General features: G+C 71.8%; 92 protein-coding genes, 4 tRNA genes and 7 pseudogenes (2 of these 103 running past the window's edge). 52 read left to right on the top strand and 51 right to left on the bottom strand.

Annotated features, from left to right (window positions below; genetic code table 11):
• From OG978_RS15180 to OG978_RS15165, 4 genes are all read left to right on the top strand, one after another.
• Positions 1-650: the final stretch of a peptidoglycan-binding protein gene (locus OG978_RS15180; RefSeq protein ID WP_326765746.1), read on the top strand. Its footprint begins 715 nt before the window's first position; 650 of the gene's 1,365 nt are visible here — the last part of the coding sequence; its start codon lies off the left edge, out of view; its stop codon occupies positions 648-650.
• A gap of 25 nt (positions 651-675) precedes the next feature.
• Positions 676-2,247 carry an SPFH domain-containing protein gene (locus OG978_RS15175; protein ID WP_326765745.1) on the top strand — a complete coding sequence of 524 codons (1,572 nt, stop codon included), beginning with the start codon at positions 676-678 and terminating at the stop codon, positions 2,245-2,247.
• 155 nt (positions 2,248-2,402) lie between these two features.
• On the top strand, positions 2,403-2,993 hold the full coding sequence (locus OG978_RS15170) for a lytic polysaccharide monooxygenase auxiliary activity family 9 protein (protein ID WP_326765744.1): 591 nt from the start codon (positions 2,403-2,405) through the stop codon (positions 2,991-2,993).
• 26 nt (positions 2,994-3,019) lie between these two features.
• Positions 3,020-4,753 (top strand): AMP-binding protein, encoded by a 1,734-nt coding sequence (locus OG978_RS15165; RefSeq protein ID WP_326765743.1) that lies wholly within the window; start codon positions 3,020-3,022, stop codon positions 4,751-4,753.
• On the opposite strand, the gene OG978_RS15160 is transcribed toward OG978_RS15165, so the two are convergent.
• The 3 genes from OG978_RS15160 to OG978_RS15150 all read right to left on the bottom strand — a co-directional run bounded on the left by OG978_RS15160 (position 4,750) and on the right by OG978_RS15150 (position 7,521).
• On the bottom strand, positions 4,750-6,276 hold the full coding sequence (locus OG978_RS15160; RefSeq protein ID WP_326765742.1) for an MFS transporter: 1,527 nt from the start codon (positions 6,274-6,276) through the stop codon (positions 4,750-4,752). The genes OG978_RS15165 and OG978_RS15160 overlap by 4 nt on opposite strands.
• 131 nt (positions 6,277-6,407) lie before the next feature.
• A tRNA-Lys gene (locus OG978_RS15155) sits at positions 6,408-6,481 on the bottom strand.
• An 80-nt stretch (positions 6,482-6,561) separates the two neighbouring features.
• Entirely contained in the window at positions 6,562-7,521 is a 960-nt protein-coding gene (locus tag OG978_RS15150) for a D-2-hydroxyacid dehydrogenase (protein WP_326765741.1), read from the bottom strand.
• A 147-nt stretch (positions 7,522-7,668) separates the two neighbouring features.
• On the opposite strand from OG978_RS15150, the gene OG978_RS15145 reads away from it, so the two are divergent.
• Both OG978_RS15145 and OG978_RS15140 read left to right on the top strand, forming a co-directional pair.
• Complete coding sequence (locus OG978_RS15145) at positions 7,669-8,466, top strand: maleate cis-trans isomerase family protein (protein ID WP_326765740.1); 798 nt, start codon at positions 7,669-7,671, stop codon at positions 8,464-8,466.
• Between the two features lie 94 nt (positions 8,467-8,560).
• Entirely contained in the window at positions 8,561-9,658 is a 1,098-nt protein-coding gene (locus OG978_RS15140; RefSeq protein ID WP_326765739.1) for an LLM class flavin-dependent oxidoreductase, read from the top strand.
• A 31-nt stretch (positions 9,659-9,689) separates the two neighbouring features.
• On the opposite strand, the gene OG978_RS15135 is transcribed toward OG978_RS15140, so the two are convergent.
• On the bottom strand, positions 9,690-11,558 hold the full coding sequence (locus OG978_RS15135; protein WP_326765738.1) for a putative bifunctional diguanylate cyclase/phosphodiesterase: 1,869 nt from the start codon (positions 11,556-11,558) through the stop codon (positions 9,690-9,692).
• A gap of 409 nt (positions 11,559-11,967) precedes the next feature.
• Between OG978_RS15135 and OG978_RS15130 the strand changes: the two genes are divergently transcribed.
• The gene (locus OG978_RS15130; RefSeq protein ID WP_326765737.1) at positions 11,968-13,182 is read left to right on the top strand and encodes a M6 family metalloprotease domain-containing protein; all 1,215 of its coding nucleotides are present in this window, start codon (positions 11,968-11,970) and stop codon (positions 13,180-13,182) included.
• Between the two features lie 77 nt (positions 13,183-13,259).
• Here the strand turns inward: OG978_RS15130 and OG978_RS15125 are convergent.
• The 7 genes from OG978_RS15125 to OG978_RS15095 all read right to left on the bottom strand — a co-directional run bounded on the left by OG978_RS15125 (position 13,260) and on the right by OG978_RS15095 (position 19,683).
• A tRNA-Lys gene (locus OG978_RS15125) sits at positions 13,260-13,333 on the bottom strand.
• Positions 13,324-14,040 (bottom strand): hypothetical protein, encoded by a 717-nt coding sequence (locus OG978_RS15120; RefSeq protein WP_326765736.1) that lies wholly within the window; start codon positions 14,038-14,040, stop codon positions 13,324-13,326. The genes OG978_RS15125 and OG978_RS15120 overlap by 10 nt, the downstream gene beginning before the upstream one ends.
• Positions 14,041-14,245: 205 nt before the next feature.
• Positions 14,246-14,587, bottom strand: coding sequence for a hypothetical protein (locus tag OG978_RS15115; RefSeq protein ID WP_326765735.1), 342 nt, complete (start codon positions 14,585-14,587; stop codon positions 14,246-14,248).
• 99 nt (positions 14,588-14,686) lie between these two features.
• Positions 14,687-16,021, bottom strand: coding sequence for an AAA domain-containing protein (locus tag OG978_RS15110; protein WP_326765734.1), 1,335 nt, complete (start codon positions 16,019-16,021; stop codon positions 14,687-14,689).
• A complete protein-coding gene (locus OG978_RS15105; RefSeq protein WP_326765733.1) occupies positions 16,018-17,628 on the bottom strand; it encodes a hypothetical protein in 1,611 nt (536 codons plus the stop codon). The genes OG978_RS15110 and OG978_RS15105 overlap by 4 nt, the downstream gene beginning before the upstream one ends.
• Positions 17,619-18,806, bottom strand: a complete 1,188-nt coding sequence (locus tag OG978_RS15100; RefSeq protein WP_326765732.1) for a hypothetical protein — start codon at positions 18,804-18,806, stop codon at positions 17,619-17,621. The genes OG978_RS15105 and OG978_RS15100 overlap by 10 nt, the downstream gene beginning before the upstream one ends.
• Entirely contained in the window at positions 18,691-19,683 is a 993-nt protein-coding gene (locus tag OG978_RS15095) for a phosphatase PAP2 family protein (RefSeq protein WP_442817691.1), read from the bottom strand. Before OG978_RS15095 ends, OG978_RS15100 begins: the two co-directional genes overlap by 116 nt.
• Positions 19,684-19,929: 246 nt before the next feature.
• Between OG978_RS15095 and OG978_RS15090 the strand changes: the two genes are divergently transcribed.
• Entirely contained in the window at positions 19,930-20,526 is a 597-nt protein-coding gene (locus tag OG978_RS15090; protein WP_326765731.1) for a histidine phosphatase family protein, read from the top strand.
• A gap of 86 nt (positions 20,527-20,612) precedes the next feature.
• On the opposite strand, the gene OG978_RS15085 is transcribed toward OG978_RS15090, so the two are convergent.
• Positions 20,613-21,971 carry a tetratricopeptide repeat protein gene (locus OG978_RS15085; protein ID WP_326765730.1) on the bottom strand — a complete coding sequence of 453 codons (1,359 nt, stop codon included), beginning with the start codon at positions 21,969-21,971 and terminating at the stop codon, positions 20,613-20,615.
• Positions 21,972-22,224: 253 nt separating this feature from the next.
• Here OG978_RS15085 and OG978_RS15080 point away from each other — a divergent pair, with 253 nt between their 5' ends.
• From OG978_RS15080 to OG978_RS15065, 4 genes and pseudogenes are all read left to right on the top strand, one after another.
• Positions 22,225-22,671, top strand: coding sequence for a hypothetical protein (locus OG978_RS15080; RefSeq protein ID WP_326765729.1), 447 nt, complete (start codon positions 22,225-22,227; stop codon positions 22,669-22,671).
• A gap of 108 nt (positions 22,672-22,779) precedes the next feature.
• Positions 22,780-23,760 carry a spermidine synthase gene (locus OG978_RS15075; RefSeq protein ID WP_442817690.1) on the top strand — a complete coding sequence of 327 codons (981 nt, stop codon included), beginning with the start codon at positions 22,780-22,782 and terminating at the stop codon, positions 23,758-23,760.
• Positions 23,761-23,767: 7 nt separating this feature from the next.
• A pseudogene (locus OG978_RS15070) lies at positions 23,768-23,971 on the top strand (beta-glucosidase); the annotation flags it as partial.
• Positions 23,970-24,245, top strand: a complete 276-nt coding sequence (locus tag OG978_RS15065; protein WP_442817689.1) for a substrate-binding domain-containing protein — start codon at positions 23,970-23,972, stop codon at positions 24,243-24,245. The pseudogene OG978_RS15070 and the gene OG978_RS15065, both read left to right, overlap by 2 nt.
• A gap of 81 nt (positions 24,246-24,326) precedes the next feature.
• Here the strand turns inward: OG978_RS15065 and OG978_RS15060 are convergent.
• From OG978_RS15060 to OG978_RS15050, 3 genes are all read right to left on the bottom strand, one after another.
• Positions 24,327-24,399: transfer RNA gene (locus tag OG978_RS15060), tRNA-His, on the bottom strand.
• A 126-nt stretch (positions 24,400-24,525) separates the two neighbouring features.
• A complete protein-coding gene (gene orn, locus OG978_RS15055; protein ID WP_326765728.1) occupies positions 24,526-25,128 on the bottom strand; it encodes an oligoribonuclease in 603 nt (200 codons plus the stop codon).
• A gap of 9 nt (positions 25,129-25,137) precedes the next feature.
• Positions 25,138-26,373 (bottom strand): helix-turn-helix domain-containing protein, encoded by a 1,236-nt coding sequence (locus OG978_RS15050; RefSeq protein ID WP_326765727.1) that lies wholly within the window; start codon positions 26,371-26,373, stop codon positions 25,138-25,140.
• 979 nt (positions 26,374-27,352) lie between these two features.
• Between OG978_RS15050 and OG978_RS15045 the strand changes: the two genes are divergently transcribed.
• Positions 27,353-27,874: a universal stress protein gene (locus OG978_RS15045; protein WP_326765726.1), complete on the top strand. Its 522-nt coding sequence runs from the start codon at positions 27,353-27,355 to the stop codon at positions 27,872-27,874.
• Positions 27,875-28,227: 353 nt separating this feature from the next.
• Here the strand turns inward: OG978_RS15045 and glmS are convergent, their stop codons facing one another.
• From glmS to OG978_RS15030, 3 genes are all read right to left on the bottom strand, one after another.
• Positions 28,228-30,057 (bottom strand): glutamine--fructose-6-phosphate transaminase (isomerizing), encoded by a 1,830-nt coding sequence (glmS, locus tag OG978_RS15040; RefSeq protein ID WP_326765725.1) that lies wholly within the window; start codon positions 30,055-30,057, stop codon positions 28,228-28,230.
• 43 nt (positions 30,058-30,100) lie between these two features.
• On the bottom strand, positions 30,101-30,376 hold the full coding sequence (locus tag OG978_RS15035) for a hypothetical protein (protein WP_072489218.1): 276 nt from the start codon (positions 30,374-30,376) through the stop codon (positions 30,101-30,103).
• Between the two features lie 87 nt (positions 30,377-30,463).
• Entirely contained in the window at positions 30,464-31,360 is an 897-nt protein-coding gene (locus OG978_RS15030) for a DUF4429 domain-containing protein (protein ID WP_326765724.1), read from the bottom strand.
• Between the two features lie 135 nt (positions 31,361-31,495).
• Between OG978_RS15030 and OG978_RS15025 the strand changes: the two genes are divergently transcribed.
• Positions 31,496-33,127 carry a beta-N-acetylhexosaminidase gene (locus OG978_RS15025; protein WP_326765722.1) on the top strand — a complete coding sequence of 544 codons (1,632 nt, stop codon included), beginning with the start codon at positions 31,496-31,498 and terminating at the stop codon, positions 33,125-33,127.
• A gap of 90 nt (positions 33,128-33,217) precedes the next feature.
• Here OG978_RS15025 and OG978_RS15020 read toward each other — a convergent pair whose 3' ends face one another.
• The 3 genes from OG978_RS15020 to OG978_RS15010 form a co-directional block, all read right to left on the bottom strand.
• The gene (locus tag OG978_RS15020; RefSeq protein WP_326765721.1) at positions 33,218-33,577 is read right to left on the bottom strand and encodes a hypothetical protein; all 360 of its coding nucleotides are present in this window, start codon (positions 33,575-33,577) and stop codon (positions 33,218-33,220) included.
• Entirely contained in the window at positions 33,574-33,804 is a 231-nt protein-coding gene (locus OG978_RS15015) for a hypothetical protein (protein ID WP_326765720.1), read from the bottom strand. Before OG978_RS15015 ends, OG978_RS15020 begins: the two co-directional genes overlap by 4 nt.
• 124 nt (positions 33,805-33,928) lie before the next feature.
• Positions 33,929-34,384, bottom strand: coding sequence for a MarR family winged helix-turn-helix transcriptional regulator (locus OG978_RS15010; protein ID WP_326765719.1), 456 nt, complete (start codon positions 34,382-34,384; stop codon positions 33,929-33,931).
• Positions 34,385-34,567: 183 nt separating this feature from the next.
• Between OG978_RS15010 and OG978_RS15005 the strand changes: the two genes are divergently transcribed.
• Together OG978_RS15005 and OG978_RS15000 are read left to right on the top strand one after the other, a co-directional pair.
• Complete coding sequence (locus OG978_RS15005) at positions 34,568-36,016, top strand: MFS transporter (RefSeq protein WP_326765718.1); 1,449 nt, start codon at positions 34,568-34,570, stop codon at positions 36,014-36,016.
• A gap of 246 nt (positions 36,017-36,262) precedes the next feature.
• Positions 36,263-37,024, top strand: a complete 762-nt coding sequence (locus OG978_RS15000; RefSeq protein ID WP_326765717.1) for a hypothetical protein — start codon at positions 36,263-36,265, stop codon at positions 37,022-37,024.
• A 23-nt stretch (positions 37,025-37,047) separates the two neighbouring features.
• On the opposite strand, the gene OG978_RS14995 is transcribed toward OG978_RS15000, so the two are convergent.
• Together OG978_RS14995 and OG978_RS14990 are read right to left on the bottom strand one after the other, a co-directional pair.
• A complete protein-coding gene (locus OG978_RS14995) occupies positions 37,048-37,755 on the bottom strand; it encodes a B3/B4 domain-containing protein (RefSeq protein ID WP_326765716.1) in 708 nt (235 codons plus the stop codon).
• 58 nt (positions 37,756-37,813) lie between these two features.
• Positions 37,814-38,650 carry an EamA family transporter gene (locus OG978_RS14990; protein ID WP_326765715.1) on the bottom strand — a complete coding sequence of 279 codons (837 nt, stop codon included), beginning with the start codon at positions 38,648-38,650 and terminating at the stop codon, positions 37,814-37,816.
• A 117-nt stretch (positions 38,651-38,767) separates the two neighbouring features.
• On the opposite strand from OG978_RS14990, the gene OG978_RS14985 reads away from it, so the two are divergent.
• Positions 38,768-39,352 (top strand): helix-turn-helix domain-containing protein, encoded by a 585-nt coding sequence (locus tag OG978_RS14985; RefSeq protein WP_326765714.1) that lies wholly within the window; start codon positions 38,768-38,770, stop codon positions 39,350-39,352.
• Between the two features lie 193 nt (positions 39,353-39,545).
• On the opposite strand, the gene OG978_RS14980 is transcribed toward OG978_RS14985, so the two are convergent.
• From OG978_RS14980 to OG978_RS14965, 4 genes are read right to left on the bottom strand one after another with little or no spacing between them, the layout of a single operon-like run.
• Positions 39,546-40,712, bottom strand: a complete 1,167-nt coding sequence (locus tag OG978_RS14980; RefSeq protein WP_326765713.1) for an acyl-CoA dehydrogenase family protein — start codon at positions 40,710-40,712, stop codon at positions 39,546-39,548.
• A 30-nt stretch (positions 40,713-40,742) separates the two neighbouring features.
• Entirely contained in the window at positions 40,743-41,684 is a 942-nt protein-coding gene (locus OG978_RS14975) for a hydroxymethylglutaryl-CoA lyase (RefSeq protein ID WP_326765712.1), read from the bottom strand.
• A complete protein-coding gene (locus OG978_RS14970) occupies positions 41,681-43,786 on the bottom strand; it encodes an ATP-binding protein (protein ID WP_326765711.1) in 2,106 nt (701 codons plus the stop codon). Before OG978_RS14970 ends, OG978_RS14975 begins: the two co-directional genes overlap by 4 nt.
• Before the next feature lie 7 nt (positions 43,787-43,793).
• Positions 43,794-45,401: a carboxyl transferase domain-containing protein gene (locus tag OG978_RS14965; RefSeq protein WP_326765710.1), complete on the bottom strand. Its 1,608-nt coding sequence runs from the start codon at positions 45,399-45,401 to the stop codon at positions 43,794-43,796.
• A gap of 259 nt (positions 45,402-45,660) precedes the next feature.
• On the opposite strand from OG978_RS14965, the gene OG978_RS14960 reads away from it, so the two are divergent.
• From OG978_RS14960 to OG978_RS14945, 4 genes are all read left to right on the top strand, one after another.
• A complete protein-coding gene (locus tag OG978_RS14960; RefSeq protein ID WP_326765709.1) occupies positions 45,661-46,899 on the top strand; it encodes a DUF418 domain-containing protein in 1,239 nt (412 codons plus the stop codon).
• 29 nt (positions 46,900-46,928) lie between these two features.
• Positions 46,929-47,192 carry a hypothetical protein gene (locus OG978_RS14955; RefSeq protein ID WP_326765708.1) on the top strand — a complete coding sequence of 88 codons (264 nt, stop codon included), beginning with the start codon at positions 46,929-46,931 and terminating at the stop codon, positions 47,190-47,192.
• A 109-nt stretch (positions 47,193-47,301) separates the two neighbouring features.
• Positions 47,302-47,907, top strand: a complete 606-nt coding sequence (locus OG978_RS14950) for an SACE_7040 family transcriptional regulator (protein ID WP_326765707.1) — start codon at positions 47,302-47,304, stop codon at positions 47,905-47,907.
• A gap of 104 nt (positions 47,908-48,011) precedes the next feature.
• A complete protein-coding gene (locus OG978_RS14945; RefSeq protein ID WP_326765706.1) occupies positions 48,012-48,797 on the top strand; it encodes a phosphatase in 786 nt (261 codons plus the stop codon).
• 49 nt (positions 48,798-48,846) lie between these two features.
• On the opposite strand, the gene OG978_RS14940 is transcribed toward OG978_RS14945, so the two are convergent.
• The 5 genes from OG978_RS14940 to OG978_RS14920 all read right to left on the bottom strand — a co-directional run bounded on the left by OG978_RS14940 (position 48,847) and on the right by OG978_RS14920 (position 54,498).
• Positions 48,847-49,845 carry a cation diffusion facilitator family transporter gene (locus tag OG978_RS14940; RefSeq protein ID WP_326765705.1) on the bottom strand — a complete coding sequence of 333 codons (999 nt, stop codon included), beginning with the start codon at positions 49,843-49,845 and terminating at the stop codon, positions 48,847-48,849.
• Between the two features lie 52 nt (positions 49,846-49,897).
• Positions 49,898-50,773, bottom strand: a complete 876-nt coding sequence (locus OG978_RS14935; protein ID WP_326765704.1) for an acyl-CoA thioesterase — start codon at positions 50,771-50,773, stop codon at positions 49,898-49,900.
• 19 nt (positions 50,774-50,792) lie between these two features.
• Positions 50,793-51,950: an acyl-CoA dehydrogenase family protein gene (locus OG978_RS14930; protein ID WP_326765703.1), complete on the bottom strand. Its 1,158-nt coding sequence runs from the start codon at positions 51,948-51,950 to the stop codon at positions 50,793-50,795.
• A gap of 222 nt (positions 51,951-52,172) precedes the next feature.
• Entirely contained in the window at positions 52,173-52,562 is a 390-nt protein-coding gene (locus OG978_RS14925; protein WP_326765702.1) for a peptidase inhibitor family I36 protein, read from the bottom strand.
• A gap of 427 nt (positions 52,563-52,989) precedes the next feature.
• Complete coding sequence (locus OG978_RS14920) at positions 52,990-54,498, bottom strand: PucR family transcriptional regulator ligand-binding domain-containing protein (protein ID WP_442817688.1); 1,509 nt, start codon at positions 54,496-54,498, stop codon at positions 52,990-52,992.
• 147 nt (positions 54,499-54,645) lie between these two features.
• Between OG978_RS14920 and speB the strand changes: the two genes are divergently transcribed.
• Positions 54,646-55,614: an agmatinase gene (speB, locus tag OG978_RS14915; RefSeq protein ID WP_326765700.1), complete on the top strand. Its 969-nt coding sequence runs from the start codon at positions 54,646-54,648 to the stop codon at positions 55,612-55,614.
• Positions 55,611-56,054: pseudogene (locus tag OG978_RS14910) on the top strand (thiamine pyrophosphate-binding protein); the annotation flags it as partial. The gene speB and the pseudogene OG978_RS14910, both read left to right, overlap by 4 nt.
• Before the next feature lie 97 nt (positions 56,055-56,151).
• Here the strand turns inward: OG978_RS14910 and OG978_RS14905 are convergent.
• Entirely contained in the window at positions 56,152-56,526 is a 375-nt protein-coding gene (locus OG978_RS14905; RefSeq protein ID WP_326765699.1) for a hypothetical protein, read from the bottom strand.
• 170 nt (positions 56,527-56,696) lie between these two features.
• On the opposite strand from OG978_RS14905, the gene OG978_RS14900 reads away from it, so the two are divergent.
• Both OG978_RS14900 and OG978_RS14895 read left to right on the top strand, forming a co-directional pair.
• Positions 56,697-57,668, top strand: a complete 972-nt coding sequence (locus tag OG978_RS14900; protein WP_326765698.1) for a serine hydrolase — start codon at positions 56,697-56,699, stop codon at positions 57,666-57,668.
• A 152-nt stretch (positions 57,669-57,820) separates the two neighbouring features.
• On the top strand, positions 57,821-61,576 hold the full coding sequence (locus tag OG978_RS14895) for an ABC transporter ATP-binding protein (RefSeq protein ID WP_326765697.1): 3,756 nt from the start codon (positions 57,821-57,823) through the stop codon (positions 61,574-61,576).
• A 22-nt stretch (positions 61,577-61,598) separates the two neighbouring features.
• Here OG978_RS14895 and OG978_RS14890 read toward each other — a convergent pair whose 3' ends face one another.
• Complete coding sequence (locus tag OG978_RS14890) at positions 61,599-62,096, bottom strand: hypothetical protein (RefSeq protein ID WP_326765696.1); 498 nt, start codon at positions 62,094-62,096, stop codon at positions 61,599-61,601.
• A gap of 276 nt (positions 62,097-62,372) precedes the next feature.
• Between OG978_RS14890 and OG978_RS14885 the strand changes: the two genes are divergently transcribed.
• Together OG978_RS14885 and OG978_RS14880 are read left to right on the top strand one after the other, a co-directional pair.
• Entirely contained in the window at positions 62,373-62,744 is a 372-nt protein-coding gene (locus OG978_RS14885) for a hypothetical protein (protein WP_326765695.1), read from the top strand.
• Positions 62,745-62,848: 104 nt separating this feature from the next.
• Positions 62,849-64,318 carry a S28 family serine protease gene (locus OG978_RS14880; RefSeq protein WP_326765694.1) on the top strand — a complete coding sequence of 490 codons (1,470 nt, stop codon included), beginning with the start codon at positions 62,849-62,851 and terminating at the stop codon, positions 64,316-64,318.
• 62 nt (positions 64,319-64,380) lie between these two features.
• Here OG978_RS14880 and OG978_RS14875 read toward each other — a convergent pair whose 3' ends face one another.
• Positions 64,381-66,246, bottom strand: coding sequence for a glycoside hydrolase family 3 protein (locus tag OG978_RS14875; protein ID WP_326765693.1), 1,866 nt, complete (start codon positions 66,244-66,246; stop codon positions 64,381-64,383).
• A gap of 189 nt (positions 66,247-66,435) precedes the next feature.
• Positions 66,436-67,302 carry a LysR family transcriptional regulator gene (locus OG978_RS14870; RefSeq protein WP_326765692.1) on the bottom strand — a complete coding sequence of 289 codons (867 nt, stop codon included), beginning with the start codon at positions 67,300-67,302 and terminating at the stop codon, positions 66,436-66,438.
• On the opposite strand from OG978_RS14870, the pseudogene OG978_RS14865 reads away from it, so the two are divergent.
• Positions 67,259-67,489, top strand: a pseudogene (locus OG978_RS14865) (EamA family transporter); the annotation flags it as partial. The gene OG978_RS14870 and the pseudogene OG978_RS14865 sit on opposite strands and share 44 nt — an antisense overlap.
• 46 nt (positions 67,490-67,535) lie before the next feature.
• On the opposite strand, the gene OG978_RS14860 reads toward OG978_RS14865, so the two are convergent.
• The 6 genes and pseudogenes from OG978_RS14860 to OG978_RS14835 all read right to left on the bottom strand — a co-directional run bounded on the left by OG978_RS14860 (position 67,536) and on the right by OG978_RS14835 (position 76,670).
• Entirely contained in the window at positions 67,536-68,324 is a 789-nt protein-coding gene (locus OG978_RS14860) for a sugar phosphate isomerase/epimerase family protein (RefSeq protein WP_326765691.1), read from the bottom strand.
• Positions 68,325-68,563: 239 nt separating this feature from the next.
• A pseudogene (locus OG978_RS14855) lies at positions 68,564-68,807 on the bottom strand (AfsR/SARP family transcriptional regulator); the annotation flags it as partial.
• A gap of 212 nt (positions 68,808-69,019) precedes the next feature.
• Complete coding sequence (locus OG978_RS14850; RefSeq protein ID WP_326765690.1) at positions 69,020-71,938, bottom strand: helix-turn-helix transcriptional regulator; 2,919 nt, start codon at positions 71,936-71,938, stop codon at positions 69,020-69,022.
• Positions 71,939-72,019: 81 nt separating this feature from the next.
• Positions 72,020-72,211 (bottom strand): hypothetical protein, encoded by a 192-nt coding sequence (locus tag OG978_RS14845; RefSeq protein WP_326765689.1) that lies wholly within the window; start codon positions 72,209-72,211, stop codon positions 72,020-72,022.
• Between the two features lie 108 nt (positions 72,212-72,319).
• On the bottom strand, positions 72,320-75,343 hold the full coding sequence (locus OG978_RS14840) for a type 2 lanthipeptide synthetase LanM family protein (protein WP_326765688.1): 3,024 nt from the start codon (positions 75,341-75,343) through the stop codon (positions 72,320-72,322).
• Positions 75,344-75,602: 259 nt separating this feature from the next.
• Positions 75,603-76,670 (bottom strand): LacI family DNA-binding transcriptional regulator, encoded by a 1,068-nt coding sequence (locus OG978_RS14835; protein ID WP_326765687.1) that lies wholly within the window; start codon positions 76,668-76,670, stop codon positions 75,603-75,605.
• A 109-nt stretch (positions 76,671-76,779) separates the two neighbouring features.
• On the opposite strand from OG978_RS14835, the gene OG978_RS14830 reads away from it, so the two are divergent.
• From OG978_RS14830 to OG978_RS14810, 5 genes are all read left to right on the top strand, one after another.
• Positions 76,780-77,931 (top strand): Gfo/Idh/MocA family protein, encoded by a 1,152-nt coding sequence (locus tag OG978_RS14830; protein ID WP_326765686.1) that lies wholly within the window; start codon positions 76,780-76,782, stop codon positions 77,929-77,931.
• A 38-nt stretch (positions 77,932-77,969) separates the two neighbouring features.
• Positions 77,970-79,112 carry a dihydrodipicolinate synthase family protein gene (locus OG978_RS14825; protein WP_326765685.1) on the top strand — a complete coding sequence of 381 codons (1,143 nt, stop codon included), beginning with the start codon at positions 77,970-77,972 and terminating at the stop codon, positions 79,110-79,112.
• Complete coding sequence (locus OG978_RS14820) at positions 79,109-79,936, top strand: sugar phosphate isomerase/epimerase family protein (RefSeq protein ID WP_326765684.1); 828 nt, start codon at positions 79,109-79,111, stop codon at positions 79,934-79,936. The genes OG978_RS14825 and OG978_RS14820 overlap by 4 nt, the downstream gene beginning before the upstream one ends.
• Positions 79,937-80,321: 385 nt before the next feature.
• Positions 80,322-82,577, top strand: coding sequence for an SF1B family DNA helicase RecD2 (gene recD2, locus OG978_RS14815; protein WP_326765683.1), 2,256 nt, complete (start codon positions 80,322-80,324; stop codon positions 82,575-82,577).
• 201 nt (positions 82,578-82,778) lie between these two features.
• Positions 82,779-84,068: a citrate synthase gene (locus OG978_RS14810; protein ID WP_093548651.1), complete on the top strand. Its 1,290-nt coding sequence runs from the start codon at positions 82,779-82,781 to the stop codon at positions 84,066-84,068.
• Between the two features lie 516 nt (positions 84,069-84,584).
• On the opposite strand, the gene OG978_RS14805 is transcribed toward OG978_RS14810, so the two are convergent.
• The 4 genes from OG978_RS14805 to OG978_RS14790 form a co-directional block, all read right to left on the bottom strand.
• Positions 84,585-86,978 carry a heavy metal translocating P-type ATPase gene (locus OG978_RS14805; RefSeq protein ID WP_326765682.1) on the bottom strand — a complete coding sequence of 798 codons (2,394 nt, stop codon included), beginning with the start codon at positions 86,976-86,978 and terminating at the stop codon, positions 84,585-84,587.
• Between the two features lie 121 nt (positions 86,979-87,099).
• On the bottom strand, positions 87,100-87,408 hold the full coding sequence (locus OG978_RS14800; protein ID WP_326765681.1) for a heavy-metal-associated domain-containing protein: 309 nt from the start codon (positions 87,406-87,408) through the stop codon (positions 87,100-87,102).
• A 421-nt stretch (positions 87,409-87,829) separates the two neighbouring features.
• The gene (locus OG978_RS14795) at positions 87,830-88,252 is read right to left on the bottom strand and encodes a peptidoglycan-binding domain-containing protein (protein WP_326765680.1); all 423 of its coding nucleotides are present in this window, start codon (positions 88,250-88,252) and stop codon (positions 87,830-87,832) included.
• 104 nt (positions 88,253-88,356) lie between these two features.
• A complete protein-coding gene (locus OG978_RS14790) occupies positions 88,357-89,313 on the bottom strand; it encodes a sugar phosphate isomerase/epimerase family protein (protein ID WP_326765679.1) in 957 nt (318 codons plus the stop codon).
• 132 nt (positions 89,314-89,445) lie between these two features.
• Between OG978_RS14790 and iolC the strand changes: the two genes are divergently transcribed.
• Genes iolC through mmsA form a run of 5 tightly spaced genes read left to right on the top strand, consistent with a single transcriptional unit; the run spans position 89,446 to position 95,667 of the window.
• Positions 89,446-90,465 (top strand): 5-dehydro-2-deoxygluconokinase, encoded by a 1,020-nt coding sequence (gene iolC, locus OG978_RS14785; RefSeq protein WP_326765678.1) that lies wholly within the window; start codon positions 89,446-89,448, stop codon positions 90,463-90,465.
• A complete protein-coding gene (locus tag OG978_RS14780; protein WP_326765677.1) occupies positions 90,462-91,397 on the top strand; it encodes a Cgl0159 family (beta/alpha)8-fold protein in 936 nt (311 codons plus the stop codon). The genes iolC and OG978_RS14780 overlap by 4 nt, the downstream gene beginning before the upstream one ends.
• Positions 91,394-92,275, top strand: a complete 882-nt coding sequence (iolB, locus tag OG978_RS14775; RefSeq protein ID WP_326765676.1) for a 5-deoxy-glucuronate isomerase — start codon at positions 91,394-91,396, stop codon at positions 92,273-92,275. The genes OG978_RS14780 and iolB overlap by 4 nt, the downstream gene beginning before the upstream one ends.
• A complete protein-coding gene (iolD, locus tag OG978_RS14770; RefSeq protein WP_326765675.1) occupies positions 92,272-94,155 on the top strand; it encodes a 3D-(3,5/4)-trihydroxycyclohexane-1,2-dione acylhydrolase (decyclizing) in 1,884 nt (627 codons plus the stop codon). Before iolB ends, iolD begins: the two co-directional genes overlap by 4 nt.
• Positions 94,156-94,167: 12 nt before the next feature.
• Positions 94,168-95,667 (top strand): CoA-acylating methylmalonate-semialdehyde dehydrogenase, encoded by a 1,500-nt coding sequence (gene mmsA / locus OG978_RS14765; RefSeq protein WP_326765674.1) that lies wholly within the window; start codon positions 94,168-94,170, stop codon positions 95,665-95,667.
• A gap of 66 nt (positions 95,668-95,733) precedes the next feature.
• Here mmsA and OG978_RS14760 read toward each other — a convergent pair whose 3' ends face one another.
• Together OG978_RS14760 and OG978_RS14755 are read right to left on the bottom strand one after the other, a co-directional pair.
• The gene (locus tag OG978_RS14760) at positions 95,734-96,156 is read right to left on the bottom strand and encodes a hypothetical protein (protein WP_326765673.1); all 423 of its coding nucleotides are present in this window, start codon (positions 96,154-96,156) and stop codon (positions 95,734-95,736) included.
• A gap of 131 nt (positions 96,157-96,287) precedes the next feature.
• Entirely contained in the window at positions 96,288-97,016 is a 729-nt protein-coding gene (locus OG978_RS14755; RefSeq protein WP_326765672.1) for a VC0807 family protein, read from the bottom strand.
• Positions 97,017-97,242: 226 nt separating this feature from the next.
• On the opposite strand from OG978_RS14755, the gene OG978_RS14750 reads away from it, so the two are divergent.
• The 6 genes from OG978_RS14750 (at position 97,243) to OG978_RS14725 (ending at position 104,596) form a co-directional block, all read left to right on the top strand.
• Complete coding sequence (locus OG978_RS14750) at positions 97,243-97,848, top strand: DUF4291 domain-containing protein (protein ID WP_326765671.1); 606 nt, start codon at positions 97,243-97,245, stop codon at positions 97,846-97,848.
• Between the two features lie 102 nt (positions 97,849-97,950).
• Positions 97,951-98,673 (top strand): DUF981 family protein, encoded by a 723-nt coding sequence (locus OG978_RS14745; RefSeq protein ID WP_326765670.1) that lies wholly within the window; start codon positions 97,951-97,953, stop codon positions 98,671-98,673.
• Between the two features lie 240 nt (positions 98,674-98,913).
• Positions 98,914-101,484: an alpha/beta fold hydrolase gene (locus OG978_RS14740; protein WP_442817835.1), complete on the top strand. Its 2,571-nt coding sequence runs from the start codon at positions 98,914-98,916 to the stop codon at positions 101,482-101,484.
• A complete protein-coding gene (locus tag OG978_RS14735) occupies positions 101,481-102,359 on the top strand; it encodes an ABC transporter permease (RefSeq protein WP_326765668.1) in 879 nt (292 codons plus the stop codon). The genes OG978_RS14740 and OG978_RS14735 overlap by 4 nt, the downstream gene beginning before the upstream one ends.
• 129 nt (positions 102,360-102,488) lie before the next feature.
• Positions 102,489-104,087, top strand: a complete 1,599-nt coding sequence (locus tag OG978_RS14730; protein WP_326770035.1) for a vWA domain-containing protein — start codon at positions 102,489-102,491, stop codon at positions 104,085-104,087.
• Positions 104,088-104,128: 41 nt separating this feature from the next.
• A complete protein-coding gene (locus OG978_RS14725) occupies positions 104,129-104,596 on the top strand; it encodes an anthrone oxygenase family protein (RefSeq protein WP_326765667.1) in 468 nt (155 codons plus the stop codon).
• Between the two features lie 18 nt (positions 104,597-104,614).
• Here OG978_RS14725 and OG978_RS14720 read toward each other — a convergent pair whose 3' ends face one another.
• Together OG978_RS14720 and OG978_RS14715 are read right to left on the bottom strand one after the other, a co-directional pair.
• A complete protein-coding gene (locus OG978_RS14720; RefSeq protein ID WP_326765666.1) occupies positions 104,615-104,929 on the bottom strand; it encodes an L-rhamnose mutarotase in 315 nt (104 codons plus the stop codon).
• A gap of 23 nt (positions 104,930-104,952) precedes the next feature.
• Positions 104,953-105,063: pseudogene (locus tag OG978_RS14715) on the bottom strand (rhamnose ABC transporter substrate-binding protein); the annotation flags it as partial.
• A 290-nt stretch (positions 105,064-105,353) separates the two neighbouring features.
• Between OG978_RS14715 and OG978_RS14710 the strand changes: the two are divergent.
• The 3 genes and pseudogenes from OG978_RS14710 to OG978_RS14700 all read left to right on the top strand — a co-directional run.
• Positions 105,354-106,865 (top strand): FG-GAP repeat protein, encoded by a 1,512-nt coding sequence (locus OG978_RS14710; protein WP_326765665.1) that lies wholly within the window; start codon positions 105,354-105,356, stop codon positions 106,863-106,865.
• Between the two features lie 253 nt (positions 106,866-107,118).
• Positions 107,119-107,310, top strand: a pseudogene (locus OG978_RS14705) (sensor histidine kinase); the annotation flags it as partial.
• A 91-nt stretch (positions 107,311-107,401) separates the two neighbouring features.
• A pseudogene (locus OG978_RS14700) lies at positions 107,402-107,635 on the top strand (response regulator transcription factor); the annotation flags it as partial.
• Positions 107,636-107,809: 174 nt separating this feature from the next.
• Here the strand turns inward: OG978_RS14700 and OG978_RS14695 are convergent.
• Positions 107,810-107,882: transfer RNA gene (locus tag OG978_RS14695), tRNA-Arg, on the bottom strand.
• A 328-nt stretch (positions 107,883-108,210) separates the two neighbouring features.
• On the opposite strand from OG978_RS14695, the gene OG978_RS14690 reads away from it, so the two are divergent.
• The 5 genes from OG978_RS14690 to ettA all read left to right on the top strand — a co-directional run.
• Positions 108,211-109,875, top strand: a complete 1,665-nt coding sequence (locus tag OG978_RS14690) for a dynamin family protein (protein WP_326770034.1) — start codon at positions 108,211-108,213, stop codon at positions 109,873-109,875.
• Complete coding sequence (locus tag OG978_RS14685) at positions 109,872-111,773, top strand: YfjP family GTPase (protein ID WP_326765664.1); 1,902 nt, start codon at positions 109,872-109,874, stop codon at positions 111,771-111,773. Before OG978_RS14690 ends, OG978_RS14685 begins: the two co-directional genes overlap by 4 nt.
• A gap of 99 nt (positions 111,774-111,872) precedes the next feature.
• The gene (locus OG978_RS14680; protein ID WP_326765663.1) at positions 111,873-112,424 is read left to right on the top strand and encodes a single-stranded DNA-binding protein; all 552 of its coding nucleotides are present in this window, start codon (positions 111,873-111,875) and stop codon (positions 112,422-112,424) included.
• Between the two features lie 239 nt (positions 112,425-112,663).
• On the top strand, positions 112,664-114,112 hold the full coding sequence (locus tag OG978_RS14675) for a Cys-Gln thioester bond-forming surface protein (protein ID WP_326765662.1): 1,449 nt from the start codon (positions 112,664-112,666) through the stop codon (positions 114,110-114,112).
• Positions 114,113-114,362: 250 nt separating this feature from the next.
• Positions 114,363-115,343, top strand: the 5' portion of a protein-coding gene (gene ettA / locus OG978_RS14670; protein WP_326765661.1) for an energy-dependent translational throttle protein EttA. Its footprint extends 684 nt past the window's final position; only the first 981 of its 1,665 coding nucleotides appear in the window; its start codon is at positions 114,363-114,365; its stop codon lies off the right edge, out of view.

Below are 115,343 nucleotides of genomic sequence, written 5' to 3'. Positions count from 1 at the left end.
CGCCCATGGCGTACTGGACCAACTCCGGCAGCTACGTCGCGTACCGCTACAAGGCGCTCAGCGGCGGAAACGGGGGCAGCGCTTCGTCGGTGAAGGGGTTCCCGGGCGCCGGGCAGTTCGGCCCCGGTGCCAGCAACAAGTACGTCACCCAGCTCGGCAGGATGCTCACGGACCGGGGCGGCAAGCGCTTCTACAAGGTCGGCCCCGGGCCCGGCTGGGGCGACGCCGACCGGCGCGCGACCCAGGCGTTCCAGAAGGCCCAGGGCTGGAAGGGCAAGGAGGCGGACGGCCTCCCCGGCCCCGCCACCTGGCGGCTCCTGGCCAACGGAACCGGCCGCGACATCCCCGGCACCGGAAGCGGAAGCGGGGGCGGGGGCGGAACGGGAGCCGGTCACGGCGAATCGAACCCGGGTTCGAAGTTCCCCGGGCGGGGCTATTTCCGGCCCGGACAGTCCAACAGTCATGTCGGCAGGCTCGGCAAGCAGTTGGTGAAGAAGGGATTCGGCAAGTACTACACGTCGGGACCCGGGCCCCGGTGGACCGAGGCGGACCGGCGCAATGTCGAGGCTTTCCAACGGGCTCAGGGCTGGCGGGGCGGAGCGGCCGACGGCTACCCCGGTCCGGAGACCTGGCGGCGACTCTTCGGGTGACAAGACGGACATGACGGAGGCGGGTATGCGATCCACGGTGTCGGACAGCTCCGGAACCCCGGAGAACGGAAGGCGACAGGAGGGGGAGCGGGAGCCGGACCGGGTGGCGCCGCCCCAGCGGGAGGACGGCGGCCCGGAGACCGGTGTGGGGCCTGCGGGGCCGGGGGCCGCCGCGGACGACGGACCGGACTCCGTGGTCGACCTCGTGCTGGATCTGGTCCCGGGCGAGGACCTGGAATCCGGGCTCGGCGCGACCTCGGCCTCGGTATCGGTCCCGGCCATGGCAACAGGCGCCGTGCCGGGCGTCGCACCCGCCCAGGTCGCGGCCGGGAACCGCACGGACCCGGGTTCCGGCACCCCGCCCCCGTCCTCCCCGCCCTCGCCCCGGCACCGCACGGCCCCCGTCACCGTCTTCGGCTCCCTCCCCGTCTCCGGGAGTGACGGGGTCGAACAGTCCGGCGACACGCTGTGGGGGGCCGGGCGGCACCACGCGGTCATCGCCAATGAGCGGACCGCGGCCATCCCCGTGCACCTGCTCTTCCGCGAGGACGCCGCCCGCGCCGACGCGGCCGAGCTTCCCGTCGGCGCGATGCGGCGGGGAGCCGGCGGCGACCAGCCGCAGGCCGGGGTGCGGCGGCCGCCCGCGCCGAGGGGGCCGCAGGTGCGGCCCCCGACGCGGCCGGCGCCGGTCGCTGATCCACGGCTCGCCGAGCGGCCGGGGCCCGCGCTCCCCGGCTGGCTGGCGTTGCTCACCGGGCTGGCCGGGGTCGCCGCCGGTGGCGCCGTGCTCTGGTGGATCGGCGCGCTGCCGGCCGCCGCGCTCGCCCGGTTCGGGATCGGCTCGCGCCCGTACGACGGGATCGGGCTCGGCGCCTGGGCGGTGCTCGCCGCGCTGGTGTCGGTGGTGCTCTTCACGCTCGGCGGCCTGAGCCGCGGACGCGTGGGGTACGCCTGGGTGCTGACGCTGTTCGGCGAGTACCGGGGGAGTGTGCGGCGGACCGGGCTGATGTGGATCAGCCCCCTGCTGCTGCGCCGCCGGGTCGACGTACGCCTGCGGCACTGGCGCAGCGAACCGCTCCCCGCCGTGGACTCCAACGGTACGGCGCTGCGCGTCGTCGTCCTCGTGGTGTGGCGGATCAAGGACACCGTGCGGGCGGCGCTCGGGGTCGCCGACCACGAAACGTATCTGCGCGAGCAGGTCGAGGCCGCGATGGCCCGGGTCCTCTCGCAGCTGCCGGCCGACGCCTTCCACGAGGACGCGCACACCCTGCGCAACGCCGAGGCGGTCGGCGACGCGTTGACCCGGATGCTGAAGGCGGACTGCAAGCCCGTCGGCATCGAGGTGTACTCGGCGCAGCCGACCGGAATCGAGTACGCCCCGGAGGTCGCCGCGGCGATGCAGCGCCGCCGGATCGCCGCCATCGACGCCAAGCACCGGGACAGCGTGCTGACTTCGGTGGTCGACGCGGTCGACGACACGGTCAACCGACTGATTACGCGGGGCATCGTGGAGCTGGACGACTACGAACGGAAGTCCCTTGTCAAGGACTTGACGGTGGCCTTCTACACCGGACGCAGCGGCGGGGAGGGAGCCTGAGGGGCCTGAGGGGCCGTCGGCCCAAGCGGAATCGGACTCCCATTGGTCTGGACATGTTCATGGCCCGTCAATAATCTAAGTCTTGGTCTAGACCGCAGGGCGCGCGCGCAACACAGCTCATGGAACCTCCCCCACGTTCTTGAGGAGCGACAGCAATGCGTAAAAGGGCAAGCGCGGCCGTGGTCGGCCTGGCAATCGCGGGCGTCTCGATGTTCGCGACGAACAGTGCCAGCAGCCACGGCTACACCGACAACCCCATCAGCCGCCAGAAGCTCTGCGCCAACGGCACGGTGACGGGCTGCGGCAACATCCAGTGGGAGCCGCAGAGCGTCGAGGGCCCGAAGGGCTTCCCGGCGGCAGGTCCGGCCGACGGCAAGATCTGCTCCGGCGGGCACGGCGAGTTCGCCCAGCTCGACGACCCGCGCGGCGGCAACTGGCCCGCCACCCAGGTCACCGGCGGCCAGGGCTTCAACTTCCGCTGGCAGTTCACCGCCCGCCACGCCACGACGGACTTCCGCTACTACATCACCAAGGACGGCTGGGACCCCACCAAGCCGCTCACCAGGGCCGACCTGGAGTCGCAGCCCTTCATGACGGTGCCGTACGGCGGCAAGCAGCCCCCGGCGACCCTGACCCAGCAGGGCACCATCCCCACCCAGAAGAGCGGGAAGCACATCATCCTGAGCGTCTGGAACATCGCTGACACGGCGAACGCGTTCTACGCCTGCTCCGATGTTCAGTTCTGACGTGTAGTCAGTTACCGTGCGGCGCCATGAGGAGCGCAGGCACCGTAGCGGAGCTCGTACAGCGCCAATGGGGCGACCACCGGCCCGGACTGAGATACCAGGACACCGTCCTCACTCATCACCAGGTCGCCTCGGGCGCTGCCGCACGGGCCGTGCTCCTGGCGGATCTGCTGTCGGCGGGCGGCGAACCGCACCTCGGGGTGCTGCTGGACAACACCCCCGAATTTCCCCTCTGGTTGAGCGCGGCGGCCCTGGCCGGGGCCGCCGTGGCCGGCATCAACCCCACCCGGCGCGGCGCCGAACTGGCCCGCGACATCCTGCACACCGACTGCCGGGCCCTGGTCACCCAACGCGCCCACCTGCCGCTGCTGGACGGCCTGGACCTCCCGGGTGTGCGGATGCTGGTCACCGACACCGACGCGTACGCCGAACTCCTCGCCCCGTACGCCGGAGCCGAGCCGGGCGACACGCGGTGGACGGGCGTCGGCCCCGGAACCCGGATGCTGCTCTACTTCACCTCCGGATCGACCGGCGCGCCCAAGGCCGCGATCTGCACCCAGGGGCGGCTGGCGGCGGCCGGAAAGTCGCTCGTCGACCACTTCGGCGTCCGGCGCGAGGACGTCCACTACATCTGCATGCCGATGTTCCACGGCAACGCGGTGATCGCCGACTGGGCGCCCGCACTGGCCGGCGGGGCCGCCGTCGCGCTCCGCCGCCGCTTCTCGGCCTCCGGATTCCTCGACGACGTACGGGCGCACGGGGCGACGTACTTCACCTATGTCGGCCGCGCCGTGCAGTACCTGCTGGCCACCCCCGAGCGCCCGGACGACGGCGAGCACCCGCTGCGGCTCGGCTTCGGCACCGAGGCCGGTGCGGTGGACGCGGCCCGGTTCCGGGAGCGGTTCGGGGTGCGGCTGGTCGAGGGCTACGGCTCCTCCGAGGGCGGTGCGGCGATCCAGCGGACCGGGAACACCCCGGAGCGGGCGATCGGGAAGGCGTCGGCCCGCGACGATCTCGCGGTCGTGGACCCGGAAACCGGAGAGGAACGGGCCACCGCCGTCTTCGACGAGGCGGGCCGGCTGACCAACGGGGCCGAGGCGATCGGGGAGTTGGTCAACCGGGGGCGTACGCCCTTCGAGGGCTACTGGCGCAACGAGGCGGCGGACGCCGAGCGGATGCGCGGTGGCTGGTACTGGACCGGGGACCTCTTCTTCCGCGACGCCGACGGCTTCCTCTACTTCGCGGGCCGTACCGACGACCGGCTGCGGGTGGACAGCGAGAACCTGGCCGCCGCGGTGATCGAGAACATCCTGGCCCGCTGGGGCGACGCGGCGGCCGTGGCGGTGTACGCGGTGCCGGACCCGGTCGCCGGGGACCAGGTGATGGCGGCGCTCGCCATGCGGGAGGGGGCCGCCTTCGACCCGTCCGCCTTCGCCGCGTTCCTCGCGGCGCAGACGGACCTGGGTACGAAGATGGCCCCCGGCTTCGTGCGGATCGTCCCGGCGATGCCGGTGACGGCGACGAACAAGGTGCATCGGGTGGGGCTGCGCCGCGAGGGGTTCCGGTGCGGTGATCCCGTGTGGTGGAACGGGACCGGCGTCGGGTACGTGCCGTTCGACGAGGAGCAACTGAGCGCTCTGCTGCGCGAGTACGAGGCACACGGGCGCGCCGCATTTTGTCCTCAATCGCCGGGCGGGCTTGAATTTCAAGCTCGTCCGGCGATTGAGGACACAGCGGCAACGCGGGTGGACCCGCACTAGTTCGCCAGGGCCGGCACCTCCTGCGCGGCCTCCTCCGCCGCCCCCGCGGCCCTCCGCAGCAGCGTCGCGGCCAGCACCGCTCCCGCCAGCAACAGCACGGCTCCCGCGACCGAGGCGTACTGCATGCTGTGCACGAAGGCCTCCCGCCCGACCGCGATCAGCGAACCGTCACCCGTGGCCACCGCACCGGCGAGCGTCTTGCGGGCGGCCTCCGGAGCGGAGCCCGGCATGTCCGCGGTGTAGATCGCGGTGGCCACCGCGCCCAGCAGGGCCATCCCCATCGCACCGCCGAACTCCTGGCCGGTCTCCAGCAGCGAGGCCGCCGAACTCGCCTTTTCCGGCGGGGCCGTGGACAGCGCCAGGTCCGATACGAGCGCCATCACGGTGACGATGCCGCAGCTCATCACGGCGCAGCCGCCGAGCAGCAGCCACAGGGAGTCCGTACCGGTCAGGGCGAGGATGGCGAAGCCGGCGGCGGCGATGACGAAACCGGCGCAGATGACCCGCGCACGGTCGGTCCGCTGGGCGATCGCCGTGGCCGTCGGGGCCGCGGCGCCCACCGCCAGGGACGGCGCCATGGACCACAGCGCGGCCTCCATCGTGCTCATGCCGAGCACCGACTGCAGATACTGCGTGGTGAAGAACGAGGAGCCCATCATGGCGAACGCGGCCAGCGCGTTCAGCCCGATCCCGGCCGCGAAGCCGCGGTGGCGGAAGAGTTCCCTGCTGATCATCGCGTCGGAGCGGCCGCGCTGGCGGCGGACGAAGAACAGGCCGACGACCAGCCCGGCGGCGACGATCAGCGCGTTCCGCACATCGAGCCCGTGGGCGGCACTCTCCTTGACACCGTAGACCACCGGCAGCACGGCCCCCATCGACAGCGGCACGCTCAGGAAGTCGAACCGTCCGGGGTTCGGGTCCTTGAACTCCGGGACCAGCACCGGCACCAGAACCAGCAGCAGCACCATCGCCGGCACATTGATCAGAAAGACCGAGCCCCACCAGAAGTGCTCCAGCATGACCCCGCTGAGCACCGAGCCGAGCGCGATCCCGCCCGCCATGGCCCCCGACCAGATGCCCACGGCCCGGCCGCGCTGGCGCTCGTCGCGGAACATGTTCCGTACGAGCCCCATGGTGGAGGGCATCAGCGTCGCCCCGCCGACCCCGAGCAGGGCGCGGGCCGCGATCAGCATCTCGGGACTGTCGGCGTACGCGGCGGCGACGGAAGCGGCACTGAACGCGACCGCGCCCAGGAGCAGCAGCTTGCGACGGCCGATCCGGTCGCCGAGCGAGCCCATCGTGATGAGCAGGCCGGCCAGGGCGAAGGCGTACACATCGAAGATCCAGAGCTGCTGGGTGGCGCTGGGTGCGAGGTCCCGGTCGATGGACGGGATCGCGAAGAAGAGGACGGAGATGTCCATCGAGACGAGAAGGAGGGGCAGCAGGAGGACCGCGAAGGCGGTCCATTCCCGGCGGCCGGCGAGATGGCCGCGCTCGGCGGTGGTGCTCGTGGCGTTCGTCATGCCAGGAAATGTACGAGCGTTTAAAACGCTTGTCTAGTACGAGTGTGTAAAACGTTCGTACATCTCGATGGGCAACAAAAAACGCACTGGGCGGTTCACGTGTGTACGTGAACCGCCCAGTGCGTTGTCTGTGCGCCGCCAGGGACTCGAACCCCGGACCCGCTGATTAAGAGTCAGCTGCTCTAACCAACTGAGCTAGCGGCGCCTGCTGACTCGAAAATAATACCTGCTCCCGAGGGGTGCTGGTGACACGGCAGAACAAGCCCGTCCGCCGTCGGCTCCGGATCACTCGCCCGGCTCCCGCACGGGGACGTAACCGCGCCGCTTGTCCACCACGTTCGGCAGGGGCTCCCCGGCCGCCCAGAGTTCGTACATCGCCACGAACTGCTCGCTCAGCCGATCCCGCCAGCCCGCCGTGTCACCGCTCATGTGCGGTGACACGATCAGATCCGGTACGTCCCAGAGCGGGCTCTGCGGCCCCAGGGGCTCCTGCTCGAACACATCGAGCGCCGCGCCCGCGATCCAGCGCCTGCGCAGCGCTTCGGCCAGATCGTCCTCGACGACCAGCGGCCCGCGCCCCACATTGATGAAGCGGGCAGACGGCTGCATCAGCCCGAAGAACCGGGCGTCGAACATGGCGCGGGTCGACTCGGTCAGCGGAGCCGCGCAGATCACCCAGTCGGCCAGGGCGGTCAGTCGGTCCAGGTCCTCCGTGCCGTGGATGGTGCGCCGCGCCCTGCGCCCCACGAGCGCCACCTGGACCCCCAGCGCGACCAGCAGCTTGGTGATCTCCCGCCCGATCGGGCCCGCGCCGACGACCACCGCGCGGCTGCCCGCGAGCCGGGTGCTCTCGCGGTGGCGCCACTGCCGCCGCCGCTGGAGCTCCAGCGTGCCGGGGAGGTCCTTCGCGAACGCCAGCACCAGGCCGGTCACGTACTCGGCGATCGGCCGCTCGAAGATGCCCCGGGCGTTGGTCACCACCGTGTCGGAGGCCGTCAGCTCCGGGCAGAGCAGCCGGTCCACGCCCGCGCTCGCGGTGTGCACCCACGCCGGGCGCGGCCCGTCGCCGGGCCAGGCCGCCCGTACCGCGTCGGAGGCGAAGTCCCACACCAGCAGCACATCGGCCGCCGGGAGCCGTGCGGCGAGCCCCGCCTCGTCCGTGTACCGGATCCGGGCCCGGCCGGTCAGCCGGCCGAGACGCGGCGACGGGTCGGTGTCCAGGACGAGCAGGGTGGGCTCTGGCATGAGAGGCGGTCGCTCCGCTGCGTCTGGGAGGTGCGGATTGACCACGCTCGCACCCGTGCCCACACCCGTCAACAGGGCACCAGGGTCATCAGGGCATATGGGGGAATACTGGGAGGAAACGGGAACAGGAAGGGCAAGCCTGTGGACATGACGACCGTCGGACTTCTCTACCCGGGCCACTTCGCGGAGGACGACTTCCCGCGGATGGAGATCCTGCTCGACGCCGTCAGGCTGGTGGTGAACCGCACCGACATCGACGAGGACGCCTACGTGATCGACGCGCTGATACGGACCGGCTCGCCCGAGCACCTGGCCGCCGGGGTGGAGGAACTGCAGCGTGCCGGGGTCGAGTGCGTCGTGTGGGCGAGCGGCGGCGGCAGTTTCCTGTACGGCTGGGAGGGCGCCCATGAACAGGCCGCCGCCCTGGCCCGAGCGACCGGCGTGCCCGCCTCCAGCACCTCGCTCGGCTTCGCCCACGCGGTACGGGAGCTGGGCGCCGACCGGGTCGCCGTTGCCTCCACCTACCCCGAGCGCATCACCGGCCTGTTCGCCGACTTCCTCCACGCCGCGGGCATCGACGTGGCCGTCACCCATGCCGCCTCGCTCGGCTCGGCCGCCGAGGCCGCCGCCTGGGACCTGGACCGGGTGAAGGAACTCGCCGTGGCCGCCGACCGGCCGGAGGCCGATGCGGTGCTGCTGCCCGACACCGCCCTGCACACCGCCGGGCACGAGGCGGACCTGGAGGAACTCCTCGGCAAGCCGGTCCTCACCGGGAACCAGGTCACCGTCCGCGAGGGGCTGCGGCTGGCCCGCCGCCGCTCGTGGTCCCCGAGGCTCGGCAAGCTCTTCGCCGAGCGGGAGGCACCCCCGGCCCCGGTGGTCGCCTGGGGCGAGGGACGGGAACGCGCGCACGGCGGGAAGCGGGGGTGGGCCGCCGGGGAATAGGGGTGGGTCGTCGGGAATAACCGGAGACAACCTCCTGTTATGCGCTTCCGGACGTACGAGCCGGACGTAGGCGCATCACCGGAGAGGTCAGCACGTGGACGAGATTCGAGGCGACGAGATCCGTGGCAAGGCGGAGGGAACGGCCGCCGTTGCGCTCTCCGTACTGGACCTGGTGACCGTGGGGCAGGGCCGCACCGCCACCCAGGCGCTGCGCACGAGCGTGGACATCGCACAGCTCGCCGAGCGCCGCGGATTCCACCGCTACTGGGTCGCCGAACACCACTCCATGCCCGGCGTCGCCTCCTCCTCGCCCGCCGTGATCCTGGCCCACCTCGCCGCACACACCGAGCGCATCAGGCTCGGCTCCGGCGGCGTGATGCTGCCCAACCACGCACCGCTCGTCATCGCGGAACAGTTCGGCACCCTGGAAGCCATGGCCCCCGGCCGCATCGACCTCGGCCTCGGCCGCGCCCCCGGCACCGACGGCGCGACGGCGGCCGCCCTGCGCCGCACCGACCGGCTGAACGAGGGCGCGGACGACTTTCCGCAGCAGCTCGCCGAGCTGACCCGGTTCCTGGACGACGACTTCCCCGACGGCCACCCCTACGCCCGTATCCACGCGGTCCCCGGCCCGGTCCAGGCCACGTCCGACGGCGGCGTCCAGTCGCCGGCCCGCCCGCCGGTCTGGCTGCTCGGATCCTCCGGCTTCAGCGCCCGGCTGGCCGGTGTGCTCGGCCTGCCCTTCGCCTTCGCCCACCACTTCTCCGCCCAGAACACGGTGCCGGCGCTCGACCTGTACCGGGAATCGTTCCGGCCGTCCGCGGTGCTCGACGCCCCGTACGCCCTGATCGGTGTCTCGGCACTGGCCGCCGACGACGAACGCGAGGCCCGCCGCCAGGTGCTCTCCGGCGCCCTGTCCATGGTCCGGCTGCGCACCGGCCGCCCCGGCCTGGTCCCGACACCCGAGGAGGCGGAGGCGTACGCCTTCAGCCCGATGGAGCGCGAGTTCGTCGACAGCTGGCTCGCCAATATCGTCCACGGCACGGCGGACGAGGTCCGTACCGGCCTCGACGGCCTGGCCAAGCGCACCGGCGCCGACGAACTCATGATCACCGCCAACGCCCACGGCGGCGAGGCGAGGCTGCGCAGCTACGAACTGATCGCGGACGCGTACGGGCTGCCCACGGCCTGACCCGGTCCCCACGCAGGGAGGCAGGGCCGCGTCAGCCCTGCATCGGGCGGGTGCCGATCAGCTCGGCGATCCGCTCCGGGGCGACCGCACGCGAGTACAGCCAGCCCTGCCCGGTGTCACAGCCGATCCTGCGCAGCCGTTCCGCCTGGCCGGTCGTCTCCACGCACTCCGCGGTGACGGTCAGGCCCAGCCGGTGCGCCAGCTGCACCATCGCCTCGACGATCGTCTCGTCGGCCGGGCTCGGGTGGGCGCCGTCGTCGTAGCGGAAGCCGCGTACGAACGAGCCGTCAAGCTTCAGCACCGAGACCGGCAGCCGGCTCAGATAGGCGAGGTTGGAGTAGCCGGTACCGAAGTCGTCGATGGCGATCCGCACGCCCATGTTGCTGAGCGACTGGAGGGCCTGGATCGGGCGGCCCGCCGAGCCCATCACCGCGGACTCGGTCAGCTCCAGCTGGAGCAGCGAGGGATCGAGGCCGGTCTCGGCGAGGATCTCCGCCACATCGGTGACCAGGTCGGAGTCCCAGACCTGGCGTACGGCGACATTGACGCTGATGAACAGCGGCGGATCGGCGGGGTGCTCCAGCTGCCAGCGCCGGGCCTGGCGGCAGGCGGACTGCAGCACCCACCGGCCGAGCTGGACGATCGAGCCGTCCTCCTCGGCGATCGCAACGAACCGATTCGGCGACAGCATGCCGAACTGGGGATGGTTCCAGCGGACCAGGGCCTCCACCCCGCACACGACGCCATCGGCCATGTCGACCAGCGGCTGGTACTCGATGGTGAACTCGCCGCGCTCCACGGCGGGCCGCAGATTGGACGAGAGCGTCTGCCGGGTCATCCGGTGCGCGTTGCGCTCCGGGTCGAAGACCGTCCAGCGGGCCTTGCCGTCCGCCTTCGCCCAGTACAGCGTGGTGTCGGCGGCCTGCATCAGACCGGTGGCGGAGGTGCCCTTCACGGACCGTTCCACCACTCCGATCGAGGCGGACACGGTGAGCCGTTGCCCGGCCAGGTCGAAGGGCTGCTGCAGTGCGGCCAGGACCGTGCGGGCCAGATCGGTGAGCTGCTGCGTACCGGCGGAGTCCTCGACCAGGATCGCGAACTCGTCGCCGCCGAGGCGCGCCACGAGATGGGCGCCGGGGCGGTGCGGGCCGTCCTGGGCCGCACAGTCGGTGAGCCGTGCGGCGACGGCGGCGAGCAGCCGGTCGCCGATCCGGTGGCCCATCGTGTCGTTGACGGCCTTGAAGCCGTCCAGATCCAGGTAGCAGAGTCCGACCCGGCCATGGCCGGAGGCGCTGTCATCGTACGCCGGGGTCTCCAGGGCGGCCGAGAGCCGTTCGAAGAACAGCGTCCGGTTGGGCAGCCGGGTCACCGGGTCGTGCATCTGGAGGTGGCGCAGCCGCTTCTGCAGCTCGCGCCGGTCGCTGATGTCCGAGACGGAGAGCAGCACCCGGCCGGGCCCGGAGCCGTCGCCCGCGCAGGCCTCCTGCTCGGGCATCGGTACGACGGTGACTTCGGCCCACAGCGCGCGTCCGTCGGGGTGCTTGAGCCGGTGGGTGCAGCGGAACCGTGAGCGCCGCCCGTGCAGCACCTCGCGGTACGCGTGCCAGGTGCGGCCGTCCGCCGCGAGGTCGAGCAGATCGGCCGCGGACTGGTTGGTCAGCGCCGCGGCGGAGCGGCCGAGGAAGCCGCCGAGGGCCTCGTTGGCGGTGACGACCAGGCCCTCGTGATCGACGACGGCCATCGGGAGCGCGGCGGCCCGGAACGCGGCCCGGTAGCCGTGCGGCTCGGAGCTCCCGGCCCCGGCACGGGGCCACGGAGCGTGACGATCCGTGGTCGGTGGTCCTGCGGAATGCCGGGGTCTGCCCGCCGCGAGCCCGGGCTCTTCGGAGGTTCCGCTCACCGTTCGCTCCCGCCGTGCAGTTCCGTCCTGAACAGGTGTGGCCGGACTGGCCCGCCGCGTGGAGCGCCTGGGTCGGAGGCGGAAACCGCGCGGGAAAGCCTGGTGAAGCATAGAGGCTGGTGCGTCGGCCATTCCAGCGCCCGACGCTTCCAAGCCCCGCGTTCGCCCCGCATGGGCCATTCGCCCGCGGCTCCGATTTGCCCGCAACCGATCGTTTCTGAGCGATTGCGTTCTTCTGCAATACCTCGGTGATCGATTGTGACTGTCCGTGAGGACGAGGGCCCTGGTCGGCCGCTGACTCGACTGGGGCAGCTCAACAGGACGAAAGCCTCAAATCATCACAGGGTGGGTGCGTGACCGCATCTCGCACCCGGAGGTAGATGTGCCGCGTCAGCACAGAGCCGGGGGAGTGGAGAGGCCGAGCCTGCGCGGTGTGGCCGCCGCCGTGACGTCTCTTCTGGCGCTCGCTGCCACCTCCCTCGTCGCCGGGCCCGCCGTGGCCGCCACCGGTGAGGCGGGACCCTGCGCCCTGCCCCGGACCGAGGCGCACCACTCGCTCGGGGTGGGCGACTGGAACGGCGCCTACCCCCGCCCCGACCACCCCCTCGACGCGGTCGTGATCTTCCTCGCCTTCCCGGACCACAGCCCCGCCATGACCCCCGGCGAACTCGCCGCCGACCACTTCCCCGCCACCACTCAGTTCTTCCAGCGCGCCTCGTACGGGAAGTTCACCCTGCGCCCGCACCCGATGCGGCAGTGGATCCGGATGCCCAAGACGTCCGGCCAGTACGGCATACGCCGTGACTGGGACAACGACCGGCGCGGCACCTATCTGCGCGACGCCGTCTCCGCGGCCGATCCGAAGGTCGACTTCTCCCGGTACGACATCGTCTATCTGGTCGCCGACCCGGACGCCCCGGGCGTCGACTCCGACGCCACCAAGGTCGTCAACTTCGACCAGCCGCTGCGCGCCGATGGTACGGACATCCGCCGCGTCGTCACCGTCTTCGAACAGCACCCGCCGGACCGCAATGTGCTGGCCCACGAGACCGGGCACGTCTTCGACCTGCCGGACCTCTACCACCGGCCGTCCGACGGCAAGGGCGACTGGGACACCTACGTCGGCGACTGGGACGTGATGGGCAGCCAGTTCGGACTCGCGCCGGACTTCTTCGGCTGGCACAAGTGGAAGCTGGGCTGGCTGGACCGCAGGCAGGTGGTCTGCGTCCAGAGCAGCCGGGACGTCACCCTGGAGCCGATGGCCGCCGCGCCCGAGCCCGGGGCCTCCCTCGGCACCCGGCTCGCGGTGATCAGGACCGGTGAGGGCAGTGCCGTGGCCATCGAGGCCCGCAGCGCCACCGGCAACGACAGCACGACCTGCACCGAAGGCGTCCTGCTCTACCGGGTGCGCAACGGGACCCCGTCCGGCGGCGGCCCGGTCGACGTCATCGACACCCACCCCCGCACCGACGCCTGCTGGGACCGCTCGGTCTACGCGCCGCTCGCGGACGCCCCGCTGCGGGTCGGTGAGACGTACAGCATCCCCGGCGGACACACGAGGGTCGAGGTCGCCGACCGGACGCCGTCGGGTGCCTGGACGGTCCGGATCGCCACCGGAACGTAGAAGGGGCTGGTCCCTCCCGTCCAGCCCCCGCGAACACGAAGAAGCCCCTCGCTTCCGCGGGGGGCTTCTTCCGTCTGTGCGCCGCCAGGGACTCGAACCCCGGACCCGCTGATTAAGAGTCAGCTGCTCTAACCAACTGAGCTAGCGGCGCCTGCTGACGTCGTAGACATTAGCATCCGGATCGGCGGGAGGAAAAATCGAATTCCGGGCCACCGACGAGGGCGCCGACCGGGTCACCCGCACACAGGCCCAGAGCAGTACGTCGGGGCCCGGCAGCCAGGGGCTGCGGGTGTCGGGGGCGACCAGCCAGCGGGGGCCGGGGGTGGTGGAGGTGCAGGTCAGGGGCGGGACGGTCACCGCGTCCCCGGTGCCGTGGCAGAGCAGTGGCGGGACCTTGCTGTTGCCGTCACCCTCGTCGTCATGCCCCCGCGGTCCCATGGCGGCCCGCGGTTCGGGCCCGCCGCCCCACTCCTCCCAGTCGAGCAGCGAGGGGAGCCGCTGGGCGGTGCCGGGGGAGGCGAACAGCAGCATCCGTCCGCGGTGCGTGGCCACCGGCCCGGAACCGGGGCCGTCGGACCACAGGTGCTCCAGCATCCGGCGCCCGAAGAGAGTGGGCACGTTCACCACGTCGAAGGCCGACCCGCACGGCAGCACCCCGGGCGAGGAGGGGCGTGCCTCCCACTGGGCCAGTGTGCTGCGCGGATAGGCGGCGGCGCCGGCCAGCCAGGCGGCACCGGCCGCCGTGACATGCGCCGTGTGGTTCGCGGCCTGGTTCCGCAGAACGGCGAAGACATCGGCGCCGTGGTGGGGGGCGTCGCCGTGGTGCAGGGTCGAATTGTCGGGCAGCCATGCGGTCATGCCGACATGTCTACCGGGAGTGATCAAGTGGATTCCGAGAGTTGTCGGAAACCGGGACAGGGCGGGGTGAGGGGGAGTATCTTGCGCCCGGGCATATGCCAGTGGTTCTACCCGGAGTCAGGACCGGGCGGCCTGCCGGGGAATTCCGGCCGCGCACGACGGCCGTTGCCTGGCCCGTACGGCCGCTCCCAGGTCCGTACGGCCGTCAGGGCGCGGCGCCGCCCAGCAGGCTCCGGCCGAACTCGACCATCTTCTTGGCATAGTCCTCGGTCCACTCCGCACGCCGCGCGATGTCCGCGGTCGTGAGCCGGTCGAACCGGCGCGGATCGGCCAGCTGGGCGGCGGCGATCGCCTGGAACTCGACCGCCCGGTCGGTCGCGGCACGGAACGCCACGGTCAGCTCGGTGGCGCGGGACAGCAACTCCTTCGGATCGTCCATCGACTCCAGGTCGAAGAAGTGCTCAGGATCGGCGACTGCCGCCGACGGCTCGAAGAGCAGGGGCGCGGGGCGCAGCCGCTGCTGCTCGTTCCGCTCGGGTTGTGCCATGTGGTGTTGCCTCCTTGGGTCGGCCCGCTGGCCACCCTCCATTGTCCAACGTCCCGCAAGAGGGCCCGGGGCACTGCCGGACCGGGGGTACGGCCGCCGTCACCTCTCCCACCGCACCCGGTGCTCCGCCAGATGCGCCAGCACCGAATGGTTCGCCTCCCAGCCGTCCGGGAACTTCACCGTGACGCCCAGCTGCACCGGCTCCGTCGACGGGTGCTCGTCCAGCAGCTCGGTGACGCCCGCCCGGCACACCACGATGCAGGCGTGCCGATGGCGCGAAGCCAGCACGCAGAGCCGGCCCGTCTCCAGGTGGAAGGCCGTGGCGTCCGGGCGGCCGGAGAGCGGGTGCAGGACCACCGTCACATCGAACTCGCGGCCCTGGAGCCGGTTCGCCGTGTCCACTGCGACGCCGCTCACACCCAGCTCCGCGAGCGCCGCCCGCACCGCCGCGGCCTGGTCGCGATGGGCGGTGCCGACCGCGACCCGGTCCGCCGTCACCGGAACCGGGTCGGGGGAGCGCTCGCTCGTCGCCGCGCCGCCCCGGTCCAGCAGCCGGCGGACGACCAGGGCCACCGCGCGCACCGCCTCCGGGTCGGTGCGCGGGGTGTGCCTGGCCGGGAGTTCGAGCAGACCCCAGCCGGACTCCGCGGCCTCGTCCAGCACCCGGTCCGGGGCCGAGCCGTCGGACGCCACACCGAACGACAGCCGCCGGTCGCCGTGGTCCGTACCGCTGCGGAACGGGGTGTACGGGTAGAACGCGTCCGAGACCAGCGGCGCGGCGGAGGCGGGCAGCCGCCACGACACCGGCAGCCGGTGCTGCGGCAGTTGGGGATTGTGCGCGAGCAGCGTGGAGACCGCACTCGCGGACGGGTCGTACGAGAGCCCCGCCCACTGGTCCGCGCCCACGATGGAGAACGGGTCCAACTGGCCGGGATCGCCGACGAACAGCGCCCGCTCGAAGAGCCCCGCGACGGCCAGCAGCGCGTCCGAACGCATCTGGTACGCCTCGTCGACGATCGCGTGGCCCCACGGCTCGACGTTCTTCACATGGGCCCACTTCGCTGCCGTCGAGATGACGACGTCGAGCCCGGCGAGATCGGACGCCTTCGCCGACTTCCGTACGTTGGCCAGCCCGTCCAGCACCTTGTCGTACGGGTCGGTGTCATTGCTGTGCAACCGGCCGACCGGCAGCCCCGGATCCTTCTCGGCCAGCCGCACCACCAGGTCGTCGACCTGGGCGTTGGTCTGCGCGACCACCATCAGCGGATGCCCGGCCGACGCGAGTTCGAGGGCGGCGCGCACCACGAGCGTCGACTTGCCCGCGCCCGGCGGGGAGTCCACCACGATGCCGCGCGACGTACCGCCCAGGGTGTCGGCGAGGATCGCGTCGGTCGCCCGCGCGGCCTGGGCGCCCGGGTCGAATACGGCCGTCACAGAAGGTCCTCCGCGGTCACGGGATCGGGGCTCTCGGCGTGCCCGGCAGCGGCGCCCGGCGGCCCGCCGTGCGTCCAGGGCGTCTCCTCCGGGTCCGGCAGCTTCGGGCCGCCGCGCTGATCGTGCTCGAAGAGCGTCCAGGCGATCCGGTCGCCCGGCTCGGGCACCGAACCCGGCGCCGGCTCCTTGCTCCGGCCCATCCGGTCGAGGATCCGCAGCACCAGCAGCGGCGCGCCCCCGTCCGTCGGCTCGGCGTACTCCACGAACTCGGCGGTCTGCGGCCTGCCGTCCAGCGAGCGGTACACCTTGGTGCGCTCGCCGAGATGCGGGTGCTCGTCCGTACGGACCGTGACCAGCGGGCGCGGCGACGGGCGCTTGGACTCGCTGTACGCCATCACCACCTCCGTCACCTCGGCGACGAACGCCTCACCGGCCAGCCGCCGCCCGGCCAGCACCAGCGGATCGTCCAGCGCCTCCTGCGCCTCCAGCTGGGCCTGCGCCGTCTCCCGCGAGGCCAGCTTCTGCGCCGCCGTCACCGCGTCGTCCCGGCGCGGCTGCGGCGGCTCGCCCGAACGCACCCGGTCCCGGTGACCGGTGAACGACCAGCGGTCCCTGGTCCAGCGGTCCTCGGACCTGGACCCCTCGGGGAGCTCCCGCAGCAGGTCGAGCCCCCGCCACACCGCGTCCCACGTCGGCCGCGTCACCCTGGCCAGCAGGGCCCTGATCTCCCGCTCGGCGGCCGTCAGTTCGCCGAGCCGGGCATCGGCCGCCAGACCGTCCTCGGCGGCCGCGAGCGAGGTGCGCGCCCGGTCGTACTTCTCGATGGCGGGCGCCAGCAGCCGGTTGTCGAACGCCGGGTCCGTGGCCGGACCGGCCGGCGGGCACAGCAGCTGTCCCTCGCCGTCCCGCTCCAGCTCGGCACGGAGCGCCGCCGCGGCGCCCGGCTCGCCCGTCGGTGCGTCGATCCAGGCCAGCAGCGCACCCAGATGCTGATCCTCCAGGCTGCTCTGCCCGGTCGCCCAGTGCCGGTTCAGCAGATCGGTCGCGGCGAGCAGCAGCGAGGAGCCGGGCACCCTGGCCCGCTCCCCGTAGTGCGTCAGCCAGCGGCCCAGCAGCGGGACCCGGGCAGGGGCGGGGTACGGGGTGTCGGGGTCGTCCTCGGCCGTGCGCCGGAACCGCATGGAGCGACCCAGCAGCCGGACGAACTCGATGCCCGCCCGGCTCGGCACGACGATCTGCGGCGCGTCCGCGCACAGCTCGACCTCGACCTTGACCTTCTTCCCGGTACCCGGATCGGTCTCGTTGCGCTCGGCCGGCTCGACGACATCCTCGTACGCCTCGATGTGCGGCAGCACCGCCTCGGCCAGCTCGGCGAGGAACGCGAACCGCAGATCCCGGTCGCGCGGCTGCGAGACCGCCAGCAGCCGGGGCGCCTCCCGGTCCGTTCCGACGAGCGCGCCCAGCGGGGCACCCGCCTCACCGGCCGTGGTCAGCGGAACCACGACGAGAGGCCGGTCGGTGAGATGGCGGTGCCGGACCGTCGTCGTCGGCTGCGCCCGGCCGCTCTCCACGGCCTCCAGTCGGGCCAGGGTGCTGATCAGCGACATGCCGGACCGCCCTCCAGCGCCTCGGCGCGCAGGGCCGCCGCGCGCCGCAGGGCCGCGACCGTCGGATCCGCCGGGTCGCCCTCCTTGCCCGCGGCGGCCGCCAGCACCTCGCCCACCGTGGTCAGCCCGCCGAGCTCGCCGCGCACACTCCGCCCCAGCGCCTCCACCGCACCGGCCTCGCGTGCCTTCGCCCGGCAGTGGAAGGCCAGCTCGCAGGCGGCCAGGCACTCCGGGGCGTACGCCGCGCCGACCGATTCGACCGCGGCGTCGAGCTGCTGCCGGGAGCACTCCAGGTCGAAGGTGGTGCCCTCGGGCAGGGTCGCCGCGATGTCCTCGATCCGGGTCAGCCTGGTCAGCTGACGGCGGGTGACCGCGCGCTGCTTGCGTACGTCGACGACCGAGGCGGTGGGCAGATTGGAGAAGTCCTTCGGGCAGACCAGCAGCACCCGGTGGCCGACCTCGGCGCCCTCGGTCAGCTCCGCGATCCGCTCCAGCGCCAGCACATAGACGGCGGACTGCCGGGCCGCCGCGCCGACCTTCGCCGCGTCGGCCGAGCCGTCGATCATGGGGAAGGACTTGATCTCGACGACCGTCCACGTGCCGTCGGGGTGCACCGCCACCGCGTCCGGCTCCAGATAGGCGGGGGAGCCCGCCACCTCCAGGGCCAGCATCGGGTGGTCCAGCAGCGCCCAGCCACCCGCCTCGGTCGCCTCCCGCAGAGCGAGCGCCGTACGCGCCGCGCGGCCCTCGGGGCCCGCCGCGGTCAGATCGGGCACCGAGACCTCGCGCGGCGCCTCACCACCGCCGCCGAGGCGCTCGTGCAGCAGCCGCATCAGCTCCGTGCCGCCGTCGGCCTTGACCTTGGCCTCGAAGGCGTTGCCCCGGACGAAGGCGAACTGCGACTGCCCGAAGGGGGCCGGCGAACCGAGCGCCGTGGCCAGCACCGCCTTGTCCACCCCGGCGCCGTCCAGCAGGGCGCGGCGCCGGCAGCCGGGGTTGGCGGCGAGGGCGGCCAGCGCGCGGGCGTCCAGCGGACGAGGCGGGACGGTCGGTCCTCGCAGCTCAGCGAGCCGCTGCCGGAGCGTCGTCCCCCGCTGCTCCCGCTCCTGCGGGGGCGCCTGGGTCGGCCCGGGGTACGCGACCGGCCGAGGCGCCTGCGTCGGCCGATGCCGCGGCATCGGGGGAGTCTGCGGAGGTGGTCCGCTGGCCAGGGATTCGCTCACCCGCGGAAGTCTTGCATCCGGCACTGACAATCGGGGACTTCGCGACCGGGGCGAACCGTGGGAAGCGCGCTTGGACCCGGTCACCGATCCGGTCCGCGAGACGCATCACGGGCCGGGCCAGCAGGGCTCCGACGCCCATCACGGCGGCGCCCGCGACCGCGTCGAGGAGGTAGTGGTTGGCCGTGCCCATCACCACGAACGTGGTGATCAGGGGGTAGGCGATGCCGGCGGCCCGGATGTACGGGTTCTTGCTGTGGCGCCACAGCAGGATTCCGCACCAGAGTGCCCAGCCGACGTGCAGGCTCGGCATCGCCGCGTACTGATTGGTCATTCCGCCCATGCCGCGCGGGGCGCTGGCCTCCGTGCCCCACCAGCCGTACGAGCTGTACTGGGCCATCGTGTCGACGAAGCCGTACTGGGCCTCCAGCAGCCGGGGCGGGCAGGTCGGCAGCAGGGTGAAGCCGATCAGGCCGAACATCGTGGAGGTCATCAGCCAGGTGCGGGCCCTGCGGTACACCTCCTGGCGGCGGCGGAAGAGCCAGATCAGGACGGCCGGGGTGACGAGGTAGTGCAGGGACGCGTACGCGAAGTCGGAGGGTATGCCGATCGAGGGGTGCGCGGTGAACAGCCGGTTGAGCGGGTGCTCGGCGTTGATGTGGAGCGCCTTCTCCAGGCGCAGGATGCTCAGTCCGTGGTCGACGGCGGTGGACACGTCGCCGCGCGCCACCAGCCGGCCCGCCGAATAGGCCGCGTACACCAGAGCCAGCAGCGGCAGCTCGGTCCACCAACGGGGCCGCGGGCGCGGCACGGGCGCGGTGCTGGCATGCTGCATCCGGAAGCTCTCCATCATGTGTTCATGCGACCGACGGCGGGCGTTCAACCGTACGGCGTGGGTCGGTCGGGGTTCGGCCAGGGGTCCTTTCCGGAGCCCCGGGTGCGTACAGATTTCTCCGCGCAGAGTGGGACGTCGGTTCGGCCCCGAAGGTTGCCTCGCGATCACGTGCGCGATGATGGGAAAACCGGATGATCCGTGTCGTCCCGATCACCGGCCTCAGATCTCAGTTCAGGGAGAGCCGTCATGGCACCGCGTATCCTGCTCGCCCGGCACGGCCAGACGGAATGGTCCGTCAAGGGCAATCACACCGGCAGGACGGACATCCCGCTGCTCGACACCGGCCGTGCGGGCGCGAAGCTCCTCGGCGAGCGGCTGCGGCGCAGGCCGTGGGCGGACCTGCCGGGCCTGGAAGTACGCACCAGCCCGTTGCTGCGGGCCAGGGAGACCTGCGAGATCGCGGGATTCGCGGACCGGGCCGAGCCGTGGGACGCGCTCATGGAGTGGGACTACGGGGCGTACGAGGGGATGACCCCGGCCGAGATCAAGGCGATCCGTCCGGACTGGTTCATCTGGCGTGACGGGGTGCCGGAGGGGGAGACCCTGGCCGAGCTGTCCGCCCGCGCCGACGAGATCGTGGCGTGGGCCCGCTCGGCCGACCGCGATGTGCTGGTCTTCGCCCACGGTCACATCCTGCGGGCGCTGGGGGCGCGGTGGCTCGGCGAGGACGTGTCGTTCGCGGCGCGCATCCGGCTCGATCCGACGTCGCTGTCGGTGCTGGGATGGGCGTACGGCGCGCCCGCGATCGAACGCTGGAACGACACGGGCCACCTGGACCACTAGGCCGTGTCCGTAACGTCCCGCCGTACGCCCGGAGGGCGTCGCGAGCCAGGCGGGACTTCACGGACACGGCCCAGGGCCTCTCGCGTCTACGCGGTGGCGGCCTCCGTCGCCTCCGCGTACCGCTCCAGGAACCCCCGTACCTCCGCCACGTCCCGCTGCGGCATCAGCACCCCCACCGCCTGGGCCAGCATCGCCCGGATGCGGGTCGACTGGACGCGGTCCAGCAGGTCCAGCACCTGATGGCCCGTCGTCGCCGCCTCCGCGGCCCGGCCCGCGCGGGCGAGGTCCCAGGTCAGCTCGGCCCGGTACAGCGCCATGTTCCGGGTGAAGTGCGGGTCCTGGAGCCGGGTGGCCCGCCGCGCGTGCCGGGCCGCCCGCGACCAGTCGCCCAGCGCCGACCAGCACTGCGCCTCCAGCATCTCCAGCTCCGCCTCCCGGAAGAAGGTCATCCATTCCGGATCGGCGTCGGACGGACCGCGCCCGAACGCGGTGTGCGCCCGGCCGATCGCCCGGTCGCAGCCCGTACGGTCCCCGAGCCCCGCCCGGCCCCCCGCCTCCCGCAGCGCGAGCAGCGCCAGCAGCCGGGGCGAGCCCAGCGGCTGCGCCGCCCGCTGTCCGGCCTCCGCCGCGCGCACGGACTCGCGGGGCCGCCCGGTGTCCCGGGCCAGGAACGACGCATTGCAGAACGCATGCGCCTCCAGCCCCGCGTCACCGGCCACCCGCGCCGTGGCGAGCGCCTCCGCATAGTGCGAGCGGGCGTCCTCGAGCCGGCCCGAGTCATGGGCCAGCCAGCCCACCGAGATGGCCAGCTCGCCCGCTCCGGCATGCAGCCTGTCGGCGGTGGAGCGCTTGGTGGCCGTCCCGGAGTCGAGCAGCGCGTACGCCGCCCGCAGCGGCTGGGACGCCCTGCGGTACAGGCCGTCACCGCCGTGCCGGTCGTCGAGCAGCCGGATCTGCCGCACCGCCTTTTCGACGGCGCTCACCTCGGTCTCGCCGACCCTGTGCGGATCGGGCAGGGCGGCGGCAGCGGCGGAGGTGCCACCGAGGCCCAGGCCCAGGGTCGCGGTCGCCATCGCGGTGGTGCCGCCGGTCATGAATACGCGACGCAGCACGTCGCTCTCCTCGTCGGTGTCGCTGTGTAGCGTGGGGGGCGGTGGAGTTTCGGCAGTGGCCCGCGCTCCCCGGCCGCGTACGGATTCACGCGGTGAGAAGCCCAGGTCCGCCAGGGTCGTTCCGGGGAACATGTGCAGGAAGACCCGTTCGTACGCGTAGTTGGGGCAGCGGATCTCCCCGGACTCCACGCGTCCGATGTACCGGGCGTCGCACGCGACCTGCTCGCCGATCTCGCGGGCGGATCTGCGTACCGCGGCAGCGAACTCCCCGGCGGAGCGCGGGCCGCGCAGCCGCCGGAAGGCGAGGTTGGGAACTGCCCCTGTCGACACCATGGGCGAGGACCTCTCTTCTGCAGATCTTCTGCAGCCGGGGCTCCTGCTTCCGGTGTCCCGGCGGGGCAAGAACGTACCCGCTGTGACGAGTCACACATATTGCGTTTGCCGACAAAGAGGACATATTGCCCGCAATCTGCCATGAACTGCCATCCTTTGCGGCGGCGTGGCACCGTAGCCCTTGACGCCGTCGGCGCGTTGGTCCCTGAGGAGACGGAATCCGGCTCCGCCCGGCGATGAGAGGAGAGGTCCCTTGTTGCATCTCGGCACGGAGACCGACTCGGGGACGACTGCGACGACCCCGGCCGCGACGGGCGCTCCGGCGCCCACCACAGCCACCGAGGACCACGGCGGCGAACCCTGCGAGCTGGTGACCGTTCCGGCCCGCCAGGGTCTGGAGGCCGTGGACATCCTGCGCCGGGACGCCGAGCAGGACGTCGGCCCGGTCCTGCACGACGGCGCCTGTGACACCCTCGGCTTCCTCGTGCCCCCGGGCACCGCCGAGGCGTGGGACGTACCGGGCAGCGCCTGTACGCAGACCGCAGGCCGCGGGCTGCGCATCCCCGCCGAGCCGCCCGTCACCGGCAGCGGCTGGCTGCTGCCGCCCGAGGACGACGCCCCGGTCACCGACCCGGCCGTGCTGCGGGCCGCCCTCGACCAGGCGGCCCGGCTGATCGAAGCGGCCGACAACTGCCGCTGACCGCCGGTTCCTCTCCCGCGCCCATAATGGGCAGGTGGGCGGGTTTCCCCGGCACGGCCGGTTCCGTACCGGTCCGGAGCGAAGAGCAGTGAGCAGGCACGAGCAGCGGTGGCACGTCGAGGAGCGTCGAGCGGGGGTGCGGGCGCCCGTAAGCGATCCGACCGCAAGGCCGGGAACAGGACCGAGCAGGCCGGGAACAGGGCCGAGGGCAAGGACGGGGGCAGGGCCGAACGCGGTGCCGGGCGCGCCGGGCGCAGGACGGAGCCCCTCGCCGAACCGGTGGACGGTTCCCTCGCCGAGCTGGTGCCCGACCGGGAGCGGCCGCACGCCTGGACGCTGACGCTGGACGGCGCCCCGCAGTCCCACGTGGACCTCGACGACCCCACGTTCCTCTCCTTCGAGTACCAGCGCAGGATCGGCCACATCGCCGATCTCGTCGCACCCCCCGGACAGCCCCTGCACGTGGTGCACCTGGGCGGCGGGGCCTTCACGCTCGCCCGCTACATCGCCGCGACCCGCCCCCGTTCCACCCAGCAGGTCATCGAGGTGGACGCCGCACTCGTCCAACTGGTCCGCCGGGAACTGCCGTTGGACCCGCAGGCCAGAATCCGGGTCAGGGCCACCGACGCCCGCGCCGGGCTCGGGAAGATCCAGGACGGCTGGGCGGATCTCGTCATCGCCGATGTCTTCAGCGGGGCCCGTACCCCCGCACACCTCACCAGCACCGAGTTCCTCGCCGAGGTCCGCCGGGTCCTGAAACCCGGCGGGAGCTATGTCGCCAACCTCGCGGACGGGCCGCCGCTGACCCATCTGCGCGGCCAGATCGCCACCGCGGCCACGATCTTCCCCGAACTGGCGCTCGCCGCCGACCCGACCGTGTGGCGCGGCCGCCGCTTCGGCAACGCCGTGCTGCTCGCCTCGGACCTGCCGCTGAAGGTTGCGGAGCTGACCCGCCGGGTCGCGACCGACCCGCATCCCGGACGTGTCGAACACGGGCGGGTGCTGGCCGACTTCACCGGCGGCGCGGCGGCGGTGAGCGACGCGGACGCCAGGCCGTCCCCGGCGCCGCCGCCCTCGGCCTTCGGGTAGAACCCGCGGTCTCAACCTCCACCACGTCCGCTCGCTGACCGGCAGCGCGGCCGACGCCCGCCGGATCGACGCGGTGGGCAACCGGATCTTCACCGGCCCGATGCTGCGCGGTGCGTACCCGGAGGACCTGATCGCCGGCACCTCGCACCTGGTCGACTGGCCGAAGCTGGTCCAGGACGGCGACCTGGCCGCCATCTCCCGCCCGATCGATGACGGTCTTCGCCGCCTCCGACGTCATGGCCGCAGGCGCCCGCCAGGCGCTGGGCGAGGCCGGCCGGCGCATCCCGGACGATGTGGCCCTCATCGGCTTCGACGACTCGGCGGTGGCCCGCCACCTGGACCCGGCCCTCACCAGCGTGCGCCAGCCGATCGAGGAGATGGGCCGCACGATGGCCCGCGTACTGCTCAAGGAGATCGCGAGCGAGACCCAGGAGTATCCGCAGATCGTGCTCCCCACCGAACTGGTCGTCCGCGACTCCTCGTGACGGCCGTCACACGGCGGCCCGCTGAGGGGGGCTCAGACACGAGAAGGGCCCCGGTCCGAAGACCGGGGCCCTTCCCTTCAGGGTGAGTAACGGGACTCGAACCCGCGACATCCTGGACCACAACCAGGTGCTCTACCATCTGAGCTATACCCACCATGCCCGGTCTTTTTCTGACCGGCCGAGAAAAAGTGTACAGGGTCCGAGAGGGTGCTCGCTCCCCAGTTGTTCAGCCGCTGATCCCAGCCCCCGAAAGGGCTATGACCAGCGGCTTCACAAGGTCCTACGGTGCGGGCGGCGCGACGCGTGCCGCGATGGCCTTGGCGCGCTCCGAGTCCGGACCGGGCTGCGGCACGAAGACCGCCTCACGGTAGTAGCGCAGCTCCGTGATGGAGTCACGGATGTCCGCGAGCGCCCGGTGGTTGCCGTTCTTGGCCGGGCTGTTGAAGTACGCCCTCGGGTACCAGCGGCGCGCCAGCTCCTTGATCGAGGAGACATCGACGATCCGGTAGTGGAGGTAGCGCTCCAGGGCCGCCATGTCCCGCGCCAGGAAGCCGCGGTCGGTGGAGACCGAGTTCCCGCAGAGCGGGGCCTTGCCGGGCTCCTTCACATGCTCGCGGACATAGTTCAGCACCTGGGCCTCGGCGTCGGCCAGGGTGGTGCCCCCGGCCAGCTCGTCGAGGAGACCCGAGGCGGTGTGCATCTGCCGCACCACCTCGGGCATGGTCTCCAGGGCCGCGTCCGGCGGGCGGATCACGATGTCCACCCCTTCACCGAGCACGTTCAGCTCCGAGTCGGTGACCAGCGCGGCCACCTCGATGAGTGCGTCTTCCGTCAACGAGAGCCCGGTCATCTCGCAGTCGATCCACACCATGCGATCGTTCATGGCCCCACCCTACGGGGCACTCCGTTGACCCGGCAGGGTCGGGCGTCCGGTCGTGTACGCGTCGGGGCCGGGTTTCCCCTGCTCCGACTGGCCCGGGCCGGGCGGCGGCGACGTGATGACATGCGGGCCCGGCGGCGTGGCCGTGGCCGTGGCACGCCGGACCGACGCACCGCCCTGGGCGGGCACGACCGGCTCGGTCACCGCGGCCACGGGCTCCGCGCCACCGCCCTGCGGACGGCGGGCCCGGTAGGCGGCCCGGTACGCGGCGGGGGAGGAGCCCAGCTGACGCCGGAAGTGTCCGCGCAGCGCGACCGGCGAGCGGAAGCCGCAGCGGCCCGCCACCTCGTCGACCGAGTACTCGGACGTCTCCAGCAGCCGCTGCGCCTGCAGCACCCGCTGGGTGATCAGCCACTGGAGCGGTGCGCTGCCGGTGAGCGAACGGAACCTGCGGTCGAAGGTCCGCCTGCTCATGTAGGCGCGCGCGGCCAGCGTCTCCACGTCGAACTGCTCGTGCAGATGCTCCAGCGCCCAGGCCACGACCTCGGCGAGCGGGTCGGAGCCGATCTCCTCTGGTAAAGACCTGTCGAGATAGCGCTCCTGGCCGCCACTGCGCCGCGGCGGCACGACGAGCCGACGGGCCAGTGCCCCGGCGGCCTCCGTGCCGTGGTCCGTGCGGACTATGTGCAGACAGAGATCAATCCCGGCGGCCGTTCCGGCGGAGGTGAGCACATCGCCGTCGTCGACGAAGAGCTCACGCGGATCGACGTGGACCGACGGGTAGCGCTTGGCCAGCGTCGGTGCGTACATCCAGTGTGTCGTCGCCGGGCGGCCGTCCAGCAGGCCCGCGGCGGCGAGCACGAACGCGCCCGTGCACAGCCCGACGATGCGGGCGCCCTCCTCGTGGGCGCGGCGCAACGCCTCCAGCGCCTCGGCGGGCGGCGGCGAGGTGATCGAACGCCAGGCGGGCACCACCACGGTGCCGGCCCTGCTGATCGCCTCCAGCCCGTAGGGCGCGGTGAGTTCGAGTCCCCCGGTGGTCCGCAGCGGCCCTTCTTCCCCGCCGCAGACGAGGAGTCGGTAGCGCGGAACTCCCGCGTCCTGGCGGTCGATTCCGAACACGGAAAGCGGGATCGAACTCTCGAAGATGGGGCCGCCGCTGAACAGCAGCACGGCGACGACTTCTCGTCGTCGACGGCCACTGAGCTTCCGTACAGCCTCCGTTGCGGCGGCGGAGTCCTGGCTCATGACGCTAAGCCCCCCTCGGTGTTCGCGTCTCCCTGGTCCTTACGGGCCTGTCGCACCTGCACTTGTCCCCTCGGTCCTGCACGAGTTCCCCGGACATTCGAAACCCAAGATCGAATCTACTGCGTCCCGTGGTGCCGGCGTGACAAGTTCACCAACCGGCGTTATGTCGACAAGGCAACTTGGCGGGAAGCATTCGATCACGAAGCGTTTCATCCGGCGGCCGTGCAGGGAAGGGCGCCTGGCGTTCATGGCCCGTCCCCGTTGGGTGGAAGCGTACCGCGCGGTCTCTTCCTGCCTGGTGACAAGGGGGTTGATCGGCCAATTCGGCAAGGTATCGGCATGGGTGTGAAGTTGGCTGAAAATAGACGGTTGTGCATGTGTGATTCAGTCATTGAACCGGCGCACAACCCGGGTGATCAACCGCTTCTTTGCGCCCCCTGGGCAGGTCGGACGGCTGATCGTACGGAATGGGCCGGTGGCAACCGGCTGCGATCGGATTCCGCCGGGCGGGCCGGTGTCGGATCCCGGCCGGGCGGGCCGGTGTCGGATCCCGGCCGGGCGGATCGCCGCGAACGGGACGGACGGTCCGGAAGGGGTGCGATGTGACTCGCGGGGTCGGGTCGCCGGCCCCGGCGGTCGGCGGCGGGGTGGTGATCCATTCGGCGGCCGACCGGGAGGACGGAGCTCCTCCGGCGCCCCGGAGGGGTGACGGATACGGCTCCGTCCGGTCACCGAGGGCGGCCGCCCGGGCCCGGTGGCGTCGGTGTACAGCACAAGCGGCATTGCCATACGGGTCCGCCTCGGGCATGCTCCGTGAAACGTCGCGCGCGCTTTGCGCGGGTCTGGGCAGTGGAGGAGTGGCGCCGTACCCTTGGGGGTAAGGGGTTGGGAAGATGATTCCCGGACACCGCAACACCGCCCGCTGACGCACCTTCCCCAAGTCGCTCTCCTCACGAGGACTCTCTTCGCCGAGACACCGATGGCCGGTCACGAAATCCCCGAACCCGCCGACCGTAAGCAGGTGGCCGACCACGTGTCGGACCCGCAGACGGTCGAAGAAACACGTCATTCGTGCGATCCCGCGTTCCGTCACGGGGTCGTGGTCGGCTTCGACGGCTCGACCTCCAGTGAGCGCGCCCTCGCCTATGCCATCGGAATGGCCCGAAGATCGGGTTCCGGCCTGATCATCGTCCATGTCGCCAACCGGCTGCCGACCACGGTCTGGGCAGGCTGCGAGCCGCCCGTCTTCGTGGATGTGCCCGATCACCGCACCGAGGTGCTCGGCCTGGAGCTCGCCTGCGCGGACTACCTCTCCGAGGTTCCCTGGGTCCTCGTCGAGCGGGGCGGGGACATCTGCCACGAGCTGGAGGAGGTCGGCCGGGAGTACTCGGCCGACGCCATCGTCGTCGGCTCCACGCACGGCATCGTCGGCCGCATCTTCGGCTCGGTGGCGGGGCGCCTCGCGCGGCGTGCGCAGCGCCCGGTCGTCGTCATCCCCTGAACGCCCGACGCCCCGGCGACCTCTTCCGTCACTCCCGTGGTCCGGTGTGACGTCCTCGTTCCGCATGGCGTCAAATCGCCTGCGTAAACCGGCAGTTGATGTACGGACGGAAACGGATCGTGCGCTCGCGAAGGGGGTTCGCCGTTGACGGCGACATCTCTGCGGGAAGCGCCGGTACCTCCGCCCGCGGCCATCTCGCCCCGGGACGCGCCCTGTTGGCGTCGGGTATCGGTCACACCGGGGTCGTGGACGGCGGCCCGCCGAAGGCGAGCGGCCCCGTACCCGCGGTGGCGGCGGGTACGGGGCCGTTCTGTGCGTATGGGCGTGCGTACGGGCTGTCCCGTACGCGGGGTCTACTCGACGGTGACGGACTTCGCCAGGTTGCGCGGCTTGTCGATGTCACGGCCCATGGCCAGCGCCGTGTGGTACGCGAAGAGCTGGAGCGGGATGCCCATCAGGATCGGGTCCAGCTCGTTCTCGTTCTTCGGTACGACGATGGTGTGGTCGGCCTTCTCCTGAACCTGGTGGGCGACGGCGAGGATGCGGCCGCTGCGGGCCTTGATCTCCTCCATCGCGGCGCGGTTCTTCTCCAACAGGTCGTCGTCCGGCACGATCGCGACCGTCGGCATCGCGGGCTCGATCAGCGCCAGCGGCCCGTGCTTCAGCTCCGAGGCCGGGTACGCCTCGGCGTGGATGTACGAGACCTCCTTGAGCTTCAGAGAGGCCTCACGGGCGACGGGGTAGCCGCGCACCCGGCCGATGAACATCATCGACTTGGCGTCCGCGTACTCGGCCGCCATCTTCTTGATCTCGTCCTCGTTCGCCAGGATCTCGCTGATCTGGCCGGGCAGCCTGCGCAGCCCCTCGATGATCCGCTTGCCGTCGGCGACCGACAGGTCCCGGATCCGGCCCAGGTGCAGGGCGAGCAGCGCGAACGCGACGACCGTGTTGGTGAAGCACTTGGTGGAGACGACGCACACCTCGGGGCCGGCGTGGACGTACGTACCGCCGTCGGCCTCCCGGGCGATCGCCGAACCCACCACGTTGACGACACCGAGCACCCGGGCGCCCTTGCGCTTGAGCTCCTGGACGGCGGCCAGCACGTCGTACGTCTCACCGGACTGCGAGACCGCGACGTACAGCGTGTCCGGGTCGACGACCGGGTTGCGGTAGCGGAACTCGGAGGCGGGCTCGGCGTCCGCGGGGATACGGGCCAGCTCCTCGATCAGCTGCGCGCCGATCTGGCCCGCGTGGTACGAGGTGCCGCAGCCCAGGATCTTGATCCGGCGGACCCCGCGCGCCTCGCGGGCGTCCAGGTTGAGGCCGCCCAGGTGCACGGTGGCGAAGCGGTCGTCGATCCGGCCGCGCAGCACCCGGTCGACGGCGTCGGCCTGCTCGGAGATCTCCTTGTGCATGTACGTGTCGTGGCCGCCCATGTCGTACGACTCGGCCTCCCACTCCACGGTGGTCGGCGTGGCCGTCGTGGACGAGCCCTCCGTGGTGTACGTACGGAAGTCGTCGGCCTTGAGGGTGGCCATCTCGCCGTCGTCCAGGGTGACGACCTGGCGGGTGTGGGCGACCAGCGCGGCGACGTCCGAGGCGACGAACATCTCCTTCTCGCCGATGCCGAGCACGACCGGGGAGCCGTTGCGGGCGACCACGATGCGGTCGTTGAAGTCGGCGTGCATGACGGCGATGCCGTACGTGCCCTCGACCGAGCGCAGCGCCTCGCGGACCTTCTCCTCCAGGGTCTCCGCCTGGGCACGGGCGATCAGGTGGACCAGCACCTCGGTGTCGGTCTCGGAGAGGAAGACGACACCGTCGGCGACGAGCTTCGCACGGAGTTCGGAGGCGTTGTCGATGATGCCGTTGTGGACGACGGCGACCTTGTTGTCGGCGTCCAGGTGCGGGTGCGCGTTCTCGTCGCTCGGGGCGCCGTGGGTGGCCCAGCGGGTGTGGGCGATACCGGTGGTGCCGGTGAAGCGCTTGGGAACGCGGGCCTCCAGCTCGCGGACCCGGCCCTTCGCCTTGACCATCCTCAGCGCGGCGGGCTTGCCGGCCGACGCCTTGCCGGTGATGACGATGCCCGCGGAGTCGTAACCCCGGTACTCCAGCCGCTGCAGCCCTTCCAGCAGCAGCGGAGCCACGTCACGCTTCCCGATGTATCCGACGATTCCGCACATAAAGTCTCTGCCCCTCCATCGACGTACCTGTGGTGCCCGTTGCTCAGCCGTAGACGATGCGGCGCAGCTGGCGGAGCGAGAGCTCCGGCGGCGCGACCGCCCGGTGCGGCAGCTCGGCCGCGATCCGCTCGAAGATCTCCGCGTTGACCAGGCCGCCGGACTGCAGTTCGCGGTGGCGGCGCCGGACGAAGTCGTCGGTCGTCTCGTCGAAGTACGCCAGCACGTCAAGGATCACCCGGGCGGCTTCACCGCGCTGGAGCGCGGTGCTGCGCACCAGGTGGTCGATGAGGTCGTCATGCGACGGGCGGCGTTCGAGCACTCGTTGATATTGCTGTGGGCGGGGCGCTTACGCAACAATTCTGCCCGATATCGGGCAGGGTCGGGTGTGATTGCGGTCTCGGACCGCCTACAGGCTCTTGAGCACGGCCTGTTTGGCGGCGGTGAACTCGTCGTCGGTGAGGACCCCGGACCGGTGCAGCTCGCCGAGCTCGCGCAGCCGGCGCAGCAGCGCGTCGTGATCGTCGCCGGACGGTGCCGGTGCGGCCGGGGCCGCGATCTCCGCGGGCGCGGCGCTCCCGGGGGCCGGGCCCGCCCCCGCCGCCGCGTCGGGCAGCCGTACCAGGACCGCCGCCGCGACCAGGACCGCCGTGTACTCCTTCTTGGACAGCCCCCACAGATCCAGTGAGTACGGGTCGTCCTCGGGTGCCGGGGCCGACGCCGGGCCCTCGCGCCGTACGAAGCGCAGATGCCCGTTCTCCAGACCCATGGGGGGCACCCAGTGCACGCCGGTCACCTCCGACACCGGGAACGCGACCGGGCCGCCCGAGATCTTGTCCTCATTGGCCTTCCAGTTCCAGGTGAGGCGGACGGTCTCCCCGTCGAACGAGGCCGTGCCGTCCCCGCCGCCACCGGCGACCGGCACCGAGGGCCCCGGCAGCAGGAAGGCGTCCACCGCGCCGGTGGGCACCTGCTCGACCAGCAGGGCGTTGCGCACCTCGTCGACGAAGTACTCCGCCAGCCCGCTCCGGTCCTTCTCCACGGCCAGTTGGTAGGGATCCGAGGCGTCCTTGAGCCGGCCGCCGGCCGCGCGCAGGACCGGGCACGCGCCGTCGCGCAGCCGCAGTCGCAGCCGGCCGCCCTTGCGGTCCGGCTCGAAGGAGATGCCCGCCAGCGCCTGCAGCGGGACGACGCATTCCCCCAGCTCCTGCCGGAGCGGGTGGACGCCCTTCCCCCGGCCCGGCACGATCCGCACCGTTTCGCCGTCGAAGGTCCAGGTTCCGTCGCGCTGTGTTATTTCCGCCATGGGCAGATTCTGTCAGCCGCATGAACGGGGAAGTGGTCTACACCTTGACCATCCGTGAGGCGCACGATACGCATGGTGATGGTTCGGTTGCTCAGGAGATCCACAGGTGTGAACCCGTCGAAAGGGACCCGGCTTGTGAGACTGCACAGGACACAGCGCACCGCCCTTCCCCGCCTTCTCGGCTCGCTGCTGCTCGTCACGGCGGCCGGGATCTCCAGTATCGGCGCGGCACCGGAAGGACCGGCGGCGAACAGCGGCCCGGCCGCCGCCGCCTCGCCCCGCCCGCTCGACCAGATCGTGCCCGCCCCCGTCGAGGCCAGGCCCGGTGGCACTCCGTACACGATCACGGCGGACACCAGGATCCGCGTCGCAGGCTCCGGCGAGGCCCGGCGGATCGGCGACTACCTGGCGGGCGTCCTGCGCCCGTCCACCGGATACGCGCTGCCGGTCACCGGCGACGCCGGCAACGGCATCCGGCTGCGCCTCGACCCCCACAACGGCGAACTGGGCACCGAGGGCTACAGCCTGAAGTCCGGCCGAGGCGCCGTCACCATCACCGCACGCAAGCCCGCAGGGCTCTTCCACGGCGTCCAGACGCTCCGCCAGCTGCTCCCGGCCGACGTGGAGAAGAAGAGCCCCCAGAAGGGTCCGTGGACGGTCGCGGGCGGCACGGTCACGGACGCGCCGCGCTACGCGTACCGGAGCGCGATGCTCGACGTCTCACGGCACTTCTTCTCCGTCGGCGAGGTCAAGCGCTACATCGACCAGCTCGCCCTCTACAAGATGAACAAGCTCCATCTGCACCTCTCCGACGACCAGGGCTGGCGGATCGCCATCGACTCCTGGCCGCGGCTCGCCACGTACGGCGGGCAGACGGAGGTCGGCGGCGGCCCCGGCGGTTACTACACGAAGAGCGACTACAAGGAGATCGTCCGGTACGCGGCTTCCCGCTACCTGGAGGTCGTACCGGAGATCGACCTGCCCGGCCACACCAACGCCGCACTCGCCTCGTACGCGGAGCTGAACTGCAACGGGGTCGCGCCGCCGCTGTACACCGGCACCAACGTCGGCTTCAGCTCGCTCTGCGTCCCGAAGGCCGTCACATACGACTTCGTGGACGACGTGGTCCGTGAGCTCGCCGCGCTCACCCCCGGCAAGTACCTCCACATCGGCGGCGACGAGGCGCACTCCACCAGCCACGAGGACTATGTGGCCTTCATGGACAAGGCGCAGGCCATCGTCGGCAAGTACGACAAGACCGTGGTCGGCTGGCACCAGCTGACCGGGGGCACTCCGGTGAAGGGTGCGGTCGCCCAGTACTGGGGCTACGACAGGACGGGCGCCGCCGAGCGCAAGCAGGTCGCGGACGCCGCCGTGAACGGCACGAAGCTGGTGCTGTCCCCGGCCGACCGCAGCTACCTCGACATGAAGTACGACAAGGACACCAAGCTGGGCCTGGCCTGGGCCGGCTACGTCTCGGTCCAGCGCTCGTACGACTGGAACCCGGCGACGTACCTGGCCGGCGCCCCGGAGGATTCGGTCCTCGGCGTCGAGGCGCCGCTCTGGTCGGAGACCCTGACCAGCAGCGACGAGATCGAGCAGATGGCGTTCCCCCGGCTCCCCGGGGTCGCGGAGCTCGGCTGGTCGCCCGCGGCCACGCACGACTGGGACGCGTACAAGGTGCGGCTGGGGGCGCAGGGGCCGCGGCTCTCGGCGCTCGGCGTCAACTACTACCGGGCGCCGCAGGTCCCCTGGGCCGCCGAGTGAGCTGACCGGGGCCGTCCGGCGACCGCGCGCCTCCGGTCGCCGGACGGCCCCGGTGCCCGCGCTCCACTCGTCCCCGGCCGTCGTCGCCGCTCACCAGACCAGGACCCCGCCGCCCACCGACCGGGCCCGCAGCGCGGCCCGGGTGATGTTGGCCAGCCGGGCCGCCACGTAGTCCTCCCGGTAGCCGCTGTGCGCACCGAGCTCCGCCGTGTGCCCGCGCAGCAGCTCGCACTCGGCGAGGAACTCCTCGATGTCCTCCGGCTGTACGTAGAGGTCGTCGGCGGCCAGCTCGGGAAAGAACCGTGCCCCGAGCGCACGGGCGCGCTCCGAGCCCCAGAGCTTGGTCCGGCTGCTCTCGAACCCGGCCATGTCGCTGCCGTCCTCGGGGTCGTCGAGCAGCCGCAGCTTCCCCGGCTCGTCGTACACGAAGGTGTGCACCAGCAGCGTCATGCCCCGAACTCCCCCCGGCAGCCGCCGAGTCCCCCGACGGTGACCTCGACGCTCCGGCACTCCTCCCGGCGTGCCCGGTCCATCCGCAGCCGTTGCAGGGTGACCGGCGCTCCCCGCACGGCCGCGACCGGCGCGAGGCCGTCCAGCAACTCCAGGTCGGGGAGGCGTGGTTCCAGGCGGGGCGTGCGGAGGCGGAGCCCGTACAGGGGCCAGTGCTGCGGCTTCATGGACGGACTCTGCCGCGCGGTGCGGCGCGCTGTCGAGCGGATTGCCCGGTCGGCCGCACCGCGGACCCTTCCGATGAGGCGCCGCGGTCGTGCGAGTCGGGCACGGACCATGTGCCGCGAACGGTCAGGGGCGCGGCCAGGGGCGGCCGCCCAGGCGCTCGATGTCGGTGTTGAAGCGCCTCAGGTAGGTGGCGAAGCCGGAAATGTCCTCGTCCGACCAGTTGGCCATGACCCGCTCCAGGGAGCGGACGAGGCCCTCGCGTTCCGCGTCGAGCATGCGGGCGCCCTCGTCGGTGATCCGGAACTTGCGGGCCATGCCGCCTTCGGGGTCCGGGATGCGTTCCACGAGTCCGGCGCGCATGGCGGCCGCGGTCTGCCGGTTGAGGGTGGAGGCGTCGAGCCCGAAGGCGTCGCTGAGCTCACCGATCGACATCGGCCCCTGGACGCGGACGCGGCTGAGCAGGATGTAGGCGCTGTGGTCCATCAGGCCGTCCTTGCGCCGACCGCCCTTGTTCTGCAGGAGGCCGTGGCGGCTGAGGAGCATCTGCTCGTACTCGACCTCGTGGGTGGGCCTGGTCATGCGCCTGCCGCCTCCTGCTGTCGTCCGGGCGTCCCGGCGTGTTTCCGAATGTCGGCTTCCATTCTCCCACAGGCCCATGCAGCGTACATATGACATGCTCGATGCATAGAGTATGTACGATGCATAATCTCCTTTCGAACCTTCTTCCGAACCCTTTTCCGATACACACCCGAGGAGTCCCGGATGGGCGCCCCCCAGCCATCAACCCGCACCGGCGGCGTCGTCGCCACGCTGGCCATCGCCGGCACCACGGCGGCGATCATGCAGACCCTGGTCACCCCGCTCATCGCGGAGCTGCCGCAGATCCTGAGCACCACCCCCTCGAACGCGGCGTGGGTGATCACCGTCACCCTGCTGGTGTCCGCCGTCTGCGTGCCCGTCTCCGGACGTCTGGGCGACATGGTCGGCAAGCGCCGGATGCTTCTCGTGTGCTCCGTGCCGCTGGTGGTCGGTTCGGTGGTGTGCGCGCTCTCCTCGTCCGTCGTCCCCATGATCGTCGGCCGGGGTCTGCAGGGCATGGGCATGGGCGTGCTGCCACTCGGTATCGCCCTGCTGCGTGATGTGGTCCCGGCGGAGAAGCTCAGCTCCTCCATCGCGCTGGTCAGCGCCTCCATGGGCATCGGCGGCGCGCTCGGCCTGCCGATCGCCGCGGCGGTCGCCCAGTACACGAACTGGCGGGTGCTGTTCTGGGGCTCGGCCGGCCTGGCCACCGTGGTCGCGGTGCTGATCTGGTTCCTGATCCCCGACGTGCCGGCCGGAGCCAAGGGCCAGCGGTTCGACGTGCTCGGTGCGCTCGGTCTCGGGGCGGGCCTGGTCTGCCTGCTGCTCGCGGTCTCCAAGGGCGCTGACTGGGGCTGGGGCTCGGCCACCACGCTCGGCCTGTTCACCGCCGCCGTCGTGGTGCTGCTCGCCTGGGGCCTGTGGGAGCTGCGTACCCGGGACCCGTTGGTCGACCTGCGCACCACCGCGCGTCCCCGGGTGCTGATGACCAACCTCGCCTCCGTCTTCGTCGGCTTCGGCATGTACGCCAGCATGCTGATCTCGCCGCAGCTTCTTCAGCTCCCCTCCGCCACCGGCTACGGCCTGGGCCAGTCGATGCTGGCGGCGGGCCTGTGGCTGGCGCCCGGCGGCATCATGATGATGATCGTCTCCCCGCTCGGCGGAAAGCTCAGTGACGCCCGGGGCCCGAAGTTCACCCTGGTGTGCGGCGTCCTGATCATCGCGGTCGGCTACGGCCTGGCGCTGGTGCTCATGGGCTCCGCGTGGGGCCTCATGGTGGTGGGCATGGTGACCAGCAGCGGTGTCGGCCTGGCGTACGGTGCGATGCCCGCACTGATCATGGGCTCGGTCCCGCTGTCCGAGACCGCCGCCGCCAACGGCTTCAACACGCTCATGCGCTCCCTCGGCACTTCGTTCGGCGCCGCCGTGATCGGCGTGGTCCTCTCCCACATGAACGTCACCATGGGCGGCTACAGCCTCACCTCCGAGGACGGCTTCCGTACGGGACTGCTGATCGGCTGCGGCGTCGCCCTGGTCGCGGCGGCTGTCGCCGCCGCCATCCCGGCCGCGCGCCGCGTCGAGGCCGGAGCCGACACCGACGCCACTCCGGAACAGGCCACGGTCAAAGCCTGACCTGCGGGTTCGCATGACGCCTTCCCGTACCCGTACTCGGGGAGCGGGCGGATCCCCGGCCCGAGCGACATGCGGGCCGACGGCATCGCGGGCAGCCCGGTCCGTCAACCGGCGTTGCACTGCCGCTGGTTGACGGAGCCGGCCCGGGGCGTCGTGTCGGGCCGGCCGGCCGCACCGTCGGCCCCTCCCGGTAAGGTGGCGACCTTCGGACGGCGTCAGCCTCCGGAGCCCCGAAGGCGAACGCCCATGGCACCCCCTGTCCCGCACTCCGCCCGCCGTCGCCTCGACGCCGCACTCGACGGCCTCGCGAGCACCTTCCGCGGAATGACCGCCCATCCCGACGAGCACAACTGCGAGTGCCACTGGGGCAGCGCCGAGGATCTCGCCCGACTGAAGGTCCCGGACGTCGAGTTGGACCACGATCTCCTGCGACGCACCTGGCAGGCTCCCGACTGGAGCGACCACCCGTCGGTGCTGCGCCGGATACTCCCTCAGTTCGCCCGGTCCCTCGTCGCGGGCCGCACCGATCCCTTCCGCGATCCGGACGACATCGGCCGCTCGTTCGCCCGAGGCCGCTGGCAGCAGTGGCCCGACGAACAGGCCGCGGCGGTACGGGAGTTCCTTCACGCCTGGTGGTCCGACACGCTCACCGACCCGACCCCCGCCTTCCCGGCCCACGACCTCCTCGCCCTGAACGCCGAGGCGTCCGGCACGCTCCGCCCGTGGCTCGCCCACTGGGAGTCGCAGTCCGGAACCACGGCCGACCGGCACCTTGTCGCAGCCGCCGACCACTGGGAGTACGAGCTGCTCGGTGACGCTCTTCCCTGGGACGCGTGGGATGACGAGGACGAGAAGCGCGCCGAACTGACGGCCTGGCTGCTGGACCACGCCCGGCCCCGCCTCATCGCCCACGGCGCACCCGACGAACTGCTCCACCGGATACGGCTCCTCGGCCTCACCGGCCCCGCCCGCTGGGAGGACCCGCACTGGCCCGGCCACCGCTACTGACGCACCGGCCCCGCCCAGGGGGCTCAGATGGTGACCCGGGGCTGTGCCAGGTCGAGGTAGTGCACCGCGGTCTGTTCGGCGTGCGGGGCGAGCAGGTCCTGCAACTCCCCGGCCGCGGTGGTGAGGAGGTGGCCGTCGCAGGTGGCGTGGAGGGTTTCGAGTACGAAGGCGACGTGCGTGGAGTCCTCGGTGACGCGGGTGCGGTGGGCGTCGCGGTGGTTCCAGTGGCGGGTCAGGACATCGGTGGTGTCCGCGTAGATGATCTCGCCGGGCTTCGGGCTCTCGGTGGTGTCGGGTTCGCCGAGCGGGGTGAAGGACTCGGTGCCGTCCGCCCGGCGGATGACGACCTCGCCGGTGACCCGGTCCAGGTCGAAGGCCCCGGCGGGCAGGCCGTGCTGGACGGAGACGACGTTGTAGGAGTCGACGGCCGGGTTGATACGCGGCAGGGCACCCCTCTTGGCGAGGCGGCGGCCGAGCGCGTCGACGCTGGGGCGGATGCGGCGCGGGTTGGTGCCGAAGGAGCGGTAGGCGGTGTGCCACGCCTCGATCCGGGGGTCCGTCTCGTCGGCGGGCTGCCAGGTTCCGTCGGCGAGCTGCTGCTCCAGGTCCGCCAGGGCGGTGGTTGTGCCGGGCCAGGGCTCGTGGCCGCGCATGCCGGTGGCGGTGACCAGAGCGATGAGGGTGTCGGGGAACGCGTCCGCGACGGCGGGGGTGAGGTGGAAGGCGGGCATGGGGGTTCCGTTCCTTGGTGCGGTGCGGTGCGGTGCGGTGGTGGGCGGTGGGCTCGGGTCAGGTCAGGGCGAGCAGGCCGACGGCGACGGCGGCGGTGCCCAGGCCGACGAGCTGGCCGCGGTGGATGCGTTCGGCGAGCAGGCCGCGGGCGAGCAGGACCGTGCCTGCCGGGTAGAGGGCGGTGATCACGGCGACGACGGTGAGGTCCCCGCTGCGGGCGGCGAGCAGGAACATCAGGTTCGCGAGCGAGTCCAACACACCCGCGGCGGCCGACATCGCGTACGCGGGCCGCTCGGATCCCAGCCTGCGGTGCAGCAGCCCCGCCGCGGCCAGGGTGATGGCAGAGGAGACCGCCCGGCCCACGATCAGCGGGGCCACACCGCTGTCGGACGGCGCCTGGTGCAGAAAGACCAGCTGGAGGGCGATGGCGGCGCCCGCGCCGAGGGCCAGCAGCAGCGCGGTACGGGAGGGACGCGCGGACCCGGCGCCGTGTCCGGCGCTGACCAGCACCACCGCCGCCAGCGCGAGCGGCAGCCCCACCAGTCCGGCGGCGCCCAGGTGCTCGCCCTGCATCAGCCCCACCCCGACCGGCAGCGCGGCGGACACCAGCGCGGTCACGGGCGACAGCACGTTCATCGGGCCGATCGCCAGGGTCCGGTAGAGCATGGCGAACGCGGCGGCCGAGGCGACCCCCGACGCGGCACCCCAGCCGAGGGCGCCGGCACTGAACGAGGCGCCGAGGAAGGGCCACAGCAGCAGCTCGACCGCGAGGCTGGCCGGGGCCGCGATCATCACGGTACGCAGCACGTGTGCCTTGCGGGCGCCGAGGCCGCCGAGGAAGTCGGCGCACCCGTAGGCGAGTGAGCTGCCCAGGGCCAGCAGCAGAGCGAGCACAGAGCATCCCTTACTATTCAGTGGAACGACCGCACCGTACAACGAACCGACCGGGTCGTGTCAACCAAACGACCGCACGGTGCATTCAAGTGATCCACTTGCAAGGATGGTGATCAGGTGGCCGAGACGGCCGCAGCCCTGCGCACGGTCGCGCACAATGTCCGGGCGGCCCGCACCCGCGCGGGCCTGTCCCTGGAGGAGCTCAGCCGGCGCGCCCAGGTCAGCAAGGGCGCTCTGGTGGGACTGGAGAAGGCCCAGGGCAACCCCAACCTGGCCACGCTGGTCCGGCTGGCCGACACCCTCGGCATCTCGGTGTCCGCCCTGATGCAGGGGTCGCCCGAGGGTCGCGTCCGCGTCGTGGCCGCCGACGCCGTGGCGCCGCTGTGGACCGGAGCGAGGGGCAGCGAGGCCCGGCTCATGCTGACGACCTCGGGCCCGGCACCCGTCGAGGTCTGGCGCTGGCAACTGCAACCGGACGAGGAATACCCCAGCCATCCCCATCAGGCCGGGGTCGTGGAAACCGTCAGTATCACCTCCGGCCGGATGACCCTGGTCGTCGACGGCACCGAGCACCCCCTCGAAGCCGGACAGACCGCCACGTTCGACGGCGACACCCCGCATGCCTATCGCGGCGCGGGCACCGAACCCTGCGACCTGATCATGACGGTCCACCTGCCGACCGGTCCCGCTGCCACGGCCTGAGCCGACCTGCGCGACGAACGGTGTTCAGTGTCGACTCGCGCCCGCCGTTCGGGGACGGAGGGCCGGCGCCGGGGCGCCGTGCTGGTGGCGGGCGAGCGGTACGACACCGTGCTGTTCGGGATGGTGCGCGAGGACTGGCCGGGCGGGACGAGCCGACCGTCTGTCCGCCCGCCCGGACCACGCCGTCACCGTGTCAGGCCGGGAGCCCCAACTCGCGGGCGATCAGCATCCGCTGGACCTCGCTCGTGCCCTCGCCGATCTCCAGGATCTTGGAGTCGCGCCACATCCTGGCGACCGGGTACTCGTTCATGAAGCCGTAGCCGCCGTGGATCTGGGTCGCGTCGCGGGCGTTGTCCACCGCCACCGTCGAGGAGTACAGCTTCGCGATCGCCGCCTCCTTCTTGAACGGCTCGCCCGCGACCATGCGTGACGCCGCGTCGCGCCAGCCGACCCGGGCCATGTGGGCCCGCGTCTCCATGTCGGCGATCTTGAACTGGATGGCCTGGTTGGCGCCGATCGGCCGGCCGAAGGCGTGGCGCTCCTTGGCGTACTTCACCGACTCGTCGACGCAGCCCTGCGCCAGCCCCGTGGACAGGGCGGAGATGGCGATCCGGCCCTCGTCCAGGATGCGCAGGAACTGGGCGTAGCCGCGGCCCTCCTCGCCCAGCAGGTTCGCCAGCGGGACGCGGACGTCGGAGAAGGACAGCTCGCGGGTGTCCGAGGCGTTCCAGCCGACCTTGGAGTACGGGGCGGCGACCGTGAAGCCGGGGGTGCCGGACGGCACGATGATCGAGGAGATGCGCGGGGCGCCGTTCTCCTTGCGGCCGGTCACCGCCGTCACCGTGACCAGCTCCGTGATGTCCGTGCCGGAGTTGGTGATGAAGCACTTGGAGCCGTTGATCACCCACTCGCCGGTGGCCTCGTCGCGTACAGCCGTCGTCCGGGTGCCGCCCGCGTCCGAACCGCCGTCCGGCTCGGTCAGGCCGAACGCGCCGAGCGCCTCGCCGGAGCAGAGCTTCGGCAGCCACTGCCGCTTCTGCTCCTCGGTGCCGAAGTGGTGGATGGGCATCGCGCCGAGCGAGACCCCGGCCTCGAGCGTGATCGCGACGGACGAGTCGACCCGGGCCAGCTCCTCCAGGGCGATCCCGAGGGCGAGGTAGTCGCCGCCCATGCCGCCGTATTCCTCGGGGAACGGCAGGCCGAACAGGCCCATCCGCCCCATCTCCCGCACGATCTCGTACGGGAACTCGTGCCGTTCGTAGAAGTCGCCGATCTTCGGCGCGACCACGTCGTGCGCGAACTCCTCGACGGTGCGCCGCAGTTCCTCGTGTTCGGCGGTCAGCCGGTGGTCCAGGGACATGGCAGGGGTCACTCCTTGTGGGACGGTTGTCTATCGCACCGAGAGCGCGCGGACGGTACGGGACGGGCTGGGTCGGCCCAGTTGATCGGCGAGCCACACGCTGGTGGCGGTGAGCGCGTCGAGATCGACCCCGGTTTCGATGCCGAGGCCCTGGAGCATCCACACGAGGTCCTCGGTGGCGAGATTTCCGGTCGCGCTCTTCGCGTACGGGCAGCCGCCGAGGCCGCCCGCGGAGGCGTCCACGGTGGTCACCCCGTGCTGGAGCGCGGCAAGTGTGTTGGAGAGGGCCTGGCCGTACGTGTCGTGGAAGTGCACGCCGATGGTGTCGGTGGGCACGCCCTCCTCGTTCAGCTCGGCGAGCAGGGTCTGTACATGGCCGGGCGTGGCGACGCCGATGGTGTCGCCGAGGGAGAGCTCGTCGCAGCCGAGGTCCATCAGCGCCTTGGCGACCCGGACGACCTGGTGGACGGGGACGGGCCCCTCCCACGGGTCGCCGAAGCACATCGACAGATAGCCGCGGACGTGCACCTTGTCGGCCTTGGCGCGGGCGACGACCGGCTCGAACATGGCGAGGGACTCGTCGACGGTGCGGTTGAGGTTGCGGGCGGCGAACGTCTCGGTCGCCGAGCCGAACACGGCGATCCGGCGGGCGCCGAGCGCCAGGGCCCGGTCCAGGCCGCGTTCGTTCGGTACGAGGACGGGCAGGGCGACGCCCCCGATGTCGGCGAGGCGGGGGAACAGGTCCTCGGCGTCGGCCAGTTGGGGCACCCACTTGGGGTGCACGAAGCTGGTCGCCTCGACGGTGGTCAGGCCCGAGGCGGCCAGCCGGTGGATGAACTCCGCCTTCACCTCGGTCGGTACGACGGCCTTCTCGTTCTGCAGCCCGTCGCGGGCGCCGACCTCGTGGATCCGGACCCGGGCGGGCAGATCCTGGGCCGGCACGGTCATGGGCAGGGTGCGGGACGTCGTCATGCTTCCTCCCCGGGAGCCTCGACGGGGGCCACCACGGCCAGGACCTGGTCCATGGCGACCGTGGCGCCGGCGCTGACATCCAGTTCGGTCACGGTCCCGGCGTGCGGGGCGGAGATGACGTGTTCCATCTTCATCGCCTCCACCACCAGCAGGCTCTGTCCGGCCACGACCTCGTCCCCGACCGCCACCTTCACCACGGTGACCGTCCCGGGCATGGGCGCGGCGAGCGTGTCCGCCCCGGAACGGCCCGCGCCGGCCAGCGACGCCTCCACCGGGTCGTGATCCTGTACGTGCCAGCTGTCGCCGTCCCGGCCGAGCCATACGCCGTCCGGTGAGGCGGCGTGGGTGAACGCATGGGTGACACCGGCGAGTTCGAGGGTGAGGCGGTGCCCGGAGACCTCGACCAGCCTGGCCGTCTCCCTGCCGCCGGGCAGTGGGGCCAGCGGACCGCAGGCACCCGTCACGGGCTCCGGCGGCTGTGCGCCCTCCCCGACATGGCCGAACGTCAGCTCCGTACCGGCCGGGCAGGAGCGCAGCGAGACCTGCACCGGGTCGTGGCCCGGCAGCCGGAAGTCGAGCACCGTGCGGGCCGGGGTGCCGCCGAGTCGCCAGCCGCTCGCCACCGAGAACGGGTCGACCCAGCCGGACGCACCGGCGGAGGCATCGGCCCGGGACCCGTCCGCACCGGCGGACCGCCGCAGCAGCGCCGCCGCCGCGTACACCTCCTCGGGCACCCCCTCCGGCACCAGCCCGTCCACCTCGCGCTCCACCAGGCCCGTGTCCAGATCGCCCGCCACCACCGCCGGGTGGGCGAGCAGTCGGCGCAGGAAACCGGCGTTGGTCGGGACGCCGAGGATCACCGTGTCCGCGAGCGCGGCACGCAGCCGGCGCAGGGCGGTGGCCCGGTTGGGGCCGTACGCGATGATCTTCGACAGCATCGGGTCGTACAGGCTGCCGACCGCGCCGCCCTCGCCGAGCCCGGAGTCCGTCCGGACCCCGTTGCCCTGCGGCTCGTCCAGCGCGAGGACCGTGCCGCCGGACGGCAGGAAGCCGCGGGCCGGGTCCTCGGCGCAGATCCGGGCCTCGATCGAGTGGCCGGTGAGTGTGATGTCCTGTTGTCCGTAAGGGAGTTGCTCGCCCGCCGCGACCCTCAGCTGCCACTCCACCAGGTCCAGGCCGGTGATCAGCTCGGTGACCGGGTGCTCGACCTGGAGGCGGGTGTTCATCTCCATGAAGAAGTACGAGGCGGGGTCGTTGCCCGGGACGATGAACTCCACCGTGCCGGCGCCCACGTAGCCGCAGGAGCGGGCCGCCTGGACGGCCGCCTCGCCCATCGCCGCCCGGGTCTCCCCGTCGAGCAGGACCGAGGGCGCCTCCTCGATGATCTTCTGGTGGCGGCGCTGGAGCGAGCACTCGCGCTCGCCGAGGTGGACCACGTTGCTGTGGGCGTCCGCCAGCACCTGGATCTCGATGTGCCGGGGGCGGTCGATCCACCGCTCCACCAGCAGGGTGTCGTCGCCGAACGAGGCCCGCGCCTCGCGGCGGGCGGCCGCGATCTCGTCCCCGAGCAGGGTCTCGTCGCGCACCAGCCGCATGCCCTTGCCGCCGCCGCCCGCCGAGGGCTTCAGCAGCACCGGCATGCCGATCTCGCGGGCCGCGTCGACCAGCCGGCCGTCGGTGAGCCCGCTGCCCGAGGAGCCGGGCACCACCGGGACCCCGGCCGCCGCGACCGTCTCCTTGGCCCGGATCTTGTCGCCCATCAGCGTGATGGCGGAGGCGGGCGGGCCGATGAAGGTCAGCCCCGCCTCGGCGCACGCCCGCGCGAAGCCCGCGTTCTCGGCGAGGAATCCGTATCCCGGGTGGACAGCCTGCGCGCCGGTGCGACGGGCCGCGTCCAGCAGCGCGGGCACGCTCAGATAGCTCATGGCGGCGGGGGCGGGCCCGATCCGTACCGCCGTGTCGGCCTCCCGGACGTGCCGGGCGTCCGCGTCCGCGTCGCTGAAGACGGCGACCGAGCGGACGCCCAGCTCCCGCAGCGTGCGGATGACCCGTACCGCGATCTCGCCGCGGTTGGCGACCAGAACCGTGTCGAACATCGTCATCTGTTCCTCACATCCGGAAGACGCCGAAGCCGGGCTCACCCAGCGGGGCGTTCGCACACGCGGTCAGGGCGAGTCCCAGCACCTGCCGGGTCTCCATCGGGTCGATCACGCCGTCGTCCCAGAGCCGGGCCGTGGCGTAGTACGCGTTGCCCTGCGTCTCGTACTGCTCGCGGATCGGGGCCTTGAAGGCCTCCTCGTCCGCCGTGCTCCAGTCGTCGCCCAGCTGGTCGCGCTTGACCGTCGCGAGGACGGACGCGGCCTGCTCGCCGCCCATGACGGAGATCTTCGCGTTGGGCCACATCCACAGGAAGCGGGGGGAGTAGGCCCGGCCGCACATGGAGTAGTTGCCCGCGCCGTACGAACCGCCGACCACGACGGTCAGCTTCGGGACGCGCGTGCAGGCGACCGCCGTCACCATCTTGGCGCCGTGCTTGGCGATGCCGCCGGCCTCGTAGTCCCGCCCCACCATGAAGCCGGAGATGTTCTGCAGGAAGACCAGCGGGATGCCGCGCTGGTCGCACAGCTCGATGAAGTGGGCGCCCTTCTGGGCGGACTCGGAGAACAGGATGCCGTTGTTGGCGACGATCCCGACCGGGTGGCCGTGGATACGGGCGAAGCCGGTGATCAGCGTCGTACCGTACTCGGCCTTGAACTCGGCGAACCGCGAGCCGTCGACGACCCGGGCGATCACCTCCCGTACGTCGTACGGGGTGCGGGAGTCGACCGGGACGGCGCCGTACAGACCCGCCGGATCGACCTTCGGCTCCTCGACGGGCTGCACGGACCACGGCAGCGCGCCCCGGTCCGGCAGGGTGGCCACGATGTTCCGCACGATCCGCAGCGCGTGCGCGTCGTCCTCGGCGAGATGGTCGGTCACCCCCGACGTACGGGAGTGCACCTCGCCGCCGCCCAACTCCTCGGCCGTGACGACCTCGCCGGTCGCGGCCTTCACCAGCGGGGGACCGCCCAGGAAGATCGTGCCCTGGTTGCGGACGATCACGGCCTCGTCGCTCATCGCCGGGACGTACGCCCCGCCCGCCGTGCACGAACCGAGCACCGCGGCGATCTGCGGAATCCCGGCCCCGGACATCCGGGCCTGGTTGTAGAAGATCCGCCCGAAGTGCTCCCGGTCCGGGAAGACCTCGTCCTGCATCGGCAGGAACGCGCCGCCCGAGTCGACGAGGTAGAGGCAGGGGAGACGATTCTCCAGCGCCACTTCCTGGGCACGGAGGTGCTTCTTCACCGTCATCGGGTAGTACGTGCCGCCCTTGACGGTCGCGTCATTGGCGACGATCACGCACTCCCGGCCGCTGACCCGGCCGATTCCGGCGATCACTCCGGCCGCCGGGGCGGCGCCGCCGTACAGCCCCTCGGCCGCCAGCGGGGCCAGCTCCAGGAAGGGCGAGCCCGGATCGAGCAGGGTGTCCACCCGGTCCCTGGGCAGCAGCTTGCCGCGCGCCACATGCCGGGCGCGGGACTTCTCACCCCCGCCGAGCCTGGCCGTGGCGAGCCGCTCACGCAGCTCGTCGGCGAGCGCGTGATGCGCCGCCTCGTTGGCCTTCCAGGCCTCGGAGGCGGGATCGGCCGCGCTCGCCAGCACCGGTGCCTGCTGCATCGTGTCGAGCCCCCTTGCCCGTACCGCAGTAGTTAGTGACCGTTAACGTTCATCCTCAGGTTAACGAGCGCTAACAGCCTTGTCCAGAGCGACGGGTCGGTGCGCGCAGCGCTTTCGGCGGGTGTGCGATCGGTATCGGCCATGAACGACTCACGGGCGGCGGGCGGCGCGGACCGGTCGGAATAATGGCCCGCGCCGCTCCCTGACCTGGAGCGGAGCCGGTCACGGACCGACAAGGGCCTTCGGGGGGAAACAGCGGATGACGCAGCAGTCACAGACGGTGCGGGACGTGGGCGGGGAGGTGGCCGGGGAGGCGGCCGGGGGAGTGGCCAGGAGGCCACGCATCCTCGAAGTGGACGCCCTGCGCGGGTTCGCGCTCGCCGGGATCCTGGTCGTGAATCTCATGACGACCGCCGGACCTCCCGGTGCCAGGGGCGGGCTCGCGGGTGTGCACGCGGCGGACGGAGCCGTGGAATGGCTGGTCGTTCTCCTCGCGCAGTCGAAGTTCTACCTGCTCTTCTCCTTCCTCTTCGGATACAGCTTCACTCTCCAGATGGACTCGGCAGCCCGTGCCGGGGAGCGCTTCGCGCCCCGGATGTCACGGCGGCTGGCCGGGCTGTTCGTACTCGGGCTTGCGCACGCGGTGCTGCTGTACACCGGCGACATCCTCATGATCTACGCCCTGTTCGGACTGGTCCTGCTGGCCGCCCGGAACGCCGGACCCGCCAGGGCCTGGCGGGCGGCACTGTGGGTGTTCGGCGTCGCCGGCGGGTTCCTGCTGCTGATCGGGCTGGGGGCGGCGCTGCTCGACCCGGGTGACCTGGGCGAATCCGCCACGGTGAAGGCCGAGCTGACCGCCGCCTACCAGGGCGGCTTCGCCGAGGTCGTCGGCGCCAACATCCGTGCCCTGCCCGAGATGCTGGCGGCCGTCCCGCTGATGGGCGGGTTCGTCGTCGCCGCCTTTCTCGTGGGGTTCGTGGCCGGACGGCGGCAGTGGCTCGGCGCGGCCGCGCTCGCCGACCGGGCGCGGCTGCGCCGCATCTGCCTGACGGGTCTGGCCGTCGGGGTCCCCGGGGCGGCCCTCTCCGCCGCGGGGCTCGTGGGCCCGCTGCCGGAGCGCTGGACGCTGCTGGGTCTGGCAGTCGGTACGGTTGCGGCCCCGGCGCTCTCGGCCGCGTACGCCACCGGGCTGCTGCTGTGGTTCGCCACCCCGGGCGGCGCCGCGACGGCCCGGGTCCTCGCGCCCGCCGGGCGGATGGCGCTGACCAATTACCTGACCCAGTCCCTCGTCATGGCCCTGGTCTTCTCCGGGTACGGGCTCGGCCTGTACGGTCGCACGGGCGCCGCGGCGGCGGTCGGCGGGGCGCTGGTGCTGTACGCCGGCCAGCTCGCCCTGAGCGGGCGGCTGATGCGCCGGTACCGGCTCGGGCCGGTGGAGTGGCTGCTGCGGGCGGTGACACTGTGGACGCGACCCGGGAAGGCGGCGGACGGCCGGTGAGCGGCAGGGATGGTTCGAGGAGGGGTGCGTTGTCGGAACGCCAGGAAGTCGTCGAGCGCAACTTATGGGCCGCACCGGCACTCTTCGCTTTCGTGGCGTGGGTGCTGTTCAAGGCGGGAGACGACCACTCGTCGGGCAGAGCCGCCTGGATCGTCTATGCGTCGGGCTGGGTTCTGGTTGCCGGAATGCTCGTCCGGGCTGTTGTGCGGCGCAGGAACCCTGGAATCGGTGCCGTCTTCGGGGTCGGCATCCTGCTGGTCATGGGCGCCCTGTTCGCAGTGAATCACGGTTGATTCCCTCGTCGATTCCTTCGTTCCCGGCCCGAGCTGCTCGCCCCTCGGCGGCGCGGTACGGCCGCGCTCTGGTTAACGTTCGCTAACCGGACTGTCTAGAATCGAATCCATGACCACGAGGACGGACGCCCCCACCCGCCGCGAGCAGATCCTCAAGGAGGCCGCCCGCCTCTTTGCCGAGCGCGGCTTCCACGGTGTCGGGGTCGACGAGATAGGTGCCGCCGTCGGCATCAGTGGCCCCGGGCTCTACCGCCACTTCCCCGGCAAGGACGCGATGCTCGCCGAGCTGCTGGTCGGCATCAGCGAGCGGCTGCTGGCGGGCGGGCAGCTGCGCGTCTCGGAGGACGCGGCGTGCGGGGACAGCTCCCCGCAGGCCCTGCTCGACGCGCTCATCGAGGGCCACATCGACTTCGCCCTCGACGACCGCCCCCTGATCACCCTCCACGACCGCGAGCTGGACCGTCTCCGGGACGCCGACCGCAAGCGGGTCCGCCAGCTCCAGCGGCAGTACGTCGAGGTGTGGGTGGAGGTGGTCCGCGAGATGTACCCGGACCTGCCCGAGCACGAGGCCCGCGCCGCCGTCCACGCCGTCTTCGGTCTGCTGAACTCGACCCCGCACCTCGGCCGGCCCGGCGCGCAGCCGGACCGCGCGGACACGGCGGCACTGCTGCACCGGCTGGCACGCGGGGCGTTCGAGGCGGCGGCCCGCGCGTAGGGCCTCTCGTTCGGATCAGGCCAAAAGCGGCGGCAGGCAGGTCCGATCGGTCCGTCGTGCAAGACACCCAGCACACTGCGCACACCTGACGGCACAATGGGTGCATGCCGATACCCAGCCGTGCCGCCCTCGTCGAACACCTCGTCCGTACGCGTATCGCCGGAGACGTCGCCACACCGCGCGACAACAACCTCTCCCACTACCGCAAGCTCGCCAACGGCGACCGCCACTACTGGCTGGGCCTGGAGCTCGGGGACCGGTGGCGGGACGAGCAGGACGTGCTGGCGGTGATGGCCGAGCGCTGCGGGGTCAGCGACGACCCGGAGCACCGCTTCGGGCAGGACACCATCGACCCGGAGCTCACGGTCGACGCCCTGGAGCGGATGGCGGCGCGGCTGCGGAAGGCGGCGGCGGGGTCGGAGCGGGTGCTGTTCGCGACCGGGCACCCGGGCGGGCTCCTCGATGTGCACCGGCAGACCGCGGACGCGCTGCGGGCCGCCGGATGCGAGATCGTACGGATCCCCGGGGGGCTGATCGCCGACGAGGGCATGGTGTTCCAGTTCGCGGACGTCGCGGTGCAGGAGCGCGGCGCGACCCTCTGGCACACGCACTCGCCCGCCCCGATGGCCGCCATCCTGGACGGCCTGGAGCGCGAGGGCAGACCTCTGCCGGACCTGGTCGTCGCCGACCACGGATGGGCGGGGTGCGCGGCGCAGCGAGGCCTGGACGCGGTGGGGTACGCGGACTGCAACGACCCGGCGCTCTTCCTCGGCGAGGCGGAGGGGACGCTCCAGGTGGCCGTCCCGCTGGACGACCATGTGCTGGACCCGCGGTTCTACGACCCGATGACGGAGTACCTGCTGGGCGCGGCGGGGCTGATCCAGGACTGATCGGGGCCGTACGGCCGTACGGCACGAAGAGCTGTGGGCGCCGGCCCGGTCAGAGTGCCCCGGTACCGGCCCCGTCCGCCCCGCGCCGCTGCCTCAGGCCCGGGGTCGGGTCCAGGTACACCCGGCGGATCGGCGGATAGCGCTCCCGCAGCTGTTCCTCCGCCTCCTCGCACGCCCACTCGATCTGTTCGGCGGTCGAGGCGTCCCGGAAGTCGATCTTCGCGGCGATCAGGATCTCGGTCGGGCCCTGGATGAGCGTGGTGAGTTCCAGTACGTCGATGATGTGCGGGACGGAGAGCAGTTCCTCGCGGATGCCGGCGCGCATCGGCTTCGGCACCGGACGGCCGATCAGCAGCTGGGCGTTGGACCGGCCCAGCACCCAGGCCACGTACACCAGCAGCAGACCGATCAGGATCGACGCGATGCCGTCCCAGACCCCGGAGCCGGTCAGCTGGCCGCCGAGCAGTCCGCCCGCGGCGAGCAGCAGACCAGCCAGCGCCGCCGAGTCCTCCATCACCACCGCCTTGACCGCGGTGTCGGCGGTGTGGCGGAGGTAGTGCTTGACGGGCGCCCGCAGCCGCGCGGCCTCGCCGCGGACCTGCCGGAGCCCGGTGCGCAGCGAGTAGCCCTCCAGCAGGAAGGCCACCGCGAGCACGATGTACGAGATGAGCGGATCGCCGAGCTCCTCGCCCGCCGCGAGGGTGTGGACGCCGTCGTAGACGGAGAAGACCGCACCGCCCACGAACGTGGCCACGGAGGCGAGCATCGCCCAGATGTAGCGTTCCGGGCCGTAGCCCAGCGGGTGTTCCTCGTCCGCAGGCTTCTCGCTGCGTTTCAGCGCGGTGAGCAGCAGCAGCTCGGTGACCGTGTCGGCGACCGAGTGCGCCGCCTCGGAGAGCATCGCGCTCGACCCGCTGATCAGCCCGGCGACGGCCTTCGCCACGGCGATGCCGAGATTGGCGACCGCCGCGACGACGACCGTGAACGTGGACTCCCCGCCACCGGTCTTCGCGTCGCTCACGGCTTCGTCCACGGTCTCGTCGCCCATGGTGGGGAGTATGTCCGAACCGGCGGCCCGCGGCCCGCCGACGCGGGACGCGTCAGTCCCGGGGGACGCGGACCACGCCCTCCTGGATGACGGTGATCGCCAGCCAGCCGTCCTGCGTGTAGATCCGGGCCTGACCGAGCCCGCGCCCGCCGGACGCGGACGGTGACTCCTGGTCGTACAGCAGCCATTCGTCGGCCCGGAACGGCCGGTGGAACCACATCGCGTGGTCCAGGCTCGCGCCGACCACGTCGCCGACGGCCCAGCCCCCGCGACCGTGGGCGAGGAGCACCGAGTCGAGCAGCGTCATGTCGGAGACGTACGTCGCCATGCAGACATGGAGCAGCGGATCGTCCACGAGCTTGCCGTTGGTGCGGAACCACACCTGGGAGCGGGGCTCACGCGGTTCGCCGACGCTGCCGAAGGGCGGGGCGTCCACGTACCGCAGGTCGACCGCGGCCCGCGCCTCGATCAGCCGGTCCACGACCCCCGGCTCGCTGAAGCGGTCCGCGTACCGGGGCAGCAGCTGCGCCGCCGTGGGCAGAGTCTCCGGGTCCGGGGCGGGCGGCATGGCCGCCTGGTGCTCCAGGCCCTCCTCGTACGTCTGGAACGAGGCCGAGAGATGGAAGATCGGCTGGCCGTGCTGGACGGCGACGACCCGCCGGGTGGTGAAGGAGCGGCCGTCGCGGATGCGGTCGACGCTGTAGACGATCGGCGCGCCCGGGTCGCCCATCCGGAGGAAGTAGGAGTGCAGGGAGTGGGCGGTCCGGTCGGCGGGGACGGTACGGCCCGCGGCGACCAGGGCCTGGGCCGCGACCTGGCCGCCGAAGACGCGGGGCACGACCGCCGAACGGCTCGTACCCCGGAAGATGTCCCGCTCGATCTGCTCCAGGTCGAGCAGATCGAGCAGGGAGTCGAGTGCTGCGCTCATGGAACGAACGTAGCCGCTCTCAGAGGCCCATGGACTTGGCGATGATCGACTTCATGACCTCGCTGGTGCCGCCGTAGATGCGGTTGACCCGATTGTCCGCGTAGAGGCGGGCGATCGGGTACTCGTTCATGTAGCCGTAGCCGCCGTGCAACTGGAGGCACTTGTCGATGACGCGGTGCGCGACCTCGGTGCAGAACAGCTTCGCGGAGGCGGCCTCGGCGGCGGTCAGCTCACCGGCGTCGTGGGCCTCGATGGCGCGGTCGCAGACGGCCTCGGCGGCGTCCACCTCGGCCTGGCAGGCGGCCAGTTCGAACTTGGTGTTCTGGAAGGACGCGACGGTCTTGCCGAAGACGGTGCGCTCCGACACGTAACTCTGGGCGAACCGGACGGCGGCCTTGGCCTGGGCGTACGCGCCGACGGCGATGCCGAGGCGCTCCTGCGGCAGGTTCTGGCCGAGGTAGGAGAAGCCCTTGTTCTCCTCGCCGAGGAGGTCCTCGACCGGCACCTTGACGTCGACGAAGGCCAACTCGGCGGTGTCGGAGGTGCGCAGGCCCAGCTTGTCGAGCTTGCGGCCGACCGAGTAGCCCTCGGCCTTGGTGTCGACGACGAGGAGCGAGATGCCGTGCCGGCGGTCGTCCGCCCTGGGCGCGTCGGTGCGGGCGCAGACGATGACCCGGTCGGCGTGGACGCCACCGGTGATGAACGTCTTGGCGCCGTTGAGGATGTAGTGCGTGCCGTCCTCGGAGAGCTTGGCGGTGGTCTTCATGCCGGCCAGGTCGGAACCGGTGCCCGGCTCGGTCATGGCGATGGCGTACATCGTCTTGCCGGTGACGAAGTCCGGCAGCCAGCGCTTCTTCTGCTCCTCGGTGGCGTACGCCTTGATGTACGGCAGGCAGAGCAGCACGTGCACGCCGGAGCCGCCGAAGTTGACGGCCGCGCGGGCGCACTCCTCGGAGATGATCGCCTCGAACTTGAAGGACTCGACCCCGGCGCCGCCGAACTCCTCCGGCACCTCGATGCCGAATATGCCCAGCTCGGCGAGCTTGTAGTAGAAGTCGCGGGGCACCTGGCCGGCCGCGAACCACTCGTCGTAGACGGGGGCGACCTCGGCCTCGATGAAGGCGCGGATGGTCTCCCGGAACGCCTCGTGGTCCTCGTTGAATACCGTACGGCGCACGGGGGTGCCTCCTTGGTCAGCTTCGGGTGAGCTTCGGCCGGACTGGCTAAGCGCTTGCTCAGATGGTTTAAAAGTTACCCAACAGTCACTGGCGCTGTCCAGGGTGATGCGCAGCACGCCCGCGCGGGCCGTCCGGCCGCGGACACGCGGAAAGTCCTCCCCGGCCGGTGGCCGGGAAGGACTTTCCACCGTGTTTGCCGCCGCCTGCTGGGGCTCGGCCGCCTACTGGGGCTTGAAGGAGCGGATCTGGTAGTTCCCCTGGAGGTTGCCGCCCTTTCCGGCGGGGGTGGATCCGACCCGGGAGTTGTAGTTGGTCTGGGTGTAGTACTGCACCTTGTGCCCGGTCGCGTTCCACACGGAGCGGACGTTCTGGCCGCGCTGGATGAAGGAGCAGTCGTCGGCGGTATTCGCCCGCCGCTCGTCGGACCACTGGCAGCGGGTACCACCTCCGTTCCAGTCGCTGTAGATACAGAAATACCCGGGGCTGCAGCTGTAGGAAGCCCTGGCGCTCTCGGCAGCGGCGTTCTCGGTGGCCGCGACCGCGACGGGTCCGGTACCGAGGCCCAGGGCCAGGGTGAGAGAGGTGACGGCGAGCGCGGTGAAGCGGTTCATGACGAGGCCTCTTTCCTGATGGGGGCCAGGGCTCCGCGCCCTGGTCACCAGCAGCGTGGCACGGCCGCGACCTGCGCAGACAGGCGGAAACAGGGGCGCTCGAAGCCCGCTTCGAAGATCGCGGCGCTCCTGCGCGCACCGGCGCGAACCCCGGTCGCGTACTGAGAACGTTCACGCGTACGCACCCGGGCCGCTGAGCAGGACCTGCGGACCGCCGACCCGGCGACCGCGCTCGCCCCGCTGCACCTCACCGACGACGGCCCTCGCACCCGGCCGGGCGCAGACCTCCCTGCTCAACGGGGGCCCGGGCGCGCTCGGCGCCCTGCTCACCGCCACCCACGGCGCCCCGCGCGACTGGCTGCCCTGCCTCGGCCTGCGGTAGCGAACGTCCGCGCGCTCCTCGCCCCGCTCACCACACCCGCGCTGATCACCGCACCCGTAGCGCGAACCACAGCTCCGTCCGTACGTCCATGTCGTCCAGGTCCGCGTCCAGCAGGGCCGCGCAGCGGGCGATGCGCTGGCGGACCGTGTTGCGGTGGATCCGCAGGGCCGTGGCCGTGCGGTCCCAGCTGCCGTGGAGGCTCAGCCAGCAGCGCAGGGTCTCGGTCAGGGGCTCGGTCAGCGGGGCGAGGAGGGCGCGGGCGTGCGCCTCGGCGCGGTCCGGAGGGATCAGCGCGGCCAGGCCGGCCCCGCCGTCGGCGTGGTGGTGAGCCAGCGGGGTGCGGGTGGCGACGGCGCGGCCCAGCGCGCGGGAGGCCTGGTCGTCGGCGAGGTCGAGGGCCGTGATGGGCGCGGGGGCGGACGCGCCGAGCGTCCAGCCGGGCTGCGGGGTGATCCGGTCGGCGCCGGGGATCAGTACCCGTACGGCGTCACCGCCCCGGCCCGCGTCGACCAGGGCCGAACCGAGGGCGGCGCCCAGCGCCCCGGTGGTGAGCGGGTCGACCGGGCCGTCGCCGCTGCGGCGCGCGTGCACCACCGTCCACTGCTCGGCACCACCGAGCAGCGGCGCGACGTCCTGCGGGTCCGCGCCCAGCAGCATCCGTACCAGGGCGGCCGACCGGCCCGCGGCGTCCGCGCCCTGGTGCGGGGCGGTCAGCAGGGAGAGCAGGACGACCGCGACTCCGGCGACGGTGTGGTCGCCCGCCTCGCGCCGGTCCGTCGCCAGCGCCAGGACGAGCCCCTGCCCGCCGCCCAGCGCGTACGCGGACAGATGGGTGTCCCGCAACGTGTCGGTGGCGGACATCGGGGCGGGGCGCGCCCCGGCGGAGACCACCCGGACGAGCCTGGCCAGCGCCGCCCCGACATCGGAAGCGGGGCGGCGGCCGGAGGCGTGCAGCACCTCGCCGTCCGCGGAGAGCAGCGCCGTCCGGCCCTCCAGCTGAGCCGCCAGCTGGTGCAGCACCGCCGGGACCGGGTCCGGCCGGGCCGCAGCCGTGGCCAGGGCCTGCTGGGCCCGGGTCACCCGGCGCAGCTCGCGGTGCCGGGCCTCGGCCATCAGCCGCCACACCGCACGGGCGATCGCCGTGAACGGGGTCTCGGGCGGCACCTCCAGCAGCGGCAGACCGTGCCGGTCGCACGCCTCGATCAGCGCCCGCGGCACCGTGTCGAACACCGGCGTCACCCCGAAACCGAGCGCCGCCGCCCCCGCCTCCACCAGCCGGGCCACGTACGCGTCCGGGTCCTTCAGCTGCACCCCGGCGCTCAGCAGCAGCTCACCGCCGAGCAGATACGGGTACGGGTCGGCCATCTCCGAGGTGTGCACCCACAGCAGATCCGCCTCGGCCGGACCCGCGATCCGGTGCAGCCCCAGCTCTTCGTGGGCGAGCAGCTCGCTGAGCGGGATCGGGGGAGTGGGAGGAGCCGAGGGAGCGGAAGGGGAGAGGGAAGCGGGCGGGGTGGGCCCGACCAGGGATTCCGGCATGGATGGTCCATCCATAGGTGACTTCGATTATGGATGAAACGTACACTTCAGTGCCGCCTGCGGACCACCTACCGTCTTCACCATGTACGACGTGCGCGCGCACGTGACACAACGCGCGCACCGCCTCAGCGTCACCACGCATCGCAACAAGAAAGGCACCCCATGAGCAGCAACGAAACGCCGCGCGGTCCGATCGACTCCTCCCGCGTCCCGCGGTACGCCGGACCCGCGACGTTCGCCCGGCTGCCCCGCCTCGACGAGGTCGGCACTGCCGATGTCGCCGTCGTCGGCGTGCCCTTCGACACCGGTGTCTCCTACCGGCCCGGCGCCCGCTTCGGCGGCAACGCGATCCGTGAGGCCTCGCGCCTGCTGCGCCCGTACAACCCGGCGCAGGACGCCTCGCCGTTCGCACTCGCACAGGTCGCCGACGCCGGTGACATCGCCGCGAACCCGTTCAACATCAACGAGGCCGTCGAGACGATCGAGGCCGCGGCCGACGACCTGCTCTCCACCGGCGCCCGCATGATGACGCTCGGCGGCGACCACACCATCGCGCTGCCGCTGCTGCGTTCCGTCGCCAAGAAGCACGGCCCGGTCGCGCTGCTCCACTTCGACGCGCACCTCGACACCTGGGACACCTACTTCGGCGCCGAGTACACCCACGGCACCCCGTTCCGCCGCGCCGTCGAGGAGGGCATCCTCGACACCTCCGCGCTCTCCCACGTCGGCACCCGCGGCCCGCTCTACGGCAAGCAGGACCTAGACGACGACGCGAAGATGGGCTTCGGCATCGTCACCTCCGCCGACGTCATGCGGCGCGGCGTCGACGAGGTCGCCGACCAGCTGCGCCAGCGCATCGGCGACCGGCCGCTCTACATCTCCATCGACATCGACGTCCTGGACCCGGCGCACGCGCCCGGCACCGGCACCCCCGAGGCCGGCGGCCTGACCTCCCGCGAGCTCCTCGAAATCGTCCGCGGGCTGTCCTCCTGCAACCTCGTCTCCGCCGACCTGGTCGAGGTCGCCCCCGCGTACGACCACGCCGAGATCACCTCCGTCGCCGCCTCCCACACGGCGTACGAGCTGACGACGATCATGTCCCGCCAGATCGCAGAGGCCCGTACGAAGTGAGCCACGGCCACCACGACGAGCGGCCGCGGCTCACCCCCGAGCAGATCGCGGCCGCCCTGAACCCCCCGGCCGGACGCAACGGCGGCGACCTCGTCGTCGAGACCCTCCAGGGCCTCGGCGCGACCACCGTCTTCGGCCTGCCCGGCCAGCACGCGCTCGGCATGTTCGACGCGCTGCGCCGCTCCTCGCTGACCTACATCGGGCTGCGCGTCGAGAACAACGCGGGCTTCGCCGCCGACGCGTACGGCCGCATCACCGGGGAAGTGGCGCCCCTGCTGCTCTCCACCGGACCGGGCGCCCTCACCTCCCTCGCCGCGCTCCAGGAGGCGGCTGCCGCCTCCGCCCCCGTGCTGGCGATCTCCAGCCAGATCCCCGTCGCGGGCCTGGGCGGCGGACGCCACGGCCACCTGCACGAACTGCGCGACCAGAAGGCGCCCTTCGGTGGTCGTGCTCCCGGCCCTGCTGAGGATGTTCGAGCCGACGCATCTGTAGGCATCGGCCCGCTGCCCGCCCGCGTACCCGGCTCCGGGCGCGGGTTCATCGGCGGGGCGGGTGCTCCTTCGCGATGAGCGCCGCCTGTTCCTCCCTGCCCCGGTGGAAATCCGGCCGCTCGTCGACGTTGAGGCTGGTGGGTACGTTCTTCGCCGGTGGCAGGAAGTCGGTCAGCGACCGGAAGACCGGATCGGCCGCCGCTCCCTGACCGCGGATCCGGGCCTGCACCAGGTAGTGGACGATCTCCCGCAGGGGCTCTCGCAGATGGGGTTCCGGCCGCGCGGCGGCCTTCTCCGCGACTCCCGGCTGTCCCAGCCCATGGTGTTCGTTCTGCGCGAGCCTCTGCAGGGCCGCGACCGCCGCGTAGAGCCGGCCGCAGCGGTATGCCTCGGAGTGCCGGACCGGCTGAGCGCTCGTCAAGATTCCCCCTCGATGCAATGTGCCGGGTCGCACCCGGTGACCGATACCCGCGCGTGACAGGCGACGAACCGCACAGCCCGGAATGCGCAACTTTCAGGCCGGTCATGAGTCGTTACTCACGGGTGCGCCGGCAGCGCACCGTACCGATCCACTCATGGGGGACAAGCCGCATGAAAGAACAGCCCTGCATATCCCGTCGCGCAAAGGCCGCGCTCTCCGTCGCGCTCGCCGCGGGCGTGCTCGCACCCGTGGCGCTCGGCGCCGCGCCCGCCGCGGCGGCGACGCCGACCGTGAGCTGCACGTCCGGCAAGGCCGGGCTCGCCGCGAAGCTGTCGAAGGACATCACCGCCGCGCTCAAGGGCCGGAAGTCGACGACGGCCGTGGCGCTCTACGACCGCAAGACCAAGACCAACTGCACCCTGCGGGCGACGACGAAGTACGACTCCGCCAGCGTCGTGAAGGCGACCGTGCTGGCGACGCTGCTCTGGGACAACAAGAAGCACAACCGCTACCTCACCCAGCGCGAGATCAACCTCGCCACGGCCATGATCACCAAGTCCGACAACAACGCGACCACCAGCCTGTGGAAGCAGCTCGGGGTGACCAAGGTCAAGGCGTTCCTCAAGGCCGCCGGGATGACGCACACCGTGCCGGGCTCCGGTGGCTACTGGGGGCTGACCCAGATCACCGCCCAGGACGAGCTGCGGCTGCTGACCCTGCTGACCGCCAAGAACTCCGTGCTGAGCGACAACTCGCGCTCCTACGAGCTGGGCCTGATGCGCAAGGTCGTCTCCTCGCAGCGCTGGGGCACGCCCGCCGGAGCTCCGTCCGGGGTGACCGTGCAGGTCAAGAACGGCTGGCTGCCGCGTGCCACCCACGGCTGGCGGGTGCACAGCATCGGCGCCTTCACGGGCAAGGGGCACGACTACGGGATCACCGTGCTCACCCAGGACAACAAGACGATGAACGACGGCATCAACACCATTCAGGCCGTCGCCCGCGCGGTGCACAAGGACCTCGACCCGGCCGTCGCCGCGAAGACGACCTCGACCATCGCTCCGCCCGCCGCCCCGCAGGAAGCGGTGCCCGCGGTGCCGGAGGCCCCGGCGGTACGGATGCTCACCGCGACGCCGCGGTCGTAGCCGACGCCCGAGGAACCCGGCCGTACGCAGGTCGTAGGCAGGACGTCGCGCCGGCCTACGACCAAGGGCCCGTCTTTTGTGACGGCGGGATGAAATCCGCTGCCCACCGCGTTGGTGCCTTCCGGTAGAGCAGGTCGAACGGGGAGGCACCGGTGACGGACGCAGGGGACCCACAGAGCGTGACGCAGGCCCCGGGATGGGCCCGGCGGCTGTGCGGGTACGCATGGCGCTACCGGCGCAATGTGCTGCTGGCGCTCGGATCGTCGCTCGCCGGCATGGCGGTGATGGCGCTCGTCCCGCTGATCACCAAGGTGATCATCGACGACGTCGTGGTCGGCCACACCCGGTCCCTCGCCGTCTGGACCGGGCTCCTCATAGCCGCGGCCGGGCTCGTGTACATAGCCACGTACATCCGCCGGTACTACGGCGGCCGGCTCGCCCTCGACGTGCAGCACGATCTCCGTACCGAGATGTACGGGACGATCACCCGACTCGACGGCAAGCGGCAGGACGAGCTGTCCACCGGCCAGGTCGTCGGGCGCGCCACCAGCGACCTGCAACTGATCCAGGGGCTCCTGTTCATGCTCCCGATGACCATCGGGAACGTACTGCTCTTCATCATCTCCCTGGTGATCATGGCGTGGCTCTCGCCGCTGCTCACCCTGGTCGCGATCGCCGTGGCCCCCGCCCTCTGGTTCATCGCCCGCCGCTCCCGCTCCCGGCTCTTCCCCGCCACCTGGTACGCCCAGGGGCAGGCCGCCGCCGTCGCCGGAGTGGTCGACGGGGCCGTCTCCGGGGTCCGGGTCGTCAAGGGGTTCGGGCAGGAGGAGCAGGAGACCGGCAAGCTGCGCGAGGTGGGGCGGAAGCTGTTCGCCGGACGGCTGCGGACGATCCGGCTGAACTCCCGCTACACCCCCGCTCTCCAGGCCGTCCCCGCGCTCGGCCAGGTCGCGATGCTGGCCCTCGGCGGCTGGCTCGCCACCCGGGGCGAGATCACCCTCGGTACCTTCGTCGCGTTCTCCACGTACCTCGCCCAGCTCGTCGGACCGGTCCGGATGCTCGCCATGGTGCTCACCGTCGGACAGCAGGCGAGGGCCGGCGTCGAGCGCGTCCTGGAACTGATCGACACCGAGCCGACCATGAAGGACGGCACCAAGGACCTCCCGGCGGACGCCCCCGCGAGCGTCGAGTTCGACGACGTACGGTTCGGCTACGACCCGGAGCGCCCCGTCCTCGACGGGTTCTCGCTGACCGTCGAGCCCGGCGAGACCGTCGCCGTCGTCGGCGCGTCCGGCAGCGGGAAGTCCACCGTCTCGCTGCTGCTGCCCCGCTTCTACGACGTGACGCACGGCGCCGTCCTGGTCGGCGGCCACGACGTCCGCGAACTGACCCAGCAGTCCCTGCGCGCCGCCATCGGCCTCGTACCGGAGGACAGCTTCCTGTTCTCCGACACCGTCCGCGCCAACATCGCCTACGGCTTCCCCGACGCCACCCAGGAACAGATCGAGGAAGCGGCCCGCGCCGCCCAGGCCGACCGGTTCATCGCGGACCTGCCCGAGGGCTACGACACCAAGGTCGGCGAGCACGGACTCACCCTCTCCGGCGGCCAGCGCCAGCGCGTCGCGCTCGCCCGCGCCATCCTCACCGACCCCCGGCTGCTCCTCCTCGACGACGCCACATCCGCCGTCGACGCCCGCGTCGAGCACGAGATCCACGAGGCGCTGCGCCAGGTGATGGCCGGGCGGACCACCCTGCTGATCGCCCACCGCCGCTCCACCCTCGGCCTCGCCGACCGGATCGCCGTCCTGGAGAACGGCCGGCTCGCCGACATCGGCACCCACGAGGAGCTGGAGCGCCGCTCCCCGCTCTACCGGCGGCTGCTCACCGACCCGGACGAGCTGGGCGGCACCTCGCCCGGACACCAGCGGCTCACCACCGCCGCCGACACGACCACCGAGGGCGACCGCGCACTCCAGGAGGAACTGGACGCCGAGTTCGACGCCGAGCGCGGCATAAGCCCCCACCTCTGGGTCCGCAAGGAGGAGCCGCGCGACACCGGGGCGGCCGGCATGCCCGCCACCCCCGAGCTGCTCGCCCAGGTCGAGGCGCTGCCGCCCGCCACCGACATCCCCGACATCGACGAGGCGCGGGCCGTCGGCGCCGAGGACTCCTACGGGCTGCGCAGGCTGCTGCGCGGCTTCGGGCTGCCGCTGCTGGTGAGCCTGGCACTGGTCGCGGTCGACGCGGGCGCCGGTCTGCTGCTGCCGGTACTGATCCGGCACGGCATCGACCAGGGCGTCTCGCAGCTCGCGCTCGGCGCGGTCTGGGCGGCGTCCGCGCTGGCCCTCGTGGTCGTCCTCGTGCAGTGGGCCGCCCAGATCGGCGAGACCCGGATGACCGGCCGCACCGGCGAACGGGTGCTGTACTCACTGCGGCTGAAGATCTTCGCGCAGCTCCAGCGGCTCGGCCTGGACTACTACGAGCGCGAGCTGACCGGCCGCATCATGACCCGGATGACGACGGACGTGGACGCGCTGTCGACGTTCCTGCAGACCGGACTGGTCACGGCCTTCGTCTCCGTCGTCACCTTCTTCGGCATCATGGTCGCCCTGCTGGTCCTCGACGTGCAGCTGGCCCTCGTCGTCTTCGCGACGCTGCCGGTGCTGGTCATCGGTACGTTCTTCTTCCGCCGCAAGAGCGTCAAGGCGTACGAGCTGGCCCGCGAACGCATCAGCGTCGTCAACGCCGACCTCCAGGAGTCCGTCTCCGGGCTGCGGATCGTGCAGGCGTTCCGCCGCGAGCGCGACGGCGCCGACCGGTTCGCGGGGCGCAGCGACCACTACCGCGAGGCCAGGGTCCGCGGTCAGTGGCTGATCTCGGTCTACTTCCCGTTCGTGCAGTTGCTGTCGTCGGTGGCCGCGGCCGCCGTCCTGATCGTCGGTGCGGGCCGGGTCGACAACGGCACGCTCACCACCGGCGCGCTGGTCGCGTACCTGCTCTACATCGATCTCTTCTTCGCCCCGGTGCAGCAGCTCTCCCAGGTCTTCGACGGCTACCAGCAGGCCACCGTCTCCCTCGGCCGGATCCAGGAGCTGCTGCGCGAGCCGACCTCCACCGACGCCGCGGACGAACCGCTGGACGTGCTGTCGCTGCGCGGCGAGATCGCCTTCGAGGACGTGTCCTTCGCGTACGGGAGCGGAGACGACGCCGAGGAGGCGCTCGTCGGGGTCGACCTGCGGATACCGGCCGGTCAGACGGTCGCCTTCGTCGGCGAGACCGGCGCGGGCAAGTCCACCCTCGTCAAGCTCGTCGCCCGGTTCTACGACCCCACGGGCGGCCGGGTCACCGCGGACGGCACCGATCTGCGCCGCCTCGACCTCACCGCGTACCGGCACCGGCTCGGAGTCGTACCGCAGGAGGCGTACCTCTTCGAGGGCACGGTCCGCGACGCCATCGCCTACGGGCGGCCCGAGGCCACCGACGCCGAGGTGGAGGCGGCGGCGCGGGCGGTCGGCGCCCACGACATGATCGCCACCCTGGACGGCGGCTATCTGCACGAGGTCGCCGAGCGGGGCCGCAACCTCTCGGCCGGCCAGCGCCAGCTGATCGCGCTCGCCCGCGCCGAACTCGTCGACCCGGACGTCCTGCTGCTCGACGAGGCGACCGCCTCGCTGGACCTGGCCAGCGAGGCCCTGGTCAACCAGGCGACCGACCGGCTCACGGGCCGCCGCACCACCCTCGTCGTCGCCCACCGGCTGACCACGGCCGCCCGCGCCGACCGGGTCGTGGTGATGGACCACGGCCGGGTCGTCGAGGACGGCACGCACGACGAACTCCTGGCCAGGGAAGGGCACTACGCCGTGCTGTGGCGCACCTTCATCGGGGAGGACGAGCCCGCCGGGGTGTGACCCGGCGGGCCCGCCCGCCGGGTCACTGGCCGATGCCGGAGATCTTCCCGGTCTGCAGGTCCGAGCGCACGGTCAGGTACGAGTACGTGGGGTGCTTGCCGCCGCTCCAGGTGAGCCGCACCGTCGACCAGGTGTGTCCGGCGGCGCTGTCGCCCGGGGTGACCCGGAAGGCGAGCGGGGTGTTCTGGGCGCGGAGCACACCGTCCGCGTGGTTGCGCTGCTCCCAGGTGTTCAGCTGGGAGCGCAGATGGGGAGTCAGGTAGAAGGTCCGCAGGGCGGTGGTGAGTCTGCCGCCGTCCTCCGCCATGACGGCGTCGATGTAGGCGCCGTAGAAGTGGGCGACCTGCTGGTAGGCGGGGGCGCCGATGTCGCTGCGTGCCGACGCCGCGGTCGCCGGGGCCTGCGGGGCCGCCGCGACTGCCGGGACCGCGGCGACGGCGGTGAGGAGAGCGGAAGCGAGCAGCGTCCGGCCGACGAGGAGCCGGCCGCGGGGGCCCTGTGCGTTGCGGAGTTGAAGCATGACAGTTCCTGCCTTTCGTGTGGCTCTGTCCTGTTGGAGTCATGCTGTGACGATTCGGTTGCGCCAGGTATGGAGCGCGCCGGATGCAACCTTCGGACGGCCTCCTGCGTCGTACGCATGTATGCATGTGCGTCACGCAGGGGCGTAAGTGTTCGACTGGTGATGGAGTTGCTGGTGATCAAAGGGACGGAAAAGTCCGGAAAGGTCGAATTGTCAAACTGGGGTGGCGGCAGAGGCGGAAGCAGAAGCGGGGCCGGGAGCCGTGACGGTCGCCGGATGCTGGTTCGCTCGATCGTCATGCCACTGGTGGCCGCCCTCGGCCTGGTGATCGGCGGTCCCGCGGACGGCCGCGCCGACGCCGCGACGGTCTGCGCCGGACGCCCCGCCAAGACGGTCCCGTTCAAGACCGGCGAACTGCGCGTCTACAAGAACCGTTCGTACGCCTGCGCGCTGGCGGTCGCCAAGAAGCCGGGCCCACGCCGCGCGATGTCCGTGACGATCCAGGCGCGTGGCGGCAGCCCTGTCGTCGACAGCGGCAAATACACCAAGCAGGCCGGCCCGGTGACGGTCCATGCGCTGAACCGGTGCGTCAGGGCCTCGGCCAAGATCTCGGGGAAGTCGGGCTCCACGGGCTGGATTCTCTGCTGACCCACGGGCCGGACACGTGGTTCCTCCATGCCGACCGGGTCTGGCGGCACAGGTGTTGCCCCCGCTAGGTTCACGACGAATGTTGTGACTCCTGGGGAGGGCGTATGCGCAAGGCGTTCAGAGGGTTCCTGTCGCTCGCGGTGCTCATCGGTACAGTGGGCGCGACGGGTGCCTCGGCCGGGGCGGCCACCGCCGCGGAACCGGCGACGTTCCGGAGCGGGTCCGTCAGCGACGACGCCACCGGCACGGACATCAAGGACCGCATCCTGGCCATCCCCGGGATGAGCCTCATCGAGGAGAAGCCCTACGCGGGCTACCGCTACTTCGTCCTCGGCTACACCCAGCCGGTCGATCACCGGCACCCGTCCAAGGGCACCTTCCAGCAGCGCATCACCCTGCTGCACAAGGACACGTCCCGCCCGACGGTCTTCCACACCAGCGGATACAACGTCTCCACGAACCCCAGCCGTTCCGAGCCGACCCGGATCGTCGACGGCAACCAGGTCTCCCTGGAGTACCGCTACTTCACCCCCTCCCGCCCGGCGCCCGCCGACTGGTCCAAGCTCGACATCCGGCAGGCCGCGAGCGACCAGCACCGCGTCTTCACCGCGCTGAAGCGGATCTACACCAAGAAGTGGCTGACCACCGGCGTCTCCAAGGGCGGCATGACGGCCACCTACTACGAGCGCTACTACCCCGAGGACATGGACGGCGTCGTCGCGTACGTCGCGCCCAACGACGTGGTCGACAAGGAGGATTCGGCCTACGACCGGTTCTTCGAGAACGTGGGCACCAAGGAGTGCCGCGACCGGGTGAACGCCGTCCAGCGCGAGGCGCTGGTCCGCCGTGAGCCGCTGGAGAAGAAGTACCAGGAGTACGCCGCCGCGAACGGCTACACCTTCGACACCACCGGCTCGCTCGACAAGGCGTACGAGGCCGTCGTCATGGACTACGTCTGGGCGTACTGGCAGTACAGCCTGCTGTCCGACTGCGACACCGTCCCGGCCGACGCCGAGTCAGCCCCCGACCAGGCGATCTGGGACTCCATCGACTCGGTCTCCGGCTTCTCCACCTACACCGACCAGGGCCTGGAGCGGTACACCCCGTACTACTACCAGGCGGGCACCCAGCTCGGTTCGCCCGACATCCGCCAGCCGTGGCTCGGCGGCCTCAGCCGGTACGGATACCAGCCGCCGCGCACCTTCGTACCGCGCTCCATCCCGATGAAATTCCAGCCGCCGGTGATGCGCGACGTCGACAACTGGGTGAAGCGGCACGCCAATCGGATGCTGTACGTGTACGGGGAGAACGACCCGTGGGGCGCGGAGCGCTTCCGGCCCGGTGCGGGCTCCCGTGACAGCTACGTCATGACCGTGCCCGGCGGCAACCACGGCGCGAGCGTGGCCGGGCTCGCCGAGGAGAACAAGGCGAAGGCCACCGCGGCCATCCTGCGCTGGGCGGACGTCGCCCCGGCCGCCGTGCGGGACGACCCGGCGAAGGCGAAGCCGCTCGCGAAGTTCGACGCACGGCTCGACAAGCGGGACGTGCTGAACGAGCGCGGGCTGCGCCCGTAACCGTTCCGCACACCGGGGGAGGGGCTGGGCGTCGCGCGCCCAGCCCCTCCGTGCTCCGCTGCCTAGTACGTCAGCCCGTAACCGACCGGGTGCAGCACCTGGGCCGGGTCGTCCGCGCGCTGTACGGGGACCGGAAGGGTGCCCTGCGGTTCGGCGCGGCCCGCGATCACCCGGGCGGCGGCCCGCAGTTCGACATCGGTCCACGAGTACGTGGCCACGTTCGCCGCGAACCCGGTCCCGGCCAGCTGGGCGATGTCGTACGGATTGCGGATCGCGACCGTGATCACCGGGATGCCGGTCGCCGCCAACGCGCTCACCAGGGTGCGCTGCGCGCTGGTCGCCGAGACGTTGTACGTCGCCACGACCACCGCGTCCTTGCCCCGTGCGGCCGCCACCGCCTCGTCGATCTTCGCCTTGGTGGGGGCGGTGCCGGTGGACAGCGCGGTCGCCGCGTACCCCAGTTCGCCGAAGGCGGTGGCCAGCGTGGTGGTCGGCGGTCCGGTGGTGCCGGACGGGGAGGCGGGATCGGCGCCGACCACGAGCAGGTTCTTGTGGGAACGGCGGGAGAGCGGCAGCACCGCACCGTCGTTGGCGAGCAGCGTGGTGGTGCGCTCGGCGATCCGGTCGGCGGCGGCGAGGTGCGAGCGGGTGCCGACGGTGCGGTCCACCCCCGCGTGGCTGACGAACGGGTCGTCGAACAGCCCGAGCTTCGTCTTCAGCCGGAGGATGCGCAGGATCGATTCATCAATCCGGGCCTCGCTGATCTCACCGCTCTTCACGGCCTCCAGGACGGCGTTCCAGGAGACGTCCAGGCTCGGCGGGTTGAGCAGCTGGTCGACGCCGGCCTTGAGGGCGAGGACCGGCACGCGCTCGTCGCCGTACTTCGTCCGCACCCCCTCCATGCCGAGCGAGTCGGTCACCACGACACCGTCGTAGCCGAGCTCCTCGCGCAGGATGCCGGTGAGGATCGGGTGGGACAGCGTCGCCGGGTCCTCGGCCGGGTCCAGGGCCGGGACCACGATGTGCGCGGTCATGATCGAGTCGATGCCCGCCGCGATCGCGGCCCGGAACGGCGGCTCGTCCAGCTCGGCCCACTGCTTCCGGGTGTGGCCGATGACGGGCAGGCCGGTGTGGCTGTCGGTGCTGGTGTCGCCGTGGCCCGGGAAGTGCTTGGCCGTCGAGGCGATCCCGCTGCTCTGGTACCCCTTCACCTGCGCGGCGACCATGGCGGCCACGGACTGCGGGTCGGAGCCGAAGGAACGCACGCCGATCACCGGGTTGGCCGGGTTGACGTTGACGTCGGCGTCCGGGGCGTAGTTCTGGTTGATGCCGATCGCGGCCAGCTCGGCGCCCGCGATCTGCCCGGCCCGGCGGGTGTCGGAGCGCGAACCGCCCGCGCCCAGCGCCATCGCGCCCGGCATCAGGGTGGCGGGCTCGCCGACCCGGCAGACGATGCCGTGCTCCTGGTCGGTGGAGACGAGGAGCGGCAGGGGGGTGGGGCCGGCGAGACCGGCGCGCTGGATGCCGTTGGAGAGGTCGGCGATCTGGTGCGGGTCACGGGTGTTGTGCGCCCAGGTGAAGTAGATGATCCCGCCGACGTGGTACCTGGCGATCATCTCGGCGGCCGTGCGGACCCCGATCTCGGCCATGTTGGCGTCGATGTCGGCCTGGTCGGGGTCGGTGGCGGAGTGCCCGTACACCCGCATCACGAAGAGCTGCCCGACCTTCTCCTCCAGGGTCATCCCGGAGATGATCCGCTTGAGGCGCTTGGTGGTGGCGGCTGAGTTGTGCTGTCCACTGCTGGGTCCGCCGCTCGCGGACCTCTGGGCGGCGATGGCGCCGGGGGCGACGCTCGCGCCCGTGACGGCGACGACTGCCGTCGCGGCGGTGGCGGTGAGGAGGGTGCGTCTGGAGGGGCGGTGGTGCACGTGAGCTCCTTCGGCCGTACTCGGGGACGAGGGGTGGTGAAAGAAACTTCCAAGGAGCACGGATATCCAGAAAATAACTTCCGGTCAAGGGTCCGGACCGTTTTGAGCCGGTGCGGCGTGGCAGAGGAAGCGGAAAGGCCCCGCTTCATCCCTTCCTCATCCCTGCCTCGCCCCTGTCTCGGCCCTGCTTCAGTCCTGGCTCAGCCCCACCGCGGTCCCGTGCGCCCGCAGCGCGGACACCGCCGCCGTGATCGCGGGCCGCCGGGCCGCCTCCGTACGCCACAGCGCGTACAGCCTTCGCACCGGTACGGGGTCGAGCGGCACCGCCACCACTCCCGGCGGCAGTTGCCCCCGGCCCAGGCGCGGGATCATCGCGACCCCGAGGCCGGCGGCGAGCAGGGCCAGCCGGGTGTGGTTCTCCTCCGCCTGGTGCCGGATGTCCGGCTCGTAACCCGCCGTCCGCAACGTCCGTACGAGCCAGTCGTGGCAGACCGTCCCCGGCGGCTGGCAGATCCACCGCTCCCTCGCCAGCTCCTCCCGTCGCACCGCGTCCCGCCCGGCGAGGCGATGCCCCTCGGGCACCAGCAGATCGCAGCGGTCGTCACCGATCACCGCCTGCGCCACGCCCTCGGGGGCGGGCAGCGGGGCGATGTCCCAGTCGTGCGCGACCGCCAGATCGATCACGCCCTTGGCCACCAGGTCGACCGAGAGATGGGGATCGACCTCGGTCAGCCGGACCTCCAGGGCCGGATGGTCCCGGTCCAGCTCCGCCAGCACCCCGGGCAGCAGCCCGCGTGCCGCGGACGCGAACGCGCCGATCGACAGCCGCCCGGTCGGCAGCCCCCTGCGCTCCTTCAGCGTCGTCTCGGCGCGCTCCACGATCGCCAGCAACTGCTGGGCCGTCGCGGCCAGATGGAGCGCCTCCTCGGTCAGCGCGATGCCGCGCCCGCGCCGCTCGAGCAGCGTCGTACGGATCTCCCGCTCCAGCTTGGTGATCTGCTGCGAGACCGCCTTCCTGCTGCGCCACCACCCGGCCTCCTCGGTGGCCCCGTTCACCCTGCTCGTCCCGGTCTTCGGGATGTCCTCGGCCGTGCTGCTGCTGGGCGAGTCGGTGAGCCCGCTGCGGTGGTGCGCGGCGGCGCTGCTGGTCGGCGGGGTGGCCCTCACCTCGCTGGCGGGGGTGCGGCGACCGCGCACCCCGGAGCCGGATTCCCCGGCGCCGGCTCCGGCTCCGGAGGCGGCGCGGGACGCCTGAACGCGCCGTGCCGGCTACGGCTCGCGCGCGCCGCCTACTGCTTGGGCGCGCCCAGCCGCAGCAGGTGTTCCCGCCCGGCGGCCAGCAGCCCCGGCAGCTCCGCCGCGTCCGGGTGCCAGCGCTTCTCGTACTCCCAGCAGACCCAGCTGTCCGGGTCCAGCGTGTCCAGGCAGGCCCCCAGCGGCAGCACCCCGGCCCCCAGCGTCAACGGCTCGGTGTCCTCGGCCGACGCGATGTCCTTCACCTGTACGTAGCCCAGGTACGGGGCCAGCACCGCATGGCTCGCGGCCGGCTCCTCGCCCGCCAGCCAGGTGTGCATGATGTCCCACAGCGCACCGATCTGCCCGTGCCCGACCGTCCCGACGACCCGGGCCACGTCCGCGCCGCCCCGGTGCGAGTCATGGGTTTCCAGCAGGATGCGTACGCCCTTGTCGGTGGCGTGCGGAGCGGCGGCGGCCAGCCGCCGGGCGGCGTTCGCGTCGGCCTCGGCGGGGTCCAGGCCACCGCCGCCCGGGAACACCCGGACGTTCTGCGCGCCCAGGTCGTGCGCCAGGTCCACCAGCCCGGCGAGCTCCTCCAGCACCGGCGCGTCGTCGCCCTCGGCGGCGGCCCGGACATACCCGGCGACGGTCAGGATCTCGACGCCGCCCTTCTTGAACTCCTCGACGACAGCGGCCCGTTCGAGCGCCGAGATACCCGGGTGCACCGGCTCCTCGGGGTGGGCGCGCAGCTCCACCCCCTGATAGCCGTGCCCGGCGGCGAGCCGGACGACATCGGCGATGGGCAGCCCCGGCACTCCGAGGGTCGAGAAGGCGAACTTCACCTGCGTGGTCCTTCCGTCGTCGGCGTCCTGCCCCCGGCCCTCAGCAGGTTTCCCGGAGCAGCTGCTCCAGACTACCCAGCAGCCTCAGCGCGTCCGCCCGCTGACGTGGACCCCGCCGACATCATCCTCCGCCCCGACGGCGAGGTGGTCCTGGTCGACTTCGAGTACGCCACCGATCTCGACGACGAGGACACCTTGCCGGCCGGCGCCCCCGGCCTCCAGGCCCCGTACGGCACCAGCGGAACTGATGTACACCTGAAGGTTCTTGCGCGCCGTACGGGGCGGTGCGTCCGGCCACACCGCGTCGGTGAGCACGTCCACCGGTACCGGCGTGTTGGGTCGGCTGAGCAGCATGGCCAGGACCAGCCGCTGTTTGCGCGGCCCGAGAAGCAGCGGTCGCCCGTCCCGGTGCCCGGAGAGCGGGCCGAGGACCGAGAGGCTGAGTGCACCGGTTGACGGGGTACGGGCGGGGAGTCGGGTCATGGACGGGCCTCCGAAGAACCGGGGGACGGGGGTGGCGGGCTGCCGGTCGCACCCCTGAACGGTCCGCCGGTGGCAGCGGCCCCCACATCGGTGCCGGACCCGTATGTTCCGTACCGCCACCCGACCAAATCCGCCCCGCGCCCCCATGTTGGGCCCGCACACCCCCAACACCCCCGCCCCGCCCCGCTGCCCTGTACCGGCCGCGCCCCGTGTCAGTCGCGTTCCGCCGCGCACTCGGCGGAGAACTCGCAGAGGGCCGCCCGGTCCGCGCGCCCCGTCTTGTTCAGCAGGCTCGCCATGTGCTTCTCCACCGTGCGCGGCGAGATGGACAGCCGCCGGGCGATCTGCTGGTTGCCCGGCCGCTCCGCCAGCAGGACGAAGACCTCGTACTCGCGCGGCGTCACACCGCTCGTCCGCAGGGGGGCCGGTATGCGGTCCCAGCCGCCCCGGTGCTGCCCGACGCTGGCCCCCGCCTGCCGCAGCGCAGCCCGGCACGCGGCGGCGACCGGCTGGATGCCCGCCCCGTAGAAGTACTCCTCCGACGCCCGCAGCCAGCTCACCGGCTCGCCCCACTTCTCGGTGAGCGCCGCGCCGGCGACCAGCCGCAGTCCCAGATGGCGGGCGAGCGGAAAGGCGACGGCGTCGGCGACGGCGGACCGGACCGTCCGGGCGGCGCGGTCCGCGTCACCCTCCCGGCCGTGCAGGACGCCATCGGCCAGTCGCAGGAACAGTTGGTTCCAGGCCAGGTCCGCGCCGGGGCTCTCCAGCATCGCGTCGAGCTCCGCCCGGCCGTCCCGGCCGTCGAGTATGCGCAACAGCGGACGCAGGCCGTAACGCCCGCTCAGATAGAAGAAACTGGGGTGCTCGCGCTCCCAGGCCAGCGAGGCGTCCAGGTCGGCCAGCGCGCGCTCGCGGTCCTCCTCCAGCAGCGCCGCGAAGGCACGGCAGAGACCCAGTTGCAGCGGGACGAGCAAGGACTCCTCGCCGCCCGCCCGGCGGAACCGGACCATGGCCCGGTCCAGGTCCCGTCTTCGGCCCCGGTGCGCGGCGAGCGTCGCCGAGGCCAGCAGCAGGTAGCGGTGCGCCCCCAGATTGCGGACCCGGGCGCTGGCGGCCACCGACCGCTCGATGATCTCGTGCGCCCCGTCCCACTCGCCGCGCATCACCGCGTTCATGGCGAGCAGCCCGTCCACGGTCTGGGTCGGCACCAGCGCGCCCAGCGACTCCGCCGCGGTGCGGGCCGTCTCCAGCCGGGCCGGATCACCGGTGCGCATGAACGTGTTGGCGCCGAGCCGGACCAGCGCCTCCACCCGCCACACCGGCAGGGCGTGCTGCTCGGACACCGCGAGCATCCGCTCCAGACACGTGTCGGCCTCGTCGAAGCCGCGCTCCCGGGACAGCAGCGCCAGTAACTGCCATGCCTGGCAGGCGACCACGGGAAGGTTCCGCTCCTCCGCGACGGCGGCGGCCCGGCGCGCCGCCTCCTGCGCGCGCCCCTGCTGCCCGTGGTCCGCACGACCGGGCAGCAGGGCCAGATGACCGTCCACCACGTCGAGCGCCGCCTCCTGCTCGGGGCGGACGGCCGTACCGAGAATGCTCCGCGCGGCCCGGATCTGCCCGGCCGCCTCGTCCACGCGTTCCGCCATCACGGCCGCCCAGGCGATCCGGATGTGGGTCTCCCCGCGCTGCTCGGAGGCGTCGGAGAGCGGGGGCACCGGGGGAAGCTCGGCGGTCAGCGCCAGGGCCGTGTCGAGCTCCCCGGCCTCGGCATGGGCGACGGCGAGCGATTCCGTGATGCTCCTCAGATCGCCCTCGTGGGCGAGCGAGCGGGCCCGTTCCAGCAGGATGACGGCGGAACCGGACGCGCCCGCGGCCAGCATCCGGCGGCCGACGGCGGCGAACTGCCGGGCGGCGCCGTTCCTGTCGCCCCCGGCCAGTTGCAAGGTCGCCATCAACTGCCGCTGTTCGTCACCGAGTTCGTGCACCACCGCGGCCAGCGACAGGGCCGCGCGACGGGCCGTGGCGGCCCGCTCGGCCGGTGCCAGCGAGGCCACCACCGCCTCGGCGGTCAGCGCGTGCCGGAAGGTGTAGCGGTCGGGGTCCGCCCCGTCGGGGGCGATGATGTTCGCCTCGACGGCGGAGCGCAGATGGCTGAAGAGCGTACGGTCGTCGAAGCCGGTGATGGTCTGGAGCACGGTGACCGAGAACCGGCTGCCCAGCGTGGCCGCGCACAGGAGCAGCTCGCGCACCGGCTCGTCGAACCGGTCCAGCCGCCGCGACCAACTGCGCACCACCCCGGTCGGCACCGACGCGTCCGGGTTGGCGTGCTCCTCCCACCGGTCGCCGGCCCGGCGCAGCTGGCCGGAGTCGAGCAGATCGGCGAGCAGCACCTCGACCAGGTACGGATTGCCGCCCGCCCGGCCGGCCAGCCGTTCGTGGGTGGACTGCGGCACCTCGTCCGGGGCGGCCTCCAGGCACGAGGCGGTCATCTCCCGCACGTCCGCGTCGCCGAGCGGTGCCAGCTCGCGCACGGTGGCGACCTGCCGCTGCTCCGCCGAGCGCACCAGGTCGAGTGCGGCACCGGGCTCCGGACGCAACGTCCCCAGCAGCAGCACCGGCAGGTCCGCCACGTTGTCGATGACGTACTCCACCACCGCGATCGTCTCGGTGTCGGAGTCGTGCAGGTCCTCCAGCAGGATCACGCAGCCGTGGTCCTGGCCGAGCACCGACAGCAGCCGCAGCAGCGCCTCGGCCAGCTCGACCACCGTCTCCGGATAGCCGGGGGAGGAACCCTGGCGCCACTCCGGCACCAGCCGGGCCAGGGCCGGACGGTACGGGTCCAGCTCCGGGTCGCTGGGCGTACCGGCCGCCCGGAACCGCGAGGACAGCGCCTCGATCAGCGGGCGGAACGGCACCACGAGCCCGGTCGACGTGGCCCTGCCGCGCAGCACCGGCATGCCCCGCTCGTACGCCCGGTAGGCGCACTCACCGGCCAGCCGGGATTTGCCGATGCCCGCGTCCCCGACGAAGAAGACCGCACGCCCCGAACGCCGCGACGCGGTGTCCAGGGCATTGCTCAGCAGGCCGGTCTCAGCGACACGCCCGACAATCACCGACGAAGTGGCACGCATGGACGCAGGCTACTCGAGCCACTACCCACCGGTCAGTGCGTCAAATCGCCTGATTCGAAAAGGAATTGGTGCCAGTCGGCCTCAGACCCAGGTCATGGTGGTCCACGGCAGGTCCGAGGTGCAGCCGGTGTTGCTGTCCGCGGCGCTGAGGATTCTGCTGCGCAGACCGAGTCTGCCGCCCGCACCCAGGGCGATCCTGCCTGCGGGGTGCTCGTCGGCGACGTCGTTCATGAACTCGTTGGCGCGGAAGGCGGAAGCTTCGGTGGTCTGCATGGTCTCTGCCTCTTCTCGTGGGAGGTTGTCGTTGCGTGAGCGGTGCGATGAGACGTGTACGACGCGGTGGTACGTGAGCGGTGCGGGGTACGGGTGTGGTGCGCCGGCTCAGGGGGTGGGTCCGGCGAGCAGCAGCAGCGACGGCACCCGGTCGGGGAAGCCCGCCCGCAGCAGCCCGTGCCCGATCCCCGCGAGGCCGGTCAGCAGCCCCGGATGCGGCACCTGGCCGGGTGTTCCGCAGCGCGGCTTCGTCCGGCCGGCCGCCGCGAGCAGCGCCCCGGCCCGCTCCACCCAGCGGGTGCGCGCGCTCGACGGCTCGCCGTGGCGCAGGAGTTCGAGGACGCCGAGTTCGCCGTGGCACAAGCTGTCGTCCGGCGGCGGTTCGGCCAGCGCGATGTCCGCCGCCGCCTCGCGCGCCCAGGCGGACAGCAGCGGGTCGGCCTGCGCCGCCGGGCTGTCCAGCACGGCCAGCGCCACGCCCGTCCGGCCCCGGCACCAGGAGACATCGCAGTCCACGGCGCCGGTCGCGGCCCGCAGCGCGGCGAGCCCCGAGGCACGGTACGGCTCGCCGCCGCCCGCCTCGGCGAAGCGCAGCAGCGCCCAGCCGACCCCGGCGGCCCCGTCGGCGAATCCCGGTGCGGCGGGCAACGGCGCCTCGCGCAGCAGACCGGCGCAGCGTTCCGCCCCGCGCCACACGTCGGCCCGTCCGGTGGTCCGGTACCCGGCGAGCAGGCTGACCAGCCCGCCGGCCGTGCCCCCGCGCACCCCGTAATCGCTCTCGGCGGCTGCCGCAGCACCGGTCAACCGCAGGGCGGGCGACACCAGTTCACCGAGGCGCGGGTCGTCCAGCGTGTCCGAGACCTGGGCCAGTACGTACGCGATCCCACCGAGCCCGGCGAACGCGCCCGAGCCCACCGGCCCCAGGTCGTCCGGGCGCGAGTGCAGCGCGTCCAGCAGCCCGGCGAGGGGCGCCAGCGCGTCCCGGGCAGCCGTGGCGTACCGGTCCGCCCCGGTGAGCGCGGCGAGCTGGGCGAGGAAGCACGCCGTACCGGTGTAGCCGCCCGCCATGTCGGCGGCCATCGGCCCCAGCCGCCAGTAGCGCTCGCCGAGCAGCTCCAGACCGATCCAGTTCAGCCGGGTGGACCCGGAGTAGGCCTGGGACACCAGTTCGTCGCCGACCGAGCGGGCCGCCGCGAGCAGTTGCTCCGGCTCCGGCGCGGTCGCGGCCGTACGGGCCCGGCGCGGACCGGGACCGGACGCGTGGGCGGGCTTGCGGGAGGTGGTCACCATCGCGGCGCGGATGATCCGCTCCTGGTCCTGGCGGTCCACCGTGTCCATGGCCGCCAGCTTCTCCCGGACCAGGGACAGCCCCGTCCGGGCGAGCGTTCCGGGCAGCCGCAGGCCGGTCCCGCTCCACAGGTCGGTGCGCTCGGGCAGGGCGGTGAACAGGGGCACGTCCCCCGACCAGAGCTGGGCGATTTCCTCGTCCAGCAGGCCGGGCAGCGCGGAGGAGCCCAGGACGTCGGTGCCCAGCAGCGCGAGCACCTCGTTCCGTTCGGCGGCGTCCTTCATCAGGTCCGGGTGCGTGGACTCGTCCAGGAGCGACGTGTAGACCCAGGTGGGCCGCGCCACCACCCGCACCTCGTCGCATGCGAACTGATCCAACAGCCCTCCGGCGCAAAGGAGTTCGGTGCGGGCTTCCTTGATCGCGGTGTACCCGGCGCGGAATCCGGCGCACAGCGCGCGGGTGAAGGCGGACGGGTCGGCGGGCGTTCCGGTCAGCCGGGGCCGGTTCGCCGACCCGCCGAACCGGGCCGTCCGGCGCACCAGCCGCATCCGGTCGGTCCCCGCGTCGGCCCAGCCGACGCTGCGCACCGGGGATTCGCCCGCCTGCCCACCGCCGATCCCGGACATGTCGAGCACCGTCTCGTCCCCGACGAGCAGCTGAGGCAGCAGCCCCACCCGGTGCACCGAGCCGTGCAGGGCGCGGGCCGCCGGATCGTCCGAGGCCGCGGCGGGCAGCGGCGGGTGGAACAGCGTCTCGACGTCGACGAGCACCGGGTGCTCGCCGTCCGCGATCAGGTTCTCGTGGTGCAGGTCGGTGCCGTCCAGCGCGTGCAGCAGGGCCAGCAGCGCTCCCTGGCGCCGGTAGAAGGTCTCGACCTGACGGGCCGAGCGGCAGGGCCGTTCCGCGACGAACTCCACCCAGCCGTACGGCCCCCGGTCCAGCAGGGCGAGCGTACGGAGTCCGGGCGTGCCGGGCAGCGCGTTGAACCACTGGACCAGTTCGTTGAAGTGCCGGTGCGCGGCGAGCGGGCGCGGCTTGTAGACCAGCCGGGTGCCGTCCTCGAACCGGAGCAGCATCACGGTCCGTCCGCCCCGGTGACCGTCCCCGGCGCCGGGCTCGACCCCCACCAGCCGGCCGGCCCCGGCCTCTTCACCCCGGGACTCGTGGCCGCCCGGCAGCACCGGACGGTCCGCGGCGAACCGGACGAGCATCTCGGCCAGCGCGGCGGCGGCGTCGATCGCGGTACGCGCCAGGATCCGGGCCAGTACGGGGTACGCGGTGAAGAGCGCGGTCAGTCCGGACCGGGCGCCGGTCAGCCGCAGGAAGTCCGTGAACCGGTCCTCGGGAGCCTCCCCGGTGAGCCGCCCGTCCTGCCGCGCCGTGTGCAGTTCCAGGACCAGGGTCCGGGCGGCGAGCCGCGCGAGCCGCCTGGCCAGGTGGCGCTCGAAGTCGTCGCGTACGGCGTCCAGATCGGCGCACGGGCTCAGCCGCCGAGGCAGACCGTCCAGCATCCGTCGCGCCGCGCAGGCGGTGAACGGGGCGAGGACGCATTCGAATCCGCGCAGCCCCGGCCGGTCCTCCTCGTCGGCGATCACCGCCGTCCCGGGGGCGGCGGAGATCGCGTCCTGGACGAACACCGCCCAGTCCGGGGCGCGTTCGGGCACCGCTTCACCGGTCAGCGCCGGCCGCCACCACGAACCATCGGCCCAGGAGGACCCGTCCGCCGCCGACCGCTCGGCCTCCAGCAGGCCGACCGCATCGGCGGAGGAACCCGCTGCCGCGGCCGGACGTGACGCGGAAGAGACGCCCAGCCGTTCGCCGCCGCCCGCATGAATCTCCGCCATCGCACCTCCTCGGTCCGGCGCCGGCACCACCGGTCCGCCGGGTCCCATACTTCCGGCGGAGGCCCCGGCGGACATGGGGGCAACGCCCCCATCTTTTCCGCCCGTGACCGAACGGGTCCCGGAACGGGTCCCGGCACGCCCCCGGTCGGAGGCCGGAGCCAGCGCCTGGAGGCCGGAGCCAGGGCCCGAAGCGGCCACACCCGGACGTACCCGCGGGTGGAGCGCGCCGGACCGAACCTCCCCCGGGCGCCCTGCGGGCCTACCGCCCCCGCGGCGGTGCCGTCGACCCGCGCACCATCAGCTCCGCCGCGATCGTCGCGATGCCCCCGGGCGGCGGCGTCTCCTTGCCCATGGCCAGCCGCCCCGCCCGCGCGCCCGCCTCGAAGAGCGGCAGCCGTACGGTGGTCAGCGCCGGGACCGCGTCCACCGAGAACGGCAGATCGTCGAAGCCCGCCACCGAGATGTCCTCGGGGATGCGCAGCCCCCGGTCCCGGATCGCCGCACTGGCGCCCAGCGCCACCGTGTCGTTGGCGGCGACGACCGCCGTCACCTCCGGTTCGTGGCGCAGGAGTTCGAGCGTGGCGTCGTAGCCGGAGCGGCGGTCGTACGGGCCGTGGACGGTGAGGCGCTCCTCGTCACCGGTGAACCCCGCCGCCCGCATCGCGTCGCGGTGGCCCTCCAGCCGGTGGCGGGTCGTCGTCCGCTCCAGCGGGCCCGCGACGTAACCGATCCGCCGGTGACCGAGCGAGAGCAGGTGCTCGGTGAGACGGCGCCCGCCGCCCCGGTTGTCGAAGGCGAGCGCGGCCACGACCGCCTCGCCGTCCGGCAGTGGGGGCCGCCCGCACAGCACCACCCGGGTGCCCGCGTCCGCGAGCTTGGCCAGCTTGGCGGAGACCGCGGCCTGGTGCGCCGGGTCCTCCACCGCGCCGCCGGTCAGGACGACGGCGGCGGCGCGCTGGCGCTGGAGCAGGGTGAGGTAGGTGAGCTCGCGCTCGGGGGAGCCGCCGGTGTTGCAGACGACGGCCAGCTTCTCGCCGCCCGCCCGGCCGGAGCCGTCCCCGGGCCCGCCGATCTCGGTCTGCGCCGCCCCCGCCATGATCCCGAAGAACGGGTCCGCGATGTCGTTGACCAGGATGCCGACCAGGTCGGACGTGGCCGCCGCGAGCGAACTCGCCGGCCCGTTGAGCACGTAGTCCAGGTCGTCCACCGCACGCAGCACCCGTTCGCGGGTGGACGCGGCCACCGGGTAGTTGCCGTTCAGCACGCGGGAGACGGTGGCCGGCGACACCCGGGCGCGAGCCGCCACATCCGCCAGGGTGACTGTCATCGCTTTCCTCCGAGGGTTTTGGGCCGGGCCCTCTTGTCCGGGCCGCTGTCGGCAGGCTAGCGTCATCCCGGATAGAAAGCGCTTGCTACGGTTGTATGGAGGAAGTTTCGTGACACGCAGGACAGTGCGCATCGCCATGAACGGCGTCACGGGTCGCATGGGATACCGGCAGCACCTGGTGCGCTCGATCCTCGCGATCCGCGAGCAGGGCGGCCTCGACCTCGGCAACGGGGACGTGCTGTGGCCCGAGCCCGTGCTGGTCGGCCGCCGCGCCCATGCGCTGGAGGAGCTCGCCGCGCAGCACGGCCTGACCGAGTGGTCGACCGACCTCGACGCGGTCCTCGCCGACGACACCATCGACATCTACTTCGACGCCCAGGTCACCTCGGCCCGCGTGGACGCGATCAAGAAGGCGATCGCCGCGGGCAAGCACATCTACACCGAGAAGCCCACCGCCACGGACGTCGAGGGCGCCCTGGAGCTGGCCCGGCTGGCCCGTGAGGCCGGGATCAAGCACGGCGTCGTCCAGGACAAGATCTTCCTGCCGGGCCTGCTGAAGCTGAAGCGCCTCATCGACGGCGGCTTCTTCGGCGAGATCCTCTCCGTACGCGGCGAGTTCGGCTACTGGGTCTTCGAGGGCGACTGGCAGGAGGCCCAGCGCCCATCGTGGAACTACCGCGCGGAGGACGGCGGCGGCATCGTCGTCGACATGTTCCCGCACTGGGAGTACGTGCTCCACGAGCTGTTCGGCCGGGTCTCCACCGTCCAGGCGCACGTCCAGACGCACATCCCGCAGCGCTGGGACGAGCAGGGCAAGCCGTACGTTGCCACCGCCGACGACGCCGCGTACGGCATCTTCCAGCTGGAGAGCGGCGCCGTCGCGCAGATCAACTCCTCCTGGACGGTCCGCGTCAACCGCGACGAGCTCGTCGAGTTCCAGGTCGACGGAACGCACGGCTCCGCCGTCGCCGGCCTGCGCAACTGCCGCGTCCAGCACCGCTCGGCCACCCCCAAGCCGGTCTGGAACCCTGACCTCCCGGTCACCGAGTCCTTCCGCGACCAGTGGCAGGAAGTCCCCGACAACGCGGTCTTCGACAACGGCTTCAAGGCCCAGTGGGAGCTCTTCCTGCGCCACATCGTCCTCGACGAGCCGTACACCTGGGACCTGATGGCCGGCGCCCGCGGTGTGCAGCTCGCCGAGCTGGGCCTGAAGTCCCACGCGGAGGGCCGCCGCCTCGACGTACCGGAGCTGACCCTGTGACGAGCCACCCCACGTACGGCGCATCGGAGCTGATCTGAGTGACCATCCACCTCCCGCAGGGCCCGTACGAACCCCGCGCCACCCCGCTCGACCTGGCCCCCGGCGGCAGTCCGCTCGCCTCGCGCACGGTCTTCTCCGCCGCCCATGTCGTCGCCGACCCGTACGCCGACATCAGCCCCGACTCGCCAGCCGCCGTCGACTGGGACGCCACCCTCGCCTTCCGCCGCCACCTCTGGTCGCACGGCCTCGGCGTCGCGGAGGCGATGGACACCGCCCAGCGCGGCATGGGCCTGGACTGGGCCGGCGCGGCCGAACTGATCCGCCGCTCCGCCGCCGAGGCCAAGGCGGTCGGCGGCCGCATCGCCTGCGGCGTCGGCACGGACCAGCTCACCGGCCCCGCCTCCCTCGCCGAGGTGCGCTCCGCGTACGAGGAGCAGCTCGCCCTCGTCGAGGAGAGCGGCGCCCAGGCCATCCTGATGGCCTCCCGCGCCCTCGCCGCGGCGGCGAACGGCCCCGAGGACTACCTGGAGACGTACGCACACCTGCTGCGCCAGGCGTCGGAGCCGGTCGTCCTGCACTGGCTGGGCCCGATGTTCGACCCCGCGCTGGACGGCTACTGGGGCTCCTCGGACCTCGACACCGCCACCGACACGTTCCTGAAGGTCATCGCGGAACACCCGGACAAGGTCGACGGCATCAAGATCTCGCTCCTGGACGCCGAGCGCGAGATCGACGTCCGCCGCCGGCTCCCGAGCGGGGTCCGCTGCTACACCGGCGACGACTTCAACTACCCCGAGCTGATCGCGGGCGACGACCGGGGCTTCAGCCACGCCCTGCTCGGCATCTTCGACCCCCTGGGCCCGCTGGCCGCCCACGCGGTACGGGTACTCGACACGGGTGACACGCAGGGCTTCCGCGATCTCCTCGACCCCACGGTCGAGTTGTCCCGGCACCTCTTCCAGGCGCCCACCCGCTTCTACAAGACGGGCGTGGTCTTCCTCGCCTGGCTGGCCGGCCACCAGGACCACTTCACGATGGTCGGCGGTCTCCAGTCCGCCCGCTCGCTGCCGCACCTGGCGAAGGCGTACGAACTCGCCGACCGGCTGGGCCTGTTCCCCGACCCGGAGCTGGCCGAATCCCGGATGCGCGCCCTGCTCGCCGTCAACGGAGGTACCCGATGAGCGACGGCCGTCTCTCCATCAACCAGGAAACCATCAAGCAGTGGTCGCTGCCCGAACTGGCCGAGGGTTGCGTCAAGGCGGGCATCGACAAGGTCGGCCTGTGGCGGGCCCCCGTCCAGTCGTACGGCATCGAGCGCACCGCCCGACTCCTGTCCGACTCCGGCCTCTCCGTCACCAGCCTCTGCCGCGGCGGCTTCTTCACCGCCCTCGACCCGGCGGAACGGGCCCGCGCCCTGGACGACAACCGCGCCGCGCTCGACGAGGCGGCGGCCCTGTCCACCGACACCCTGGTCCTGGTCTCCGGCGGCCTCCCCGAGGGCAGCAAGGACCTGTACGGCGCCCGCGAGCGCATCGCGGACGCCCTGGGCGAACTGGCCCCGTACGCGGCCGAACGCGGCGTACGCCTGGCCATCGAACCGCTGCACCCGATGTTCGCCTCGGACCGCTGCGTCGTCTCCACGCTCTCCCAGGCCCTGGACATCGCGGAGCGCTTCCCCGCCGAACAGGTCGGGGTGGTCGTCGACACGTACCACATCTGGTGGGACGACCAGGCGCCCGCGCAGATCGCCCGCGCGGGTGCGGGCGGCCGCATCCACTCCTTCCAACTGGCCGACTGGATCACCCCGCTCCCGGCCGGTGTCCTGGTGGGCCGCGGCCAACTCGGCGACGGGGCGGTGGACTTCCGCGCGTTCCGCACGCTGGTCGAGGCCACCGGCTTCGACGGTCCGATCGAGGTGGAGATCTTCAACGAGGGCCTCTGGGCCCGCGACGGCGCCGAAGTCCTCGCGGAGGTCGCGTCCCGGTACGCCGAACACGCCTGCTGACAGGGCGTTTTGCCACCAAGGCAAAGAGATCGTCAAGGCGTACAACCGTTCGGCGCCCTACTGAGTCGTATCTGGCGTCGGGTGCTTCCGGGGAGGGATCTGGGGGGATCGGGAAGCCCTGACGGTGGGGGAAAGCGAGGGGGGTCCGGTCATTCGACCGGGCCCCGTTTCGTGTGCGACGACTTCTACCGTGCCGCCTGGGTACAGGACGTGGCGGCCATCGACCACTGGTTCCACGACCGGCCGAGGGTGGTGAGTCCGTGGTCGGCTGACCGTTCCCGGCACGGGCCGTTGCAGCCACGGGCACCGTCACGGCCAGGTGGACTCGCCGTCAGCTTCCGGCGCGGCCCACCCGCTGTCAGCCCCGCCCGGTACCGTCGCACCCATGTCCACCACGTCCGCTACGCACCCCAAGCCGAACATGGCCGTCCTCGAAGGGGTCCTGGAGAGGATCACGTACGCCAACGAGGAGAACGGGTACACGGTCGCGCGCGTCGACACCGGTCGCGGTGCCAACGACCTGCTGACCGTGGTCGGTTCGCTGCTCGGTGCGCAGCCCGGTGAGTCGCTGCGCATGGAAGGGCGCTGGGGTTCGCACTCGCAGTACGGCAAGCAGTTCACCGTCGAGAACTACACGACGATCCTGCCCGCGACCATCCAGGGCATCCGCCGCTATCTCGGCTCCGGTCTGATCAAGGGCATCGGCCCGGTCATGGCCGACCGCATCACCACGCACTTCGGCGTCGACACCCTCGACATCATCGAGAACGAACCGAAGCGGCTCGTCGAGGTCCCCGGCCTCGGCCCCAAGCGGACGAAGATGATCGCGGCCGCCTGGGAGGAGCAGAAGGCGATCAAGGAGGTGATGGTCTTCCTCCAGGGCGTCGGCGTCTCCACCTCCATCGCCGTCCGTATCTACAAGAAGTACGAGGACGCGTCGATCTCCGTCGTGAAGAACCAGCCCTACCGGCTGGCCGCCGACGTCTGGGGCATCGGCTTCCTCACCGCCGACAAGATCGCCCAGGCCGTCGGCATCCCGCACGACAGCCCGGAAAGGGTCAAGGCCGGGCTCCAGTACGCGCTGTCGCAGTCCACCGACCAGGGGCACTGCTTCCTCCCCGAGGAGCGGCTGATCGCGGACGGGGTGAAGCTGCTCCAGGTCGACACGGGGCTGGTCATCGAGTGCCTCGCCGAACTGGCCGAGGACCCGGAGGGTGTCGTGCGGGAGAAGGTGCCGTCGCCCGAGGGCGGCGAGCTCGTCACCGCCGTCTACCTGGTGCCCTTCCACCGTGCCGAGATCGCTCTCGCCGCCCAGGTGCAGCGGCTGCTGCGGACGCCCGAGGAGCGGATGCCGGCCTTCGCGGACGTGGACTGGGGCAAGGCGCTGGCCTGGCTCGTCACGCGTACGGGGGCGAATCTGGCCCCCGAGCAGGAGGCGGCGGTCCGGCTCGCGCTCAGCCGGAAGGTCGCGGTGCTGACCGGCGGGCCCGGCTGCGGGAAGTCGTTCACCGTCCGGTCGATCGTGGAGCTGGCGCGGGCCAAGAAGGCCAAGGTGGTGCTGGCCGCGCCGACCGGGCGGGCGGCCAAGCGGCTCTCCGAGCTGACCGGGGCCGAGGCGTCCACCGTGCACCGGCTGCTCGAACTGAAGCCGGGCGGCGACGCCGCGTACGACCGGGACCGTCCGCTGGACGCCGACCTGGTCGTCGTCGACGAGGCGTCGATGCTCGATCTGCTGCTCGCCAACAAGCTGCTGAAGGCGGTGGCACCCGGTGCCCACCTGCTGCTCGTCGGGGACGTCGACCAGCTGCCGTCGGTCGGCGCGGGGGAGGTGCTGCGCGATCTGCTCGCCGACGGCAGCCCCGTTCCCGCGGTCCGGCTCACCACGATCTTCCGCCAGGCCCAGCAGTCCGGCGTCGTCACCAACGCCCACCGGATCAACTCCGGCATTCCGCCCCTCACCCAGGGCCTCAAGGACTTCTTCCTCTTCGTGGAGGACGAGACGGAGGACGCCGGCGTGCTCGCGGTGGACGTCGCTGCCCGCCGCATTCCGGCCAAGTTCGGCCTCGACGCGCGGCGCGACGTACAGGTCCTCGCCCCGATGCACCGGGGCCCGGCCGGCGCGGGCACGCTCAACGGACTCCTCCAGCAGGCCATCACCCCGGGCCGCCCGAATCTCCCCGAGAAGCGGTTCGGCGGCCGGGTCTTCCGGGTCGGCGACAAGGTCACCCAGATCCGCAACAACTACGACAAGGGGGAGAACGGCGTCTTCAACGGCACGGTCGGCGTCGTCACCGCCCTTGACCTGGACGAACAGAAGCTGACGGTCCTCACGGACGAGGACGAGGAGATCGGTTACGACTTCGACGAGCTCGACGAGCTGGCCCACGCGTACGCCATGACGATCCACCGCTCCCAGGGCAGCGAGTACCCGGCCGTCGTCATCCCCGTGACCAAGAGCGCGTGGATGATGCTCCAGCGGAACCTGCTGTACACCGCGGTGACCAGGGCCAAGAAGCTCGTCGTGCTGGTCGGCTCGCGGCAGGCGATCGGCCAGGCGGTCCGCACGGTTTCCGCGGGCAGACGCTGTACGGCGCTGGATTACCGGCTGACAGGGGGCTCGGGCGGAGGATCGGCGGAATAAATGATCGATCAAATCGGTGGGAAACATCACGCAGCCCTTCCGGAACCGGAACCGAGGGGGCAGGATGAGTAAGTTCGCGGCACTCAGTGCCGCGAATAGGTCCAATGGACGACCCCGAGTGCACTCTCCTGAGCCAAATGGGGGAGGGTGGAGACAGTCAGGGAACCTCGAAGAAGAGGCACTACGTCGGTGAGGGATGACGTGAGCGACAACTCTGTAGTACTGCGGTACGGCGACGGCGAGTACACCTACCCGGTGATCGACAGCACCGTCGGCGACAAGGGCTTCGACATCGGGAAGCTCCGGGCCAATACCGGTCTGGTGACGCTGGACAGCGGATACGGCAACACCGCAGCCTATAAATCCGCCATCACCTACCTCGACGGTGAGCAGGGCATTCTCCGCTACCGCGGCTACCCCATCGAGCAGCTCGCCGAGCGCTCGACGTTCCTGGAGGTCGCGTACACGCTCATCAACGGTGAGCTTCCCAAGGTCGACGAGCTGTCGACCTTCAAGAACGAGATCACCCAGCACACGCTGCTGCACGAAGACGTCAAGCGTTTCTTCGACGGCTTCCCGCGCGACGCCCACCCGATGGCCATGCTGTCCTCGGTCGTCAGCGCGCTGTCCACGTTCTACCAGGACAGCCACAACCCGTTCGACGAGGAGCAGCGCCACCTCTCGACGATCCGGCTGCTGGCCAAGCTGCCGACGATCGCGGCGTACGCGTACAAGAAGTCGATCGGCCACCCCTTCGTCTACCCGCGCAACGACCTCGGCTACGTCGAGAACTTCCTGCGCATGACCTTCTCGGTCCCCGCCCAGGAGTACGACCTGGACCCGGTCGTCGTCTCCGCGCTGGACAAGCTGCTCATCCTGCACGCGGACCACGAGCAGAACTGTTCGACCTCCACCGTGCGTCTGGTCGGCTCCTCGCAGGCGAACATGTTCGCCTCGATCTCCGCCGGTATCTCGGCGCTGTGGGGCCCGCTGCACGGTGGCGCCAACCAGTCGGTGCTGGAGATGCTCGAAGGTATCCAGGCCAACGGCGGCGATGTCGACTCCTTCATCCGCAAGGTGAAGAACAAGGAGGACGGCGTCCGGCTGATGGGCTTCGGCCACCGGGTGTACAAGTCCTTCGACCCGCGCGCCAAGATCATCAAGGCCGCTGCCCACGACGTGCTGTCCGCGCTCGGCAAGTCCGACGAGCTGCTCGACATCGCGCTGAAGCTGGAGGAGCACGCGCTCTCCGACGAGTACTTCGTCTCGCGCAACCTCTACCCGAACGTGGACTTCTACACGGGTCTGATCTACCGGGCCATGGGCTTCCCGACCGAGATGTTCACCGTGCTCTTCGCGATCGGCCGTCTCCCCGGCTGGATCGCCCAGTGGCACGAGATGATCAAGGAGCCGGGTTCCCGCATCGGCCGCCCGCGCCAGATCTACACCGGCGAGGTCCTGCGCGACTTCGTCCCGGTCGAGGGCCGCTGAACCTCGTAACACCCCCCGCACGACCCCGGCCCGCCCGGGCCGGTCGACTTCGCCCCGCGTACCGCGCTTTCGCACAGAGCGCGGTGTCCGGGGCGATTTGCGTGCCCGGCGACGCGGTGGCGGGGCGTGTGTGTCCGCAGGCAGGGCGTGGTGGCGGGCGCGTGTGTGCGCCGGCAGAGAGAAGCGCCTCGCCATCGATCCCCCCACGGGCCGACAGCGAGGCGCTTCCATGTCCCGGAGCGGATTCCCCCCACGGGATCCGGCCGGGCGTCTGTGGGAGCCGAAGCTCCTGCGCTCTTCACTTGTACTTCTTCTGCGATCTGCCGGGGTACGTACGCACGGGAGGGCCGCTCAAAGCTCCCCGGTGCACGTGCCCCGGCCAACGCTTGCCCGGAGCGTCCCCCAAGACGCTCCGACGGACGTCCCCCAAGACATCCTTGGCATCGCACTCTTAGACTCACGAACCCGCCGGATGGTTACCCTGAAATCCATGTGATCTGAGTCTCGTTGTGGAAATTACGTGAAGGCGCGCAACCGCAGGCTGTTCGTCACGACGAAGACCGAGGAGAAGGCCATCGCCGCTCCCGCAATCATAGGGTTGAGCAGGCCAAATGCCGCAAGGGGCAGGGCGGCTACGTTATAGCCGAATGCCCAGAACAGGTTGCCCCTGATGGTGGTCAGGGTGCGCCGGGAGAGCCGGATCGCGTCGGCGGCCACCTTGAGATCTCCACGAACCAGGGTGAGGTCGCTCGCCTCGATCGCGGCGTCCGTGCCGGTCCCCATCGCCAGGCCGAGGTCGGCGGTGGCGAGGGCGGCCGCGTCGTTGACGCCGTCACCGACCATGGCGACGGAGCGCCCCCGGGCCCGGAGCCGCTCGATGACGTGCACCTTCTCCTCGGGCAGTACCTCGGCGTGGACCTCGTCGATCCCGACGGCACGGGCCACCGCGTCGGCCACGGCACGGTTGTCGCCGGTCAGCAGAACGGGGTGGAGGCCGAGGGCGCGGAGCTCGGCGACGGCCTCCGCACTGGACTCCTTGACCTTGTCGGCCACCGCGAGGACGCCCCGCGCCTGCCCGTCCCAGGCCACCATGACCGCGGTACGGCCCTTGGCCGCCGCGTCGGCGACAGCGCCGGACAGGGCGTCGGGGACGTCGATGCCCGCGTCGGCGAGCAACTGCGGACGGCCGACCAGCACCCGGTGCCCGTCGACAGTGCCGCGTACGCCGAGTCCGGCGATGTTGGCGAAGTCCTCGGGGGTGGGGAGGGGTGCGCCGGTGCGTTCGGTGGCTCCGGCGGCGACGGCCCGGGCGATGGGGTGTTCGGAGGAGTGCTCCAGTGCGCCGGCGAGCCGGAGTGCGTCGGTTTCGGTGGTGCCTTCGGCGGTGTGGATGTCGAGGAGGGTCATGCGGCCGGTGGTGACGGTGCCGGTCTTGTCGAGGACGATGGTGTCGACGCGGCGGGTGGTCTCCAGGACTTCGGGGCCCTTGATCAGGATGCCGAGCTGGGCGCCGCGTCCGGTGCCGACCATGAGGGCGGTGGGGGTGGCGAGGCCCAGGGCGCAGGGGCAGGCGATGATCAGTACGGCCACGGCGGCGGTGAACGCGGCGGCCATGTCGTCCGTGACGAGCAGCCACACGATCAGGGTGGCGAGCGCGATCACCAGCACCACGGGTACGAAGACGGCGGAGATCCGGTCGGCGAGACGCTGCACCTCGGCCTTGCCGTTCTGGGCGTCCTCGACGAGCTTCGCCATCCGGGCCAGCTGGGTGTCGGAACCGACCCTGGTCGCCTCGACGACGAGCCGGCCGGAGGCGTTCACGGTGGCCCCGGTGACGGAGTCGCCGACGCCGACCTCCGCGGGCACGGACTCACCGGTCAGCATCGACGCGTCCACGGCCGAGGCGCCCTCGACGACGGTGCCGTCGGTGGCGATCTTCTCGCCGGGGCGGACGACGAAACGGTCGCCGACGGTGAGCCGGGCGACGGGGACGCGTACCTCCGTACCGTCCCGGAGGACGGAGACGTCCCTCGCGCCCAGGTGCATCAGCGCGCGCAGGGCGGAGCCGGCCTTCCGCTTGGACCTCGCCTCCAGATAGCGGCCCAGCAGGATGAAGGTGACGACCCCGGCCGCGACCTCCAGATAGATGGTGGACGAGTCACCGGCGCGCGAGACGGTGAAGTCGAAGCCGTGCCGCATCCCGGTCATGCCCGCGTCGCCGAAGAAGAGCGCCCACAGGGACCAGCCGAAGGCGGCGAGCGTGCCGATCGAGACCAGGGTGTCCATGGTGGCCGCGCCGTGCCGGAGGTTGGTCCAGGTCGCGCGGTGGAAGGGCAGTCCGCCCCAGACGACGACGGGAGCGGCGAGGGTGAGCGAGAGCCACTGCCAGTTGTCGAACTGGAGGGCCGGGGCCATCGCGAGCAGGACGACGGGGGCGGCGAGGACGGCCGAGACGATCAGACGCTGCCGCAGCGAGGCGAGAGCCCGGTCGGCACTCCGCTCGGCGGCGTCGTCGCCCTTGGCCCCGGCTCCGGCGTCGTCGACCTCGACCTCGACCTCGGCCCCGGCTTCGGGGCGTGCTGCCCGGACGGTACTGCCGGCCGGTGTGTCGGCGCGGGCTCCGGTCGTGGCCGGTGGCGGGGCGGGCGGGGTCGGTTCGGGGCGGCGTACCGGCTGCGCCGTGTAACCGGTCTTCTCGACCGTGGCGATCACATCCGCGAGGCCGGTTCCCGGGCCGAAGGCGACCTTGGCCTTCTCGGTCGCGTAATTGACCGTGGCGGTGACGCCGTCCATCCGGTTGAGCTTCTTCTCGACGCGGGCGGCGCAGGAGGCGCAGGTCATCCCGCCGATCGTGAGTTCAGCGGTCGAGCCCTCCGCCGTCCGGGCCTCGGCCTCTGTTGCGCTGTGCATGTCCGAACTCCTGAAATGCCGACCGGGCCGTTCCCTACCAGTATCTGCTGGTCGGTCCGGCCCGGCGGCAAAGGGGGTGGTGCGGGTGCATCCGGCGTATCGGGGGTGCCCCCGATGGTGTTCAGGCCCGGCCGACGAGCTCGTAGCCCGCCTCGTCGACCGCGGCGCGCACGGCGTCGTCGGCCAGCGGGGCCGCGGAGACGACGGTCACCTGGCCGGTGGAGGCCACGGCCTTCACCGAGGTGACACCCTCGATGCCGGAGATCTCCTCGGAGATGGCACCCTCGCAGTGTCCACAGGTCATGCCGGACACCTGGTAGACGGTGGTCACCCCGCCCGCCTGTGCACCGGCGTCCGCTCCGTCGTGGCAGGAGCCGCTGGGCGAGCAGCAGGAGCCGGTGGCCTGGGGGAGCTGGGTCTCGGCGGTCATGGTGTTCTCCTCTTCGACGAGCACAAAAGGTCGTGTGTCGGGGCCCGGGGGCCCGGTGCGCCCCAACACGTTCCACACTATACCCCTAGGGGGTATGAATGCGAGCGCCTCGCCGCCCACTCGCTCCGGCGTTCCGTGCACTGCGTGCCGGCGACCGAAGCCAGGGCCGGCGCGACGGGCGTGATCACGACCATGCCGCCGACCGGGAAGAGGGTGAACAGATGCTGCTGCTCGTCGGTGGGGCCGGGATGCACCCCTGTGCGAAGAGCGCACGGCTCAGGCCCGTGTCGGTGCCAGGAAGCTGCCGAGCGGGATGAGGGTCGGCAACAGGTTGGTGTTTCGGGCGGCGCTGTGGGGCATTCGGGCGACGAGCACCCCGCGCGGGGTGCTCGTCGCCGTACGGGGCCGGAAGGGGGGTGGGCTAGGGGAAGGGGAGCGGGATCACGCGGTTCGGTCCCGCGTGCCAGAGTGCCGCCCAGGTGGCCGGGGTGACCAGGCCGTCCGGCGTGAGCGGCGGGTGGTCCGACTGGAAGCGCTGTACGGCGACGAGCGTCTCGGGTCCGAACGTCCCGTCGACCGCGGACCACGGCAGGTAGTGACGGTTGGCCAGCAGGCACTGCGCCTGGGAGACCCGCTCGCCCTGCTCGCCGAAGGCGGTCGGCCGGTCGCCGTCGTAGAAGGCGCAGACGGGACTGGAGCCGGGCGGCGGTACCGGGTTGCTCTCGTCGGCCGAGGCCCCCGATGCCGGGGCGAGGGCGGCGAGCAGGGAGACCGCGGCCAGGGTGGCCGCGGTCAGCGCCCGGGCCGCGGCCGTCCTGCGGGACGGCAGCATCTTTCGGATCATGGTGGGGCTGCTCCTTGTGCGGTGGTGTGGCGTACGGCGGTGGGGTGCGACCGGGAGTGCGCCCCCACTTGTCACCGAGAACAACACCGCACACCGCCGCTACGTCACTTCTCCGGACCGTTCGGCGTGTCAGGGCGCCCGGGTAGCGGGGATGTGCCGCAGGAGCGGAGGAAGTCGCGGGTGCGCCGGGCGATGGGGAGGGGCTTGTCGGGCGGGCACGGGTACATGTCCTGCTCGACGATGGCGAACAGATCGACGTCCAGCCCGCGGGCGGCGGCCAGCACGGGTTCCAGTGCGGGCACCCCGCCCGGCGGTTCGCACATCACACCGCGCGCCACGGCCGGGCCGAACGGCACCTCGTCCGCCACGACCTGGGCCAGGATCTCCGGGTCGACCTGCTTGAGGTGCAGATAGCCGATCCGTTCGCCGTAGGTCTCGATCAGCTTGACGCTGTCGCCGCCGCAGTAGGCGTAGTGCCCGGTGTCGAGGCAGAGCGAGACGAGGTCCGGATCGGTGGCGTCGAGGAAGCGGCCGACGTTCTCCTCGGTGTCGATATGGGTGTCGGCATGCGGATGGACGACGATGCGCAGCCCGAAACGGTCCTGCACCTCGCGGCCCAGCCGCTCCGTCTGGGTGGTGAGATCGCGCCACTGCTCCGCGGTGAGGCTGCGGTCCTCCAGGACCTCGCCCGTCCTGTCGTCGCGCCAGAACGAGGGGATGACCACCAGATGCCCGGCGCCCATCGCCCGGGTGAGTGCCGCGATGTCGGCGACATGCGCCCAGGTCCGGTCCCAGACAGCCGGTCCATGGTGCAATCCGGTGAAAACGGTCCCGGCCGAGACCGAGAGCCCGCGACGGCGGGTCTCGTCGGCGAGGCGGGCCGGGTCGGTCGGGAGGTAGCCGTACGGGCCGAGCTCGATCCATTCGTAACCCGCCGCGGAGACCTCGTCGAGGAAGCGCTGCCAGGGCACTTGGCGCGGATCGTCGGGGAACCACACGCCCCACGAGTCGGGTGCCGAACCGATACGGATACGGGCCGGGGCCACTGCGGAGGAGGTCATGCCGTCCAGACTTCCGGCCGGGGAAGCGGGTGTCAATCATTCGTCCGTATGTCCGGACAAAGCATTGACAGGGTTCCGGGGGAGGGCTAGACCTGGGGACAGCCGCCCCGGACGCGGGTCGAAGGGATGCTTATGCCTGAGCGGTACGACGTCATCACCATGGGCCGGATCGGGGTGGATCTCTACCCCCTGCAGACCGGTCTGCCACTGGCCCGGGTCGAAACCTTCGGGAAGTTCCTCGGCGGCTCACCGTCCAACGTCGCCGTCGCGGCGGCCCGGCTCGGCCGGCGGACGGCGGTGGTGACGCGCACCGGCCGGGACGCCTTCGGGGAGTATCTCCACCACCAGTTGCGGGAGTTCGGGGTGGACGACCGGTGGGTGACGCCCGTCGACGCGTATCCGACACCGGTCACCTTCTGCGAGATCTTCCCGCCCGACGACTTCCCCCTCTACTTCTACCGGCAGCCCAAGGCCCCCGATCTGGAGATCCACACCTCGGAACTGGACCTCGAAGCGGTCCGGTCCGCCCGGGTCTTCTGGATGACGGGCACCGGGCTGTGCGCCGAACCGAGCCGTACCGCGACGCTCGCCGCACTGCGGGCCCGCGCCCGCTCGGGCATCACCGTCTTCGACCTCGACTGGCGCCCGATGTTCTGGAACACCCCGGCGGACACAACGGAGAACGCCCCGGAAGACGCATCGGGGAACACCGCCACCGCCCGCTACCGCGATGCCCTCGCCCTCGCCACCGTCGCCGTCGGCAACCTCGACGAGTGCGAGATCGCGACCGGCGAGCGCGAACCGCACGCGGCCGCCCGCGCCCTGATCGGCGCGGGCGTCGAACTCGCCGTCGTCAAACAGGGCCCCAAGGGCGTGCTCGCCGTCCACCGCGACGGCGCGGTGGCCGAAGTGCCGCCGCTGCCCGTCGATGTCGTCAACGGCCTCGGCGCCGGTGACGCCTTCGGCGGGGCGCTCTGCCACGGGCTCCTCGCCGGCTGGGAGACCGGACGCATCATGCGCTACGCCAACGCCGCGGGGGCCATCGTCGCCTCCCGGCTCGCCTGCTCGTCCGCCATGCCGTTCCCGTACGAAGTCGAAGCGGCCCTGGCCGAAGGCGCCGTCACCCCCCGCCCCACCGGAGCCACCCCATGACGCCCCCGGCCTCCTCCGTCTCCGAACTGGTCCAGCTGCGCATGCGCCACCCCGAGGCCGTCGCCGAAGCCGCCGCGCGACGCCGCAGACGCCCCCTCGTCGGCAGCGGCGGACGGCTGATGATCATCGCGGCGGACCACCCGGCCCGCGGCTCCCTCGCCGTCGGCGACCGCGCACTGGCCATGGCCAACCGCTTCGAGCTGCTGGAACGGCTCCGCCTGGCCCTCTCCCGCCCCGGCGTCGACGGAGTGCTCGCCACCGCCGACATCCTCGACGACCTGCTGCTCCTCGGCGCGCTGGAGGACAAGGTCGTCATCGGCTCGATGAACCGCGGCGGACTCGCGGGCGCGGCCTTCGAACTCGACGACCGGTTCACCGGCCACCGCCCCGAAGACCTCGCCCGCCTCCGCTTCGACGCGGGCAAACTGCTGCTCCGTATCGACTACGACGACCCCGGCTCGCTCGACACCATGCACGCCACCGCCCGCGCCATCGACGCCATGGCCGCGCACCGGCTGCCGGTCTTCGTCGAACCGTTCCTCTGCCGCCGCACCGACGGCCACGTCCGCAACGACCTCGGCGCGGAGGCGGTCACCACCTCGATCGCCATCGCGTCCGGGCTGGCCGGGACGTCCGCGTACACCTGGCTCAAGGTCCCCGTCACCGAGAACCCCGACGACATGGCCCGGGTGATGGAGGCGTCGACGCTGCCCGCGGTGCTGCTGGGCGGGGAAGTGGGCGACGACCTGGACGGCGCGTTCGAGAAGTGGCGCACGGCGCTGCGGCTGCCGACCGTCCAGGGCCTGGTGGTGGGGCGTTCGCTGCTCTATCCGGCCGACGGAGAGGTGGCCGCGGCCGTCGACACGGCGGTTTCGCTGCTGGAGCCGAGAGAGGCGGAAACAGGCCGGGCAACGGGTAGGGAACGACCATGACGACGGACGACGAACGGCGGTACCACCTGAAGGCCGGGAGCACGGCGAACGGCTCCTGCACCCTCGACATCGACCCGGAGCGGGCCGGCTGGGACCGGTCGAGCCTGCGGATCCTCGAGCTCGGGCCCGGCGGAGTTCACACGCTCGTCACCGGGGAGAGCGAGTGGATCGTGCTGCCGTTGACCGGTGGCTGTACGGTGCACTCCTCAGGTGAGATCTTTGAACTGCTGGGCCGGGAAAGCGTGTTCAGCGGGGTATCCGACTTCGCGTACGTACCGCGTGACGCCCATGCACAGATCGCCTCCGGCGCTGGAGGCCGCTTCGCCCTGGCAGGAGCGAAGTGCGAGCGACGACTCCCCGCTCGCTACGGCCCCGCGCCGGAGGTACCCGTCGAACTGCGCGGCTCCGGGAACTGCTCCCGCCAGGTCAACAACTTCGCCGCCGCCGACACCTTCGAGTGCGACCGGCTGATCGCCGTCGAGGTGCTCACCCCCGGCGGCAACTGGTCGTCCTACCCGCCGCACAAGCACGACGAGCACCGCCCCGGCGTCGAGTCCGTGCTGGAGGAGATCTACTACTTCGAGGTGGAGCGCGACGGCCTCGGCTACCACCGGGTGTCGCCGTCCCGGGACGGCGGTACGGACGTCCTCGCCGAGGTCCGCAGCGGCGACGCGGTCCTGATTCCCGACGGCTGGCACGGCCCGTCCATCGCCTCCCCCGGCCGCACCCTCTACTACCTCAACGTGATGGCGGGCCCGGGGGAGCAGCGGGAGTGGCTGATCAGCGACCACCCGGACCACGGCTGGATCCGCGACACCTGGCCCTTGCAGCCGGTGGACCCCAGACTCCCCTTCTACGGGACGGAGCCGCGCCCATGAGCAGTACCCGCCGCCTCACCACCGCCCAGGCCCTGGTGGCCTTCCTGTCCCGCCAGTACACCGAGCGTGACGGCCGACGACAGCGCCTGATCAGCGCCACCTGGGGCATCTTCGGCCATGGCAACGTCGCCGGGGTCGGCCAGGCGCTCGTCGAGTCCGGCCGCGCGATGCCCTACCTCCAGGGCCGCAACGAACAGGCCATGGTGCACGCCGCCGTCGGCTACGCCCGCCAGTCCGGCCGGCTCTCCGCGCACGCCGTCACCACCTCCATCGGTCCCGGCGCCACCAACCTCGTCACCGGCGCCGCCCTCGCCACCGTCAACCACCTCCCCGTCCTCCTCCTGCCCGGGGACACCTTCGCGACCCGGCCCGCCGACCCCGTGCTCCAGCAGCTCGAAGTCCCGTCCGCGGGCGACATCTCCGTCAACGACTGTCTGCGCCCCGTCTCCCGCTACTTCGACCGGATCACCCGCCCCGAGGCCCTGGTCCCGGCCGCCCTCCAGGCCATGCGGACCCTCGCCGACCCGGCGGAGACCGGCGCGGTGACGCTCGCGCTGCCGCAGGACGTGCAGGCCCAGGCGTACGACTGGCCGGAGGAGTTCTTCGCCGAGCGCGTCTGGTACGTACGCCGCCCCGCCCCCGATCCGTACGAACTGGACCGGGCGGTACGGGCGGTGCGCAGTGCCCGCCGGCCGCTGATCGTGGCGGGCGGCGGGGTCCACCACAGCGCCGCCGAGGAGACCCTCGCCGCGTTCGCCGCCGCCACCCGTATCCCCGTCGCCTCCACCCAGGCCGGCAAGGGCTCGCTGCGCCACGACCACCCCGCCGACATCGGCGGCATCGGCCACACCGGCACCGCGACCGCCGACGAGCTGGCCCGCACCGCCGACCTGGTCATCGGCATCGGCACCCGCTACTCCGACTTCACCACCGCCTCCGCCACGCTCTTCTCGAATCCGGCGGTCCGCTTCCTCAACGTCAACATCACCGGCTTCGACGCCCACAAGCTCGGCGCCCTCCCGCTCGTCGCCGACGCCCGCACCGCCCTCGAAGCCCTCACCACCGCGCTCGCCGCCCGCAACCACCGCGTCGACCCCGCCTACGAGACGGAGTACACCGACGCCAAGGAGCGTTGGGAGCAGCGCGTCACCGCCGCGTTCACCGCCGAGGACCCGCACGCCCGGCCCACCCAGGCCCAGGTCCTCGGCCTCCTCGACGCCCTCGTCACCGAGGACGACATCCTGATCAACGCGGCCGGCTCGCTCCCCGGCGACCTGCACAAACTCTGGCGGGCCCGCTCCCCGCACCAGTACCACGTGGAGTACGGCTACTCCTGCATGGGCTACGAGATCCCGGCCGCGATCGGCGTCCAGCTCGCCGCCCCCGGCCGTCCCGTCTGGGCCCTGGTCGGCGACGGCACGTATCTGATGAATCCCACCGAGATCGTCACCGCCGTCCAGCAGGAACTCCCCGTGAAGCTGGTCGTCCTCCAGAACCACGGCTACGCGTCCATCGGCGGCCTCTCCGAGCAGGTCGGCGCCGAGCGCCTCGGTACGGCCTACCGGCACCGTGCCGCGGACGGCACGTTCACCGGTCCCCCGCTCCCCGTCGATCTCGCGGCCAACGCCGGTTCTCTCGGGATGCGGGTGCTGCGTGCCAAGACGGTGCGTGACCTGCGCGAAGCCCTCGCCGAGGCGCGTGCCGCGGACCGTCCCACTTGTGTCTACGTCGAGACCGAAACGGCAGACACTGTGTCGGGCCCGCCTCCGGCGCAGGCGTGGTGGGATGTTCCCGTAGCCGAAACGGCCACCCGGCCGTCGGCAGTGAAAGCCCGGGAAGAGTACGACCGTCACGTCGCCGACCGACGCCACCACCTCTGAAGGAGTTCTGTCATGAAGACCGTCAACCACTGGATCGGTGGCAAGACCGTCGAGGGCGCGTCGGGCAACTACGGCCCGGTCACCGACCCGGCCACCGGCGTCGTCACCACCCAGGTCGCGCTCGCCTCCCTCGAAGAGGTCGACGCCGCGGTCGCCGCCGCCAAGGACGCCTACGCCACGTGGGGCACGTCCTCGCTGGCCGCCCGCACCGCGGTCCTGTTCCGCTACCGGGCACTGCTCGACGCCCACCGCGACGAGATCGCCGCGCTGATCACCGCCGAGCACGGCAAGGTGCACTCGGACGCGCTGGGCGAGGTCGCCCGCGGTCTGGAGATCGTCGAGCTGGCCTGCGGCATCACCACCCAGCTCAAGGGCGAGCTGTCCACCCAGGTCTCCAGCCGGGTCGACGTCTCCTCGATCCGCCAGTCGCTCGGCGTCGTCGCGGGCATCACCCCGTTCAACTTCCCGGCCATGGTGCCGATGTGGATGTTCCCGCTCGCCATCGCCTGCGGAAACACCTTCGTCCTCAAGCCCAGCGAGAAGGACCCGTCGGCCGCGAACCTGCTGGCCGAGCTGGCCGCCGAGGCCGGTCTGCCGGACGGTGTGCTGAACGTCCTGCACGGTGACAAGGTCGCCGTCGACGGGCTGCTGAACCACCCGGACGTCGCCGCGGTCTCCTTCGTCGGCTCCACCCCGATCGCCCGCTACATCCACGCCACCGCCTCCGCCAACGGCAAGCGCGTCCAGGCGCTCGGAGGCGCGAAGAACCACATGCTGGTGCTGCCGGACGCGGACCTCGACGCCGCGGCCGACGCCGCCGTCTCCGCCGCGTACGGCTCCGCCGGTGAGCGCTGCATGGCGATCTCCGCGGTCGTCGCGGTCGGCTCCATCGCCGACGAGCTCGTCGCGAAGATCAAGGAGCGCGCCGAGAAGATCAAGATCGGCCCCGGCAACGACCCGGCCTCCGAGATGGGACCGCTGATCACCGCCGCCCACCGCGACAAGGTCGCCTCCTACGTCACGGGCGCCGCGGCCCAGGGCGCCGAAGTCGTCCTGGACGGCACCGGCTTCACCGTCGAGGGCTTCGAGGACGGCCACTGGATCGGCCTCTCCCTCCTCGACAACGTGTCCACCGACTCGGACGCGTACAAGGACGAGATCTTCGGCCCGGTCCTGTGCGTCCTGCGCACCGAGACGTACGAAGAGGGCGTCGCCCTCATGAACGCCTCGCCGTTCGGCAACGGCACCGCGATCTTCACCCGCGACGGCGGCGCCGCCCGCCGCTTCCAGCTGGAGATCGAGGCCGGCATGGTCGGCGTCAACGTGCCGATCCCGGTGCCGGTCGGCTACCACTCCTTCGGTGGCTGGAAGGACTCCCTCTTCGGCGACCACCACATCTACGGCAACGACGGCGTGCACTTCTACACCCGCGGCAAGGTCGTCACCACCCGCTGGCCGGACCCGGCCGACGCCCCGGCCGGTGTGGACCTGGGCTTCCCCCGCAACCACTGATCAGCGGCCCGGCCCGACGGCCTGTACGGATGCGCCCCGCATCCGTACGGGCCGTCGCCGTACGTCCTACAGCCGCCGCAGCCCCGCGTACTGGAGCGCGGCCATCGCCGCCACCGCCAGGCCCTGGAACACGATCCAGAAGTCGCCGACGCCCGTGGCGGTCAGCGTGTCCACCGCGACCATCACCACACCGGCCACGGCCCACGCCGTGTTCAGGGCGATGATGACGGCGACCGCGCCGCGGCCGATGTTCTCCTGGCGGGAGACGGCCAGCACCCACAGGGCGTACACCGTGAGGAACACCCCGACCGGGTAGAGCACCGAGCGGGGCACGCCGAGGAACGAGTCCAGGACCGTGGCGAGCACGAGATAGCCGATGCCGTTCGCCCCGGTGAGGAGCACGTCCGAGACGAGGGCGAACCGGAGCAGCCGGTCGGAACGGGCGGTGTCCGCCGACCGGACCGCGCTCGCGTTCTGGGACGACATCATGGGGGTCTTCCTTCCGTTGTCATACGGTCGCGCAGGCAACGAAGAACCGCGTGCCTGTCCGGGAACGGTAGGGACGGGCATGGTGCCCGCTCAATTACCTCCGGGGTAATTGAGCGAGCACCCAGGCCCCGTCAGCGTGCGGTCCGCGCCGCCTTCTCCGCCTCGACGTCCTCGGCGATCATCCGCTGCATCGGGACCGCGCCCACCCGGCCCGAGAGCAGGAACGCGCACACCATCGTCGCCACCATGATCACCGTGCCGAGCCACACCATCGTCTCCACCGGCAGCGCGTAGGCACCCACGGCCCGCACCACGCACTCGCCCAGCAGCGCCGCACCCCACACCGCCGAGAACCGGATCTCCGCCCGCCGGAACGCCGCCGAGTGGGCCGAGAGCCGCTGCCAGGCGGTGTCCTTGGCCGCGTCGCCCTTCACCAGCACGGGCCGCAACCCCGCGCTCATCATCGGCTGTCCCTTCAGCGCGGTCACCAGGATCACGAGCCCGATGATGCTGCTCACCCCGCTGTCCTTGGCGACCATCAGCCGCGGGTCCCCGACCATCAGGCTGGTCAGCAGGCTCACCACGTTGACCGTCACGATCAGTGCCGCCAGCCCGTTGAGCCGACGCTTGCGCAGCACGCCCCACACGGTGCGCACGGCCGGCAGCACACTGCTCCAGGCCAGCGCGGCGAAGGTGCTCAGGCCCGCCGCCTTCAGCGCGTAGTACGAGGCGAGCGGCACCCCCACATCCACGAGCAGCGGCATCATGCTGTCCAGCAGGGCATTGCGCGGCGTGTGCGGAGCGGTGGCGGCCGGAGCATCTGCGACAGGGGCGGTGACGGTGGCGGCCGGGCTGGTCATGAGGGGTTCCTCTCCCGCGTATCGGCGGTGCCTTCCCGGCCCCGCTCTCGATACGTACAGACTGGCCGCCGGGGCCCGGTGCCCGGCAGGGCCGCGTGTACCGGGCTCCGTATGACGAATGTCAGCCCCCGCCTGTGACAGGTCCGTTCACCACCCTGCGGAGCCCCGGACTCCGGTAGCCGTAAACCGTTCGCCGCGCCCGCCGGAGCGGTGTTCTGATGGGGCCATGACCGCTCCGACCAGGCCGCAGTACGAGATCCGCGCCCAGCACACGGACACCACCGTCACCGTCTACCAGGCGTACGCCCCCTTCATCGGCGGTCCCGCCGTCCGTGACGGGCGCTTCCCCGACGCCTGGAAGCGCGACCGCATGACATGGATCAAGCCGAGCTTCCTGTGGATGATGTACCGCTGCGGCTGGGGGCTGAAGGACGGTCAGGAGACCGTGTTGGCCGTCGAGATCACCCGCGAGGGCTTCGACTGGGCCCTGGGCCACGCCGAACTCTCGCACTACGTCAGGGGAGTCCACCCGGACCGCGCCACCTGGCAGCACGGCCTGCGCCGCGCCCCGGCCCGCGTCCAGTGGGACCCCGAGCGCGACCTGCGCCTGGACCGGCTGCCGTACCGCTCCCTCCAGCTCGGGCTCTCCGGCGAGGCGTCACGGCGGTACGCGGACGAGTGGACCGTGTCCATCCGCGACGTCACCCCGCTCGCCCGGCAGATCCACGGACTGGTGCGTGACGGGCGACTCGACGAAGCGGCGGAGCTGCTGCCCACGGAGACGCCGTACCCGCCGGGCGGCGTCCCGCTCCCGGCACAGGCGGCAGCCTGACCCCGGACGCACGCGCGGGAGCGCGCTCCGTGACACGTGCCTGCGACTCGGGCGTGTGGGCGAATGCCGCATCAGGAACATATCCATCGATACGCTCCCGGAATGATCCACCATGTCATCTCCCTGGCGGCATCCGGCCTGAAGATCGACTGGGCCAGGATGCCGACGTACAACACGATCATGTCGGTGGCCGCCGGCGCGGGGCTGCTGCTCGTGGTGGCGCTGGGGCGCCAACTCCTCACGCCCGGACGCGTCATCAGCCCCGAAGGCTGGGTCCTCGCCTTCGGAGCCCTCGGCTTCACCCTGGTCACCACGGGCCTCCACATGACCCTGACCTGGCCACTCGCCGGACAGGGCTTCCCGTTCGACAACATCATCTTCGGCGAACCGGCGCTCGCCTTCGGTGTCTTCCTCTTCACCGCGTCCTTCTACCTCTGGAGACGCGGAGCCGAACTCAACAGCGCGGACCGCATCGCCCGATCGGCCCGTGTCGCCATGCCCATCTCCGTCTTCGTGTTCGGGCTCGGGCTCGCCTGCTTCGGAATCGCCGCCGCGGGCTGGAAGTACACGCTCTTCGCCGCACCGCCCGAGGAACCCGTCTCCGGGGAGTTCGCGCGGTGGCCGATCCTGGAGGCGAGCTTCATGTCCGGGCTGTACGTCCTGGTGGGCATCGGCGCGCTGCTGTTCCCGTTCGTGCTGCGCCGGCCGTCGAGCTGGATGGCTCCGGTGACCGGTGTCGTCTGGGGCCTGGCCGGTCTGGCGTTCCTGCTCTTCGGCGGGCTCAACTACTTCACCCACATCGGCCTCATCGTCAACACCATGTGAGCCACCCGGTATCCGACGGTGCTTTGCACGCGAACGGCCCGGCATACCGCGTATGGAGTACGGCGGGGGGATGCCGTACGTCGCAAGGAGGCCGGAAACCTCCCCCTGGTGGCTGGCCGCCCGCCTCGGCGGCCCGCTTAGGGTCGCACCATGGAGACTTCCGAAGCGAGCAGGTCCAGGTGGCGGCGGCTGGTGCACCGCAGACGCGGCCGGTGGGTCGCGGGCCTGGCGGCGCTCGCCGTGCTGGCCGGTGCGGGCACCTGGAACGCCGCGGCCGACGACAGCGGACCCGCCGTGCACCGCCAGGACCGGATGATGAAGTCCGACGGGGTGTCCATCGACACCTCGTACTTCACCGCCGGCGGCACCGGGCGCCGGCCCGCCGTGCTGATCGGGCACGGCTTCGGCGGCAGCAAGGACGATGTGCGGGCGCAGGCCGAGCAGTTGGCCCGTTCCGGATACGCCGTGCTGACCTGGTCCGCCCGAGGGTTCGGGAAGTCGGGCGGGGACATCTCACTCAACGCCCCCGACCGCGAGGTCAAGGACGTGTCCCGGCTGATCGACTGGCTCGCGGACCGGCCCGAGGTGCGACTCGATGCCGAGGGTGACCCCCGCGTCGGGATCACCGGGGCCTCCTACGGCGGAGCCGTCTCGCTCCTCGCCGCCGGGTACGACAAGCGCGTCGACGCCATCGCACCGCAGATCACCTACTGGAACCTCGCCGACGCCCTCTTCCCCGACGGGGTCTTCAAGAAGCTCTGGGCCGGAATCTTCGTCACCACCGGCGGCGGCTGCCAGAAGTTCGAGAAGCGGCTCTGCGAGATGTACGAACGGGTCGCCGTCAGCGGAAAGCCGGACGCCGTCGCGCGTGCCCTGCTGACCGAGCGTTCGCCGAGCGCCGTCGCCGACCGCCTCGAGGTGCCCGCGCTCATCGTGCAGGGACAGTCCGACTCCCTCTTCCCGCTCGGCCAGGCCGACGCCATGGCCAAGGCCATCAGCGGCAACGGCGCACCGGTCGCCGTCGACTGGATCGCCGGCGGGCACGACGGCGGCGACCCGGAGACCGATCGGGTGCACCGGCGGATCGGCGACTGGTTCGACCGGTACCTGAAGGACGACAAGGGCACCGGCACCGGACCCGGCTTCCGCGTCACCCGCACCGGAGGCATCGACTCCACCGACGGAGCCGCCCTCACGCGCGGGGCGAGCAGCGCTACGTACCCGGGGCTGAGCAGCGGCGCGGAGAGCGTCGCACTCGGCAGTCGCACGAAGACGTTCCGCAACCCCGCCGGGGCCAACCCGCCCGCCATCTCGGCCGTTCCCGGCGTCGGCGGCGGTCTCGCCCAGCTCTCGTCCCTCGGCGTCGGGCTCTCGATCGACTTCCCCGGGCAGTACGCCCGCTTCGACTCGGCCCCGCTGGACAAGCCGCTGAGCGTCACCGGCTCGCCGACCGTCCAGGTGGACGTCAAGGCGGAGCGGGGCGACGCGGTGCTGTTCGGCAAGGTGTACGACGTGTCGCCGGACGGCAAGCAGCAGGTGCTGCCCTCCCAGTTGGTCGCACCCTTCCGGATCACCCCCGACCAACAGGGCAAGCCGGTCCGGCTGACCCTCCCCGCCATCGACCACCGGTTCGACGCGGGACACCGGCTCCGCCTCGTCCTCTCCGCCACCGACCTCGGCTACGCCTCACCGGCCGAGCCGACGACGTACACCGTGACCCCCGCCGGCCCGCTGACCGTCCCCACCGCCCCCGCACTGAAGACCGCACCGGCCACCCTGCCCTGGTGGACCTGGGGACTCCCGGCCGCCGCCGTCGTGATCGCCGCCCTGCTGCTGCTCACCGCCCGCCGCCGCACCGCGACGCCCGCACCCGATCCGGCGCTCGCCGACGTACCCCTCCAGATCACCGGCCTGGCCAAGAAGTACGCCAGGTCCACCGACCGGTACGCCGTGAAGGAACTGTCCTTCCGGGTCGAGAAGGGGCAGGTCCTCGGCCTCCTCGGGCCCAACGGTGCGGGCAAGACCACGACCCTGCGCATGCTGATGGGGCTCATCACACCCGACGGCGGCGAGATCCGGGTCTTCGGGCAGGCCATCCGGCCGGGCGCACCCGTACTGTCGCGGGTCGGCTCGTTCGTCGAGGGCGCCGGCTTCCTGCCGCATCTGTCCGGACGCGCCAACCTGGAGCTGTACTGGCAGGCCACCGGGCGCCCCGCCGAGGACGCGCACATGGAGGAGGCCCTGGAGATCGCCGGACTCGGTGACGCCCTGGCCCGCGCCGTCCGTACGTACTCGCAGGGCATGCGGCAGCGGCTCGCCATCGCCCAGGCCATGCTCGGCATGCCGGACCTGCTCATCCTCGACGAACCGACCAACGGCCTCGACCCGCCCCAGATCCGTGAGATGCGTGACGTGATGATCCGTTACGCGGCCGGGGGCCGGACCGTGATCGTCTCCAGCCACCTGCTCTCCGAGGTCGAACAGTCCTGCACCCACCTCGTGGTCATGGACCGCGGCCGGCTCGTCCAGGCGGGCCCGGTCGCCGAGATCACCGGCTCCGGCGACATGCTGCTGGTCACCACCGCGCAGGAGGTCGCCGAACCGCTGGTGGAGAAGATCGCCGCACTGGCGGGGATCGGCTCGGCGGTCCGCACCGACGACGGACTCGGACTGCTGGTACGCCTCGACGGCGCCACCTCGTCCGGGCTGATCGCCGAACTGGTCAGACTGGACGTGCCGTTGACCGGTGTCGGACCGCACCGCCGCCTGGAGGACGCGTTCCTCACCCTGATCTCCGGAGGCTCCGCATGAGTGCCGCAGTCGATCTCACCGGGAGCGCCGAAGCCCCCGGCTACCGGGCCCGGCACACCCTGCCGCTGCGCGTCGAGGCGGTACGCCAGCTGCGCAGGCGCCGCACCCTGCTCATGGGCGGGGTGCTGGCCGCGCTGCCGTTCATCCTGATCATCGCGTTCGCGATCGGCGGCACCCCGGACTCGCGGGGCGGCGGCAGCGACCGGATCACCCTGATGGACACCGCGACCGCGTCCGCCGCGAACTTCGCCGCGACCTGCCTGTTCGTCTCCGCCGGTTTCCTGCTCGTCGTCCCGGTCGCGCTGTTCTGCGGGGACACCGTCGCCTCCGAGGCCAGTTGGTCGTCGCTGCGCTACCTGCTGGCGGCGCCCGTGCCCCGGGCCAGGCTGCTGTGGAGCAAGCTCGTCGTGGCGCTCGGCTTCAGCCTGGCCGCGATGGTGCTGCTGCCGCTCGTCGCGCTGGCCGCGGGAGCCGTCGCGTACGGCTGGGGGCCGCTCGAACTGCCCACCGGGGGCTCGCTCGCCGCCTCGGACACCGTGCCGCGGCTCGCGCTTGTCGTCGCGTTCGTCTTCGTGTCCCAACTGGTCACCGCCGGACTGGCGTTCTGGCTCTCCACGAAGACCGACGCCCCGCTGGGCGCGGTCGGCGGCGCGGTCGGGCTGACCATCGTCGGCAATGTGCTGGACGCCGTCACCGCGCTCGGGTCCTGGCGCGAATTCCTGCCCGCGCACTGGCAGTTCGCCTGGGCGGACGCGCTCCAGCCCGATCTGGAATGGGGCGGCATGGCCAAGGGCGCGGCGATCTCGGTGACGTACGCCCTGATCCTGTTCGCCTTCGCCTTCCGTGGGTTCAGTCGTAAGGACATCGTGTCCTGAGCTTGATGTTCCACCGGCCTGCCGGCCCCCGTTGCCGCATCGAGATCCATCCGCAACGTCTTCGTCTGGTCCTCGGCGCCGTCTCGCACGTCACATTCACAAGTGACACGACGACGTTGGGGGCAGGCGATGGAACGCCGGACGGGCAAGTACGCGAGGAAATACGTGCGGACATGGCAAGGGGCACTCGGTGTGCTGCTGGCGGGCGGGGTGCTGCTCACCGGGTGCTCGGGCACGGCGAGCGAGAACAAGGCCACCAGCGACAGCCGGGGTGGCGGCCCGCTCCCGGCTCCCGCACCCGCCGCGTCGGGCGGCGCCGCCGACAGCGAGAGCGCGAACAAGCAGGACGGGCTGCGGGAGTCCGCACCGCCCGACTACCTGTCCACCTTCGCCCTGGACGTCGACACCGCCTCGTACGGCTATGCGCGCCGCACTCTCGGCGACGGCGGCCTGCCGGATCCGTCCACCGTGCGGCCCGAGGAGTTCGTCAACAGCTTCCGCCAGGGCTACCGGCGCCCGGACGGCAACGGCTTCACCGTGAACGTCGACGGGGCCCGCGCCGGGAACAAGGACGACTGGTCGCTGGTGCGGGTGGGCCTGGCCACCCGGGCCGCCCCCGCCCGTGACGAACGCCCGCCCGCCGCGCTCACCTTCGTCGTCGACATCTCCGGCTCGATGGCCGAGACCGGCCGCCTCGACCTGGTGAAGAAGTCCCTGGACATCCTCACCGACGAACTCCGCGACGACGACTCGGTCTCTCTGGTCACCTTCAGCGACGAGGCGGAGACCCTGCTGCCGATGACCCGGCTGCGGGACCACCGCGGCAAGATCCGCGACCGGGTCGACTCCATGGAGGCCACCGACTCCACCAACGTGGAGGCCGGTATCAGGCGCGGCTACGACGAGGCGGTCGACGGCCACGTCAAGGGCGCCAACAACCGGGTCGTCCTGCTCTCCGACGCCCTCGCCAACACCGGCGAGACCGACGCCGAAGCCATCCTGGAACGCATCGGCTCCGCCCGCCGCGACCACGGGATCACCCTCTTCGGGGTCGGCGTCGGCAGCGACTACGGCGACGCGTTCATGGAGCAGCTCACCAACAAGGGCGACGGCCACACCACGTACATCGCCGACGAGGAACAGGCCCGCAAGGTCTTCGTCGACCAGCTGCCCGCACACCTCGAACTGACGGCGCGCGACGCCAAGGCCCAGGTCGCCTTCGACCAGGACACCGTCAAGCAGTTCAAGCTCATCGGGTACGAGGACCGCAAGGTCGCCGACGAGGACTTCCGCAACGACCGCGTCGACGGCGGCGAGGTCGGCCCCGGCCACACGGTGACGGCCCTCTACGCCGTACGCCTCAGGGAGGGCGCCTCGGGGCACGTCGCGACGGCGACCGTGCGCTGGCTGGACCCCAGGACCCGGGCACCGCACGAGCAGAGGGGCACGGTCGGGACGAACGCGATCGACGGCCCGCTGTGGGGCGGTGACAGCAAGCGCCTCCAAGTGACGGCGGTCGCCGCCTACTTCGCCGAGGCGCTGCGCGGCGGTCAGCTGCCGGGCGCGCCCGGACTCGGCGAACTCGCCTCGCGGGCGGGGAAGCTGGCGTCCGCGACCGAGGACGAGTCGGTACGGAAGCTGGCGGCCGCCATCGGACAGGCCGACCGGCTCAAGGGCGGCTCGGGCGACGGCGGTTCCGAGGGAGCGCCGGAGGGCGAACTGGACTGAACGGGGAGCCGGGGACGTCCGCCGACGACATGATGTCCCTCATGTCGTCCTCCCTGTCCTCGTCGTTCCTGGCGCTCGCCGTGATCACGACGGGTCTCTACGCCGGATTCATGCTGACGTTCCTGATCGCGATCATGCCCGGCATCGCGGCACTGCCCGACGAGCGGTTCACGGCCGCCATGCGCCGCTTCAACGAAAAGGTGCCGGGACCGGCCTTCCTGGTCCTCTTCCTCGGTGTGATCGCCTTCCCGGCCGTCGTGGTCCTCGGCGGCGACGGCGGCACGGACCGGGTGCTCGCCGTCGCGGCACTGGTCTGCGCGGTCGTCGGCCACCTGATCACGATCGCCGGCAACATCCCGCTGAACAAGGCGCTCGCGGAATCCGAGGGCGGCGACGACAGCGCGGCCCGCGCGGCGTTCGAGTCCCCCTGGAACAGGCTCCACCGGGTCCGGACGGTCCTGTCCCTCGCCGCGTTCGCCCTGCTGGCCGTGGTCGGGGCGGAGTTCTGAGACGGGCAGCGGTCCCGCTCACGCGAGGTGGAAGACCTCGGTGAGCGGGACCGACGCCTCGTCGGCCGCCTCGGGTTGCTCGAAGAACTCCGCCATGTCGCGCTGCCACCGCTCGTTGACCTCGGTCGCGGCCATCGCCTCGCGTGCCGCGTCGAAGTCCGGTGTCTCCAGACAGCCGACGAGCAGACCGTCCTCCCGCAGGAAGAGCGAGTAGTTGTGCCAGCCGGCCGCACGGAGCGCGGCGAGCATGTCCGGCCAGACCGCGGCGTGGCGCTCGCGGTACTCGTCGATACGGCCCTTGCGTACGGTCAGCAGAAAACAGACGCGCTGCATGGTGTGGAACTCCCGGTGTCCGCTCAGAAGTTGAACTTGTCGATGTTCTTGCGGTCGAAGACGGTCGGCTTGCCGAGGATGACCTCGCCGTCCTTGCCGACCGTGTACTCGCCGAGCCTGCCCGCCTTGAACTTGGGCCGCGCCTCGGACGTATCCATGAAGTCGGCCATGGCACGGGGCGGGTGAGGTCGGACAGCCCCCGGAGCCGTCATGGCGCGCACGTCCTGCCGCTCAACTCCGGCCGCGGCGACCGGTTTTCGTCACCTGTGGTTCGCCGCTCGTTCGAGTGAAGGAGCTGTAACAGTCGCTTCGGGAAGGCAACCGCCGCGTGCCGCCGCAGGTCTGATTCTGCACAGCGCCGGTGCCCGACCGATGTACCGCACCGGCTGCGCAAACTTCCCGAAACCCGAACGAAGGAGTCCACGTGGCATCCCGCGCCCTAGGAACCACAGTGGTCCTCGCCATCACCGTGGCGACTGCCGTGATCACCTTCCCCACCGCCCAGGCATCGACGCCCTCCCGCGCCACGTCCTCGGCGTCGGCGTCCGCGAGTCAGGCCGTTCCCGCACCGACCCCGCGACGCGACGACTTCAACGGGGACGGCTACCCGGACCTGGCCTTCACCGCGCCCGGAGCCACCGTCGACGGCAAGGCCAAGGCCGGATACGTGGGTGTGGTGTACGGCTCCAAGAACGGGCTGCAGACCTCCACCAAGCAGGTCTTCACCCAGGACTCGCCCGGAATACCGGACTCCGCCGAGGCCGGCGACGCGTTCGGCAGCTCGATGGTCTCCGCCGACCTCGACAAGGACGGATACGGCGACCTCGTGGTCGGCGCGGGCGACGAGAAGATCGGCACGTTCGATTCCGCCGGTTCGCTCACCGTCATATGGGGCGGTGAGAAGGGACTGTCCGGCGGCGCGACCCTCCTGACGGGCGATCACCTGTACGACGGGGTCGGCTCCAAGGCCGCCGTCGGCGACTTCGACGGCGACGGCGCCCAGGACGTCGCCACCCTCGGAGTGGGCGACACCCACGTCCTGTCCGGCCCGTTCAAGCGCGACGGCAGCGCGGCGGCCCCCGTCCGGAAGATCCGCGACATGGACGATCTGCGCTACATGGACATCACCGCGGGCGACTTCGACGGCGACGGCCGCGACGACCTGGCCGGTGTCGTCCACGACGGCGACGAGTACGACGCCCGCCGCATCCTCGTCCGCAAGGGCGGCGCCACCGGCCTCGCCGAGGACTACACCGTCGTCAACGGGGCCAACGGCTACCGCCTCCAGGCCGGCGAGACCATCACGGCCGGCCAGGTCAACGGCGACAAGTACGCCGACCTCGTCGTGGGCCGCCCGGTCGACGGCTACGACAGCGACACGGACCTCCCGCTCGCCAAGGGAGGCATGATCACCTACGTACCGGGCGGCGCGAGTGGCCCGCAGGGCGACCGGGCCAAGGTCTTCAACCAGGACAGCGCCGGTGTCCCGGGCGCCGCCGAACGGGGCGACGGCTTCGGCGGAGCGGTCTCGATCGGCGACATGAACGGCGACGGCTACGGCGACATCGCCGTCGGCGTCCCCAACGAGGACCTCGGCACGACGAAGGACGCGGGCTCGGTCCTGGTCCTCCCCGGCACCGCGTCCGGCCCGACCGGGACCGGCACGCTGGGCTTCAACCAGGACACGGCGGACGTTCCCGGAGCGGCCGAGGCCGCCGACCGGTTCGGCGGCGCCGCCAGGCTGGTCGACGCCAACCACGACGGCCGCAGCGAACTGGCCGCCGGCGCCCCCGGCGAGAACGCGGACGCGGGCTCCCTGTGGGTCTTCCCGACCACGGCGGCCGGCGTGACGGCCAAGGGCTCGTTCACCTTCGGCCACGGAACGCTGGGCACCGTGGGAACGAACGCGGCGCTGGGATCGTCCTTCAACCGCTGACCGTGGGCACTTCCGGGGGTGGGGCAGGCCCTACCCCCGGAAGTCGGGCAGCACAGATGTTCCCGCAGGGGGACCGCCTCCTACGGTGAGGCCATGAGCCGAACGAGTGGCCCCCGCACCGTGTGGCAGGCCCTGCCCGCGCCCCGCTATCTGCTGTCCTCCTGGCCCTGGCGGTCGGCCGGTTACCTGATCGGCGGCGCCCTGGCCGGCGCGGTCGTCCTGGTGGGAGCTCGGGTACGCGCTGCTGTTCGCCGTGGTCCTGTGGCCGCTCGACGCCCTCGCGGTGGGCGTCTGCACGGCCGTACCCCTCGCGATGACGAGCACCCCCGTACTGATGGAGGTCTACGGGGACGGCGAGGAGTTCCGCGTGGTGAAGCTGTGGACGGTCACGACCTGGCCCGAAGCCTTCGCGACGGCGGCCTGCGGACTTGTCCTCCTGCTGCTCGGCAGCTACGCCCTGGGCGCGCTGGCCGGAGCCAGAGCGGAACTGACCCGCCTGCTGCTCACTCCCGGACCGACCGGGCCGGACGAACGGCCGCCAACTCCTGCGCCGCCGCCGCGACCCGCTGGAACGCCTCACCGCCAGGGAACGCGAGGTGCTCGCCCTGGTGGCCCAGGGCCGGTCGAACGGCGCGATCGCCCGCGAACTGGTCGTCTCCGAAGCGGCGGTGGGCAAGCACATCGGCAACATCCTCGCCAAGCTGGACCTTCCCCCGGCCGACGAGACGCACCGCAGGGTCCTGGCGGTCCTGACCTTCCTGCGCGCCTGACGGCGGACCCGAGGCGGTGCTGCCGGCATCTCCGTCCGGACTTACGTCACCACTACGCCGCGCTCGCTAGCATGCCCCGGGCCGAGGAAGTCCGAGAGCGGCTGAGAAGGACCGAGGAGGACCGAGAAAAAAAGGCCCTCCAGGTCGGAGGGCCTCATGGTCGTGCGCGCTGTGCGCCCCCGGCAGGACTCGAACCTGCGGCCAAGCGCTTAGAAGGCGCCTGCTCTATCCACTGAGCTACGGGGGCCGGGTAGTGGCCTCGGCGGCCTGGAGCCCTGGGGCCGGGCCGGTCGGTGACCTGCCGGGACAAGGATAGAGCTCCGATCGCCTCGTCCTGGTTGCTTCACCTGCGTGGCACGATGTGGAGGTTCGGTGAAGCGAACCGATAATCGCAGGTGGGTGGGATTCGTGCACCGCTTTTCACGCCTCGCGCCCCGGGTGTTGTGCACTCGTTATGCCTGCGCCCTACTCGTCCCCTCTGTCCAGACTTCATCCCTGGGAGAGAACCGGCGCGCAGAGGTGGCTATACGCTTCAAAATGGCGCCAAAATTGGGCATTCTTCGCATGTGGTGACCTTGGACGTACGGCCTCAGCTCATCGACGCACTTTCCGCCCTGCGCGACCGTGTCGCTGCCGTGCGCCTTCCACTCCCGCTGCCGGGAGCCGCGCGCGCCCGGCAGACCCGGAGCGAGCTGCTCGCCCAGCTCGACGACTATCTGCTTCCCCGGCTCAGGGATCCCGAAGCGCCCCTGCTCGCGGTCATCGGCGGGTCGACCGGGGCGGGGAAGTCGACGCTGGTCAATTCGCTGGTGGGGCGGCCGGTCAGCGAGGCCGGGGTGCTGCGGCCGACCACCCGGACGCCCGTGCTCGTCTGCCATCCGGATGACCACCACTGGTTCGCGGGGGTGCGCGTACTGCCGCAGCTGACCCGGGTCTGGCTGCCGCCGGAGGAATCGGGGGAGCCCGGCCGGCGCGAGGACCTCGACGGGCTCGACGGACTCGACCTCGACAGCGACGAGGAGGACGGGACCTCGTTGCGGGTCGAGACCTCGCCCGGACTGCCGCGCGGGCTCGCGCTGCTCGACGCGCCCGACATCGACTCGCTCGTGGTGCGGAACCGGATGCTGGCCGCCGATCTGATCTGTGCCGCGGATGTGTGGGTGATGGTGACCACGGCCTCCCGGTACGCGGACGCGGTGCCCTGGCATCTGCTGCGTACCGCGAAGCAGTACGACGCCTCGCTCGTCACCGTCCTCGACCGGGTGCCGCACCAGGTGATCGCCGAGGTGTCGCAGCAGTACGGGGCGCTGCTCACCCGGGCGGGGCTCGGCGAGGTGCCGCGCTTCACCATCCCCGAACTGCCCGAATCGGCCGGTGGCGGCAGCGGGCTGCTGCCCACGACCGCCGTCGCCCCGCTGCGGGCCTGGCTCAGCCACCGCGCCCAGGACCCGGCGGCCCGCCAGCAGACGGTCGGGCGCACGGCGGCCGGGGTCATCGACTCGCTCGACGTACGGATGCCCGAGCTGGCCGGGGCCGTCGCGGCGCAGTACGCGGCGGCCGTGCGGCTCACCGGCGTGGTCGAGGACGCGTACCGCGCGGAGGGCGCCCGGGTCCGGCGCAGGCTGCACAGCGGCGGCGTGCTCGCCGGGGACGCCCGGACCAGATGGCGCGGATACCCGCAGTACAGCACCTCCGCGGAACTCCTCGAAGCGCTGGTCGAGAGCCTTTCCGCGCTCCTGCAGTGCGTTGTGGCCGCCGCCGACGAACAGATCCGCACGACCTGGCAACGCGAACCCGCGGCCGGGGAGTTCGGCTTCGAGGACGTCGGCCGGGAGGCCGGGGGATGGGGACCCGCCGAGGACATCCGGGGCCGGATCACCATGGCCGTACGGCGGTGGTGGCGGGTCCTGGAGGAGCTGGCCGAGGAAGAGGTGCGCCGGCTGGAACGCAATGCCGCACCCGACGCCGAGACGGTGGCGGCACTGCTGGCCGCCGCACTGCTCGGCGGCCGCCGCACCCGCGGCGCCGGGGAGCAGCTCGCCGAACGGATCGGCGCCCAGGGAGCGCTGCGGCTGCGCGACAAGGGCGGGGAACTGCTCACCGAATGCCTCGACCGGGTGCTGAACGGCGAGCGCGACCGGCGGCTCGCACCGCTCGACGCGCTCGATGTGGCCCCGGAGCCGCAGGCCGAACTGATCGCCGCGCTGTCCGTACTGCAGAAGGAGAGGTGGCAGCGATGACTGCCGTCACTGACGAGGGGACCGGCCGGGGCGGGAGTCCCGCCGACCACGAGGACCTGGACACGGACAGGCCGGTCCGGATCCCGGAGGCGGGCCGGACCCCCGAGGCGGGCCGGGACTGGAACGACGGGCTCATCGCCCGGCGGGCCGCGGTCAGGGCGGCGGACCCCGAGCCCGAGACCACCCCGGACGACGACGTACGGCCGCCCCAGGTCGAGGCGTACGTGCCCTCCGGCGGCCCGCTCCGGCCACGGCTCGACGCGCTGCGTGAGCTCGTCGGGCTGTCCAGGGCCCGGCTCGACGGGGCCACCCTCGCCGAAGCGGGGCGTGTCCTCGACGAAGCGGCGGCCCGGCAGCGGCTCTCCTCCCGGCACACCGTCGTCGCCATCGCCGGAGCCACCGGCAGCGGCAAGTCGACGCTCTTCAACTCCCTCGCGGGCGCCCAGATCTCCGACACCGGACTGCGCAGGCCGACCACCGCCGCCCCCATCGCCTGCTCCTGGACCGACGGGGCCGCCGGGCTGCTCGACCGGCTCGCCATCCCGGGACGGCTCAGGCGCCGGCCGCAGCAGGGCGGCGCGGACACCGACGAGGCCCTGCAGGGGCTCGTACTCGTCGACCTGCCCGACCACGACTCGGCGGCGACCGAACACCGGGAACAGGTCGACCGGGTGCTCGCGCTGGTCGACGCCGTGATCTGGGTCGTCGACCCGGAGAAGTACGCGGACGCGGCCTTGCACGAGCGCTATCTGCGGCCGCTCGCCGGGCACGCCGAGATCACCTTCGTCGTCCTCAACCAGATCGACCGGCTACCCGGCGACGCCGCCGACCAGGTCCTCGACGACCTGCGCCGGCTGCTCGACGAGGACGGCATGGCACTGGGCGAACACGGCGAACCCGGCGCCACCGTCATGTCCCTGTCCGCGCTCACCGGCGAGGGCGTCGGCGAACTGCGCGAGGTGCTCGGCCGGTTCGTCCAGGAGCGCACCGCGGCGGCGCGCAGGCTCTCCGCGGACGTGGACGCCGCCGCGGCCAGGCTGCGCCCGGTGTACGTGGCCGAGGGGCGGCCCGGTCTCGGCGAACTGGCCCGCGAGGAGTTCGCCGACCGGCTGGCGGAAGCCGTCGGGGCGGCCGCGGCGGGCCAGGCGGCCGAGCGCGAGTGGCGCAGGAACGCCGGACGGGCGTGCGGCACGCCGTGGCTGCGGCTGTGGCGCTGGTACGAGTCCACCCGGCGGCCCGGAGGCCTGGAGCGCCCGGCGCAGCCCGAGCCCCCCGAGGAGCAGCTCACCGCCCGGCAGCGCGTCGAGCAGGCGGTACGGACGGTGGCGGACGAGGCCGCCGACGGGTTGCCGGGCCCCTGGGCCCAGGCGGTCCGCGAGGCCGCGGTGCACGGTGCGGACGGCCTGCCGGAGGCACTCGACGCGCTGGCGGAGAGGGTCGGCGCCGAGCACGCTGCGGGTGGTTCGGCGGTGGTGGCGACGGGCGTGGCCGGGGCTTCGGGCGTGGCGCACAGCGGCCGTGTGGGCGGGAAGCCGCCGCGGCCGAAGTGGTGGCCCGCCGCGGTGCTGGTCCAGGCGTCGATGACGTTGCTGCAGATCTTCGGCGGCCTCTGGCTGGTCGGGCAGATCGTCGGCGTGCTCGAACCGGGGTTCCTCACGCCCGCCCTGGTGATGCTGGCCGGGGTCGTCGGCGGCCCCCTGGTGGAGTGGTCGTGCGCGGCCGCAGCACGTGGGCCGGCCCGGCGGTACGGGCAGGAGGCCGAGCGGCAGTTGCGCGAGGCGGCGGCGGCCTGCGGGCGGGCCCGGGTGCTCGATCCGGTGGCCGCTGAGCTCGTGCGGTACCGCGAGGTGCGGGAGAGGTACGCGGCGGTGACGGAGATTTCCACAACCGGCGGGTAGTCCACAGGCGTCAGCAGGATTCCCGCCTTCCCTTCAACCTGGGATCAGTGACCGCGTGGACGCGATCGCTGATCCGAAGGCCGAAGGGGAGGCGGAGTCATGAACGACACCTTGGTGACATTGGTGGGCAACGCGGCGACGGGCGTGGAGTTCCGGGAGACCGCGACCGGCGGAATGGCGCGATTCCGGTTCGCGGTGACGCCGCGCCGCTGGGACCGCGAGAAACAGCTCTGGACGGACGGGCACACCAGCTTTTACACCGTGTGGGCCTGGCGGACTCTGGCATTGAATCTGTCCGGTTCCGTTTCCGTCGGGGAACCACTCGTCGTGCACGGCAGGCTGAAGGTGCGCGAGGAGGAACGGGAGGGGCAGCGCCGGACGTTCGTGGACATCGAGGCGGTCGCGGTGGGCCACGATCTGACGCGGGGGACCGCCGCGTTCCGGCGGGTGCTGAGGGGTGAGCCCGCACTGACGGCGCCGGTGGGGAGCGTGGACAGGACGGACGGACCGGACGGGGCGGGCGGATCGGCTGGACCTGAAGGGGCCGCCGGACCGGGAGTCCCCGGTGGGTCCGGGGAGGCGACCCGTTCCGGGAGCAGGCGGTCGACAGGGCGTCAGAAAGCCGGACAGGAACTCGCGTCGGTGCCGTGACAGGCCGAAAACGGACCGATGACAGGCCGAAAACAGACCGGGGCGGGCCGGGGAGGCGAACGCGAGTGATACCGGCGATAACGATTCCGATTCGGAATGGTTGTACGACGGTATGACGGGGGACTGTTCATCGCTTCGTCCTTAGGATTCCCCAGTACTCACGGGGCACTTGAGTCGACTGGCGGGGCAATCCCCACACGCGCATCAGGCGCGGAGGGTCCCGCCCGGAGGGGAATTCTGTGTTTTCTGCTTCTTCAGCGACCGCTTCGTCGTCCTTGGAGGCGACTGCCAATTCTCCACGGCGGCGCGGCATAGCCCGGCTGGCCGCATCGGTGGTGGCATCCGGTCTGGTCATGGCAGGCGCCTTCGTCGGCGCGGGCAGCGCGGTCGCCGACGAGGCGCCGCAGCATCAGGGCGGCGCGGCCGCGGTGCTGGACGGGTTGAAGACCTTCGACCGCGCCGTGCTGCACGCGGACGGCAAGAACCAGGAGCTGCCCGCCGGCCTCTTCGAGATGACCGTCGACGGCGGCGGCAAGCTCAAGACGTACTGCATCGACATCCACAACCCCACCCAGGACCAGGCGAAGTACCTGGAGACCCCCTGGAACCAGACCTCGCTCGGCAGCAACAAGAACGCCGGCAAGATCCGCTGGATCCTGGAGCACTCCTACCCGCAGGTCGACGACCTCGCGGCGCTCGCCAAGGAGGCCGGCACCGGCCCGCTCACCGAGAAGACCGCGGCGGCGGGCACCCAGGTCGCCATCTGGCGCTACTCCGACGACGTCGACATCGAGGCCACCGACAGCCAGGCCGAGAAGCTCGCCGACTGGCTGGAGAACAGCGCCGTCGACCAGGCCGAGCCCAAGGCGTCCCTCGCCCTGGACCCGGCCGCGGTCTCCGGCAAGTCCGGTGAGCGGCTCGGCCCGGTCACCGTCCGTACCAACGCCGGCCAGGTCTCCGTGACCCCGCCCGCCGACGCCGCCAGCGGCGTCAAGGTCACCGACAAGGCGGGCAAGCCCGTCACGGCCGCGGCCAACGGCGCCGAGCTCTACTTCGACGTGCCGGAGGGCGCCGCCGACGGCACCGCCTCGCTGACGGTCCAGGCCACCACCTCGGTGCCGGTCGGCCGGGCCTTCGCCGGTGTGACCAAGAGTCAGACCATGATCCTGGCCGGCTCCAGCGAGACCACGGTCTCCGCGACCGCCACCGGGACCTGGGCCAAGAAGGGCGCGATCCCGGCCGTCTCGGCGAAGAAGAACTGCGCCAAGGGCGGCGTGGACGTCACCGCCGCCAACACGGGCGACGAGGCCTTCACCTTCGAGCTGGCCGGTGTGAAGCACACCATCGAGGCGGGCAAGTCCGAGACGGTCACCGTCCCGGTCGCCGAGGACCAGGCGTACGACTTCACGATCACCGGCCCCGGTGGCTTCACGAAGACGTTCAAGGGCGTGCTGGACTGCAAGACCAGCGGCAGCAACGCGGGCGGCACCGACACCCAGACCGGCGGGGACAAGACCCCGGCCACGTCCGGCGGCAGCAGCACGACCGGCGGCTCCGGTGACCTCGCCGAGACCGGTGGCTCCAGCGCCACCCCGGTCATCGCGGGCGTCGCGATCGCCCTCGTCGTCGTCGGCGGCGGCGCGGTCTTCCTCCTCCGCAAGCGGAAGACACAGACCTCCGCACAGTGATTCCGCACCGTCGCCCCGCACCACACACGGGATCGCGGAGTGACGAAAGCAGAGCGGACTGTCACGTTCGCTGATGACGGCCCCGGTACGCCGACGCGCACCGGGGCCGTCGCATGTCCGGAAGCAGCTCCCCGCACGCTCCGGGAGCCGGAACGGGGCGTCTCGCGGACCGAGCGGGTTTCCGTCCTGGGATGGACGTCAGGCAAGATGGGGTGTATCTGCCCACACATCGATTGCCGGACGGTTTCTCTTGGCTGAGTTCATCTACACCATGCGCAAGACGCGCAAGGCGCACGGCGACAAGGTGATTCTTGATGATGTCACCCTGAACTTCCTGCCCGGTGCGAAGATCGGTGTCGTGGGGCCCAACGGTGCCGGTAAGTCCACGGTGCTGAAGATCATGGCGGGCCTGGAGCAGCCCTCCAACGGTGACGCGTTCCTGTCGCCCGGTTTCAGTGTCGGCATCCTCATGCAGGAGCCGCACCTCGACGAGACCAAGACCGTCCTGGAGAACGTCCAGGACGGCGCCGCCGAGATCATGGGCAAGCTCAAGCGCTTCAACGAGGTCGCCGAGCTCATGGCGACCGACTACTCCGACGCGCTCATGGAAGAGATGGGCAAGCTCCAGGAGGACCTGGACCACGCCAACGCGTGGGACCTGGACGCCCAGCTGGAGCAGGCCATGGACGCCCTGGGCTGCCCGCCCGGCGACTGGCCCGTCGTCAACCTCTCCGGTGGCGAGAAGCGCCGCGTCGCGCTCTGCAAGCTGCTGATCGAGGCCCCGGACCTGCTGCTCCTCGACGAGCCCACCAACCACCTCGACGCCGAGTCGGTCAACTGGCTGGAGCAGCACCTCTCGAAGTACGCGGGCTGCGTCATCGCCGTCACGCACGACCGGTACTTCCTGAACAACGTCGCCGAGTGGATCCTCGAACTCGACCGCGGCCGCGCCATCGCCTACGAGGGCAACTACTCCACGTACCTCGACAAGAAGGCCACCCGCCTCAAGGTCGAGGGCCGCAAGGACGAGAAGCGCGCCAAGCGGCTCAAGGAAGAGCTGGAGTGGGTCCGCTCCAACGCCAAGGGCCGGCAGACCAAGTCCAAGGCCCGTCTCGCCCGTTACGAGGAGATGGCGGCCGAGGCGGACAAGATGCGGAAGCTGGACTTCGAGGAGATCCAGATCCCGCCGGGCCCGCGACTCGGTTCCATCGTCGTCGAGGTCGAGAACCTC

Origin of the sequence: Streptomyces sp. NBC_01591 (genome assembly GCF_035918155.1) — a bacterium.
In the GTDB taxonomy this organism is placed as follows: Bacteria; Actinomycetota; Actinomycetes; order Streptomycetales; family Streptomycetaceae; genus Streptomyces.
Note: the sequence above shows the minus strand (reverse complement) of the source record. Positions and strands in the feature narration are given on the sequence as shown.

Bases quoted from the DNA above. Each gene is read 5' to 3' on its own strand.
- OG978_RS15175 (WP_326765745.1), top strand. From the start codon at position 676: ATGCGATCCACGGTGTCGGACAGCTCCGGAACCCCGGAGAACGGAAGG.
- OG978_RS15170 (WP_326765744.1), top strand. From the start codon at position 2,403: ATGCGTAAAAGGGCAAGCGCGGCCGTGGTCGGCCTGGCAATCGCGGGC.
- OG978_RS15165 (WP_326765743.1), top strand. From the start codon at position 3,020: ATGAGGAGCGCAGGCACCGTAGCGGAGCTCGTACAGCGCCAATGGGGC.
- OG978_RS15160 (WP_326765742.1), bottom strand. From the start codon at position 6,276: ATGACGAACGCCACGAGCACCACCGCCGAGCGCGGCCATCTCGCCGGC.
- OG978_RS15150 (WP_326765741.1), bottom strand. From the start codon at position 7,521: ATGCCAGAGCCCACCCTGCTCGTCCTGGACACCGACCCGTCGCCGCGT.
- OG978_RS15145 (WP_326765740.1), top strand. From the start codon at position 7,669: ATGACGACCGTCGGACTTCTCTACCCGGGCCACTTCGCGGAGGACGAC.
- OG978_RS15120 (WP_326765736.1), bottom strand. From the start codon at position 14,040: ATGACCGCATGGCTGCCCGACAATTCGACCCTGCACCACGGCGACGCC.
- OG978_RS15115 (WP_326765735.1), bottom strand. From the start codon at position 14,587: ATGGCACAACCCGAGCGGAACGAGCAGCAGCGGCTGCGCCCCGCGCCC.
- OG978_RS15105 (WP_326765733.1), bottom strand. From the start codon at position 17,628: ATGTCGCTGATCAGCACCCTGGCCCGACTGGAGGCCGTGGAGAGCGGC.
- OG978_RS15100 (WP_326765732.1), bottom strand. From the start codon at position 18,806: ATGCCGCGGCATCGGCCGACGCAGGCGCCTCGGCCGGTCGCGTACCCC.
- OG978_RS15095 (WP_442817691.1), bottom strand. From the start codon at position 19,683: ATGCAGCATGCCAGCACCGCGCCCGTGCCGCGCCCGCGGCCCCGTTGG.
- OG978_RS15090 (WP_326765731.1), top strand. From the start codon at position 19,930: ATGGCACCGCGTATCCTGCTCGCCCGGCACGGCCAGACGGAATGGTCC.
- OG978_RS15085 (WP_326765730.1), bottom strand. From the start codon at position 21,971: ATGGTGTCGACAGGGGCAGTTCCCAACCTCGCCTTCCGGCGGCTGCGC.
- OG978_RS15065 (WP_442817689.1), top strand. From the start codon at position 23,970: ATGACGGTCTTCGCCGCCTCCGACGTCATGGCCGCAGGCGCCCGCCAG.
- orn (WP_326765728.1), bottom strand. From the start codon at position 25,128: ATGAACGATCGCATGGTGTGGATCGACTGCGAGATGACCGGGCTCTCG.
- OG978_RS15050 (WP_326765727.1), bottom strand. From the start codon at position 26,373: ATGAGCCAGGACTCCGCCGCCGCAACGGAGGCTGTACGGAAGCTCAGT.
- OG978_RS15045 (WP_326765726.1), top strand. From the start codon at position 27,353: ATGGCCGGTCACGAAATCCCCGAACCCGCCGACCGTAAGCAGGTGGCC.
- glmS (WP_326765725.1), bottom strand. From the start codon at position 30,057: ATGTGCGGAATCGTCGGATACATCGGGAAGCGTGACGTGGCTCCGCTG.
- OG978_RS15030 (WP_326765724.1), bottom strand. From the start codon at position 31,360: ATGGCGGAAATAACACAGCGCGACGGAACCTGGACCTTCGACGGCGAA.
- OG978_RS15020 (WP_326765721.1), bottom strand. From the start codon at position 33,577: ATGACGCTGCTGGTGCACACCTTCGTGTACGACGAGCCGGGGAAGCTG.
- OG978_RS15015 (WP_326765720.1), bottom strand. From the start codon at position 33,804: ATGAAGCCGCAGCACTGGCCCCTGTACGGGCTCCGCCTCCGCACGCCC.
- OG978_RS15010 (WP_326765719.1), bottom strand. From the start codon at position 34,384: ATGACCAGGCCCACCCACGAGGTCGAGTACGAGCAGATGCTCCTCAGC.
- OG978_RS15005 (WP_326765718.1), top strand. From the start codon at position 34,568: ATGGGCGCCCCCCAGCCATCAACCCGCACCGGCGGCGTCGTCGCCACG.
- OG978_RS15000 (WP_326765717.1), top strand. From the start codon at position 36,263: ATGGCACCCCCTGTCCCGCACTCCGCCCGCCGTCGCCTCGACGCCGCA.
- OG978_RS14995 (WP_326765716.1), bottom strand. From the start codon at position 37,755: ATGCCCGCCTTCCACCTCACCCCCGCCGTCGCGGACGCGTTCCCCGAC.
- OG978_RS14980 (WP_326765713.1), bottom strand. From the start codon at position 40,712: ATGTCCCTGGACCACCGGCTGACCGCCGAACACGAGGAACTGCGGCGC.
- OG978_RS14975 (WP_326765712.1), bottom strand. From the start codon at position 41,684: ATGACGACGTCCCGCACCCTGCCCATGACCGTGCCGGCCCAGGATCTG.
- OG978_RS14970 (WP_326765711.1), bottom strand. From the start codon at position 43,786: ATGACGATGTTCGACACGGTTCTGGTCGCCAACCGCGGCGAGATCGCG.
- OG978_RS14965 (WP_326765710.1), bottom strand. From the start codon at position 45,401: ATGCAGCAGGCACCGGTGCTGGCGAGCGCGGCCGATCCCGCCTCCGAG.
- OG978_RS14960 (WP_326765709.1), top strand. From the start codon at position 45,661: ATGACGCAGCAGTCACAGACGGTGCGGGACGTGGGCGGGGAGGTGGCC.
- OG978_RS14950 (WP_326765707.1), top strand. From the start codon at position 47,302: ATGACCACGAGGACGGACGCCCCCACCCGCCGCGAGCAGATCCTCAAG.
- OG978_RS14945 (WP_326765706.1), top strand. From the start codon at position 48,012: ATGCCGATACCCAGCCGTGCCGCCCTCGTCGAACACCTCGTCCGTACG.
- OG978_RS14940 (WP_326765705.1), bottom strand. From the start codon at position 49,845: ATGGGCGACGAGACCGTGGACGAAGCCGTGAGCGACGCGAAGACCGGT.
- OG978_RS14935 (WP_326765704.1), bottom strand. From the start codon at position 50,773: ATGAGCGCAGCACTCGACTCCCTGCTCGATCTGCTCGACCTGGAGCAG.
- OG978_RS14925 (WP_326765702.1), bottom strand. From the start codon at position 52,562: ATGAACCGCTTCACCGCGCTCGCCGTCACCTCTCTCACCCTGGCCCTG.
- OG978_RS14920 (WP_442817688.1), bottom strand. From the start codon at position 54,498: ATGGATGGACCATCCATGCCGGAATCCCTGGTCGGGCCCACCCCGCCC.
- speB (WP_326765700.1), top strand. From the start codon at position 54,646: ATGAGCAGCAACGAAACGCCGCGCGGTCCGATCGACTCCTCCCGCGTC.
- OG978_RS14900 (WP_326765698.1), top strand. From the start codon at position 56,697: ATGAAAGAACAGCCCTGCATATCCCGTCGCGCAAAGGCCGCGCTCTCC.
- OG978_RS14890 (WP_326765696.1), bottom strand. From the start codon at position 62,096: ATGCTTCAACTCCGCAACGCACAGGGCCCCCGCGGCCGGCTCCTCGTC.
- OG978_RS14885 (WP_326765695.1), top strand. From the start codon at position 62,373: ATGCTGGTTCGCTCGATCGTCATGCCACTGGTGGCCGCCCTCGGCCTG.
- OG978_RS14880 (WP_326765694.1), top strand. From the start codon at position 62,849: ATGCGCAAGGCGTTCAGAGGGTTCCTGTCGCTCGCGGTGCTCATCGGT.
- OG978_RS14850 (WP_326765690.1), bottom strand. From the start codon at position 71,938: ATGCGTGCCACTTCGTCGGTGATTGTCGGGCGTGTCGCTGAGACCGGC.
- OG978_RS14845 (WP_326765689.1), bottom strand. From the start codon at position 72,211: ATGCAGACCACCGAAGCTTCCGCCTTCCGCGCCAACGAGTTCATGAAC.
- OG978_RS14840 (WP_326765688.1), bottom strand. From the start codon at position 75,343: ATGGCGGAGATTCATGCGGGCGGCGGCGAACGGCTGGGCGTCTCTTCC.
- OG978_RS14835 (WP_326765687.1), bottom strand. From the start codon at position 76,670: ATGACAGTCACCCTGGCGGATGTGGCGGCTCGCGCCCGGGTGTCGCCG.
- OG978_RS14820 (WP_326765684.1), top strand. From the start codon at position 79,109: ATGAGCGACGGCCGTCTCTCCATCAACCAGGAAACCATCAAGCAGTGG.
- recD2 (WP_326765683.1), top strand. From the start codon at position 80,322: ATGTCCACCACGTCCGCTACGCACCCCAAGCCGAACATGGCCGTCCTC.
- OG978_RS14805 (WP_326765682.1), bottom strand. From the start codon at position 86,978: ATGCACAGCGCAACAGAGGCCGAGGCCCGGACGGCGGAGGGCTCGACC.
- OG978_RS14800 (WP_326765681.1), bottom strand. From the start codon at position 87,408: ATGACCGCCGAGACCCAGCTCCCCCAGGCCACCGGCTCCTGCTGCTCG.
- OG978_RS14795 (WP_326765680.1), bottom strand. From the start codon at position 88,252: ATGATCCGAAAGATGCTGCCGTCCCGCAGGACGGCCGCGGCCCGGGCG.
- OG978_RS14790 (WP_326765679.1), bottom strand. From the start codon at position 89,313: ATGACCTCCTCCGCAGTGGCCCCGGCCCGTATCCGTATCGGTTCGGCA.
- iolC (WP_326765678.1), top strand. From the start codon at position 89,446: ATGCCTGAGCGGTACGACGTCATCACCATGGGCCGGATCGGGGTGGAT.
- OG978_RS14780 (WP_326765677.1), top strand. From the start codon at position 90,462: ATGACGCCCCCGGCCTCCTCCGTCTCCGAACTGGTCCAGCTGCGCATG.
- iolB (WP_326765676.1), top strand. From the start codon at position 91,394: ATGACGACGGACGACGAACGGCGGTACCACCTGAAGGCCGGGAGCACG.
- iolD (WP_326765675.1), top strand. From the start codon at position 92,272: ATGAGCAGTACCCGCCGCCTCACCACCGCCCAGGCCCTGGTGGCCTTC.
- mmsA (WP_326765674.1), top strand. From the start codon at position 94,168: ATGAAGACCGTCAACCACTGGATCGGTGGCAAGACCGTCGAGGGCGCG.
- OG978_RS14760 (WP_326765673.1), bottom strand. From the start codon at position 96,156: ATGATGTCGTCCCAGAACGCGAGCGCGGTCCGGTCGGCGGACACCGCC.
- OG978_RS14755 (WP_326765672.1), bottom strand. From the start codon at position 97,016: ATGACCAGCCCGGCCGCCACCGTCACCGCCCCTGTCGCAGATGCTCCG.
- OG978_RS14750 (WP_326765671.1), top strand. From the start codon at position 97,243: ATGACCGCTCCGACCAGGCCGCAGTACGAGATCCGCGCCCAGCACACG.
- OG978_RS14745 (WP_326765670.1), top strand. From the start codon at position 97,951: ATGATCCACCATGTCATCTCCCTGGCGGCATCCGGCCTGAAGATCGAC.
- OG978_RS14735 (WP_326765668.1), top strand. From the start codon at position 101,481: ATGAGTGCCGCAGTCGATCTCACCGGGAGCGCCGAAGCCCCCGGCTAC.
- OG978_RS14730 (WP_326770035.1), top strand. From the start codon at position 102,489: ATGGAACGCCGGACGGGCAAGTACGCGAGGAAATACGTGCGGACATGG.
- OG978_RS14725 (WP_326765667.1), top strand. From the start codon at position 104,129: ATGTCGTCCTCCCTGTCCTCGTCGTTCCTGGCGCTCGCCGTGATCACG.
- OG978_RS14720 (WP_326765666.1), bottom strand. From the start codon at position 104,929: ATGCAGCGCGTCTGTTTTCTGCTGACCGTACGCAAGGGCCGTATCGAC.
- OG978_RS14685 (WP_326765664.1), top strand. From the start codon at position 109,872: ATGACTGCCGTCACTGACGAGGGGACCGGCCGGGGCGGGAGTCCCGCC.
- OG978_RS14680 (WP_326765663.1), top strand. From the start codon at position 111,873: ATGAACGACACCTTGGTGACATTGGTGGGCAACGCGGCGACGGGCGTG.